At 73.0% G+C, this 114,141-nt stretch carries 92 protein-coding genes and 3 pseudogenes (2 of these 95 cut by a window edge); 37 read left to right on the top strand and 58 right to left on the bottom strand.

Going from position 1 to position 114,141, the window contains the following annotated elements; all coding sequences use genetic code 11:
• Both ACH4SL_RS29400 and ACH4SL_RS29395 read left to right on the top strand, forming a co-directional pair.
• On the top strand, positions 1-743 hold the 3' portion of the coding sequence (locus ACH4SL_RS29400) for an ABC transporter transmembrane domain-containing protein (protein ID WP_398450964.1). Its footprint begins 901 nt before the window's first position; the window shows 743 of its 1,644 coding nt (coding positions 902-1,644); its start codon lies off the left edge, out of view; the stop codon is at positions 741-743.
• Positions 740-2,488: an ABC transporter ATP-binding protein gene (locus ACH4SL_RS29395; protein WP_398450962.1), complete on the top strand. Its 1,749-nt coding sequence runs from the start codon at positions 740-742 to the stop codon at positions 2,486-2,488. The genes ACH4SL_RS29400 and ACH4SL_RS29395 overlap by 4 nt, the downstream gene beginning before the upstream one ends.
• 40 nt (positions 2,489-2,528) lie before the next feature.
• On the opposite strand, the pseudogene ACH4SL_RS29390 reads toward ACH4SL_RS29395, so the two are convergent.
• Positions 2,529-3,193 (bottom strand): annotated as a pseudogene (locus ACH4SL_RS29390) (response regulator).
• A gap of 62 nt (positions 3,194-3,255) precedes the next feature.
• Between ACH4SL_RS29390 and ACH4SL_RS29385 the strand changes: the two are divergent.
• From ACH4SL_RS29385 to ACH4SL_RS29355, 7 genes are all read left to right on the top strand, one after another.
• Positions 3,256-4,869 (top strand): sensor histidine kinase, encoded by a 1,614-nt coding sequence (locus ACH4SL_RS29385; RefSeq protein ID WP_398450959.1) that lies wholly within the window; start codon positions 3,256-3,258, stop codon positions 4,867-4,869.
• 147 nt (positions 4,870-5,016) lie between these two features.
• Positions 5,017-5,745: an ATP-binding cassette domain-containing protein gene (locus ACH4SL_RS29380; RefSeq protein WP_398450957.1), complete on the top strand. Its 729-nt coding sequence runs from the start codon at positions 5,017-5,019 to the stop codon at positions 5,743-5,745.
• 3 nt (positions 5,746-5,748) lie between these two features.
• Positions 5,749-6,576, top strand: coding sequence for an ABC transporter (locus tag ACH4SL_RS29375; protein WP_398450955.1), 828 nt, complete (start codon positions 5,749-5,751; stop codon positions 6,574-6,576).
• A gap of 70 nt (positions 6,577-6,646) precedes the next feature.
• Positions 6,647-7,264 carry a HEAT repeat domain-containing protein gene (locus ACH4SL_RS29370; RefSeq protein WP_398450953.1) on the top strand — a complete coding sequence of 206 codons (618 nt, stop codon included), beginning with the start codon at positions 6,647-6,649 and terminating at the stop codon, positions 7,262-7,264.
• Positions 7,265-7,359: 95 nt separating this feature from the next.
• A complete protein-coding gene (locus tag ACH4SL_RS29365; RefSeq protein ID WP_398450950.1) occupies positions 7,360-8,415 on the top strand; it encodes a hypothetical protein in 1,056 nt (351 codons plus the stop codon).
• 134 nt (positions 8,416-8,549) lie between these two features.
• A complete protein-coding gene (locus ACH4SL_RS29360) occupies positions 8,550-9,644 on the top strand; it encodes a cation diffusion facilitator family transporter (RefSeq protein ID WP_398450948.1) in 1,095 nt (364 codons plus the stop codon).
• A gap of 208 nt (positions 9,645-9,852) precedes the next feature.
• The gene (locus ACH4SL_RS29355) at positions 9,853-11,037 is read left to right on the top strand and encodes a cytochrome P450 (protein ID WP_398450945.1); all 1,185 of its coding nucleotides are present in this window, start codon (positions 9,853-9,855) and stop codon (positions 11,035-11,037) included.
• Between the two features lie 7 nt (positions 11,038-11,044).
• Here the strand turns inward: ACH4SL_RS29355 and ACH4SL_RS29350 are convergent, their stop codons facing one another.
• Genes ACH4SL_RS29350 through ACH4SL_RS29280 form a run of 15 tightly spaced genes read right to left on the bottom strand, consistent with a single transcriptional unit; the run spans position 11,045 to position 41,010 of the window.
• Positions 11,045-11,275, bottom strand: a complete 231-nt coding sequence (locus ACH4SL_RS29350; RefSeq protein WP_398450943.1) for an acyl carrier protein — start codon at positions 11,273-11,275, stop codon at positions 11,045-11,047.
• Positions 11,272-18,036 (bottom strand): MupA/Atu3671 family FMN-dependent luciferase-like monooxygenase, encoded by a 6,765-nt coding sequence (locus tag ACH4SL_RS29345; protein WP_398450941.1) that lies wholly within the window; start codon positions 18,034-18,036, stop codon positions 11,272-11,274. The genes ACH4SL_RS29350 and ACH4SL_RS29345 overlap by 4 nt, the downstream gene beginning before the upstream one ends.
• Entirely contained in the window at positions 18,033-21,101 is a 3,069-nt protein-coding gene (locus tag ACH4SL_RS29340) for a type I polyketide synthase (RefSeq protein ID WP_398450939.1), read from the bottom strand. The genes ACH4SL_RS29345 and ACH4SL_RS29340 overlap by 4 nt, the downstream gene beginning before the upstream one ends.
• Positions 21,102-21,103: 2 nt before the next feature.
• A complete protein-coding gene (locus tag ACH4SL_RS29335; RefSeq protein WP_398450937.1) occupies positions 21,104-24,145 on the bottom strand; it encodes an amino acid adenylation domain-containing protein in 3,042 nt (1,013 codons plus the stop codon).
• 1 nt (position 24,146) lies between these two features.
• Positions 24,147-27,368, bottom strand: coding sequence for a condensation domain-containing protein (locus ACH4SL_RS29330; protein ID WP_398450935.1), 3,222 nt, complete (start codon positions 27,366-27,368; stop codon positions 24,147-24,149).
• Positions 27,365-29,227, bottom strand: a complete 1,863-nt coding sequence (locus ACH4SL_RS29325) for an amino acid adenylation domain-containing protein (protein ID WP_398450933.1) — start codon at positions 29,225-29,227, stop codon at positions 27,365-27,367. Before ACH4SL_RS29325 ends, ACH4SL_RS29330 begins: the two co-directional genes overlap by 4 nt.
• Entirely contained in the window at positions 29,224-29,805 is a 582-nt protein-coding gene (locus ACH4SL_RS29320) for a flavin reductase family protein (RefSeq protein ID WP_398450930.1), read from the bottom strand. The genes ACH4SL_RS29325 and ACH4SL_RS29320 overlap by 4 nt, the downstream gene beginning before the upstream one ends.
• Positions 29,806-29,828: 23 nt before the next feature.
• Positions 29,829-31,385 carry a tryptophan halogenase family protein gene (locus tag ACH4SL_RS29315; RefSeq protein ID WP_398450928.1) on the bottom strand — a complete coding sequence of 519 codons (1,557 nt, stop codon included), beginning with the start codon at positions 31,383-31,385 and terminating at the stop codon, positions 29,829-29,831.
• Positions 31,382-31,669: a hypothetical protein gene (locus tag ACH4SL_RS29310; RefSeq protein ID WP_398450926.1), complete on the bottom strand. Its 288-nt coding sequence runs from the start codon at positions 31,667-31,669 to the stop codon at positions 31,382-31,384. Before ACH4SL_RS29310 ends, ACH4SL_RS29315 begins: the two co-directional genes overlap by 4 nt.
• Positions 31,666-33,129 carry an MFS transporter gene (locus tag ACH4SL_RS29305; RefSeq protein ID WP_398450924.1) on the bottom strand — a complete coding sequence of 488 codons (1,464 nt, stop codon included), beginning with the start codon at positions 33,127-33,129 and terminating at the stop codon, positions 31,666-31,668. The genes ACH4SL_RS29310 and ACH4SL_RS29305 overlap by 4 nt, the downstream gene beginning before the upstream one ends.
• An 8-nt stretch (positions 33,130-33,137) precedes the next feature.
• Complete coding sequence (locus ACH4SL_RS29300; RefSeq protein ID WP_398450922.1) at positions 33,138-36,635, bottom strand: condensation domain-containing protein; 3,498 nt, start codon at positions 36,633-36,635, stop codon at positions 33,138-33,140.
• Positions 36,632-37,768 (bottom strand): 2-oxo acid dehydrogenase subunit E2, encoded by a 1,137-nt coding sequence (locus ACH4SL_RS29295; RefSeq protein WP_398450920.1) that lies wholly within the window; start codon positions 37,766-37,768, stop codon positions 36,632-36,634. The genes ACH4SL_RS29300 and ACH4SL_RS29295 overlap by 4 nt, the downstream gene beginning before the upstream one ends.
• Positions 37,756-38,790, bottom strand: a complete 1,035-nt coding sequence (locus ACH4SL_RS29290; RefSeq protein ID WP_398450918.1) for an alpha-ketoacid dehydrogenase subunit beta — start codon at positions 38,788-38,790, stop codon at positions 37,756-37,758. Before ACH4SL_RS29290 ends, ACH4SL_RS29295 begins: the two co-directional genes overlap by 13 nt.
• The gene (locus ACH4SL_RS29285; protein ID WP_398450916.1) at positions 38,787-39,686 is read right to left on the bottom strand and encodes a thiamine pyrophosphate-dependent dehydrogenase E1 component subunit alpha; all 900 of its coding nucleotides are present in this window, start codon (positions 39,684-39,686) and stop codon (positions 38,787-38,789) included. Before ACH4SL_RS29285 ends, ACH4SL_RS29290 begins: the two co-directional genes overlap by 4 nt.
• Positions 39,679-41,010: a hypothetical protein gene (locus ACH4SL_RS29280; protein ID WP_398450914.1), complete on the bottom strand. Its 1,332-nt coding sequence runs from the start codon at positions 41,008-41,010 to the stop codon at positions 39,679-39,681. The genes ACH4SL_RS29285 and ACH4SL_RS29280 overlap by 8 nt, the downstream gene beginning before the upstream one ends.
• A gap of 251 nt (positions 41,011-41,261) precedes the next feature.
• Here ACH4SL_RS29280 and ACH4SL_RS29275 point away from each other — a divergent pair, with 251 nt between their 5' ends.
• Positions 41,262-43,292, top strand: coding sequence for a carbamoyltransferase (locus ACH4SL_RS29275; protein WP_398450912.1), 2,031 nt, complete (start codon positions 41,262-41,264; stop codon positions 43,290-43,292).
• A 145-nt stretch (positions 43,293-43,437) separates the two neighbouring features.
• Here the strand turns inward: ACH4SL_RS29275 and ACH4SL_RS29270 are convergent, their stop codons facing one another.
• On the bottom strand, positions 43,438-46,536 hold the full coding sequence (locus ACH4SL_RS29270) for an amino acid adenylation domain-containing protein (RefSeq protein WP_398450910.1): 3,099 nt from the start codon (positions 46,534-46,536) through the stop codon (positions 43,438-43,440).
• 69 nt (positions 46,537-46,605) lie between these two features.
• Here ACH4SL_RS29270 and ACH4SL_RS29265 point away from each other — a divergent pair, with 69 nt between their 5' ends.
• A complete protein-coding gene (locus tag ACH4SL_RS29265) occupies positions 46,606-47,304 on the top strand; it encodes a 4'-phosphopantetheinyl transferase family protein (protein ID WP_398450908.1) in 699 nt (232 codons plus the stop codon).
• Between the two features lie 7 nt (positions 47,305-47,311).
• On the opposite strand, the gene ACH4SL_RS29260 is transcribed toward ACH4SL_RS29265, so the two are convergent.
• Positions 47,312-47,518 (bottom strand): MbtH family protein, encoded by a 207-nt coding sequence (locus tag ACH4SL_RS29260; protein ID WP_398450906.1) that lies wholly within the window; start codon positions 47,516-47,518, stop codon positions 47,312-47,314.
• Positions 47,519-48,275: 757 nt separating this feature from the next.
• On the opposite strand from ACH4SL_RS29260, the pseudogene ACH4SL_RS29255 reads away from it, so the two are divergent.
• Positions 48,276-48,700: pseudogene (locus ACH4SL_RS29255) on the top strand (transposase); the annotation flags it as partial.
• 696 nt (positions 48,701-49,396) lie between these two features.
• Positions 49,397-49,609, top strand: coding sequence for an EF-hand domain-containing protein (locus ACH4SL_RS29250; RefSeq protein WP_398450904.1), 213 nt, complete (start codon positions 49,397-49,399; stop codon positions 49,607-49,609).
• Between the two features lie 133 nt (positions 49,610-49,742).
• Here ACH4SL_RS29250 and ACH4SL_RS29245 read toward each other — a convergent pair whose 3' ends face one another.
• The 9 genes from ACH4SL_RS29245 to ACH4SL_RS29205 all read right to left on the bottom strand — a co-directional run bounded on the left by ACH4SL_RS29245 (position 49,743) and on the right by ACH4SL_RS29205 (position 57,785).
• Positions 49,743-50,192 (bottom strand): peptidase inhibitor family I36 protein, encoded by a 450-nt coding sequence (locus tag ACH4SL_RS29245; RefSeq protein WP_398450902.1) that lies wholly within the window; start codon positions 50,190-50,192, stop codon positions 49,743-49,745.
• Positions 50,193-50,298: 106 nt separating this feature from the next.
• Complete coding sequence (locus tag ACH4SL_RS29240) at positions 50,299-50,958, bottom strand: hypothetical protein (protein WP_398450900.1); 660 nt, start codon at positions 50,956-50,958, stop codon at positions 50,299-50,301.
• Between the two features lie 426 nt (positions 50,959-51,384).
• Positions 51,385-51,966, bottom strand: a complete 582-nt coding sequence (locus ACH4SL_RS29235) for a hypothetical protein (RefSeq protein WP_398450898.1) — start codon at positions 51,964-51,966, stop codon at positions 51,385-51,387.
• Between the two features lie 129 nt (positions 51,967-52,095).
• Positions 52,096-52,389 carry an SHOCT domain-containing protein gene (locus tag ACH4SL_RS29230; RefSeq protein ID WP_398450896.1) on the bottom strand — a complete coding sequence of 98 codons (294 nt, stop codon included), beginning with the start codon at positions 52,387-52,389 and terminating at the stop codon, positions 52,096-52,098.
• Positions 52,386-52,835, bottom strand: coding sequence for a DUF6325 family protein (locus ACH4SL_RS29225; protein WP_398450894.1), 450 nt, complete (start codon positions 52,833-52,835; stop codon positions 52,386-52,388). Before ACH4SL_RS29225 ends, ACH4SL_RS29230 begins: the two co-directional genes overlap by 4 nt.
• Before the next feature lie 115 nt (positions 52,836-52,950).
• A complete protein-coding gene (locus tag ACH4SL_RS29220) occupies positions 52,951-54,168 on the bottom strand; it encodes a chloride channel protein (RefSeq protein WP_398450892.1) in 1,218 nt (405 codons plus the stop codon).
• 226 nt (positions 54,169-54,394) lie between these two features.
• Positions 54,395-55,720: a DUF2254 domain-containing protein gene (locus ACH4SL_RS29215; protein ID WP_398450890.1), complete on the bottom strand. Its 1,326-nt coding sequence runs from the start codon at positions 55,718-55,720 to the stop codon at positions 54,395-54,397.
• A gap of 5 nt (positions 55,721-55,725) precedes the next feature.
• On the bottom strand, positions 55,726-57,363 hold the full coding sequence (locus ACH4SL_RS29210; protein ID WP_398450887.1) for a SulP family inorganic anion transporter: 1,638 nt from the start codon (positions 57,361-57,363) through the stop codon (positions 55,726-55,728).
• A 32-nt stretch (positions 57,364-57,395) separates the two neighbouring features.
• Positions 57,396-57,785, bottom strand: a complete 390-nt coding sequence (locus ACH4SL_RS29205; RefSeq protein WP_398450885.1) for a YidH family protein — start codon at positions 57,783-57,785, stop codon at positions 57,396-57,398.
• A gap of 272 nt (positions 57,786-58,057) precedes the next feature.
• Between ACH4SL_RS29205 and ACH4SL_RS29200 the strand changes: the two genes are divergently transcribed.
• Together ACH4SL_RS29200 and ACH4SL_RS29195 are read left to right on the top strand one after the other, a co-directional pair.
• Positions 58,058-58,384 (top strand): thioredoxin family protein, encoded by a 327-nt coding sequence (locus ACH4SL_RS29200; protein ID WP_398450883.1) that lies wholly within the window; start codon positions 58,058-58,060, stop codon positions 58,382-58,384.
• A 135-nt stretch (positions 58,385-58,519) separates the two neighbouring features.
• A complete protein-coding gene (locus tag ACH4SL_RS29195; protein WP_398450881.1) occupies positions 58,520-59,530 on the top strand; it encodes a hypothetical protein in 1,011 nt (336 codons plus the stop codon).
• Between the two features lie 103 nt (positions 59,531-59,633).
• On the opposite strand, the gene ACH4SL_RS29190 is transcribed toward ACH4SL_RS29195, so the two are convergent.
• Both ACH4SL_RS29190 and ACH4SL_RS29185 read right to left on the bottom strand, forming a co-directional pair.
• Entirely contained in the window at positions 59,634-60,845 is a 1,212-nt protein-coding gene (locus ACH4SL_RS29190) for a cation:proton antiporter (RefSeq protein ID WP_398450879.1), read from the bottom strand.
• Between the two features lie 53 nt (positions 60,846-60,898).
• On the bottom strand, positions 60,899-62,812 hold the full coding sequence (locus ACH4SL_RS29185) for an alkyl/aryl-sulfatase (RefSeq protein WP_398450877.1): 1,914 nt from the start codon (positions 62,810-62,812) through the stop codon (positions 60,899-60,901).
• A 157-nt stretch (positions 62,813-62,969) separates the two neighbouring features.
• Here ACH4SL_RS29185 and ACH4SL_RS29180 point away from each other — a divergent pair, with 157 nt between their 5' ends.
• Genes ACH4SL_RS29180 through ACH4SL_RS29170 form a run of 3 tightly spaced genes read left to right on the top strand, consistent with a single transcriptional unit; the run spans position 62,970 to position 65,264 of the window.
• The gene (locus ACH4SL_RS29180) at positions 62,970-63,407 is read left to right on the top strand and encodes a GntR family transcriptional regulator (protein ID WP_398450875.1); all 438 of its coding nucleotides are present in this window, start codon (positions 62,970-62,972) and stop codon (positions 63,405-63,407) included.
• Entirely contained in the window at positions 63,382-64,344 is a 963-nt protein-coding gene (locus ACH4SL_RS29175; RefSeq protein ID WP_398450873.1) for an ABC transporter ATP-binding protein, read from the top strand. The genes ACH4SL_RS29180 and ACH4SL_RS29175 overlap by 26 nt, the downstream gene beginning before the upstream one ends.
• Positions 64,341-65,264 carry a hypothetical protein gene (locus ACH4SL_RS29170; RefSeq protein ID WP_398450871.1) on the top strand — a complete coding sequence of 308 codons (924 nt, stop codon included), beginning with the start codon at positions 64,341-64,343 and terminating at the stop codon, positions 65,262-65,264. Before ACH4SL_RS29175 ends, ACH4SL_RS29170 begins: the two co-directional genes overlap by 4 nt.
• A 126-nt stretch (positions 65,265-65,390) precedes the next feature.
• Here the strand turns inward: ACH4SL_RS29170 and ACH4SL_RS29165 are convergent, their stop codons facing one another.
• From ACH4SL_RS29165 to ACH4SL_RS29155, 3 genes are all read right to left on the bottom strand, one after another.
• Positions 65,391-66,161 carry a hypothetical protein gene (locus ACH4SL_RS29165; RefSeq protein WP_398450869.1) on the bottom strand — a complete coding sequence of 257 codons (771 nt, stop codon included), beginning with the start codon at positions 66,159-66,161 and terminating at the stop codon, positions 65,391-65,393.
• Between the two features lie 169 nt (positions 66,162-66,330).
• Entirely contained in the window at positions 66,331-67,008 is a 678-nt protein-coding gene (locus ACH4SL_RS29160; protein ID WP_398450867.1) for a response regulator, read from the bottom strand.
• A 5-nt stretch (positions 67,009-67,013) separates the two neighbouring features.
• Positions 67,014-68,258: a sensor histidine kinase gene (locus ACH4SL_RS29155; protein WP_398450865.1), complete on the bottom strand. Its 1,245-nt coding sequence runs from the start codon at positions 68,256-68,258 to the stop codon at positions 67,014-67,016.
• A gap of 211 nt (positions 68,259-68,469) precedes the next feature.
• On the opposite strand from ACH4SL_RS29155, the gene ACH4SL_RS29150 reads away from it, so the two are divergent.
• The 3 genes from ACH4SL_RS29150 to ACH4SL_RS29140 all read left to right on the top strand — a co-directional run bounded on the left by ACH4SL_RS29150 (position 68,470) and on the right by ACH4SL_RS29140 (position 71,843).
• Positions 68,470-69,774 (top strand): aspartyl protease family protein, encoded by a 1,305-nt coding sequence (locus ACH4SL_RS29150; RefSeq protein WP_398450863.1) that lies wholly within the window; start codon positions 68,470-68,472, stop codon positions 69,772-69,774.
• Between the two features lie 509 nt (positions 69,775-70,283).
• The gene (locus tag ACH4SL_RS29145; protein ID WP_398450861.1) at positions 70,284-71,159 is read left to right on the top strand and encodes a VOC family protein; all 876 of its coding nucleotides are present in this window, start codon (positions 70,284-70,286) and stop codon (positions 71,157-71,159) included.
• Between the two features lie 273 nt (positions 71,160-71,432).
• Positions 71,433-71,843 (top strand): Fur family transcriptional regulator, encoded by a 411-nt coding sequence (locus tag ACH4SL_RS29140; RefSeq protein WP_398450859.1) that lies wholly within the window; start codon positions 71,433-71,435, stop codon positions 71,841-71,843.
• Positions 71,844-71,920: 77 nt separating this feature from the next.
• On the opposite strand, the gene rpsR is transcribed toward ACH4SL_RS29140, so the two are convergent.
• The 4 genes and pseudogenes from rpsR to rpmG form a co-directional block, all read right to left on the bottom strand.
• Entirely contained in the window at positions 71,921-72,169 is a 249-nt protein-coding gene (gene rpsR / locus ACH4SL_RS29135) for a 30S ribosomal protein S18 (RefSeq protein WP_398450857.1), read from the bottom strand.
• A gap of 81 nt (positions 72,170-72,250) precedes the next feature.
• Positions 72,251-73,410, bottom strand: a pseudogene (locus ACH4SL_RS29130) (CobW family GTP-binding protein).
• Entirely contained in the window at positions 73,407-73,667 is a 261-nt protein-coding gene (locus ACH4SL_RS29125; protein ID WP_398450855.1) for a type B 50S ribosomal protein L31, read from the bottom strand. The pseudogene ACH4SL_RS29130 and the gene ACH4SL_RS29125 overlap by 4 nt, the downstream one beginning before the upstream one ends.
• A 70-nt stretch (positions 73,668-73,737) precedes the next feature.
• Positions 73,738-73,902, bottom strand: a complete 165-nt coding sequence (gene rpmG, locus ACH4SL_RS29120; protein ID WP_167985625.1) for a 50S ribosomal protein L33 — start codon at positions 73,900-73,902, stop codon at positions 73,738-73,740.
• A 224-nt stretch (positions 73,903-74,126) separates the two neighbouring features.
• On the opposite strand from rpmG, the gene ACH4SL_RS29115 reads away from it, so the two are divergent.
• The 6 genes from ACH4SL_RS29115 to ACH4SL_RS29090 all read left to right on the top strand — a co-directional run bounded on the left by ACH4SL_RS29115 (position 74,127) and on the right by ACH4SL_RS29090 (position 84,059).
• Positions 74,127-74,900 (top strand): hypothetical protein, encoded by a 774-nt coding sequence (locus ACH4SL_RS29115; protein WP_398450852.1) that lies wholly within the window; start codon positions 74,127-74,129, stop codon positions 74,898-74,900.
• 131 nt (positions 74,901-75,031) lie between these two features.
• Entirely contained in the window at positions 75,032-79,729 is a 4,698-nt protein-coding gene (locus tag ACH4SL_RS29110; RefSeq protein WP_398450850.1) for a TIGR03773 family transporter-associated surface protein, read from the top strand.
• Positions 79,726-81,330 carry an anchored repeat ABC transporter, substrate-binding protein gene (locus ACH4SL_RS29105; protein ID WP_398450848.1) on the top strand — a complete coding sequence of 535 codons (1,605 nt, stop codon included), beginning with the start codon at positions 79,726-79,728 and terminating at the stop codon, positions 81,328-81,330. Before ACH4SL_RS29110 ends, ACH4SL_RS29105 begins: the two co-directional genes overlap by 4 nt.
• A 50-nt stretch (positions 81,331-81,380) precedes the next feature.
• Positions 81,381-82,424 carry a choice-of-anchor M domain-containing protein gene (locus ACH4SL_RS29100; protein ID WP_398450846.1) on the top strand — a complete coding sequence of 348 codons (1,044 nt, stop codon included), beginning with the start codon at positions 81,381-81,383 and terminating at the stop codon, positions 82,422-82,424.
• Positions 82,421-83,188, top strand: a complete 768-nt coding sequence (locus ACH4SL_RS29095) for an anchored repeat-type ABC transporter ATP-binding subunit (RefSeq protein WP_398450844.1) — start codon at positions 82,421-82,423, stop codon at positions 83,186-83,188. Before ACH4SL_RS29100 ends, ACH4SL_RS29095 begins: the two co-directional genes overlap by 4 nt.
• Before the next feature lies 1 nt (position 83,189).
• Positions 83,190-84,059: an anchored repeat-type ABC transporter permease subunit gene (locus tag ACH4SL_RS29090; RefSeq protein WP_398450842.1), complete on the top strand. Its 870-nt coding sequence runs from the start codon at positions 83,190-83,192 to the stop codon at positions 84,057-84,059.
• Here ACH4SL_RS29090 and ACH4SL_RS29085 read toward each other — a convergent pair.
• Positions 84,056-84,769: a TetR/AcrR family transcriptional regulator gene (locus ACH4SL_RS29085; protein WP_398450840.1), complete on the bottom strand. Its 714-nt coding sequence runs from the start codon at positions 84,767-84,769 to the stop codon at positions 84,056-84,058. The genes ACH4SL_RS29090 and ACH4SL_RS29085 overlap by 4 nt on opposite strands.
• A 113-nt stretch (positions 84,770-84,882) precedes the next feature.
• Between ACH4SL_RS29085 and ACH4SL_RS29080 the strand changes: the two genes are divergently transcribed.
• Positions 84,883-86,541, top strand: coding sequence for an MFS transporter (locus tag ACH4SL_RS29080; protein ID WP_398450838.1), 1,659 nt, complete (start codon positions 84,883-84,885; stop codon positions 86,539-86,541).
• Here ACH4SL_RS29080 and ACH4SL_RS29075 read toward each other — a convergent pair.
• The 4 genes from ACH4SL_RS29075 to ACH4SL_RS29060 all read right to left on the bottom strand — a co-directional run bounded on the left by ACH4SL_RS29075 (position 86,460) and on the right by ACH4SL_RS29060 (position 89,817).
• The gene (locus ACH4SL_RS29075) at positions 86,460-87,344 is read right to left on the bottom strand and encodes a metal ABC transporter permease (RefSeq protein ID WP_398450836.1); all 885 of its coding nucleotides are present in this window, start codon (positions 87,342-87,344) and stop codon (positions 86,460-86,462) included. The genes ACH4SL_RS29080 and ACH4SL_RS29075 overlap by 82 nt on opposite strands.
• A complete protein-coding gene (locus ACH4SL_RS29070) occupies positions 87,341-88,234 on the bottom strand; it encodes a metal ABC transporter ATP-binding protein (RefSeq protein ID WP_398450834.1) in 894 nt (297 codons plus the stop codon). Before ACH4SL_RS29070 ends, ACH4SL_RS29075 begins: the two co-directional genes overlap by 4 nt.
• A gap of 11 nt (positions 88,235-88,245) precedes the next feature.
• Positions 88,246-89,196 (bottom strand): metal ABC transporter solute-binding protein, Zn/Mn family, encoded by a 951-nt coding sequence (locus tag ACH4SL_RS29065; protein WP_398450831.1) that lies wholly within the window; start codon positions 89,194-89,196, stop codon positions 88,246-88,248.
• A 177-nt stretch (positions 89,197-89,373) separates the two neighbouring features.
• Complete coding sequence (locus ACH4SL_RS29060; protein ID WP_398450829.1) at positions 89,374-89,817, bottom strand: Fur family transcriptional regulator; 444 nt, start codon at positions 89,815-89,817, stop codon at positions 89,374-89,376.
• A gap of 330 nt (positions 89,818-90,147) precedes the next feature.
• Between ACH4SL_RS29060 and ACH4SL_RS29055 the strand changes: the two genes are divergently transcribed.
• From ACH4SL_RS29055 to rpsN, 6 genes are all read left to right on the top strand, one after another.
• Positions 90,148-91,695 carry a Y4yA family PLP-dependent enzyme gene (locus ACH4SL_RS29055; RefSeq protein ID WP_398450827.1) on the top strand — a complete coding sequence of 516 codons (1,548 nt, stop codon included), beginning with the start codon at positions 90,148-90,150 and terminating at the stop codon, positions 91,693-91,695.
• A complete protein-coding gene (locus tag ACH4SL_RS29050) occupies positions 91,692-93,032 on the top strand; it encodes a pyridoxal-phosphate dependent enzyme (protein ID WP_398450825.1) in 1,341 nt (446 codons plus the stop codon). The genes ACH4SL_RS29055 and ACH4SL_RS29050 overlap by 4 nt, the downstream gene beginning before the upstream one ends.
• Positions 93,029-94,252 carry an aminotransferase class V-fold PLP-dependent enzyme gene (locus tag ACH4SL_RS29045; RefSeq protein WP_398450823.1) on the top strand — a complete coding sequence of 408 codons (1,224 nt, stop codon included), beginning with the start codon at positions 93,029-93,031 and terminating at the stop codon, positions 94,250-94,252. Before ACH4SL_RS29050 ends, ACH4SL_RS29045 begins: the two co-directional genes overlap by 4 nt.
• An 81-nt stretch (positions 94,253-94,333) precedes the next feature.
• Complete coding sequence (locus ACH4SL_RS29040; RefSeq protein WP_398450821.1) at positions 94,334-95,101, top strand: class I SAM-dependent methyltransferase; 768 nt, start codon at positions 94,334-94,336, stop codon at positions 95,099-95,101.
• 159 nt (positions 95,102-95,260) lie between these two features.
• Positions 95,261-95,497 carry a 50S ribosomal protein L28 gene (gene rpmB, locus ACH4SL_RS29035; protein ID WP_398450819.1) on the top strand — a complete coding sequence of 79 codons (237 nt, stop codon included), beginning with the start codon at positions 95,261-95,263 and terminating at the stop codon, positions 95,495-95,497.
• Positions 95,497-95,802 carry a 30S ribosomal protein S14 gene (gene rpsN / locus ACH4SL_RS29030; RefSeq protein WP_398450817.1) on the top strand — a complete coding sequence of 102 codons (306 nt, stop codon included), beginning with the start codon at positions 95,497-95,499 and terminating at the stop codon, positions 95,800-95,802. The genes rpmB and rpsN overlap by 1 nt, the downstream gene beginning before the upstream one ends.
• A gap of 158 nt (positions 95,803-95,960) precedes the next feature.
• Here the strand turns inward: rpsN and ACH4SL_RS29025 are convergent, their stop codons facing one another.
• Positions 95,961-96,470 carry a hypothetical protein gene (locus ACH4SL_RS29025; protein ID WP_398450815.1) on the bottom strand — a complete coding sequence of 170 codons (510 nt, stop codon included), beginning with the start codon at positions 96,468-96,470 and terminating at the stop codon, positions 95,961-95,963.
• A gap of 200 nt (positions 96,471-96,670) precedes the next feature.
• Positions 96,671-98,140, bottom strand: coding sequence for an alpha/beta hydrolase (locus ACH4SL_RS29020; RefSeq protein WP_398450813.1), 1,470 nt, complete (start codon positions 98,138-98,140; stop codon positions 96,671-96,673).
• Positions 98,141-98,386: 246 nt separating this feature from the next.
• Between ACH4SL_RS29020 and ACH4SL_RS29015 the strand changes: the two genes are divergently transcribed.
• Both ACH4SL_RS29015 and ACH4SL_RS29010 read left to right on the top strand, forming a co-directional pair.
• The gene (locus ACH4SL_RS29015) at positions 98,387-99,583 is read left to right on the top strand and encodes a sensor histidine kinase (protein ID WP_398450812.1); all 1,197 of its coding nucleotides are present in this window, start codon (positions 98,387-98,389) and stop codon (positions 99,581-99,583) included.
• A 9-nt stretch (positions 99,584-99,592) separates the two neighbouring features.
• Complete coding sequence (locus tag ACH4SL_RS29010; RefSeq protein WP_398450810.1) at positions 99,593-100,255, top strand: response regulator; 663 nt, start codon at positions 99,593-99,595, stop codon at positions 100,253-100,255.
• 193 nt (positions 100,256-100,448) lie between these two features.
• On the opposite strand, the gene ACH4SL_RS29005 is transcribed toward ACH4SL_RS29010, so the two are convergent.
• Both ACH4SL_RS29005 and ACH4SL_RS29000 read right to left on the bottom strand, forming a co-directional pair.
• A complete protein-coding gene (locus tag ACH4SL_RS29005; protein WP_398450808.1) occupies positions 100,449-101,777 on the bottom strand; it encodes a tyrosine-type recombinase/integrase in 1,329 nt (442 codons plus the stop codon).
• Positions 101,778-102,032: 255 nt separating this feature from the next.
• Positions 102,033-102,293, bottom strand: coding sequence for a helix-turn-helix transcriptional regulator (locus tag ACH4SL_RS29000; RefSeq protein WP_398450806.1), 261 nt, complete (start codon positions 102,291-102,293; stop codon positions 102,033-102,035).
• Positions 102,294-103,396: 1,103 nt separating this feature from the next.
• Between ACH4SL_RS29000 and gltX the strand changes: the two genes are divergently transcribed.
• On the top strand, positions 103,397-104,809 hold the full coding sequence (gltX, locus tag ACH4SL_RS28995; RefSeq protein WP_398450804.1) for a glutamate--tRNA ligase: 1,413 nt from the start codon (positions 103,397-103,399) through the stop codon (positions 104,807-104,809).
• Positions 104,810-104,879: 70 nt separating this feature from the next.
• Here the strand turns inward: gltX and ACH4SL_RS28990 are convergent, their stop codons facing one another.
• The 13 genes from ACH4SL_RS28990 to ACH4SL_RS28930 all read right to left on the bottom strand — a co-directional run.
• Positions 104,880-105,983, bottom strand: a complete 1,104-nt coding sequence (locus ACH4SL_RS28990; protein WP_398450801.1) for a radical SAM protein — start codon at positions 105,981-105,983, stop codon at positions 104,880-104,882.
• Positions 105,984-105,996: 13 nt separating this feature from the next.
• A complete protein-coding gene (locus ACH4SL_RS28985; protein ID WP_398450799.1) occupies positions 105,997-107,118 on the bottom strand; it encodes a radical SAM protein in 1,122 nt (373 codons plus the stop codon).
• On the bottom strand, positions 107,118-107,894 hold the full coding sequence (locus ACH4SL_RS28980; protein ID WP_398450797.1) for a nucleotidyltransferase domain-containing protein: 777 nt from the start codon (positions 107,892-107,894) through the stop codon (positions 107,118-107,120). Before ACH4SL_RS28980 ends, ACH4SL_RS28985 begins: the two co-directional genes overlap by 1 nt.
• A complete protein-coding gene (locus ACH4SL_RS28975) occupies positions 107,891-109,327 on the bottom strand; it encodes an FAD-dependent oxidoreductase (protein WP_398450795.1) in 1,437 nt (478 codons plus the stop codon). The genes ACH4SL_RS28980 and ACH4SL_RS28975 overlap by 4 nt, the downstream gene beginning before the upstream one ends.
• On the bottom strand, positions 109,324-110,220 hold the full coding sequence (locus ACH4SL_RS28970) for a hypothetical protein (protein WP_398450793.1): 897 nt from the start codon (positions 110,218-110,220) through the stop codon (positions 109,324-109,326). The genes ACH4SL_RS28975 and ACH4SL_RS28970 overlap by 4 nt, the downstream gene beginning before the upstream one ends.
• Positions 110,221-110,355: 135 nt before the next feature.
• Positions 110,356-110,976, bottom strand: a complete 621-nt coding sequence (locus ACH4SL_RS28965; protein ID WP_398450791.1) for a JmjC domain-containing protein — start codon at positions 110,974-110,976, stop codon at positions 110,356-110,358.
• Positions 110,976-111,329 carry a hypothetical protein gene (locus tag ACH4SL_RS28960; protein WP_398450788.1) on the bottom strand — a complete coding sequence of 118 codons (354 nt, stop codon included), beginning with the start codon at positions 111,327-111,329 and terminating at the stop codon, positions 110,976-110,978. The genes ACH4SL_RS28965 and ACH4SL_RS28960 overlap by 1 nt, the downstream gene beginning before the upstream one ends.
• Positions 111,330-111,442: 113 nt before the next feature.
• Positions 111,443-111,730, bottom strand: a complete 288-nt coding sequence (locus tag ACH4SL_RS28955) for a hypothetical protein (RefSeq protein ID WP_398450786.1) — start codon at positions 111,728-111,730, stop codon at positions 111,443-111,445.
• Positions 111,727-111,993 (bottom strand): hypothetical protein, encoded by a 267-nt coding sequence (locus tag ACH4SL_RS28950; protein WP_398450784.1) that lies wholly within the window; start codon positions 111,991-111,993, stop codon positions 111,727-111,729. The genes ACH4SL_RS28955 and ACH4SL_RS28950 overlap by 4 nt, the downstream gene beginning before the upstream one ends.
• Complete coding sequence (locus ACH4SL_RS28945) at positions 111,990-112,733, bottom strand: hypothetical protein (RefSeq protein WP_398450782.1); 744 nt, start codon at positions 112,731-112,733, stop codon at positions 111,990-111,992. The genes ACH4SL_RS28950 and ACH4SL_RS28945 overlap by 4 nt, the downstream gene beginning before the upstream one ends.
• Complete coding sequence (locus tag ACH4SL_RS28940) at positions 112,730-113,257, bottom strand: DUF6302 family protein (protein WP_398450780.1); 528 nt, start codon at positions 113,255-113,257, stop codon at positions 112,730-112,732. The genes ACH4SL_RS28945 and ACH4SL_RS28940 overlap by 4 nt, the downstream gene beginning before the upstream one ends.
• On the bottom strand, positions 113,254-113,676 hold the full coding sequence (locus ACH4SL_RS28935) for a DUF6415 family natural product biosynthesis protein (RefSeq protein ID WP_398450778.1): 423 nt from the start codon (positions 113,674-113,676) through the stop codon (positions 113,254-113,256). The genes ACH4SL_RS28940 and ACH4SL_RS28935 overlap by 4 nt, the downstream gene beginning before the upstream one ends.
• Positions 113,673-114,141: the 3' portion of an ATP-binding protein gene (locus ACH4SL_RS28930; RefSeq protein ID WP_398450776.1), read on the bottom strand. Its footprint extends 32 nt past the window's final position; the window shows 469 of its 501 coding nt (coding positions 33-501); the start codon falls outside the window, past its right edge — the gene reads right to left on this strand; the stop codon is at positions 113,673-113,675. Before ACH4SL_RS28930 ends, ACH4SL_RS28935 begins: the two co-directional genes overlap by 4 nt.

Here is a 114,141-nt window from a genome sequence, read left to right as displayed (position 1 = left end):
CCGACGGCGACGCGGACGCGGCGGTCGGCGAGGACGCGCAGGTGTCGCTGGACGACGTGACCACCGGTGCGCTGCGAGGCTTCTCCCTCGCGTCCCGGACCGGCGAGCTGCTGTGCCTGGTGATGCCCGATCCTGCCGCTGCCGGGACCCTGGTGCGGTTGCTGAGCGGCGAGATCCCGCCGGACGCCGTCGGCGGCGAGGCCCTGGTCGGGGGTATCCCGATCGACGGGCTGAGCATCCGCGCCCGCAGCGGTTTCCTCCTGGTCAATCCCCATCACACCCACCTGCTGGAAGGCACCCTGCGCGGCAACCTCGACCCCGCGTCCCGGCTGGACGAGGGCCGTCTGGCGCAGGTCCTCGACGCGGCGGCGGCCCGGGACATCGTCGATCTCGACGAGCGGGCGCTGGACCAGTCGGTCACGGCCGACGGGGCGACATTCTCCGGCGGGCAGCGGCAGCGCATCGCCCTGGCCCGGGCGCTGGCGGCCGACCGGCCGTTCCTCGTGCTCGACAACCCGACGACAGCGGTCGACGCGGTCACCGAGCAGCGGATCGCCCGCGGCCTCAAAGCCCTGCGGCACGGCCCCGCCCGTGCGCGTACGACCTGGATCGTCACCACGAGCCCGGCGCTGCTGGCCACCGCGGACCGCGTCGTCGTGGTGGCGGACGGACAGGTGGCCGTCGAGGGCACCCACCGGGAACTGCTGGAACACCCCGACTACCAGGAGCTGGTGCTGCGGTGAGCCAGGAACTGCTGCCGGTCAGCGGCTACCGGCAGACCTTCGGGTTTCTGGGCCGCATGGCCGCGAGCAATCCCCGGGCCACCGCCGCCGCGGCGGGCACGACCCTCCTGGCAAGCGTGGCCGGCCTGGTGCCGGCCTGGGCCATCGGAAAGATCGTCGACGACGTCGGCTCGGGCCGCAACACCATCTTCTCCCAAGCGCTCCTCATCTGTGCCGCCACCGCCGCGGCCGCGGTCTTCGGCGGCCTGTCGGTGACCGCACTGGCCAGTGCCGGTGAGCCCGCGCTCGCCGAACTGCGGGAAGAGGTCCTCGACCGCGCGCTGCACCTGCCCGCGGACCGGATCGAGCGCGCCACCACCGGTGACCTGCTCTCCCGGCTCTCGGACGATGTGCGCACCGTCTCCCAGGGGCTGAGCGACGTCGTGCCGGTGGTCGTGGGCTCGGCCGTCACGGTCGCCCTCACCGCGGCGGGCGCGCTGGCACTCGACTGGCGGCTCGGCCTCGCCGTCGTGGCGGTCACACCGCTGTTCGCGAGGGGGCTGCGCTGGTACCTGCCCCGCTCGGAGCCGCTCTACCGCGAGGAGCGCATCGCCCAGGGGGAGCGTGCCGAAGCGCTCCTGACCGGCATCGGCGCGGCGCCCACGGCCCGTGCCTTCGCGATCGGCCCCCGGCTGCTCCGCCGGATCGAGGACACCTCGCAACGCGTCGCGGCCCTGACCGTCGGCGTCTTCCGCATGTCGCTGCGCTTCCTCATGCGCAACAACCTCACCGAACTGCTGGGCCTGGCCCTGATCCTCGGCCTGGGCTTCGTCCTGGTACGCGACGACCTCACCACGGTCGGCGCCGTCACGACGGCCGCCCTGTACTTCCTGCGGCTGTTCACCCCGATCGCCGGGATCCTCTTCACCTTCGACCGCTTCCAGGCGGTCGGAGCGGCCCTGTCCCGGCTGGTCGGCATCGCGCTGATGCCGAAACCCCCGGCGCCGGAGGGGCACCTCGAAGCCGGACGGGGCGAGATCGTCCTGTCCGGGATCACCCACGAGTACACCCCGGGTACGCCGGTGCTGCGCGAGGTGTCGCTGCGTATCGCCCCGGGCGAGCGGGTCGCCCTGGTCGGTGCCACCGGGGCGGGCAAGACGACACTGGGCGCGATCGCCGCCGGCGTGCTGCGACCCTCCCGCGGCGTGGTGACCTACGGCGGGACGCCGTACGACCCCGGCCGGACCGGCGTGCGCGCCAACGTCTTCCTCATCACCCAGGACGCCCACGCCTTCGCCGGCACGGTACGGGACTTCCTGACGCTGGTCCGCCCGGACGCCGCCGACCAGGACGTACGGCGCGCCCTCGACGCCACCGGGGCGGACCGGTGGGTCGACGCCCTTCCCGACGGGCTCGGCACCGTCATCGGCGAGGAGGGGAGCCGGCTGACGCCGGACCAGGTCCAGCATCTCGCGCTGGCCCGGGTGGTGCTGGGCGACCCGTGGTTCGTGGTGCTGGACGAGGCGACGGCCGAGGCCGGCTCCGCGGGTGCGCGGGTCCTGGAAGCGGCCGCGACCGCTGCTATACGGGGCCGTACCGCCCTCGTCGTGGCGCACCGGCTGACCCAGGCCCGACTGGCGGACCGCGTCCTGGTCATGAAGGACGGGGCGATCGCCGAGCAGGGGACCCACGAGGAACTCCTCGCACGCCAGGGCCACTACTCCCGGCTCTGGCAGGCGTGGTCCGACCACCACGCGACGACCTGACCTCCGCCGTCCTCGCCGCCCGGCGCCGAGGGGGCGGCTCCTACCGGCCCCCGGCCCGTTCGATCAGTCCCGCCTCATGGGCGATGATGGCTGCCTGGACCCGGTTGCCCACCGCCAGTCTCGTGAAGATGGAGCTGACATGCGTTTTGACCGTCCCCTCCACAAGGTGCAGACGGCGGGCGATCTGGGCGTTCGACAGACCCGCGCCGAGGAGGCCGAGCACCTCCCGCTCGCGTCCGCTGAGCGTGCCGATCCGCTCGTACGCGGCCCGCTGGCCCGCCGTACGGCTCGACGGCAGGCCGTTGATGACCCGGCGTGCGGCTTCGGGCGAGAGATAGGCCGCGCCCTCGGCAACCGCGTGTACCGCCGCGATCAGTTCGCGCGGGTCGCCGGACTTCAGCAGGAAACGCTCGCGCCGTCGCTCAGCGCCCGGGAGATGTAGTCGTCGTTGCCGAACGTCGTGAGGATGATCACCGCGGTGGGCGTGTCGGACCGCAGGATCTCCGACGCCGCGTCCAGCCCGTCCAGTTGCGGCATCTGGACGTCGAGGAGCGCCACGTCCGGCCGGTGACGGCGCACGAATTCCACGGCCTGCCGGCCGTCGGCGGCCTCCGCCACCACCTCGATCTCCGGGTCCGCCGACAGGATGGCACGGGCGCCCGCCCGTATCATCCCCTCGTCGTCCGCCAGCAGCACGCGAATCACAGGACTCTCCCTCTTTCCCTCGGCACGGCATCCTCCGCGCCGCGTTCCCACCGGGACGCGCGGTGACGGACTCCCCGCACGCCTCGGCGCCCGAGCGGCGGGCCGACCGGCTGCGCACCGCGCTGGGATCCCTGGCGCGGCGCAGACCCGTCGGCGCAGCGGCCCTGTGGGCCGCCCTCACCTTCCCCCCGCTGTTCGCTTCCCCCGCCGAGCTGACCTCGGCGTCCCTCCGATGGAGGCTCGCCGGGGTGGCCCTGCTCCTGCCGGCCATCGCGTTCCGCAACCGCTGTCTGCCGCTGTCCTGGTGCGTCAGTACGGTACTCGCCTTGATCAACGTGTGGTTCTCACCGGCCATGTTCGCGATGAGCTATCTGATCGGCCGCCGCAATGTGCGGGGGCGGTCGGCGCGGACGGCACTCGCGGTGGGCCTGGTGGCCCTGGCCGTCGTGGGCACCGGCGTCACGGCGGGGCAGTTCGGGACCGTGCGCGACAACGCACCCTTCCTCGTGGGCGCGGTCACCGCCGGACTGGCCGGGCGCCACCGCTACCAGCGGCGTGCACTGGAACTCGCTGGCTGGCAGCACGCCCAGAACCTGGAGCGCGAGCAGGACCTCGTGACGGACCGCGCCCGTGTCCGCGAACGGGCCCGTATCGCCCAGGACATGCACGACCAGCTCGGCCACGACCTCACGCTCATCGCCCTGCAGGCCGGCGCCCTGGAGGTCAATCCGCAACTCGACGCGTCGGCACGGGCCGCGGCGGGCGACCTGCGGCTGAACTCGGCCCGCGCCGTGGAGCGGCTCGGCGACATCATCGGGGTGCTGCGCGTGGACGGCGATCGCGGCGGCGCCGGCAGGCCGTGTGAGGACGTCCTGAGCACGGTGGACCGGGCCCGCAAGGCCGGGATGCTGGTCGAGCTGCGGCCCGTCGGCCTCGATGCCGCCTCACCGCCCGTGGTGGAGGAGACGGTGCAGCGCGTGGTGCAGGAGGCCCTCACCAACGCCGCCAAGCACGCGCCGGGTGCCGAGGTCCGGGTGCGTGTGGAGAGATGGGCGGACCGGACGGGCGTCACGGTCACCAACGAGGCCCCCGACCGTCCGCCCGGGGACAGCAGCGGCACCGGCATGGGCTTGGCCGGCCTCGCCGAGCGCGTCACGCTCCTCGGGGGCTCACTGATCACCCGTGGGCGCAAGGACGGCGGGTTCGAGGTGACCGCGCGGCTGCCGCACCCCGGCCCCCCGCACGGCACCGAACCGGCGCCCCCGACCGAACGGGTGGCGGCCCCCGCGTCGCTCGGCGCCCGCCAGCGGGCCGAGCGGCGCGTCCGCCGCAGCCTGGCGGCGGCGGTGGCGGTTCCGGCCCTGGCGACAGCGGCCGTGGCGGCGCTCGTCGTGGACTACTCCTCCCGGAACCTCGACGGCACGACGCTGGACGCCGAGGTCTACCGCGGCCTGCACAACGGCCAGACCTGGGAGGAGGTGCGGGACCAACTGCCGTCCCGGCAGCTGCGGGTGAGCGCCGACATCGAGCGGCTTCCCAAGCCCGCGCGGGCCTCCTGCACGTTCTACCGTGCCGAGAGCGGCGGGTACTTCTCCCTGCGCTCCCAGGTGTACCGGCTCTGTTTCACCGACGGAAAGCTCGTGTCGAAGGCGCTGCTGCGCAGGGACGCCCACTGATCGGCCCGCGGGCCGCCGAGCGGGGCGACCGACCGCGGCCGACTCTGCCGAAAGTCGTAGCGCCGCTCTGTCGAACGGCCGAGGACCCGGCAGGGGCAGGCTCCCTAGCGTCTCCCTCATGACACCAGACCTGAGGACGCGCCGACGATGATCACGTTGCGCGCGGTGACGAAGCGGTACGGGCCGGCCGTGGCCGTGGACAACCTGAACCTGGAGATCCCGGCCGGCCGGGTGACCGGCTTCCTGGGCCCCAACGGCGCCGGCAAGTCGACCACCATGCGGATGATCATGGGGTTGGACCGTCCGACCACCGGTGAGGCACTGATCCACGGCAAGCCCTACTCGGCGCTGAAGTACCCGCTGCGCGAGGTCGGGGCGCTCCTTGACGCCAAGGCGCTCCACCCGGGCCGCAGCGCCCGGAGCCACTTGCTGGCCATGGCCCGGACGAACGGCATCCCGCGCAAGCGCGTCAGCGAGATGCAGCTGACCGCCGACCACCTGGTCGTCATCGGCAGGAGGCGCCTACTGGCCGACGACACCGTCGAGCAGGTCATCGCGCGCAGTTCGCTGACCGCCGTCAGGGTGCGCACGCCCGACCGCCGCGGACTCGACCACCTGGCGGCCCGTCTGGCGACGCCCGGCGTCGACGTCCGGTGGAATTCCGAGCACGAGATCATGGTCTCCGGCGCGACGGTGGAGGCCATCGGCGACCTCGCCTTCGACCTCGGCGTCAGACTGCACGAACTGCGGGTGGTGGAGGCCTCGTTGGAGGAGGCCTACATGGAGATGACCGCGGGCAGCATCGAGTACAGGTCGCCGAAGCCCCCGGGCGCGGGCCCGGCCCAGCCCGACGCCCAGCAGAATGCGGAGGCCTGAGCCATGCCGAACGCGCCCACGAATCCGGCCGGCACCGGCCGCACGTCCGCCCCCGCTGTCGTTTCCTCCTACGGCCGCGGCGGCACCGCCGGCGCGGTGGCGGCGGAGTGGACCAAGCTGTGGTCCGTGCGGGCCACCTGGTGGTGTCTGGCGGGCTCCGTCGTCCTGATGGCCCTCTTCGCGCCCGCCCTCGGCGGCAGCACGGCGAACAACTACCGCACCGACGGCGTCGACGAGGAGATCCCGATCGCCCACTCGTCCGTGCCGGCGATGAACCTGGTGCAGTTCGCCGTCGTGGCACTCGCCATGCTGGCGATGACGACCGAGTACTCCACGGGCAGCATCCGCACGACGCTCCAGTGCGTGCCGATGCGCGGCCGGATGCTCTTCGCGAAGTCCGCGATCGCCGCGCCGGTCATGTTCGTCGTCGGGATCGCCCTGGCGGTGGTCGGCACCGTCACCACCACGCCGCTGCTGTTCGAGTACGCGGACACCGACATGGGCAAGGCCGTCCCGACCGTCCTGGCCGCCGGCGTCTACGTCGCCCCCGTGGGCGTCTTCGCCATCGGCGTGGGCGCCGCGGTGCGCAGCGCGGTGGGCACCCTCACGACCGTCTTCATGGTCCTCGCGGGCCTGCCGGGCGCCCTGGCCGTGTCCGACAACGACCTCACCCGGAAGATCCTCGACTACCTCCCGTCCACCGCGGGCCAGCACCTGATGGACGGCGACACCCACCCGTACGGAAGGCCGGCGGCGCTCCTCGTCACCCTCGTGTGGGTGGCGGCGGCCCAGGCGGCCGGATACATCGTCCTGCGCAGGCGGGACGCCTGAGCGGACGGAGGGCGGCCGTACGCGAAGGCATATCCTTCACCGGCACGGAGCCGGCCCGAGGGGATTCGAGATGCCACTGAGCCTGGACGAAGCGGTGGCCCAACTCGGCCACCGGCTTTCGCCCAAGCGGCGTTCCGCCGCAACGCGCCTGTACCGGCTCGCCGATCCCGCCGCGGGCCCGCCCCTGCTGGCGGCCCTCCGGCGGGAGGTCCACGACACCCGCACGTGGGAGACCCAGTACCGGATGGTCATGGCTCTGGGAGCGTGCGGTCACCGGCCCGCCCTCGACCTGCTCCGGGAACTCGCCCAGCGGCCCTTCGAAGCGACCACGGTGTACGTCGCGCTCGGCGACGCCGTCCTCCGGCTGAGCACGCCGGAGGACACCGCCCGCTCCCTGCGATGGTGCTTGGAGACCGGAGTCCCGATGCTCGCCGACGGTGCACTGCGCGCCGTCGCCACGCAGCGACTTCCGCTGGACGCGGCCACGATCCACTACGTCCTCGACTTCCTCGGCCCCCTGGACCCTCACGACTGCCTACGGTTCTGGGCCGCTGCCGCCGCCGCGGGCTGGACGGGCCCCCGGGTCACGGAGTTCCTCCGGGAATGTGCGGCCGGTCCCCGGTCCGACGTGGCCGAGGCGGCCACGTCGTCGCTGCAGGGCAGGTACCGGACGTACTCGCCCCTGTAGGGACCGGCTCCGGGGGAGATCCGGTGGTCCACCGGGCTGAGGGAGACGACCCGTCCGCGGGATCGGTGTCAGTGCTGCCTGCGAGCATACGGATCATGACGCGATCCGACGATCTCCTGGCGGGGCTGGACGACATCGACTGGGCAACCCTGGGGCACGCCTACGGCGGCGCCGAGGATGTGCCCGGCCAGCTCCGGGCGGTGTGCGGGCCGGACGAGGACGCACGGGAGAGCGCCTTCCGCAGTCTGTTCGGCAACATCTTCCACCAGGGCACGCGGTATTCGGCCTCTCCGTACGCCGTGCCGTTCCTCTCCCGGATCGCCGTCGCCGGTCCGCCCGGCGCCCGGGCCGGCGCCCTGCTCCTGCTGGCCCGTCTGGCCGTCGACTGGCACGACGAGTACGACCTGCCGCTCGGCATCGACACCGCAGCGTGGCGCGCCGCGGTCGTCAGCCCCGAAGAGAACCTGCGCTGGTACGACGAGCAGATCGCCGGCGAAACCGACGAGGAGCGGCTGAAGCACCTGCGCGAGGGACGGGCGTACTGCGCGGCGGGGCACCCCGTCGACAGCCGTGAAGGCGCACTTCGCTCCTACGACGCGGTCCGCGCCCAGCTCCCCGCACTGCTCGGGCTGCTCGCCGACCACGACCCGGACGGCCGGCTCCGGGCCTACCTCGACCACGAGCACCCCTTGCCGCGCTGGGCCGCCGCCACCGCCCACCACGCGGGCGACCTGCACAGCTACACCGTCCGCAGTTTGCTGCACCTGAGGGACGCTACCGAGGATCCGGACCGGGTCCTTCTGCAGATCACCCGCGCCCTGCCTCATGTCGAGGAGACCGGAATCGTGCCCCGCCCGCCGGCGGTCCGCGCCGGAAACCTACTGGAAGCCCTGTTCGAGCCCGCGGACACCGTACCGGTGCTCGCCGAACTCTCCCCTGGACGACGGGAGGTGCTGAGGGTCCTGGCCGAGTCGCTGACCGCAGCGGACTTCCAGCCCGTGCCGTTCGGCTCCGATCTCCACGAGCGATTCACCCGGTACGGCCTCCCCGGTACCCGCCCCGCCCTACGCGCCTACGTCGGACTGCCCACCGAGGGCGAGGACCCGAGCGCCCCCCTCCCCGACCCCTGGGAAGCGTTCCGCAAGCGCTGAGGGCGGCGCGCCGGAGCGGCGGGCACCGACCGCGGGCCACCCGCCCCGACTTCGCTATTGCGGCGGTATCGCAGCAGCTCGGAGTGCGTATGAGGGGAGTGGCTGCAATCCTCTCGACCTGTCACGGTGGCGGAATGGACGGCAGCGAGCACACCCACGATCTCCTGCACACCCACGACGCGGACGAGCCCGCTCACCTGCACGCCCACGGCCGTTCCCCGGGACATGGGCACGTCGGCTCGCGCTGGGCCCGGCTGCGTCACCAGGCCGGACACGTGCTCACTTCGCACAGCCACGACGCCGGGGACAAGGTCGACTCCGTGATGGAGACGTCCCGCGACGGCATGCGCACCCTGTGGCTGTCCCTGGTGATCCTGGGCACGACCACCGTCGTCCAGGCCGTCGTCGTCGCGCTGTCCGGCTCGGTGGCGCTGCTGGGCGATACCGTCCACAACGCCGCCGACGCGCTGACCGCGGTCCCGCTCGGCATCGCGTTCGTCCTCGGCCGCCGGGCAGCCAACCGCCGCTACACCTACGGCTACGGACGCGCGGAAGACCTGGCGGGCATCGCCATTGTGCTGACGATCGCCGCATCCTCCGCACTGGCCGCCTACGAGGCGGTCGACCGGCTGGCCGACCCTCGCGACGTCACTCATCTGCGGGCCGTCGCTGTCGCCGCGGTCATCGGGTTCGTCGGCAACGAGTGGGTGGCCCGCTACCGCGTGCGCACCGGCCGCCGCATCGGGTCCGCCGCCCTCGTCGCCGACGGCCTGCACGCCCGCGCCGACGGCTTCACCTCGCTGGCCGTCCTCCTCGGTGCCGGCGGCGCCGCCGTCGGATGGCGCTGGGCCGACCCCGTCGTCGGCCTCCTGATCACCGCGGCGATCCTGCTCGTCCTCAAGGACGCCGCCCGTGAGGTCTGCCGGCGCCTGATGGACTCCGTCGACCCCGCCCTGGTCGACACAGCGGAGAAGACGCTGCGCGAGGTCGACGGCGTGCTCGACATCGGCCAGGTCCGCATGCGCTGGATCGGCCACGCGCTGCGCGCCGAAGCGGACATCGTCATCGACCCGCACAACAGCGTCGTCCAGGCCCATGCGATGGCCGTGGCCGCCGAACACGCCCTCATCCACGCCGTCCCCCGCCTGACCGCCGCCACCGTGCACATCGACCACCTCGTCCACGGCGCCGACCCCCACGCCCCCCTCGCCCACCACACAGCCGCCTGAACTCCGGGCCGCACGACGAGCAGCACATCGCGAGGGCACGGGAGGAGCGGGCGAGACCGACAGTCGTGCCCCCTCCCCGCGACGGCCCGCCGGCGTATCCGGCGGGTCGTCGCGGCTGCCCGCAGCCCGGAGTGCCCGGCCGGGACTCCGCCGACGGCCGGGGGAGGCTACGGTGGGGGGCCGTCGCCGTCGGAGGGGGGCCGGGCTCGTGGAGCTGGCCGGGGTGAATCTGCTCGATCCGCAACTGCACCGCATGGGGCCGCCGTACGCGGTGCTGGCGCGGCTGCGGCGGGAGGCGCCGGTCTTCCTGCACCGGCGCAGCGGGATGCCGCCGTTCTGGATGCTGACCCGGCACGCGGACGTCGCGGCGGTGGCCGCCGACTGGGAGGGCTTCTCCTCGGCCGCCAACGGGGCGCTGCTGGAGGAGGAGCCGACCGGTCCGGCGGACGCGCTGCACACCTCGCTGCTGCACCTGGACCCGCCGGAGCACGCCGTGCTGCGCGGCGCGGTCGGCGCGGGCTTCACCGCGGAGGCCACCGAGCGGCTCACCGTACGGCTGCGCACCCTGTGCACGCTCGTCCTGGACCGGGTCTGCGAGCGCGGCGGCTGCGACTTCGTCGAGGACGTGGCCGCGGAGTTCTCGCTGCTGCCGCTCGCCGAGATGCTGGGCTTTCCCGACGCCGCCGACCGGCGCCGGGTGCACCGGCTGGCCCGCACGCTCAGCGACCCGCTGGAGCGGCTGGACCCGGACGCCGTGATGCGGGCGACCATGGGCCTGTTCGACGTCGCCCGGGAGCTGCGGCAGCAGAGCCCGGAAGGCGGCCTGGCGGAGCTGACCGGCCGGCAGTTCGAGCTGTTCTTCCTGCTGCTCGCGACCGCGGGCCACATGACGGCGCAGCAGCTGATGTCCGGCGCGCTGCTGGCGCTCTTCGAGGACCCGGACGCCTGGCGGCGGCTGACGGCGGAGCCGGAGCTGCCCGGCACCGCCGTCGACGAGCTGGTGCGCTTCGTGTCGCCGGTCATGACCTTCCAGCGGACCGCCACCGCCGACACCGAGATCGGCGGGCAGGCGATCGCCAAGGGCGACCGGGTCGCGCTCTGCTACGCGGCCGCCAACCGCGACGAGTCCGTCTTCGCCGACCCGGACCGCCTGGACCTGGAGCGCGATCCCAACCCCCACCTCGGCTTCGGCCTCGGACCGCACCACTGCCTCGGCGACGGGCTCGCCCGCCTGCAGACCCGGGTGCTGTTCGAGGAGCTGGCCCGGCGGATGCCGGACATCGAGCCGGCGGGACCGGTGGACCGGCTCGGCTCGACCTTCCTGAACGGGATCCGCTCCCTGCCGGTGCGCTTCACCCCGTCACCGCCGGTGCGCCGCCGGGCCCGCGGCTGAGCGCCGGTCAGCCCACCGGCACCCCGCGCCCCTCCAGGATCCGCCGCGCCGCACCCACGCTGGTCAGCTCCCGGATCTCGCCGAGCGACAGCGAGACCCCGTAGGCGTCCTCCACCGCGACCACCAGCTGGATGTGCGACCTGCTCGTCCACTCGCCGGTGTTGTGCTGCGCGGTGTCGTCCGTCACCACGTCCGGCGGCAGTTCCAGGACCGCCGCCACCAGTTCCTCAAGCCTCATCCGCGCCTTCCCTCCCACCAGGCCGCCCCCGGGACGGGCTGCCCCGGGGCGTCGAACTCCCACACGTGCCCGAGCAGCCGGCCCAGCTCGGCGGGCTCCGCCGGACACTCCACCACCAGCGCGTCCGGCCGGGCGCTGCGCACGGCCTCGCACGTCACCGGGTCCCCGCTGACGAACAGCCAGTCCCCGTCCTCCACCCCGGCCAGCACGTCCGCCAGCACGTCCGCCAGCGCCTCGGCCGGCGGCCGCCCGCCGGTCCGCAGCACCTCCAGCCGCCTGCCCTGCCCGGCCAGCGTCTCGCCGACGTCGGCGAGCGCCCGGCGCACCTCCTCGGGAGCGGCCGCCAGCGCGTCGCCGTCCAGCACCACCACCCCGGGCGCCTCGGTGGTCAGCGCCGACAGCTGCCGTGCCAGTACGGTGCCGAGCGCCGCGAAGAACTCCTGGGTGTACGGGATGTTGCCGGTGGCCTCCGACACCGGGTCGTGGTAGTCGCCGACGTCGTAGAGCGCGAGCAGCTCCGCCATGTCGAGGCACACGACGTCCTCGATCTGGGCCAGGCCCGCGCCGAGCGCCCGCCGCCACTGCGCCGTCCCGCCGAGGTCGGCCGCCGGGCACAGCACGGCCACCAGCGGCGAGGGCCGCTCGCTCTGGAAGGCCTTGACGGCCTGGGTGAACTCCTGGCCCACCTCGGCGCGCTGGACGGCGTCCGCGCCCCAGTCCTCGGGGCGCAGCAGCACGACGTTGACGCCGCCGGTGTTGCGGTCCATCGCGCTGCCCGGCGTCAGCAGCTGCTGGAAGACCTGGTCGTACGGCGCGAGGTCCAGCGCGATCGGCAGTCCGGTGTGCTCCGCCCAGTACGCGAGCGAGGGCGCCAGCGGGCCCGCGGTGAAGGTCGCGGCGACCACCACGGGCAGCGTGTCGTCCTGCCGGGCCCCGGCGTCCGCCCGCTCGGGCGGCGCGGCGAGGGGCAGCCCGCCGGCGGGGGAGTCGGGTGCGGCGACCGCGGCGTCCAGCAGTACCCGGAAGCTGTCCAGCAGCCACGCCACGGTGGACGCGTCGAACAGTTCCGAGCTGTAGTCCAGGGTGCCCTGGAGCCCGTCGGGACCGTCCTCCATGGCCATGTTGAGGTCCATGAACACGTGCCCGGGATGCGCCTCGACGGGGCTGACCTCCAGGCCGCCGAACGAGGGGGAGAGGGCGAGGTCGTTGGTGTAGACGAACATGACCTGGAAGAGCGGGTTGTACGCGAGGGTCCGCTCCACGCCCAGCTCCGCGACGAGCTTCTCCACCGGCAGGTCCTGGTGGTCGTAGCTGCTGACCACCCGCTCGCGCACCCGCCGGAGCACCTCGGTGAAGGAGGGCTCCCCGGTGAGGTCGATGTTCAGCGCGGTGATGTTGGCGAAGAAGCCGATCATCGGTTCGAGCTCGGGCCGGGTACGGCCGCCGACCGGCACGCCCAGCACGATCCGCTCGTGCTCCGACCAGCGGTGCAGCAGGACGGCGAAGGCCGCGAGCAGGATGATGAAGACCGTGGCCCCGCTGTCCGAGCTGAGCGCCGCGACCCCGTCGGAGGTCTCCCGGGGCAGCCGGAAGACCAGCTGCTCGCCCCGGTGGCCGGGGATCTGCGGACGCGGCCGGTCGTACGGCAGCGTCAGCAGCGGCGGCGCGCCCTCCAGCGCCTCCCGCCAGAACTCCAGCTGCCGCCGCACCACGCCGCCGGCCAGCCACTCCTGCTGCCAGAGCGTGAAGTCGGCGTACTGCACGGGAAGTTCCGGCAGCCGCGGAGTGCCGTCCGTGCGGTAGGCGTCGTACAGGGCGCCCAGCTCGCCCGCCATCACGCCGATCGACCAGCTGTCCGCCACGATGTGGTGGGTGGTCAGCAGCAGGACGTGCTCGGTCGGCGACAACCGCAGCAAGGTGGTGCGCAGCAGCGGGTCGCGCGCCAGGTCGAAGGGCCGGCGGGCCTCCTCGCGGGCGGCCGCCACCAGGGCCGCGTCGTCCCGTCCGGCGAAGTCCACCACCGGCAGGGGCACCTCGCGGTGGCCGGCGACGAGCTGCACCGGCGTGCCGTCCGCCTCGTCGAAGTTGGTCCGCAGGATCTCGTGGCGCCGGACGACCTCCTCGAAGGCGCGCCGCAGGTGGTCCGGCTCCAGCGCGCCGCGCAGCCGCAGCGCCGCCGCCAGGTGGTAGGAGCTGACGCCCGGGTTCATCAGCTCGAAGAACCACATCCGCTGCTGCGCGAAGGACAGCGGCACCGGGTCCTGCGGCCTCGGCCGGCGCACCAGCGGCGGTATACCGTCGTCCTGCGCGGGGCCCGCCCGGCGCGCCCGGCGGGCCAGCTCGGCGACCGTACCGGCCTCGAAGACGGTACGCAGCGAGATGTCGCCCCCCAGCGCCTCGCGCAGCCGGGAGACCATCTGGATGGCCATCAGGGAGTGGCCGCCCAGCTCGAAGAAGTCGTCGTCGGGGCCGACCGCGTCGACGTCCAGCACGTCCTGCCAGATTCCCGCGATCACCTGCTCGGTCGGGTCGGTGAGCGGACCGCGGGTGCCCGCGGCGGTGCGCTCCCGGCGGGCGGTGTCGACGTCCGCGGGGTCCGGCAGCCGGCGGTGGTCGACCTTGCCGTTCGGGTTGAGCGGCAGCTCGTCCAGCCAGACGAACGTGGCCGGCACCATCACGGCGGGCATCGAGCGCAGCAGATGCGCCCGCAGGTCGGCGGCCGACGGGCGCGGGCCGTCCGCGACGAGATACCCGGCCAGCGCCCGGCGCCCGGCGCCGTCCTCGCGGACCGCCACGGCGGCCTGGCGCACCCCCTCGTACCCGGCCAGGCCCGCCTCGATCTCGCCCGGTTCGATCCGGTGCCCGCCGAGCTTGACCTGCCGGTCCATCCGGCCCAGGAACTCCAGGGCGCCGTCCGCCCGCCTGCGTACCCGGTCGCCCGTGCGGTAGAGCCGGTCGCCGGGGACGAACGGGGAGGGCACGAAGCGTTCGGCCGTCAGCTCGGGGCGGCCCAGGTAGCCGCGGGCCACCCCGTGGCCGCCGATCCACAGCTCGCCGGGCACGCCGAGCGGCACCGGCCGCAGATGTGCGTCGAGCACGTACAGCGAGGTGTTGGCGACCGGGTCGCCGATGGTGACGTCGGCGCCCGCCGCCACCTGCCACACCGACGACCAGATCGTCGTCTCGGTGGGCCCGTACATGTTGAGCACCCGGCCGCGGACCGTGCCCGCCAGGTCCGCGGCGAGCGCGCCGGTGAGCGCCTCGCCGCCGACGAGGAAGGTGTCGACCTCCGCGAGCGCCCCGCGGGTCCGCGGGTCGGCCAGCAGCACCCCGGCCAGCGTCGGGGTGCACTGCACGTGCGTGACGCCGTGCCGCCGGATCTGCGCCGCGATGCCGTGGTCGGCGCCGGCGTCGGCCGAGACCCGGCGGCGGACCTCGTCCAGCAGCGGCAGCGACGCCAGCACCTCCGCGGTGGGCACACCGAAGTCGATGAGGCAGGCCAGCTCGTCCACGCCCGCGGCGGTGATCCGCCCGGCCATGGCCACGCACTCGTCCACCGTGCCGATGAGGGCGCCGCCGTCGTAGTAGTGCGCGAAGCCGACGTCCAGCAGCGCCTCGACGTCGTCCGGTGTCGGCTCGCCCTCGATGCCCAGGCTCGGCGCGAGCGCCCTGATCAGGCCGAAGGAGCGCCGCAGGTACTCGCGGAAGGGCCCGCGCACCCGTTCGCGCACCTCGTCGGGATCGGTGCCGACGAAGGTGTGCGCCATCAGCGTCACATGCCCCTCGCCCGGGTGCCCCGCCTCCCGCCACGCCGCGCGGTAGACCGCGGTCTTCTCCGCGACGTCCGCGAGCTCCTGCCCCAGCAGATGGGTGAGCACCCCCGCGCCCAGCTCACCGGCCAGCCGGAAGGTCTCGGGGCTGCCGGCCGCCGCCAGCCACACCGCCGGGGCGTCCGTCAGCGGCCGCGGATAGGTGAGCAGTTCGGTCTCCCGGCCCACCCCGTTGACCGCCGTCACCGATTCGCCGCGCCACAGCCGCCGTACGGTGTCGATGCCCTCCCGCATCACCTCCTTGCGCCGCTCGTACACCTCGGGACCCGCGGCCAGCGCGAAGTCGTCGGCGTGCCAGCCGGAGGCGAAGGCGATGCCCGCGCGGCCGCCGGAGAGGTTGTCCACCACCGCCCACTCCTCGGCGACCCGCAGCGGGTTCTGGAGCGGGAGCACCACGCTGCCCGCCCGCAGCGCCACCCGCTCGGTGACCATGGCCAGCGCGGCCGCGGTGACGGCGGGGTTGGGGTAGAGGCCGCCGAAGCGGTCGAAGTGCCGCTCCGGGGTCCACACCGCGGAGAAGCCGTGCGTGTCGGCGAAGCGCGCGCCGTCCAGCAGCAGCCGGTAGCGGTCCGCCGGGCTGCCCTCCTCACTGCTGACGGCGAAGTACATCAGCCCGACGTCCAGCGGCCGGTGTTCCGCGCCCGGCAGCAGTTCGCCGTCGCCCTGCACCACGACCTTCCAGCCGCGGCGCAGCGGCCACAGCAGCTCCAGGGCGGCGATGTCGAACGACACGCTGGTCAGCGCCAGCCACACGCCGTCCTCGCGGTCGCCGAGCACTCCGTCCATCGCGGCCATGAAGTTGGCCAGCTCGCCGTGTCCGACCAGTACGCCCTTGGGGCGCCCGGTGGAGCCGGAGGTGTAGATGGCGTACGCCAGGCCCGGCTCGCCGCTGCTCCCGCCCGCGCCGGGGCCGTCACCGCCCAGGGCGGGCTCGTCGGGGGCGTCGGCCAGCACCAGCGGTACCGGGCGCCCGGCGAACAGCGCGCGGTGGGCCCGGGTGGTGACCACCGCGGACACCCCGGCGTCGTCCATGACGTACGCCAGCCGCTCCGGCGGCATCGACGGGTCCAGCGGCAGGTAGCCGGCGCCCGAGCGCAGCACGCCGAGCAGGGCGGCGACCATCTCCGGCGAGCGCTCCACGCACACCGCGACGAGTCGGCCGGCGCCGGCGCCCGCGGCCCGCAGCCGCTCCGCCAGCGCGGCGCTGTCCGCCGCCAGGTCGCCGTAGGACAGCTCGCGGTCCCGGAAGGCGAGCGCGACGGCCCCCGGGTGCGCCGCGGCCCTGGCGGCGATCTCCTCGTGGACGGGTCGCCGCGGCGAGGTGTCCTCGGTGGCGTTCCAGCCGTGCAGCACCAGCTCGCTCTCCGCGCCGTCCAGCAGCGGCAGTTCCCCGACCCGGCGGCCGGGACCGGCCGTCATGCCCTCCAGCAGGGTCCGCCAGTGGCCCAGCAGCCGCGTCATGGAGTCGGCGGTGAAGACGTCGGCGTTGTAGAGGACCGACACGCTCGGCCCGCCGAGGCCGCTCGGGGCGCCCGGTTCCGCCGCCGGCTCGCGCGGGTCGGTGAACTCCAGGGTCAGGTCGAACTCGGTCGCCACCCGGTCGCTGCGTACCGGCCGCACGTCGAGCCCGGCCAGCCGCAGCGGCGCCATCGAGGTGTTCTGCACCGTGAACATCGCCTGGAAGAGCGGCGAGCGCGCCGGGTCGCGCCGCGGGTGCAGCGACTCCACCAGCGACTCCACCGGGGTCTCCTGGTGCTCGTACGCCTCCAGGGCGCCGTCGCGCACCCGCCGCAGGAACTCGCGCACGGTCGGGTCGTCGGCGGTGTCGCCCCGCATGACCAGGGTGTTGACGAAGAAGCCGATCAGGTTCTCCGTCTCCAGCCGGGTGCGGTTGGCGGTGGGCACGCCGACCAGGGTGTCGCTCTCGCCGCAGTAGCGGCCGAGCAGCACATGGAAGGCCGCGAGCATCGCCATGAAGCGTGTGGCGCCCTCCTCGCGGCACAGCGCGTCGACAGCGTCCACGAGGTCCGCGGGCACGTCCAGGGTGACCTGCCCGCCCGCGTACGTCGCGGTCCCCGGCCGGGGCCGGTCGGTGGGCAGGTCGAGCAGGGTCGGGGCGCCCGCGAGGGCGGCGGTGCGGCGCTCCACCTGCGCGTGCAGCTCGCCGGACTCCAGCCGGGCGCGCTGCCAGACGGCGAAGTCGGCGTACTGCACCGGGAGGGCGGGGAGCCCGGACGTGCCCGCGCCGCCCGGGTAGAGCGCCGCGATCTCCTTCAGCAGCACGTCCACCGACCACATGTCGGCGATGATGTGGTGCACCGTCAGCGCGAGCGTCCACTCCTCGGCGCCGGTGCGCAGCAGCAGGGCGCGCAGCAGCGGCGGCCGCCCCAGGTCGAAGGGCCGGGCGACGTCCTCGGCCACCAGGCACGCCGCGCGCTCCTCCCGTTCGGCCTCCGGCAGCCCGGTCAGGTCCGTGACCGGCAGCGGCAGCTCCACCGCCGCCTGGACCTGCTGGACCGGCTCCCCGCCGTCGAGCCGGAAGGCGGTGCGCAGCGTGCCGTGCCGCCGCGCGACCTCGCCGAGGCACCGGGCGAGCGCCGCGGTGTCCAGCGGTCCCGCTATCCGCCAGCGCGCGCTCATGTGGTACGTGGCGGTGCCGGGGTGGACCTGCTCGAAGAACCACATCCGGCGCTGCTGGAGCGAGACCGGCAGCGGCCCGTCGTGCGGCACCGGCGCCAGCGGCCGGTCCTCCCGCGCGGGGTCCGCGCCCCGCCGCAGGATCTCCAGCACCTCCTGCTTGTGCTCGCCGAGGGCGGCCCGCAGTTCCGGAGTGAGCGCTCCCGGCGGCGCGCTGAAACGCAGCAGATCGCCGTCCGCCCACACCTCCACGCCCGCCGTCCGCAGCCGGGCCAGCAGTTCGACGACCCTCACAGTGCCCCCTCCTCGTTGTCCTGCGGACGTTCCGCCGGGCGGCGGCCGAGCGCGCGCAGCGTCGCCACCAGTTCCGCCTGGCCCGCCACCGTCGGCTCGGCGAACAGCTCCCGCAGCCGGCACTCCACGCCGAAGCGGTCGCGCAGCCGGTTCACCAGCCGGGTGCCGAGCAGCGAGTGCCCGCCCAGCTCGAAGAAGTCGCCCGTGATCCCGCCGGGTTCGACGCCCAGCAGCTCCTGCCAGATCTCGGCGACGGCGCGGCGCACGTCCGCCTGCGGCCCGCTGAACAGGTCGGTCTCCGCGGCCGCGGCCGCCTCCACGTTGCCGGGGCCCGCGGTCGTCCCGTCGTACGGGACCGCGCCGGCCGCCGCGGCATCCGGGTAGGCGGCCGGTCCGGCGATGTCCTCGCGCCAGTACCGCTGCCGCTGGAAGGGATACGCCGGCAGCGGGACCTTGCGCCGGCCCCGCCCGGACGTGCGCCGCCGCCAGTCCACGGCGACGCCCGCCGCCCACAGCGCCCCGGCCGCGTGCTCCAGCGCCGCCGTGTCGCCGCGCCCGGACCCGGGCCTGGCGGTCGAGGCCACCGCCGCCGCGCCTCCCGGGCGGACGCGCCGGGCCAGCGCGGTCAGGCCCTGCCCCGGGCCGACCTCCAGCAGCACCGGGCGGGAACCGTCCGCCGTGACGGTCGCCAGGCCCGCGGCGAACCGCACCGGCCGCAGCGTGTGCTCGGCCCAGTAGCCGGGGTCGGTCGCCTGCTCCGCGGTGATCCAGTCGCCGGTGACGTCGGAGACGAACGGCACTTCGGGAGCCCGCGGCGCCAGGCCCGCGACGACCTCGCGCAGCCGGTGCGCGGCCTCCTCCATCGCGGGGGAGTGGAAGGCCCGGGTGGTGTGCAGCAGCCGGCACCCCACCTCCCGTGCGGCCAGCGACCGCCGGTACGCCTCGACCGCGTCCGGCGCCCCGGCGACCGTGCACTGGTCGGCGGCGTTGACCGCGGCCAGGGACACTCCCGCGGGCAGCTCGCCCAGTTCGTCCTCGCCGAGCTGCACCCCGAGCATCGCCCCCGGCGCGGCCCTGCCCATCAGTGCGCCGCGCGCCGCGACCAGGGCCACGGCGTCGCCGAGCCGGAACACCCCGGCCAGGCAGGCCGCGACGTACTCGCCCAGGCTGTGGCCGAGCAGCCCGGCGGGCCGCACGCCCCACTCCTGCCACTGCCGGGCCAGCGCGTACTCGACGGCGAAGAGGGCGGGCTGGGCGTGCTGCGTCCCGTCGAGAATCCCGGGCGGCGCGCCGGGCCGGGTCAACCGCTCCAGGACGGCGGCCGCTTCCCCGTCCAGGAAGCCGCGGCAGCGGTCGTACTCCGCACGGAAGACGCCGTGCGCCGCGTACAGCTCCGCCGCCATCGCCGGGTGCTGCGCGCCCTGGCCCGGCAGCAGGAGGACCACCGGCGGCGCGGTGGCGGGTGCCGGCGAACCGGTCGCGGGCCCGGCGGGCGTCCGCAGCGCCGCGACGGCCTCCGCGGCGTCCGCCGCCACCACGAAGCGCCGGTGTTCGAAGGCCTTCCGGCCGAGCTGCGTGGTGTACGCCGCGTCGGCCAGCGACGGCCCGCCGTCCTCCGCCAGCCGGTCGGCGAGCCGCAGCGCCGCCTCGTCCGCGGCCCGTCGGGTCCGTGCGGAGACCAGCAGCAGCTGCGGGCCCGGCGCCGGGGGAGGGGAGGCCGGAGCCGCGGGGGCCTCCTCGACCACCACATGGGCGTTCGTGCCGCCGATGCCGAAGGAGCTGACCCCCGCCCTGCGCGGCCCGGCGCCGGCCGGCCACGGGAGCGCCCGGGCGGGGACGTGGAAGGGGCTGCTCGCCAGCTCCGCCTTCGGGTTGGGCGTGCGGAAGTACGGGCTCGGCGGCAGCGTGCGGTGCTCCAGCGCCAGGACGGTCTTGATCAGCCCGGCGATCCCGGCGGCCACGTCCAGGTGGCCGATGGCGGCCTTCACCGAGCCGATCGCACAGGTCCCCGTGCCCTCCGCCCCGCCGTCGCGGAAGGCCCGGCTCAGCGCGGTGACCTCGATCGGGTCGCCCAGCACCGTCGCGGTGCCGTGCGTCTCCACGTAGCCGATGCCGCCGGGGCGCACTCCCGCGGCGCGGTGGGCGGCCCTGATCACCGCGGCCTGGCCGGCGACCGAGGGAGCGGTGTAGCCGACCTTCGCGGCACCGTCGTTGTTGACCGCGCTGCCCTTGACGACGGCTCGGACGGTGTCCCCGTCCGCGAGGGCGTCGCCGAGCATCTTCAGCACCACCACCCCGACGCCGTCGCCAGGCACCGTCCCGGTGGCCCGTGCGTCGAAGGGCATGCAGCGGCCGTCGCGCGCGTAGATGCCCTCCTCCTGGTGGAGGTAGCCCTCCCGCAGCGGCACCATGACCGAGACCCCGCCGGCCAGCGCGATGTCGCAGTCCCCGCTGAGCAGCCCCTGGCAGGCGAGGTGCACCGCGACCAGCGCCGTCGAGCACGCCGACTGCACGCAGATCGCCGGGCCGGTCAGGCCCAGCTTGTAGGCGGTACGGGTGGGCAGCATGTCCTTGTCGTTGCCGAGGACGACCTCCATGAAGTCCGGCAGGTAGGACAGCTCGCGCAGCGGCCGCCCCAGGTACGTGCCGGTGCTCGACCCCGCGTAGAGGCCGGTCGCCGGTGCGCGGTCCGGGTCCACGCCCGCGTCCTCCAGCGCCTCCCAGGCGCATTCGAGGAAGATCCGCTGCTGCGGGTCGAGGGTGGCGGCGTCGCGCGGGCTGAATCCGAAGAAGCCCGCGTCGAAGAGGTCCGCGCCCGGCAGGTAGCCCTTGGCGCGGACGTAGCGCGGGTCCTTGACGACCTGTTCGGGGACGCCCTCGTCGAGCAGCTCCTGCTCGGAGAAGAAGGTGACGGCCTCCGCGCCGTCCCTCAGCAGCGGCCAGAAGGCGCCGGTGTCCGCGGCGCCGGGGAAGCGCCCGGCCATGCCGATGATCGCGATGTCCGCGCCGCCGTCGTCCGCGGAGCCGCCGCGGTCCGCGGTGTCCACGCTGTCCTGGGTGTCCACGCTCAGTGTTCCTCCACCATCGTCCGGCGCCGCCGCAGCCGGTCCCGTCCCGCCGCGCGGTCCCCGCGACCGCCGCCGTCCCGCTCGTCCGCGGCCGCTTCCGGCGGCTCCCGCCCCGCGTCCCGGCCGTCCGCCGCGCCCAGGTGGGCGGCGAGCGCCGCGACCGTCGGGTGCTCCAGGAGCGCCAGCGTGCCGACCTCGCGGCCGAGTTCCTCCGTCAGCCGCGCCGCGACCTCCACCAGCAGCACCGAGTGGCCGCCCAGCTCGAAGAAGTTGTCGGCCGCCCCGACCTCGGCCACACCCAGGGCGTCGGCCAGCACGCCCACGACGGTGCGTTCCAGCGCGGACACCGCGCCGGTGCGCGGACCCGGCGGCGCGGAGGCCGCCGCGACCTCGGGCAGTGCCGCCCGGTCGACCTTGCCGTTGGCGGTCAGCGGCAGCTCGGCCAGAATCCCGATCCGCGAGGGCACCATGGCCGGCGGTACCGTCTCGCGCAGGAAGGCCGACAGCGCCGCCGGATCGACGGCGGCGCCCTCGACGGGCACCACGTGCGCGTCGAGCCGCAGGTCGCCGGACGCCTCCGGAGCCGTCACGGCCACCGCGAGGCGCACCGCCGGGTGCCGGGCCAGCGCCGCCTCGACCGCGCCGAGTTCGATACGGAAGCCGCGCACCTTCACCTGGCTGTCCGCGCGCCCCAGCACGTGCAGCCGCCCCTGCGGGTCCCGCCGCGCGAGGTCGCCGGTGCGGTACACCCGCCCGCCGGGCAGGCAGCCGAAGGGGTCCGGGACGAAGCGCTCGGCGGTCAGCCCCGGGCGGCCCAGGTAGCCGCGGGCGACGCCGAGACCGCCGAGGCACAGCTCGCCGACCATGCCGACGGGCACCGGACGCATCCGGTCGTCCAGCACGTGCGCGCAGGTGCCGTCGACGGGGTGGCCGACCGTCACCTGTGCGGGCTCGGCGGCGTCGATCTCCGCGCAGGCCGACCACACGGTCGTCTCCGTCGGCCCGTACATGTTCCACATCCGGCCCACCCGCGGCCGCAGCGCGGCGGCCAGGGCGGGTGGCAGCGCCTCGCCGCCGACCAGCGCGGTGAGCCGCGGCGATCCGGGCCACCCCGCGGACAGCAGCATCCGCCAGGTCACCGGCGTGGCCTGGAGCACGGTCGCGGCGCTGCTGTCCAGGAGCGCGGCGAGCGCCCGCGGGTCGGCGGCCTCGGCCCGGCCCGCCACCGTCACCCGGGCGCCCGCGACGAGCGGCAGCCACAGTTCCAGGCCGGCGATGTCGAAGGAGAGCGTCGTCACCGCCACCAGGCTGTCGTCCGCGCCGATCCCCGGCGTCCCGCTCATCGCCCGCAGGAAGGCGGCGAAGGCGCCCTGGGAGATCTGCACGCCCTTGGGCGCCCCCGTGGAGCCCGAGGTGTGCAGGACGTAGGCGAGCTGGTCCGGGTGGCTGACCGTGCCGGGCGGCTCGGCGCTGTGCGCGCCGATCGCGTCGCGTTCCAGGTCCAGCCGTACGGCCGGCAGGCCGGCGGGCGCGACCTCCCGCGGGGCCGACGCGTCGGTCAGCAGGACGGTGAGCCGGGTGTCGCCCAGGATCGCCGCGATGTGCCCGGCCGGGTAGTGCGGGTCGACCGGGACGTACGCGGCGCCGGCCCGGTGGACGGCCAGCAGGGCGACCACCATGTCGAGGCCGCGCTCCAGGCACACCCCGACCAGCGACTCGGGACCCGCGCCGAGCGCCGCCAGGTAGCGGGCGAGCCGGTTGGCGGCGGCGTCGAGTTCGCCGTACGTCAGGCTGCTGCCGCCCGCGGTCACCGCGATCCGGCCGGGTGCCTCCGCGGCCCGCGCCGCGACCTGCTCGTGGGCGCACCACCGCGGTGCCCGCCACGCGCCCTCCCGCCCCGCCGCTGCCGGGCCCTCGCCCCCGTCGTCCGCCCGCAGCCGCCCCACGGCGGTCCGCGGCGCGGCGGCGGCGTGCGCGGCCAGCGAGCGGAACTGCTCCAGCAGGCAGGCCGCGTAGCCGGCGTCCACCTGCCCGGTGCGGTGCTCCAGCACCAGCCGCAGCCCGCCGGCTCCGGCCTCGCACCGCAGCAGCAGGGTGAAGGGCCCGCTCCACACCGCCCGCGACTCCTCGGCGAAGGTCACCCCCGCGGCCGTCCGCGGCTCCGGCGCCGCACGGTGCTCGAAGCCCCACACCGGGTGCGCGGGTTCGGCCGCGTCGTCCGGCGGCCACGCGAAGAACTCCAGCTCCTCCCGGACCACCGCCGCGGCCTTGCGCAGCCGCTCCAGCACGTCCGCGAAGACGTCGCCCTCCGCGACCGGGCCGACGACCGGGAGCACCTTGGCGCACGCCCCCACGAGGGGCGCCAGCTCCTCGTACACCCGGCAGTCGACGACCGCGCCGGTGACGATCTCGGGCGTCCTGGCGTGCCGCCACAGCAGGACCGTCCAGCAGGCGTGCAGGAAGTCCGCCGCCGTCGCGCCCAGCGCGTCCGCCGCCGCCTCCACCGCGGCCGACTCCTCCGGCCGGAGCAGCGCGGCGGCTCGGGCCAGGGGCCCTGCCGGCCCGTCCGCCTCCCACGGCAGCCGCTGGGTGCGCCGCAGCTCCCGCAGCCGCCCGAAGTCCCGCGGCCCACCCGCCTCCTCGTCGTCCCGCAGCGCGTTCTGCCAGGCCGCGAACTCCGCGTACGGCAGCGCCTCCGGCAGGGCGGGCCCGCCCGTGACGGCGTCGGCGTAGGCGTCGGCGGTGTCGCCGGCCAGCAGATCGAGGCTGCGGCCGTCGGCGAGGAGCGCGGGCAGCGCGAGGGTGAGCCGGTGCCGCCCCGGGCCGGTGGTCTCGACCGCCGTGTCCAGCACGCCGCCGCCGGAGCCGTCGGCGGCGCGCGTCAGGCCGTGGCGGTCCGCCACCGCGGACAGGGCCGCGTCCAGGCGGTCCCGGTCCAGGGGCCCGTCGAGGCGCAGGACGACCCGCGCCGGGTGGACGTCCCCGGCCGCGGCCCAGGCCCGGATGTGCCGCTGCTGGGGTGACTCCTCGGACGCTTCCACGTCAGCTCCTGGCATCGTGCGGGGGTGCGGCGGCCGAGCGGCGGCGCACACTGTCGAAACGAGCCCTGGCCGCGGTGGCACGCTGCCGGGCGGTCTCCTGCCGCCGGGCGTCCACGGCGCGCGCGGTCACGTCGGCGACCGTGTCCCCGGGAGCGGCCACGACGCCCGACAGCAGCGCGCGCAGCTCGCCCAGCATCCGGGCGGCCGTCGCGGCGGTGAACGAGTCGGCGTTGTGGACCAGCGCGCCGCGCACCGCGGTCGGGGTCTGCACCACGTGCAGCGACAGGTCCTGGGTGGCGGTCGGGGCGTGCCGCTCCTGCGGGGTCACCGTCACCCCGGCGGGACCGGGCACCGTGTCCGGCCGGCGGTGGTACTCGATCTCCACGTGGAAGAGCGGCGGCCGGTCCGGCCGGCGCGGCGGCCTGAGCAGCTCCACCAGCCGGTCGAAGGGCAGGTCGGCGTGCGCCTGCGCGCCGAGCGCCGTCTCCCGCACCCGCGCCAGCACCTCGCGTACGGTGTCGGTCGCCGCCACCCGGGTGCGCAGCACCAGCTGGTTGGTGAAGAAGCCGATGACCGGCTCGACCTCGACCGTCTGCCGCCCGGCCGTGCCCGACCCCACCACCAGGTCGTCCTGCTCGCAGTGGTGGCGCAGCAGCATCAGGTACGCCGCCAGCACCGCCATGAAGACGGTCACGCCCTCGCGCAGGCAGAAGGCGACCAGCTCCGCCGTCTCCCGCTCGCCCAGCTCGTACGGCAGCGTGGCCGCCGTGAAGACGGCCGTGCCCGGCAGCGGGCGGTCGTACGGCAGGGCCAGCGCCTCGGGCGCGCCCGCGAGCCGCTCGCGCCAGTAGTCCGCCGTGCGCGCGGTGACGCCCGGCAGCTGCTCGCGCTCCCAGCGGGCGTAGTCGGCGTACTGCACCTCCAGCGGCGGCAGCGCCGGGTCCTCGCCCGCGCCCGCCACCGCGTAGGCCGCCCACAGCTCCTCGAAGAGCAGCTCGGTGGACCAGGCGTCGGTGGCGATGTGGTGGACCGTCACGAGCAGCAGGTGCCGCACCGGCGACAGCCGGACCAGCCGCATCCGCAGCGGCGCGTCCGCGGCGAGGTCGAACGGCAGCGCCGCCTCCTCCTCGGCCAGCCGCAGCGCCTCCTCCTCGGCGGACGCCGTGCCCTGCCCCGCCAGGTCGGTGACCGGCAGCCCGCACGGCCGCGCCGGCGCCACCACCTGCACCGGACCGCCCGCCTGCTGGCGCACGGTGGTGCGCAGCATGTCGTGCCGGGCGCGTACGGCGTCGGCGGCGCGTCCCAGCGCCCCGGCGTCCAGCGGCCCGTCGAGCCACAGCGCGGTGGCGACGTTGTGGTGCGCGCCGCCCCGGTCGAGCTGCTCGACGAACCACAGCCGCCGCTGGGCGTGCGACAGCGGCGCCGGCCCCGCGCCGGGATCCGCCCTCACCGGCGGCGGCACCGGGGCCGCGCCGCCCGCGAGGGCCTCGGCGATCCGGTCGGCCAGACGCGCGGGCGTCGGCGCCTCGAACACCGCGCGCAGCGGTACGTCCACGGCGAGGTCGCGCCGCAGACGCGAGACGAGCTGCACGGCCAGCAGCGAATGGCCGCCCGCACGGAAGAAGTCCGTGCTGTCGGTGACCTCCCCCGCCTCGGGGCCCAACAGATCCGACCACAGCCCGTGCAGCAGTTCCGCGGTCGCACGCGCCCTGCCGGACGGCCCGGGTTCCACGGCGGCCGGGGAGGCCGTGGGCAGAGCGAACTCCCGGCGCGGCGGCGGGGTGACGCCGCCGAGGGCGGTCAGCGGCCGGTCCGGGTCCGCGGCGGCGTCCGCCAGCAGCGCGCCGAGGTCGGCCAGCAGCCGTTCGGCGGTCGCCGCGTCGAAGAGGTCCGCGGCGTAGCTGAGCGTCGCCGTCAGACCGGCGGGTCCGTCGTCGGCCATCGTCAGCGACAGGTCGAAGGCCTCGGCGGGGTGGGTCAGGCCGACCGGTTCGACCGCGACGCCGGCCAGGTCCCACACGGGCCGCGGGACGTTCTGGTAGGCGAACATCGCCTGGAAGACCGGGCTGTGCGCGGTGCTGCGCGCCAGCCCCAGCTCCTCCACGACCAGCTCGAAGGGCACGTCCTGGCGTGCCTGCGCGTCCAGCACGGCCGCGCGCACCCGGCCGAGCAGCGTCCCGAAGTCCGGATCGCCGCCGGTGTCGCAGCGTACGGCGACGGTGTTGACGAAGCAGCCGATCAGCGGCTCCAGGTCGCGGTGGGAGCGTCCGGCCACCGGGCAGCCCACGACGACGTCCGCCTCGCCGGACCACAGGTGCAGCACGGCGTGGAAGCCCGCGAGCAGCGTCATGAACAGCGTCGCGCCCTCCCGCCGGGCCAGCCGCCGCAGTCCGTCGGCGACCTCGGCGGGCAGCACGGACCCGGCGATGCCCGAGTGGTGGTCCCGCACCGCGGGCCGCGGCCGGTCGGCGGGCAGGTCGAGCACGGCGGGTGCGCCCGCGAGCCGCTCGCGCCACTGGTCCAGGCCCGCGCGGAAGGCCCCGGCCCGCGCGCGGTCCTCCTGCCAGGCGGCGAAGTCCGCGAACTGCAGCGGCAGTTCCGGCACCTGCGGTTCCGCGCCGGTGCCGAAGGCGGTGCAGTGCGCGGACAGCTCCGCGACGAGCAGCGCGTACGACCAGCCGTCCGCCACGATGTGGTGCAGCGACAGCAGCAGCAGGTGCTCGTCGTCGGCGGTGCGCAGGAGCACCGCCCGCAGCAGCGGCCCGGAGGCGAGGGCGAAGTGCCACTCCGCCTCGGCCCGCCGCAGCCGGGCGGCAGCGGCCTCCCGCTCCCGCGGGCCGAGGCGGCGCAGGTCCACCAGCGGCACCGGTACCGTCCCCGCCGGCGCGGCCACCTGCACGGGTGCGCCGCCGTCCTCGGGGAAGGACGTGCGCAGGACGACGTGCCGTGCGACGACCGCGTCCACCGCCCGGCGCAGCGCGGTGACGTCCAGCGGCCCGACCAGCCGCAGCGTCTCGCGCGCCCCGTACAGGCCGCTGTCCGGCTGCCACCGGTCCAGGAACCAGATGCCGCGCTGTGCGAAGGCCAGCGGCGCCGGGCCGTCCCCGGCCCGCCGCGGGATGCCGTCGGCGGCGCGCGACCGGCGCTCGGCCAGGGCCCGCTCCAGCAGGGCGCGTTTGACCGGCGAGAGCACCGACGCCCGCGCCGTCCGACCGGCCGTCACCGGCCCGCCTCCCCGCCGAGCAGCCGGCCGGCCTCCTCGTCCGACATGCTCCCGATGTCGGACAGCAGCGCCAGCACCTCCGCCGCCGCCGTGTCGGCCGCGGCGGCCTCCGTCACCTCCGCCGCCAGGCCGCCCAGGGTGGGCGAGCGGAAGACCGTCTGGAGCGGTACCGCGATGCCGAAGGTGTCGCGGACCCGGGCGACGACCTGGTTGGCCAGCAGCGAGTCGCCGCCCGCGGCGAAGAAGTCCTCGTCGGTGCCGACGCTGTCGCGGCGCAGCAGCTCGCACCAGATCTCCGCGAGCAGCTGCTCGACCGGCGAGACGGGCGCGGCGCCCGGTGCCGGGTCGGGCAGGGCCTCCTGCGGGTCGGGCAGGGCCTTGAGGTCGACCTTGCCGCCGGGCATCAGCGGCAGCGCGTCCAGCACCACGAAGTGGGACGGCACCATGTACTCCGGCAGCTTCGCGGCCAGGAACTCCCGCAGCTCGCGCGCCCCGGGACGCACCGCGCCGCGCGGCACGCAGTAGGCCGCGAGCCTGCCGTCGTACGGCACGACCACGGACGGGCCCAGCTCGGGGTGCAGCGCGAGCGCGGCGGCGATGTCGCCCGGGTCGATACGGTAGCCGCGGATCTTCACCTGGTCGTCGACCCGGCCGGCGAACTCGAGCGCCCCGCCGGCGGTCTGCCGCGCCAGGTCCCCGGTGCGGTACATCCGCGACCCCGGGGGGCCGAACGGGCTCGGCACGAACGACTCGGCAGTCAGGGCGGGCTGGCCGAGGTAGCCGCGGGCCAGTCCCGTGCCGGTGATCCACAGCTCGCCGACCTCGCCCGCCGGTACCGGCCGCAGCGCGTCGTCGAGGACGTGCACACCGGTGCCCGGCAGCGGGCTGCCGATCGGCACCCGCTCCAGCCGGCCGATCAGGTCGGGGTCCATCGGCGGCAGGTACAGCGTCGCCGCGACGGTGGTCTCGGTCGGGCCGTACGCGTAGACGAAGTGCGGCCGGTGGGGGTTGAGCCGGGCCCAGGCCGCGAGCCGCCCCACCGGGATGCTCTCCCCGCCGGTGACGAAGTGCCGCAGCCACGGGATCCGCTCGCCCGACGCCTCCAGCTCCTCCACCAGCAGCTGCAGGAAGACCGGCGGCAGCATCACGCTGCTGATGCCGAGCCGGCGGCAGTCGTCCAGCAGTTCCCTCGGTGACGTCCACTGCGGCCTGGGGTGCACCACCAGGGTCGCGCCCGACAGCAGCGCCGGGTAGATCTCCGCCGCGGCCGCGTCGAACGCCAGCGAGGTGAACTGGAGCACCCGGTCGCCGGGGCCGAATCCGTACAGCTCGGTCTTGGCCGCGGCGCGGTCCCCCAGCGCGCGGTGGTCGATCATGATGCCCTTGGGCGTCCCGGTGGAGCCCGAGGTGAAGATGACGTAGGCCAGGTTGTGCGGGTGCAGCCCGGTGTCCGGGGCCTGCGCCGGGCAGGCCGCCACCGCCGCGTCGTCGTCCTCGGTCACCGTGGCCGTACCGGCGGGCAGCAGGCCGGCCAGCGAGCGCTGGGTGAGCACCAGCCGGGGCGCGGCCCGCTCCACGATCCGGGCCAGCCGCTCGGCGGGCAGCCCGGGGTCCAGCGGCAGGTAGGCGGCGCCCGACTTGAGCACCGCGAGCAGCGCGGTGATCATCCCCGCCGACCGCTCCAGGTACAGCCCCACCACCTCGTCCGGCCCGGCCCCGCGCCCGTGCAGATACCGGGCCAGCCGGTCGGACCGCCGGTCCAGTTCGCGGTAGGTCATCCGCTCCTTGCCCAGCACGACCGCCTCGGCGTCCGGCGTGCGCGCCACCTGCTCCGCGAAGAGCTCCAGCACCCCGCTCATCCGGCCACCCCCGTCACCGCGGCGCTCCCCGCCTCACCGCCGGACGGCCACGCGGCATACCCGCGCAGCCCGTACAGCAGCGGCGGGTGCTGGGCGAGATGCCGTACGGACACCACCTCCGCGATGACGACCGTGTGGTCGCCCGCGGGAGTGGTGCTGCGCACCCGACACTCGGCGAAGGAGTGCGCGTCCTCCGTCAGGCACGGCAGGCCGGAGTCGCCCGCGGGCCGCCAGACGACTCCGGCGAAGCGGTCGCCGCCGCCGGTCGCGAAGACCTCCGCGGCCCGCCGCCCCCACCGGTGCAGCAGGTTCACCGCGAAGCCGCCGCCGGCCAGCAGCTCCCGCAGGGTGCCGCTGCGGTTGTCGAGGCTGACCAGCAGCATCGGCGGAGCCAGTGACACCGCGCACAGCGAGGTGCAGGTCAGGCCGAACGGCACGCCGGTCCCCGCCCCCGTCGTCGTCACCACCGCGACCCCGCTGGGAAATCCCGCCATCAGCCCGCGGAAGGCGTCGACGTCCGTGCTGCGTGCCGCAACGGCCGCGGGCGGCGGCGCGGTCGCGGCCTTCGTGTGCTCCATGTGCTGGACCTCCCCGAGGGCCGTCAGCCGGTCGCGCCGGCGCGCATCGATGCGAAGTACTCGTACTGGCTGGGCAGCGCGGAGGCCGCCTTCCGGGCGCTCTCCCGGATCCGCGCGAACTCGCGTTCGGCCGGCCCGGCGTCGAGCATGTCCACCAGCGGCCGCTGGACGGCCGGCACCCCGCCCATGCCGAGCAGCAGCGTCGACCACGAGTACGGCTCGAAGCCGTGGTAGTGCGGGTAGATGCTGTTCTCGTCCGGCAGGTCGGTCTGCCACAGCCGCACCCGCTCCTGGAGGTCGCCGGGCAGCGGCCTCTCCTTGGTCGCCTTCCAGTACGGGTTGTCGGTGCGCTGGGCGCTGTAGTAGTGGAAGGCCAGGAATTCGCAGATGCCGTCGATGGCCCGCCCGACGACCGCGTTGTAGTGCTCGGCGCGCACCGGGTCGACCGGCCCGTCCGGGAAGTGCCGGACGAGCTGCTCGATGCCGTGCTGGATGAAGAAGATGCCGGTCGACTCCAGCGGCTCCACGAAGCCGCTCGCCAGCCCGATGGCCACGCAGTTGCCGACCCAGGAGCGGCGGCTGCGGCCGATGCGCATCCGGATGTGGTTCGCCTCCAGGTCGCGCGCCTGCGGCCCCGCCGCCTCGCGCAGTTCGCGCTCGGCCTCCTCCGGGGTGCAGTAGTCCCCGGCGTAGACGTAGCCCATGCCGAGCCGCTCGAACAGCGGGATGGTCCACATCCAGCCGTTCTCCATCGCGGTGGCCGTGGTGTACGGGGCGATGCCGTTCTTCTCGACGTCGGTCGGCACCCGCAGCGCCACCGCCCGGTCGTTGGGCAGGAACTCCTGGAAGGAGACGAGCGGCTCCTCCATCGCCTGGTTGATCAGCAGCCCGCGGAAGCCGGTGCAGTCGATGTACAGGTCACCGGTGACCGTGCCGTGCTCCCCGGTCACCAGCCCGGTGATCCCGGTCGCGTCCCGCTCGACGTGCTGGATGGTGTCCACGATGCGGGTCACGCCGCCGGCGGTGGCCCTGCGCATCAGGAAGGCGGCGAGCAGCGAGGCGTCGAAGTGGTACGCGTACGGGTACTGCGTGTCCTCCTGCGCCATCGAGCTGCGGGTGCCCGGCGGCAGCTTCTTCGTGTCCTCGGCGTCGAACAGCCTGCCGTCGAGCGTGTGCGGGGAGCGCTTGTCGTCCATCAGCCGGGCGAGGGCGAAGCAGTCCCGGTCGAACCGCTCCGACGGCCGCAGCCGCAGCCACCACTCCTGGAGGGTGTGGCCCGCCACCGTGGTGGGGCGCTCGAAGGGGTGGTAGAAGTCGTGCCCGGGACGGCGCCAGTTGCGGAAGCGGATGCCGAGCTTGTACGTGGCGTGGCACTCCGGCATCCACTCGTGCTCCTCCAACCCGATGGTCGTGAAGAAGTGCCGGATGGTGCTGAAGGTCGCCTCGCCCACGCCGATCGTGGAGATCGCCCCGGACTCCACCACGGTCACGCTGACCTGCTCGCCCAACGTGGCCCGAAGGTAGGAGGCGGCCATCCAGCCGGCCGTGCCTCCACCTGCGATCACTATCTTCCGGGTCATCGTCCTCGGCCTCCGTTCGGCTGCTGTGCGGGGTTCACGACGTGCAGGACCTGCCGGCAGTGGCGCTGCCACGCCGGGGCGGCGGCCGCCTCGGCGGCCGGGAGTAACACCGGGGCACCGGGCACGAGCGGGTCGGTGACGACCGACAGGTCGTCGTGCCACAGGTAGACGACGGTGCCGTCGTCCGGGGCGTCCGCGGCGCCCGCCGGGCCGGGCCACGCCGCCGCGGCACGCAGCTCGGCCAGCGGGAAGGCGGTGCAGTCGCGGTGCGCGCCCGCGCTCATCGCGCGGCCTCGCTCCCGGCGGCCGGATCCGGCCGCCGGGAGCCGGCGAGCTCCGGCTCGGCGCCCTCCTCCTCCGGCAGGGCCCCGTCGCCGGGCGCGGCCCCCTCCGTGGCTTCCTCCGCGGTCTCCTCCGTGGCTTCCTCAGCGGCCTTCTCGCGTCCGGCGGCGACCGCCGCCATCTCTGTCTCGACGTTGCGGAACCGCGGGGTGAGGTAGGCGGCCAGCACCACCAGCAGGAAGGCGGTACCCAGCACCATGAGCAGCAGGCCGCCGCCGCGCCCCTTGCCCGTACCGATGACCTGGCCGACGCTGTCGGCCAGCGACCCGGACGGCTTCACCAGCGGGTCGAAGGCGTCCACCAGCGGCCCGGCGAGCAGATACGCCAGCGGCAGCGTCGACCACGCCACGAAGCGGTTGAGCGAGAACACCCGCGCCTGCATCGAGTCCGGCACATAGGTACGGATCACCGTCGCGGTGCCGCCGCGGACGAACTGGATCCCGAACAGGCAGCCGAACAGCCCGATACCGATCAGCACCGCGTTGGGCCGCAGCCCGGCCACCACGAGCGACAGCGCCTGCCCCAGGCCGAACAGCAGGATCCCCGCGACCCGGTTGCGCGGACCGCCCCACATCGTCATCACCAGGCCGCCGAGGAAGATGCCCACCCCGCCGGCCGAGAAGGTCGCGCCCAGCACCGACGTGGAGGCGAAGGCCAGCACCAGCGGGGTGACCACGATCTGCGTCAGGCCCACCGTGAAGCTGATGAAGGCGCCGAAGAAGAAGAGGTAGAGCAGCCCGCGGTAGGCCAGCACGTACCGCCAGCCCTCCGCCATGTCACTGAAGAGCGACGGCTTGCCGGCCGGCGCGTCCCCGCGCTCCACCGGCGGGAAGACCGTCGCCATCAGGGCGAGCACGCCGAGTCCGTACGTGATCAGGTCCAGCAGCAGGATGCCGGACAGGCCCACCGTCGACAGCAGCACTCCGGCGACGACCGGGGGCGCCACGATGCCGATGTTCTCCGCGGTCTGCACCGCGCCGCTGGCCCGGCCCAGCTGCTCCTTGGGCACCATCTGGCTCACGGAGGCGTAGTAGGCGGGGTCGCGGAAGGCCCCGCAGATCGCCAGCACCGCCGCGCCCGCGTAGATGTGCCAGGTGTCCAGGTGGCCGCCGTGCCGCAGCAGCAGCAGGACGAGCACCACCGCGCCCGAGGCGGCGTTGCTGCCCAGCATCATCAGCCGCCGGTCGGCGCGGTCGCCGAGCACCCCGGAGAAGGGCGACAGCAGGATCGCCGGGACCATCGCGCACACCAGCACCAGGGCGAACTGCGAGGTGGAACCGGTGCGCTGGTAGACGAACACGCCCAGCGCGAAGTCCGTCAGGCCCGTTCCCAGGGAGGAGAAGAACTGGGTGGTCCAAATGGTCCCGAAGACCTTCTTGGGGGCAGTGATCGTGAACGGCATCGCTTCTCTCAGTCCTCCGGGGTGGGGGGTGGGACGGGTCCGGCCAGGCCGCGGACCTCGCGCACCCAGTCGTCGACCAGGCGCCGTACGGTCGCCGCGTGGAACTGCCCCGGCCGGTAGCCGATCTCGGCGCGGATGCTGCCGCCGACCACCAGGGCCTCGAACTGCAGGGCGTACGGAGTGACCGCCGCGGGGTCGATGTCGGGGACGCGGGCCTCCACCGGGCGGCCCAGCAGCGGCCGTTCGGCCGGCCGCGGGTCGATGTCGCCTCCGTAGGAGAACAGCACGTCGGAGCCCGGGAGTTCGGCCAGCGCGGTGCGGGTGGCCGGGTCCTCGGAGAGGAAGCGCAGCAGGTTGTCGCCCGCGCCGTGCTCCGCCGACCAGGCGCGCAGCTGGTCGTGCACCACCGGGATCTGCTCCGCCAGGTCGGCGTCCGGGTCGGTGTCGAACAGCACCGGCACGTTCAGCACCAGCCAGCCCGCCGTACGCGACAGGTCCACGCCGTCCACCACGGCCTCCCGGCCGTGCGCGACCACGTCGAACAGCAGGCGCCGCTGCCCGCTCCAGCGGCCGAGCACACGGGTGGCGGCGGCCAGCAGCAGCACGTCGAGCGAGACATGGTCGCGGTCGACGGCCCGGCGGCGCAGCGCCGCGGTCTCCTCGGGCCCGATCGACGCCGCCTCGCCGTGGGTCAGCACCCCGTGGCCCGGGGCGCCCGGCACGTCCAGCGGCAGCGGCGCCACCGCACGGCGCTCCGGCGCGAGCCAGCGCGGCAGCTCGGCGCGCACCTCCTCGCTCTGGGCGAAGGCGTGCAGCCGGCGCGCCCAGGCGAGCACGGGGTGCCCGGCCGGGCCGAGGACGACGGGCTCGCCGCGCTCGGCCTGCCGGTAGGCGTCCTGGAGGTCGCCGAGCAGCAGCCGCCAGGTGATGCCGTCGATGGCGAGGTGGTGGAAGGCCACCATCAGGTGCGGAGGGCGCCGGTCCCCGAAGGTGAACAGCCGGAAGGCCGCGAGCTGTCCGTCCGCCGGGCTCATGCCCCGGTGCACCGCCAGCTCGTGCCCCGCCAGCGCCGTGTCGAGACCGTCCGCCGGCACCGAGCCGAGGTCGATGTGCGCGAAGGGCGGCGCGGCCGGGGCGCCCGGGTCGGCCTGCTCCGTTCCTGCGGCGGTGCGGGTGAAGCGCATCCGCAGCGACGGGTGCTGCCGCAGCAGCGCCGCCACGGCCTGCTCCAGGGCCGCCACGTCCACGTCGGAGGGCAGCTCGAAGCGCTGCGACTGGTTGAAGTGGCCCGGCTCGGCGAGATCCAGCCCGAAGAACCACTCCTGGAGCGGCAGCAGCGGAGCGGCTCCCCCCGGCGCCTCGGCGGCCGCCGTGTGCGTCCCGCCGGGCTCCTCGGCCGCCTCCACCGCGACGGCCGCCAGCGCGGCGACCGTCTGGCGCTGGAAGACCTGGCGCAGCGTCAGCCGCAGCCCCGCCTTGTTGGCCCGCGCGATGAGCCGTACGGCGAGCATCGAGTCGCCGTACGCGAAGAACCGCTCCTCCACGCCGATACCGGGCCGGTCCAGGACCTCCGCGAAGACGTCCAGCAGCCGCCGCTCCATCGCGGTGCGCGGCGCGACCGCCTCCCCGCCCGCCTCCCCGGCGCCGGCCCGCGCGGCCCGGCTGCCGGCCTGCACGGCGTCCAGGATCTGCGAGGCAGTGGTGAATCCCCCCGCGGCCGGCCGGCGCACGGCGGGCCGCCGCCGCGCGCGCGGGACCACCGTCCGCGCCGCCGCGGGCTCGGCCGCGGGCGCCGGTACGGCAGGATCCGGTACGGCGGGCGGCCGCTCCAGTGCCGACACCGGCACCTCGACGGGCCCGCCCGGTTCGCCGGGGCCCGGCACCGCGTCCGGGGCGAGCGCGGCGAGGTGGTGCCGCAGCACCTCGTTGCGGTCGGTGGCCCGGTAGCCGAAGCGCACCACCGCGCAGCCGTGCTCGGCCGCCAGCCGCGCGAGGGCGGCGTGCACCTCGGCCTCGACGCCCTTGCCCAGTACCGGGCAGGTCAGCGCCCAGCAGTCCACCGCCAGCGCGCGGCCCTCCGGGCGGGCGACGAGCGTCCCGCACATGCCGTGGTCGCCGAAGCGGTCGGTGACCGAGATGCCCCACACCACGTGGCCGGGCGCCAGCCCGGCGAACCGTTCGGCGGGCCACACCTCGCCGTCCAGGTGGAATTCCGACACCCGGACGGTCAGGTCCTCGGCCGCCTCGAAGCCCGCCGCGGTGGACAGCTCCTCGACGCGCACCTCCAGCCGCAGGCTCGCCAGGAACGCGTCCAGCGTCGGCGCCTGCGCCGGGAGCGCGGCCGCGGGCGGCCGCGCGGTGCCGTGCGCGGCGCCCTGCCGGCGTACGTCCAGCACACCGGCCGCCAGCGCGGGCCAGGACTCCCGGTCCTCGGGCAGCGATACGGCCACGGCGTGCGGCACCTGCGCCGCCACCTCGGCGACCGCTGCCGCGTCGGGGCTGAGGAAGACCACCGGCTCACCGCCGGGGGCCAGTTCGCGGACCTGGTCGGCGCAGCCGCGCCCGGCCGGCCCGCTCCACGCCGTGACCGGCAGCCCGTCCGGCGCGGTGCGCGCGTCCGGGTCGGCGCCGCACAGCGCGACGCGCGCACCCGCCCGCACCGCCTCGGCGAGGTAGGCGGTCAGCCCCGTCTCCAGGTCGGTGTGCCCGCGGTCGCCCTGGGACCGCGCAGCCCCGTCCGTATCGAGCGCCCGCGCGTCCAGCACGACCAGCGGCGCGGCCGGGGCGCGGCGCAGCGCGACGGCGCGGGCGATCCGCCGGCCGAGCAGGTCGAAGACCTCCTCGGAGTACGGCACGCGGGCCGTCGCCAGCAGCGCGGGCCGGTAGGCGTTCCGGCTCCCGGCCGCGCGTACCACCGCCTCGGCGTCGACGACCGTGACATGGCCGCGGTCCGCGAGCAGCGCGCGCACCCCTTCGCGGGCCCGGACCGCGGCGGCGAAGACACCGTCGGGGTTGCCGTCGTCGCCGACGCCCGCCGGGCGCAGCTCCGGCACCGGCGGCAGCACGAACACCAGCTCCGCGCCCCACCGCCCGGCGGCGTCCGCGCACGCCTCGGCGGCGTACCGCAGATCCGCCTCGTACGCGCCGGGGTCGGGCAGCAGCGGCAGCGGCCGCCCCGCCCACAGGTCCTCCAGCCGCGGCGCGGCCACCACGAACTGCGGGGCGAACCGGGCGGTGGCGGAGCCCTCCTCCAGGCACTGCCGTTCGATCTGGTGGAAGGGCGCCACCCACAGGCGCGCCGTGACGCCGTGGTCGGCGAGCGCGGTCCCCAGGTAGGGAACCAGCGGGTCCACGGTGTAGGTGGACAGCAGGGCCAGCCGCGGCGCGTCCTGCGGCGCCGAACGGGCCAGCGCGGGCCAGCGCAGCCGGGCGCGCAGCCGCGCCGCGCCCGCGTCCTCCCCGGTGGGCCGCGCCGCGTCGCGTACGGGTGCCGGTGCGGTGGTCACAGTCCCGCCTCCTGCGGATTCTCGAGGGCGGCCTTGAACGCGGTCAGGAAGGCCACCGCGTCCCGTCCGTTGACGAGCCGGTGGTCGTAGGCCAGCCCGACCGACATGTGTCGGCGCGCCGCGACCCGGCCGTCGGCGTCCAGATGCAGCTCGCTCTGCACGGCGGGCAGCGAGAGCATGCACACCTGCGGGGCGAGAATGATCGGCACGGCCGCGATCACGTCCGCGTCGTTGTGCAGCGACACCGACAGCTGGCCGCCCGTCAGCTGCTCGGCACGGAAGGCGTCGCGCAGCGCCGCGATCCGGAACTCCAGCAGCCGGTCGGCGATCCCGGACGGGCCGAGCCGCCCGGCGTCGGTGACGACGGGCACGAACAGGCCGGTGCCGACGTCCACAGTGATGCCGATGTCGGTGCGCTCGCCCGGCGGCACCAGCCGTTCCCCGTCCTCCAGCAGCGTGAAGAACAGCGGGAACCGCTCCCGCAGCCCGGCGAGGGCCGCGATCGCCGCCTCCGGGACCCCGATCGCCGTGCCGTCGCGCCCGTTGACCTCGGCGAGCCGGTCCAGCAGCGCGTCGCAGTACACCTTGACCACCACGAAGGCGGCCGGGACCTCGCGGTGCGCCCGGGTGACGGCCCGCGCGACGGCCTGCTGCCGCGCCGGCAGCGTGTCCGCCCGCTGCCCGCCGGCCGCGGCGAGCAGCGCCTCCACGTCGGAGCGCTGGACCAGGCGCTTGCCGATGCCGCGCAGGTCGGCGGCGGTGAGCCCGGCCTCCTCGCTGAGCTTGCGGGCGGGCGCGGTCAGGACGGGGAGGCCGTCGGCGGGGCCGTCACCGGCGGGGGAGTCCGCGGGGACCTGCGGCGGCGCGGGGTTGCGGGCCAGGAACTCCCGCCGCTCGTCCTCGTCGGCGAAGACGTAGCCGATCACCTCGCCGACCCGCACCTCCGCGCCGACCGCCGCCACCGTGTGCAGGATGCCCGCGGCCTCGCTGCAGATGTCCGAGGCCGCCTTGGACGTCTCGACGACCGCCACCGTGGCCTCGTCCTCGACCCGGTCGCCGTCGCCGCCGGTCCACTCCACCAGCCGGCAGGTGTCGTCGTTGCTGTTGAGTCTCGGTATCTCTACGACGTGCATGCAGCCATCCGTTCACGTACGCGGGCGACGATGTCCTCGGCCTGGACGACCACGCGGCGCTCCAGGTGCCGGGCGGCGGGAATGACGCTGTCGGCGGAGCAGATCTGGCCGACGGGGTGCCGCAGCCGCTCCCAGCAGGTCTCGGTGAGCCGGTGGGCCACCTCGCTGCCCCAGGTGCCGCCGGGCGTGCCCTCCTCGACGACGAGGACGTGTCGCGCGGCGGCCACGTCCTCCAGCACCGGGCCGGGCAGGAACGGGTAGAGCTGCGAGGCCACCACCACGGTCACCGCGGTCTCGTCCTCCATGAGCAGCGTCCGGGCCGCCTCCAGCGCGCGCGGGAAGAGCCCGCCGGCCACGATCAGCAGGCAGTCCCCGCCGCCGAGGTCGGAGTCGACCCGCGCCCAGGTGCGGGCGTCGTCGGCGAAGTCGTAGCCGAAGACGTCGTCGACCGGCCCGGGGGTGAGCATGCGGTGCCCGTAGAGCGGCTTGTTCTCGAAGAAGACGGTGGGCCGGCCGGAGTCGAGCGCCTGGCGCAGCACGAGCGCGTTGTCGTGCAGCGGCGACAGCTCGCGCAGCACCAGGTCCGGCACACCGATGAAGTGCTTCTGCAGGCTCTGGCTGTGGGTCGGCCCGTAGCCGCGGTTGCCACCGGTCGGCATGCGGACGACCACCGGCATCGGCACCGTCCGCCCGAACATCGAGACGGTCTTGGCCGAGACGTTGACGATCTGGTCGAAGCACAGGGTGCCGAAGTCGCCGAACATGATCTCGGCGATCACCCGGTCGCCCGCGAGCGCCAGCCCGTTGGCGACGCCGACGATCGCGTTCTCGCTGATCGGCGTCGACAGGACGCGGTCCGGATACTTCGTGGACAGCCCCGCGGTGACCTTGAATGCGCCGCCGTACGGGTCCAGAACGTCCTCGCCCAGCAGGAAGAGGGCCGGGTCCTCGGCGAACAGCCCGTGCAGCGCCGCGTTGAGGTTGTCCACCACCCGGGCCGCGCCCGGTGCCTGCGCGGTCATCGCGCCACCTCCCATCGTGCCGGTGCCCGGCCGGTGACGTCGGCGACCGCGTCCTCCACCAGCCGCCGGGCCTCGGCCTCGGCCGCGGCGAACTGCCCGGGGAAGTCCCGCCGGTAGGCCGGGTACCAGTCGCGCTCCCGCAGCCGCGCCACCTCGGCGGGGTCGCGGGTGTCGTCGCCCTTGCTGTGCGGGCCCAGCCGCACGGTGTCGAACTCCACCACCAGGGGGCCCACGCCCTCGCGGACCCGCAGCAGCAGCGGCGCCAGCTCCTCGCGGATCGCGGTGACGTCGTGCGAGGAGGTCCGCCGGTGGGCGGCGCCGAAGGCCAGCGCGCGGTCCCGCAGCGAGCCGGCCGTGTGGCGGTCCGCCGGGGTGGTCTGCGCGATGCCGTTGTTCTCCACCACGACCACCAGCGGGGCGCTCCACAGCCGCGCCATGTTGAGGGCCTCGTAGACCGCGCCCTCGCCGAAGGTGCCGTCCCCGACGTACGCGAGCGCCAGCTCGCCGCGGCCCTCACGTCGCAGGTGCAGAGCCGAGCCCAGGGCGAGCGGCAGGCTCTCGCCCTGCACGCCGGTGGAGAAGTACGTGCCCTGCCGGATGTGCTGGCTGCCGCCGACGCCGAGGCAGGGCGCGCCCTCGCGGCCGGTGATCTCCGCCAGCAGGCCGGCGGGGTCGTGGAAGCGCGCGAGGTAGTGGCCGTGGCCGCGGTGGTTGCTGAACACGTAGTCGTCCGCCCGCAGCAGCCCGCTGACCGCGACGGGGACGTACTCCTGGCCGAGGCAGGTGTGGGTGGTCCCGTCGATCAGCCCCTTGCCGAAGAGCTGCAGCAGGGTCTGCTCGAAGTGCCGGATGACCAGCAGCGACCGCAGGTCGGCGTCGTCGACGGCGCTAAGCACGTACCGCCCCCGGCCCGGTGCCCGTGAGTACGGGGAACAGCCGGTTCCCGACGGCCGCCTCCAGATACGGAACGCCCTCGGTGTAGCCCGTCCCGGTCTGCTCGCCGATCATTCTGCGACCCATTTTCCAATGAGTTTGCTTCCACAGCTGGTGGATGTCCTCCAGCTGCTGTGCGGCGTCGCGTACGAGTAAGAGACCTTCTTCGTCCATCGTACGATCGGAGACAGCCGAGACAATGGTGGAAGTGAGGTCCCGCCAATCGTTCAATATGTCGTCGCGGACTCGCGGTACGGATTCGAAAGCGGGGGAATCCAAGCGCTCCCGAGGGGGGACCGAGCAAAGTGCTTCAAAAGTCTTGTACGCCTCGGACTGAATAGCGCTGGCCCCGACGGTGTAGACCCGGAACGTCTGGAAAGACTGCGGCTGCATGGTCGCCAGCAAAGAGAAGATGATGCGGACCCCGGAGAGGGTCCCGGTACATCGCCGAAGATGACCCGCGGCGCCCGCCGCGTCACCGCGAGTGGCTGCCGCGATCGCGTCCCGTATGTGCGCGGCCATGGCGGCGAACGTGACCTCCACCGTCTGGAGCACGCGTATGAAGAGGTATTCGTCGTGCACCACGTAGACCGGGAGCATGCACAGTCCGAGCCGGAGCGCCCGCTCGCGCGGTGTGTTCGCGCGCAGCTCGGCGGCGGCGTCCGCGACGTCCGGTACCTCCGCCGGCGCCTCGCCGGGCAGGGCCGCGGCCAGCGCGGTGTCCAGGAGCGTCAGCCGCTTGCCGCGGAGCGCGGCGCCGGGCCGCTGCTCGGGGAAGCGGTCGTCGGCCGGGCCGTCGCCGCTGTTGCGGGTTTCGAATGCTCGCAGGTCGGAGAGCAGCAGGGCGACCCACTCGCGCCGTTCGCGCTCGGCGGTCGCACCGTCGGCGCCGGGTGTCAGGGCCAGCAGGTCGACGCCGAGATAGGACGCGTAGCAGTGCCGGTCGTCCCATTTGTCGAGCGCCATGTGGAGGAATCCCGCCAGCGGAATCCCGCCGTCGCCGTCCTGCCCCGCCGGCTCCATGCGGTCGCGTGCTCCCGCCAGCGCCTCCAGGACCGGCGCCGGCACGAAATGCCGGCCGTGCCGGTGGAAGCAGTCGAGGACCGCCTCGTAGGGAAAGGCGTTCTGCGGCTCGCCGGACTTCCAGGCGGCCAGGTCGTCAGTTAATTGGCGTGGCACAGTTTTTGTGCGCTGCATCAAAGCATCCCCCGTTTGGATGATTTGCGCATCGGAAGAGAAGCGGCCACGTCCGCGGTGCAGGGCCAGCGTCTTCGGATTTTTCCTCACTATATATGGCCGTCCGCCACTGTCAACCCCCGGCTGGCCCGATTGTTTCGCCCGGTATGGTCATTTCTGGGGCGGCTTGACCGTGCGAAAGTCGGGCATATAACGGAGGAACCGGACATCCGGTGTCCTGATCCTGGTGTGCCGCCGGGTAAACGCGCGGAGGCGGCTCCGGGGAAAAATGTCGTTGACAAGGTTCTTCGGGACGCATAAGTTCCCGGAAAGATAGGCACTCACAACGGGGGCGTTGCCAAGTGACCGTGCGAATAATCGGCTTCAACTTGAGTCACGACAGCAGTGCGTGTCTCGTCGAGGACGGGGCCATCCGTTCCGCGCTCGCTCTCGAACGCACCACCCGGGTCAAACGCGGCACGGTCCCGCTGCACGCGTACGCGGCGGCGATGGCGGACCTCACCGGTGCCTTACTCTCGGACGCCGGCCTGAGCCCTGCCGACATCGACCTGTGGATCACCACCTCGACCGAGTCGCGCGACGAGGCCGAGGAGGCGGGGCTGTCCCGGGTCCTGGGACTGCTCGTCCCGCCGGAGCGCTCCGTCCACCTGCCGCACCCCGGCCACCACCTGGCCCACGCCAGCGCCGCCTTCCACTCCTCCGGGTTCGACGAGGCCGCCGCCCTGGTCATCGACGCCTACGGCTCGCTGATCGGCACCGGACGGGAGCGTGAGTCGGCGTTCCACTTCAGCGGTGGCAAGGCCCCGACGCTCGTCCTCCGCACCGTCCGCGACGCCGAGCGCGCCGCCGGCCACCGCCGGGACGGCGAGACCTGGCTGCCCCTGCGGATGTCCGGGGTCGGCGAGATCTACCGCGTCATCACCCTCGCCCTCGGCTTCCGCGAGTCCGGCACCGTCTACGACGACGCGGGCAAGACCATGGGCCTGGCCTCCTACGGCAAGCCGCTGAGCAGCGACCCGATGTTCATGGACCTGCTGCCCGACGGCGGCCTGTCCTTCGACCGCTTCCCCGACACGCTGCTGGAGCTGGGCCTCGCCGTACGCGAGGGCGACGAACTGCGCCTGGTGCCCCGCGCGCCCGGGGCGCCCTACACCCGCTTCCACCACGACCTCGCCGCCCAGGTGCAGGCCGAGTTCGAGGAGGCCTGCCTGCACCTGACCCGGCACGTGCTGGAGACCACCGGCAGCCGCTCCCTGGTCGCCGCCGGCGGCAGCTTCCTCAACTCCACGCTCAACACCCGGCTGCTGCGCGAAACGCCGATCGACCGGCTGTTCGTCTTCCCCGCGGCGACCGACGACGGCAACGCCGCCGGAGCCGCCCTCTACGCCTACCACCACCTGATGGACCGGACCCCGGCACCCGGCCCGGCGCTGCAGCACGTCTACCTGGGACCGTCCCGCACCGAGGGCCGCGACCTGATGCCGCTCGCCGAGCAGTGGCAGCTCACCGCACGGCGGCTCGACGGCCCGCAGGCCGTCGCCCGGGCAGCGGCCCGCGCCATCGCCGACGGCGAGATCGTCGGCTGGTTCCAGGACCGCGCGGAGTTCGGGCCCCGCTCCCTCGGCGCCCGCTCCATCCTGTGCCACCCGGGCCTGCCCGGGATGAAGGACCGGCTGAACGCCCGGGTGAAATTCCGCGAGTCCTTCCGCCCCTTCGCCGGGTCGGTCCTCGCCGAGCACGCCGCGGACTACTTCGACATGCCCACCGCCGAAAGCCCGTTCATGCTGCTGGTCTGCCCGGTGCTGCCCGAGCAGCGCGAACGGGTCGCCGAGATCGCCCACATCGACGGCACCTGCCGTATCCAGACCGTCGACGAGAGCACTCCCGGCCCGTTCCGCTCCCTCCTGGAGGCGTTCGAGGAGGCCACCGGCCTGCCGCTGGTCCTCAACACGTCCTTCAACCTGCGGGGCATGCCGATCGTCGAACGGCCCGAGGAGGCCGTCGACTGCCTGTACGGCGCCCGCCTGGACCGGCTGTTCATCGGCGACCTGGTGATCGACCCGCCCGACCTCGGCGCCCTGTGTCCCGTCGCCGTCCAGGACGAGGGCCGCTGGAGCGCGGACCGCGTCGCCGCGGCCGGCAACGCCGCCGCGCGCGCCGGGCTCCCGCAGGACAGCGCCGCCCTCCTCGACCTCGCCGACGGCAGCCGCTCCATGCGGGAGATCGCCGGCAAGCTCGGCACCGACCCGGACCCGGCCGTCGACCTCGCGCTCGACCTGCGCCGGCTCGGCCTGCTGAACTGGGCCGGAGTGCCGCGCATCGCACCGCCCGCCCTGCCCGCGGCCCAGTACCTGCCGGATTCCGCAGCCTAGGCCGGGCACCCCCCAGCACGGCGGCGCCCCGGCCGGAGAGGCCGGGGCACCGCCGTACCCGTGCCGTACGGGAATGTGCGGGCCCCGGGCGGAGCCGCGTTCCCGCCGGCCGCGAGCACGCCGTACCCCGCCGGGCGGGCCCGCGTCACTCCCCGGCGGTCAGCCTCGACAGCGGCAGCGCCGGATCGGCGACGCCCCGCGCCAGCACCGCCGCGTACCGCCCCGCCAGCCGCCGCGCCCGCTCCGGCGTGAACAGGTCGGGCCGGTAGTGCAGCCGCCCCGTGACGTCGGCGCCGCCCTCGCCCCCCTCTTCCACCTCGACCAGCACGTCCAGCGGACTGCCGCCCTGCCCGGCCGCGTACGGGGAGCAGTCCAGCCCGCTCAGCCGCAGCCGGTCCCGGCGGGCGGCGAGCACCTGGAAGCCGACCTGCGCCACCGGATGCCGGGTCAGGTCGCGCGGCGGGCGCAGCGCGGAGACCAGCCGGTCGAAGGGCAGGTCCTGGTGCGCGAAGGCGCCCAGCACCGCGTCCCGGACCCGGTCCACCAGCTCCGCGAACGACGGGTCGCCGCCGCACCGCATGCGCAGCGCGACGGTGTTGACGAACATGCCGACCATCGGCTCCAGCTCCACCCGGCCGCGCTGCCCGCTGAACGAGGCGACGACGAAGTCGTCCTGACCGGCCGTCGCCGCCACCGTCACGGCGAAGCCGCTCAGCAGCACCGTGTAGGGCGTCACCCGCCGCGCCCGGGCGAGCTCCGCGAGCGCCGCCGCCGCGCCGGGCGGCAGGGCGAAGGGCACCGTGGCGTCCACCGACTCCGCCGGCACCGCGCGCGGGAAGTCCGCGGGCAGCTCCAGCGTCAGCGGTGCCCCCGCCAGCTCCCGCCGCCAGTGGTCCAGGTGCCCGGCCAGCGCGGCCGTCTGCCGGGGAGCGCGCTGCCAGGCCGCGAAGTCCGGGTAGCCCACCGGCAGCGGGACGGGCGCGGGCGCACCCGAGACGCGCCGCCGGTGGAAGGCGCGCAGATCCGACCACAGGACGTCCATCGACCCGTCGTCCGCGGCGATGTGGTGCAGCACCAGGAGCAGGACGTGCTCCTCGGGCGCCAGCCGCAGCAGCGTCACCCGCAGCAGCGGCCCGGTGTCGAGCCCGAAGGGGCGGCGGGCCTCCGCGTCGATCACCTCGGCGATCCGCGCCGCCGTCGCCCCCGGCAGGTCCCGCACCTCGAAGGGCACCGGCACATCGTCCGCGACCCGCTGGTACGGCACCCCGCGGTCCTCGTGGAAGGTGCTGCGCAGCGCCGCGTGCCGCTGCACCACGTCGCCGAACGCCGCGCGGAGCGCCGCCACGTCCAGCGCGCCGCGCAGCAGGTGCGCCTCGTGCAGGAGGTAGTCACGGCTGCCCGGCATCATCCGGTCCAGCAGCCACATCCGCTCCTGCGCGAAGGACAGCGGATAGCGTCCGTCCTGCGGCGTCCACGGCAGCACGCCGGGCCCGTCCCGCTCCGCGGCGTCCACCACGGCGGCGAGCCCGGCCACCGTCGGCGCCGCGAGCAGGTCGGCGACCGTGATGTCGCAGCCGAACTCCTCCCTGGTACGCGCGCAGATCCGGGCCGCCGCCAGCGAGTGCCCGCCGAGCAGCAGGAAGTCGTCGTCCGGTCCCACCGGGCCGCCCAGCACCTGCGCCCACAGCTCCGCGAGCCGGCGCTCGGTGCTGCTCGCGGCCGCGGCCGCGCCTCGCGCGGCGGGCGCCCTGGGCACCTCCAGGGCCGCCAGCGCCGCGTGGTCGACCTTGCCGTTCGCGGTGAGCGGCACCCGCTCCAGCGGCACGATCAGCGAGGGCACCGCCCACACCGGCAGGATCCGGCGCAGGCCCACGGCCAGCGCCTCCCGGCCCAGTGCCGTGCCGGGCGAGGGGACGACGTAGGCGGCGATCAGCGCGCTGCCGTCCGCCGTTCGCCCGGCCACCACGGCGTCCTGGAGGTCCGCGCAGGCGTGCAGCGCCGCCTCCACCTCCCCGGGCTCCACGCGGTAGCCGCGGACCTTCAGCTGGCGGTCGGCGCGGCCCTCGAAGACGAGGTCGCCGTCCGGCAGCGTCCGCACCAGGTCCCCGGTGCGGTAGCAGCGCCCGCCGCCCCCGCCCGGTTCCGCCGTGAAACGGGCCGACTCCGCCGCCGGCGCGCCCAGGTAGCCGCGCGACACGCCCACCCCGGCAACCGCCAGTTCACCGGCCCCCGTCGGCGAGAGGGCGCCGTCCTCACCGAGGACGTACAGCCGGTTGCCCGCCACCGCCCGCCCGATCGGGGTCCGCTCCGCGCGGTTGCCGCCCGTGCGCGGCACCGGGAAGAGGGTGCAGCAGATGGTGGTCTCGGCCGGGCCGTAGCCGTTGACGACACGCAGCCCCGGGCGCAGCTCCATCAGGTCCTGCAGCGTTCCCAGCGGGATCGGCTCCACGCCCACCAGCAGCCGGGTGAGCTTCGCGCAGGCCGCCGCCCCGGAGCGCAGCAGCGACGCCAGATCGGGCAGGAAGGCGCCCGGCAGGTAGGCGGACGTCACCTCCTGCTCGGCGAGCCACGCCACCACCCGCGGGCCCTCCAGCCGCAGCCGGTCGGGTACGACGACGAGCGTGCCGCCGTTCATCAGCGGCGACCAGGACTCCCAGACGGCCACGTCGAAGCTCGGCCGCGTCCACCACGACCCGACCGGCGCCGGCCCGGGCGGCGCGAGCCGGTCGAGTTCCGCCACGAGGTTGAGGACGCTGCGGTGCTCGATCTGCACGCCCTTCGGTGTGCCCGTCGAGCCTGAGGTGTGGATGACGTACGCCACGTCGTCGGCGCGGAAGGGCGCCGCGCCGGCCTGCCCCGCCTCGGCCAGCTCCGCGACGGGGACGACCGGGCAGTCCGCGACGGCCTCCGGCGCGTCCGGCCCGGCCGCCACGCAGATCCGCGCGCCGCACCGCTCCAGCATCGCCCGCGTGCGCGCGGACGGCTGCTCCGGGTCCAGCGGCACGTACGCCGCACCCGCCATGAGGGCCGCGACCGTGGCGGCCACGCAGTCCGCGCCCGGCGCCAGCAGCACGCCGACCCGGTCACCCCGCCCGACACCCCGCCGGGCGAGCCCCGCGGCCAGCGCCGACGCCTGCGCGGCCAGTTCGGCGTAGGTCAGCCGGTGCCCGCCCTCCACCACGGCGTACCGCCGCGGTGTTCGTCCGGCGGTCTCCAGCACTGCGTCAACCAGGGACGGGAACATAGTCGGATGATCTCATGGAAGGCCCCGCCCGGCCGGGGAAGTGCCCTACCGCGTTGGCACAATGCCCTTATGGATCAGGGACGTTGGACGGACGCCGACGCGACGCGGTCCGCGCTCGCCGCGGCCGAGATCACCGCCGGGCAGCTGCCCGTCCCGGTGCGGCTGTGGCTGCTCGCGGTGCCCGCCGGTCCCGCGGCGGAACGGGTGCCCTGCCTCGACGCGGGGGAGCACCGCCGGATGGCCGCCTTCCGCCGCGAGGCCGACCGGGTCCGCTACGGCTACGCCCACCTCGCCCTGCGGCTGGTGCTCGGCGACCACCTGGGCCTCACCCCCGGCTCGGTGCGGTTCACCCGCGCCGACTGCCCCTGCTGCGGCGGCCCGCACGGCCGCCCGGTCGTCGCGGCGGCCGGCTGCGAGTTCTCGCTCTCCCATGGCGGGGACCAGGTGATGATCGGCCTGGCCGGGCACCCGGTCGGCGTGGACGTCGAACCGCATCCGACGCCCGCCGCCGTCACCGACCTGGCGCCCACCCTGCACCCCGCCGAGCGGCTCGCCCTGGCCCGCGCGGGCGACGCGCCCGCCGCCTTCGCCCGGCTCTGGACGCGCAAGGAGGCCTACCTCAAGGGCCTCGGCACCGGACTGGGCCGCGACCTCGCCGCCGACGACCTGACGACCTCCCCGCCGGGTTGGGCCGTCGCCGACGTCCCGGCACCCCCGCACCACGCGGCAGCGGTCGCGGTGGCGGCCGGGCCCGTGCCCGCCGGCTGAGCGGCCGTCAGCCGCCCATGTGCGCGCGCAGACTGGCCGGCCGCATGTCCGTCCACACCCTGTCCACGTGGGCCAGGCAGTCCTCCTTGCGCCCGCGCGTGCCCTCCGCGTGCCAGCCCTCCGGAAGTTCCCGGTCGGCCGCCACGACCGAATACTGCCCCTCGTCGTTCCGCACGACGATGTGCACCCGGTTGGCGTCCCCGTCCTCAACCATGTGTCTCCCTCCCAGCGTTGACCACATCATAGGAAGCCCCCCTCGGTTTTCCGAGCCCTCCCCCAAACTCATGCACATGCGCTGACCTGGGTGCCCGGGAGCTGCGCCGAACCACTGAGTGGCCCAGTGCTTGGGCGGCGGACGTCAGCCGCCGTCGCGAGCTGCTGCAATGCCCCGCTGTTCGACGGCGGTACAGATCCGCTCTGAGGCATGTCCGTCAGGCGGGTGGGGTGCGGTTGATCGAAACAGTCCGCAAGACCGGCCTGGATCAGGCGATAACGATCGCTATGCGCCTGCACGTATTACTTGGGGAGGTCTTGTGGGTCTGAGCCCGCGCGAAGTGTTTCTCCGGCTTGTTCATGGGGTTGCCGACGAGTCCTTCGACGAGTTGCCGGCCCTGTACGGCGAGGTCACCGATGTCCGGCATCCGATGGCGACGCCGGAGTCCGAGCCGTTGACGAGTCGGCGTGCGCTCCAGGAGCACTTCACCGTGCCGCCGGACGTTCGGGGGTCCTTGCCCAAGAGGCGGGTCGTCGATGTCGTCGTGCACGAGACCGCCGATCCTGAAGTGATCGTCGCCGAGTTCGCCTACGAGTTCACGTTGCCGGACGACTCCACGGCCAAGGTCCCCTGCGTCTTCGTCATGCGTGTCCGGGACGGCCAGATCATCGAGTCACGCGACTACATCGACCCGATCCGCACGCACACCGCGCGTGGGAACCTCGACCGCCTCATCGCGACGTTGCGTAAGAGGGTCTTGTCGGTCGCTGTCAAAGGAACACTTCTCGGGTCGTATCCGCGTATCCGCGTCGAGGGCGGCGGCCGTGGCGCGGTGTCCCAGGCGGGTGGCGTCCTGCTGGTGGAGACCGTCCGCAAGGTCGGGCTGGAGCAGGCGATATCGGCGGCGCTTTCGCCCTGGCGCGGGCCGCGGGCGGCGCACGATCCGGGCAAGGTCCTTCTCGACGTCGCGTTGTCGGTGGCGCTGGGCGGGGACTGCCTGGCCGACGTCGGGATGCGGCGCCGGATGCTGGCGGGCAGGCGACGGTGGACAACGACGGTGTGCTGGTGCTCGCCCACTCCGACAAGCAGGATGCGGCTGCGACCTGGAAGAAGACCGATGGCCATCATCCGCTCACGGCATTCGTCGACCACGGCCATCCCGGCGCGGGCGAGCTCACGGCGCGTCCACATCATGTGGTCCGCACGGGCGGCCTTTCGTGAAATCCCGATTTGACATTTCGCCTTCGATTTATGCCTAGTGCGTTCATGGTGCTCTGGTGTGAATTCAGCACATGAGAATCAGAGTTGGCGGCGGCGGTGAAGGCGACGCTCAGCGCCGGTCGGAGCGGCCTGCTGGGTGATCCGCGGTGCGCCCCGCACAGCGCCACGAGCGGGAACCGCTGCGGCTGGCACAACCCGCCGGTCCTGCTCCGCATCGACATCGAGAAGGTCTCGACGGTGCGGGCCACCGGGGACGTCGTCGTCATCCACTCCTGGAAGTCCTGCCACCCGCGTGGAAGCGTCAACGTACCTGATCCGGAAGTGGTCCGGACGGAGAGCCAGCGCGCCGGTAGGGGTGAATTCCCGCTCTGCGGGCATTGCGGCTGCTTCGCCGCGGATCTGGAGAAGTCCGGTCTCAAAGGTGGCCGTCGAGCGTGCTTGTGCTCGGAAAGGTGTGAGGTCGCCAAAGCCCCATCCGGGGGACAGCCCGAGATCTGGCGTGTCCCGGGATGCGCGGAATCGTTCACCGGACGTGATCAAGGAGTTCGCGGTCTCGTTGGCGATGGCGATGGCCGCTGCGGCGCCGCTGCCCGCGCTTGTCGTCCGCCGCGTTCCCCGAGACAACTACGGCGTCCTGCGAAGAATCCTGGAGGAGCAATGGACAAGATGACTGTGGCCGAGGCCGAGGCCCTGTTCAGGGAGATCGACGCGGACGGAAACGGAGAGATCAGGTTGAGCGAACTGCGGGACTACGGGAAGGACCACGGCGGCACCGTCGGCGGAGTGAAACTGGCTGACTTCGTCCGAGGCGCCGACACGGACGGCAACCGGCGGATCAGCCGAACGGAATTCACGTCGCACTTCGCCTGACCGGCTGTCCCTCGCGCACAGCCCCGTTCGCAGGCGACGACCTGATGGGCGATGTGCCTGAGCGGCGCAGCTCCGCGCTCTGCCCGGCCGAAGGGATCCCGGTCGGGCAGAGGTGTTCAGCGAGCGGTCGTCGTCACGGGTTCCAGAGCTGCACGGAGCTGGCTTCGTCGTTGAAGGAGCCCCACCTCGAGGGCGTGTGCGGCTCGGGGACATCGATCTCGACATGCCGCAGATTAGCGAGAGACGTTCCGCCCGCGACCGTGATCGAGTCACCGACGCGGTCCGTGTCCTGGAAGAGTCCGGCCCACCAGTCCGGGGGGGAGTTCAGGTAGACGGAGGACGTGCGGTCGTTGGCGTCGTAGTCGCCCAGGTCCGGGACCGACTTGGTGATGATCCAGATCCTCGCGTTCGAGGTGCCGTTGAAGTCGGTGTCCTGGTAGAGGCACAGGGACCTCTCGGGGCAAGCGGAGAGGCCGTGGCCCCGGATCTCCCGGACGCCGGAGTCGTCGGCGGACGCGGGCGCGGCCAGCGGCAGGCCCGCGGTCAGCATCGCAGCCAGGACGAGGGCGGCTTTCGTCATCATGCTCTTCGGTACTCCTTGTGTTTGCGACGTTGCCCTTTGCGGCTGCTGGGCAGCTCATGTTCCAGAAGGCCAATGGGTGGTCGCTCAGCGGCGTGTGCGGCTCGGGTCAGGTGGAGGGCAGTACCTTCCAGGAGCCGGTGCCGGTGCCTCGGTCGGTGTAGTGGCTGGTGACGACGTCGTACTTGGCGCCGGACTGCGCGGCGACGCCGTTGGTGTCGAGGAAGCCGCCGTTGGCGGAGCCGTAGTCGTTGAGCAGGTGCACGATGTCGTCGGTGCGGATGTGACCGTCCGCGGGCGAGGACGTCTTGCCGAAGATGTGCCACTTGCCGGTACCGGTGCCGCGGTCCTTGGTCTGCGTGGCCGACACGTTGTACTTGGCGCCGCTCTTGGTGGACACGCCGTTGGTGTCGAGGTACGTGCCGCCGCCGTACTGGTTGACGAGGTAGATGACGTCGCCGCTGGTCACGCGTGTACCGGCTGTCTTGCCCGTGGCGGAGACGACCTTCCATACCGATGTGGCCGGGCCCCGGCTGTTCGGGGTCTGGTTGGTGTTGACGTTGTACGTGGCACCGGGCTGGCTGGAGACGCCGTTGGTGTCGAGGTAACCGCCGTCACCTCCGTACTGGTTCTGCAGCAGGATGTTGCTGCCGTAGGTCAGATCGCCGCCCGCGGCGCCAGCCGCCGGGGCGGAGAACGAGGCGGCGGTGACGGCGAGGACTGCTGCGGTGGCTCCGACGGCCATGCGCTGCTTCACGGTACGGAACACGGATTTCCCTTCGGGACTCTATGCGCTTGCATGCTCACTTTATGTGAGCAAAATGCGGGGCGGAAGAGCCATACGGGTGAATCGATCATGTTCGCCGGGGCGGCCGCCTCCTCGGGCGCAACGTGAGCTTCCTGCTCGTTGAACAGCGTGTCGCCGTACGGATCCACCCAGGCGGGCTCGCCCGGGCCACAGCGGTCGAGCCTGCTCGGCGCCCGCACCGTGTCAACGCTTCACCGCGCGGGTAAGGCCCCCGCAGCAACGTAGCTCAGGGCAGCCCCTTTCGTGTGGGCCGCCCCGAGTGAACGGCGCGCCCCACCGCGCGTGAGGGAGCGGACGGGAGCCCTGGCCCGGGTCGGTGACCGCGGCGCGGTCCGGGGAGGTCGGACGGGGCCGGCCGCCCAGGCGTCGAGGCGGCACCGGGTTCCGCTACTCGGAGATGGCGTAGTCCCTGCACAGGGCGTAGGCGGTGGCGGTGCCGCTGTGGGCCTTGGCCGCCCAGGTGTTCTGGAGGTACTGCGAGGGGGTGTTGGCCTCGATCAGGTCGTGGGGAGTGCCGTCGGCGCCGTAGACGGGGTCCATGGCGTAGCCCCCGCCGATGAGGTTGGTGCTGTTCAGGCAGCCCGCGTAGGAGGTGCTGCCGGCGGAGGCGGCCGCGCCGCGGACGGCGTAGGTGGGGACGGAGTCGCTGTCGCACAGCGCGTACGCGGTGACCGTGCCTTTGTGCATCCGGGCACCCCACGCACCCTGGCGGTCCGCCGAGGGCGCCGAGACGTCGACGGTGTCGCGTACCTCGCCGGTGGAGTCGTACGTGCCCGCTCCGGCGTAGCCGCCGCCGATGAGCTGCGTGCCGTCCGGGCACTGCGCGTAGGACATGCCTCCCGGCGCGGACAGCGCGCCTTTGACGGTCTGCACGGTGGTGACGGCCGAGGCCGCCGTCGTCGTGCAGGGCACGGCCGCCGCGGCCATCGCCACCGCGGCCGCCGCCATGGCGACACGGGTCCTGGTCATTGCTGCTCCCATCCTCACCGCGTGGGCACGCGGCGAACGACCGGGACAACGAGGGCATTTCCCGCGAGGAGTCGATCCCGGGGCGGACACCACTCCTTCGGGTCCCCGCACCCGCCGGCGGGCGCGGGGTCAGCCGTTCAGGATGCGGGCCTTCTCGGCGGCGAACTCCTCGTCGCTGAGGACGCCCTGGGTCTTGAGGTCGGCCAGCGTCTTGAGCTGGTCGACGCGCGACTCCTGCGACGACTCGGCCGGGGCGGGGGCCGGGGCGGCCGGGGCCGGCTCGGCGGGGGCGTAGCGTTCGGCGTCCCGCTCGTCCGCGCGGGCCTGGACGCGGCGGTTGACGGCGGTGGCGGTGCCGGTGACGACGGCGGTGCGTGCTGCGGCGCCGATCAGTCCGGGGCGTCCCATCCTGCGGCGCATCATGCGGCGTTCTCCTGGTCCAGGGCCTCGACGGCGGCGGCGACGGTCTCGTGCGGTACGCGCTGGAGGGAGGCGACCTGTCCCTTCGATCCGCGGACGGCGGCGGCCAGCCGGGCGGCCCAGACGTTCTCCCAGACCACGACGAGCGCGGACGACGACGGCGGCATGCCCTCTGCGACGACCGCGAGGTCCTCCTCGCTGAGCAGGTCGAAGTCCTGGCCGGTGACCTTCTCGAAGGCGTCGGCCAGGCCGGAGTCCGCGAGTTCGACCACGGTGGCCGTCCCGCCGGGGTCCTTGCGTACGAACGTCAGGTCCAGGACCCGGACCGTGCCCTTGTCCTGGAGGTCCCGCAGCGCGGGCGCGATGTCGCCGTTGAACTGGTTCCCGGGGAAGGCGATGACGGCCACGTCGACCGGACCGACCGTATCCGCCGCGAGGGTGTCGGGCATCGGGTGGGACCGCCTCTCTGCAGGGGGGTGACGTCACCGTAGGCAGCCCTCTTCACCCTTCGCATCCCGGCCGGGGCCGATCGGGGTCGGTGCTCCGGGGAGCGAGCAGACCGCGTCACGCTGGTGCGGCCGGGGAGCGTCCCGGTCGCCGGAGCGCCCGCGGGAGCAGTTCCGTGGTGACGAGGGATACGACGGCGGCGAGGATGATGACGGGGAGGGCGTCGGTGTGCCCGACCAGCAGGGCGACCAGGACGACGGAGCTGACGGGCAGGCGCAGCGCCGCGCAGGACGTGGCGGCCATGCCGGCGGCCATCGCCGGGACCACCCCGTATCCGGGGAGCGGTGCCAGCAGCACGCCCGCTGCGCCGCCCAGGAAGAGCGCGGGGAAGATCGGGCCGCCGCGCAGGCTGCCCAGACTCACCGCGTAGGCCGCGCCCTTGAACGCCAGCACCGCGACGAGCGCGCCGACCGGCCAGGCGTGCGGGTTCTCGGCGAGCCCGGCCAGCGCCGACTGCCCGGACAGCGCGGCCTCGGCGGGGGAGCGGCCGGTGGCGAGGGCGTAGAGCGTGACGCACGCGGCCATGGCCGCGGTGCACAGCGCGATCACGGGCCAGGGGCGGGGCGTCGCCGCCGTCGCGGTACGCCGGCCGAGCGCGAGGACGGCGTGCATCGCGACGGAGAGGGCCACGGCGACCAGTACCGACCAGGCCACGTCGCCGGTGTCCAGTTGCGGGGGCTCGGGCAGATGGAGGGAGAGGCTGCCGGTGTGCAGTCCGGTCCAGCGGCCGAAGCCGGTGAAGACGATCGCGCCGACGCCGCTCGCGAGCAGCGCGGGCAGCAGTACGGCGAACAGCTGCGGGCCGCCGACTCCGGCGGCCTCCATGAGCAGCACCACGCCGACCAGCGGGTTGCCGAAGATTGCCGAGATGGCCGCGGACGACCCGGCGGCGGCCATGAGCGTGTTGCTCGCCTTGGTGGCCGGGGCGCGGGCCAGGTCGCGGAAGAGCAGGGCGAGTCCGCCGCCGAGGGCGATCAGCGGCGCCTCGGGGCCGAGCACAGCGCCCCACGGCAGGGCGCAGGCCGCTGCCAGGACGACGCCGGGTACGGCCGCCTTCGACGCGCCGCCGAGGTGCAGTCCGGCGGCCGGTACGTGCCCGCCCTGTCCGGGCAGGTACCGCACGACGAGCGTCACGCCCACCGCCGGCACCACCGCCGTCGGCAGCGCCCACCACCACGGCGGGTCGGCCCACCCGGCGTCGTGCGGCCAGGTCTCCCAGATCAGGTGCTCCAGCTCGTGCAGTGCGGCCAGGAAGAAGAACGCCAGCAGTGACACGGGGATGCCGATGATCCCGCAGAACACCAGGGCCTTGAGGTAGCCCGGCCGGCGCAGCGTCTCGCCGAGGGAGTCGTCCTGCTGCGGGGACTGCGGCGCGGGGCGCCCCGGTTCGGCGGGAGGGCGGGCGGACTCGGCGATGGCGGGGCTCCTCGGGCGTGTGCGGTGGTCGGGTCCGGACCCCGGTGAAGGCGTCGCGGCGCTGCTGGGCGGGGCGGGTGCGCGGTCAGGGGTCCTCGGCTGCTTCGCCCCAGTCGGCTCGGCCGGTCGGAGCGGCCGGGCCGGACGGGGCGGGGCCGCCGAGTCCTTGGGGGTCGGGGACCGCGGCGGGGGCGGCCAGGGGCGGGTCGGGCAGCGCTCGCGCGGAGCGGTCCAGCATGGTGCGGTAGCCGGCGAGGGCGCCGGTCCGGGCGGGCGGGGCGGACGAGGCGAGGGTGTCGAGGAGCGAGCGGAGGCGCCGGACGACCTGGAGGGAGTCCGAGCCGTAGTGGAGGACCTCGGACAGCGCGAGGTCGAGTACCTCCTCCCAGCCGGGTCTCGGCAGCGTGAGACGGGCGACTCCCCGGTGGTCGTGGATCGTGGCGGTGCCCAGGGGGCGGTGCGCGAGGCGCAGCAGGACGGCCTCGATCTGGTCGAGGGCCTGGACGGCGGTGGTGGGGTCGTTGACGGCGGGTGAGAGTGCGCGGATCGCGACGTCGACGAGCAGCCGCAGGCCGTAGGCCGGGTCGTGGTCGATGCGCCGGGTGGGGCCGAGACGTACGGCGCGGACGAGGCGGCGCGCGTCGTCCTCGGGGACCGGCCCGGGGACGACGCGCAGGAGCGGGGCGCCGGGTTGGACGAAGGTGCCGACCGCGGCCAGGCAGGTGACGTACGTGTCGTGCCGTGCGGCGATCCCGGCGATGGCGGCGCCGTCCACGGACTGGACGACACCGCTGTGGCGGGCGGTGAGCGTCGCGGGATCGGGGTGTTCGCGTCCGGACAGCGCCGGGGTCGCGGGCTGCCAGGTGTCGTCCAGTACCGAGTGGAGGCGCACGCCGACGAGCCGGGCGAGGCCGCCGCCGGTGATCACCTCGCGCAGCGCGGTCAGGGTGCGCAGGGTCGTGCTGGTGGAGAGGATCACGAAGACGATGGCCAGGGTGACGGACAGCCGCGGTACGTGGCTCTGGCTGACCTGGGCGAGGACCACCAGGGCGTAGACGGCCGTTCCGGTCAGCGCGCCGAACAGGACGAGGGAGTGCTCGAAGAAGCCGAGCAGCCCGGCGAGCCGGGGTGAGGCGTTCTGCACGGACTGGATGACGAGTGTGACCGCGGTCAGGACGAAGCCGGTGAGCGCGATGATGCCCGACGCGATCGCCCCCAACGTGGCCTGGGCGGTGGCCGGGTCGTAGGAGAGCCCGGCGACCGGGTGCCGGCGTTCGAGGTGCGGCAGCCAGTAGCCGAGGAGTACGGCCGCGGCGATCATGGCCGCGGCGAGGCCGCGGTTGGGCCAGGCGGCCCGGGCCGAGAGGTAGGCGCCCCCGTGGGCGCGGCGGAACGGCACGCGCGGCGGCACGGCGTTCACCCCTCCCGTCGCCGGGGCTCGGCCGCGCCGGCGGTCGCGTCGGCCACCGTGGGGTGGACGGCTGCGGGGCCGAGCCGGGCGGCGAGGGGGTGCTGGTCGAGGTCGTGGCGGGCTGTCGCGCGCAGCTCCGCGAGGTGCAGGGCGCACCGGCGGCGGTCGAGGGCGTCGTGCAGTTCGTCGAGGACGTCCAGGACGGGGATGCCGAGGTGGTAGGTGGACCCGAGATCCAGTACGACCGTGCTCGGCGGGGGCTCGGCTGCCTTGGTGAGGGCGAGGACGTCCTTGCGGATGCGGTCGCAGTTGCCGAAGAAGAGCGTGCCGTCGGGCCGGGCGACGAGGATCCCGGGTTCGGTGGCGGCGTCCGCGTGCCGGCTGGTGTCCCCGTACGTCCGACTGCCGGGGAGCCGGCCCAGGACGGCCACCCGGGTGGTGCTCGCGGCGGCGACGAACAGCACCAGGGACAGGGCGACGGCGAGCAGCAGGCCGGGGAGCAGGTCGAAGAGCAGCACGCCGAACAGCGCCGTGAGCGCCACCCACAGGCTGGCGCGGTCGGCCCGGGCGTAGCGGCGCAGCTGGTCGGTGGCGAGGAAGCCGCGGACGGCGACGATCACGATCGCGCCGAGCACGGGTTCTGGCAGGTCGGTGAAGAGCGGGGTGAGGAAGGCCCCTGTGAGGAGGATGAGCACGGCGGCGATCAGCGAGGCAAGGCGGGAGCGGGCGCCGGCTGCCACGGCGGCGGCGCTGCGCGAGGCGCTGCCGGAGACGGTGAAGCCGCGGAAGAGGCCGACGCAGATGTTCGCCGTGCCGACGGCGGCCATCTCGCGGTTGGCGTCGACCTCGTCGCCGTGCTCGCGGGCGAAGCGCGAGGCGATGCTGAACGCCTCGGCGAAGACCACCAGGGCCACGCCGCAGGCGCCTCCGGCCAGCTGCCACCAGTCCGCGGCGGCGATGCCGGGGAGGTGGGGCACGGGCACGGCGGACGGGATCTTCCCCACCACGTCCACGCCGTGGTCCTTGAGCCCGGCCGCCGCCGACACCACGAGCGCCGCGACCAGGACCAGCAGGGACGCCGGCAGCCGGGGCACGAAGCGTTCGAGCGCGAGCAGGGCCGCGAGCGCGGCGGCACCGACCGCCACGGAGGCGGGCGACCAGTCGGGCAGATGCCGCAGCACCGTCCACACCCGGGGGAAGAACTGCCCGTCGCCGCTCGACGTGCCGACGATCTTCGCGAACTGGCGGACGACGATGGTCAGCGCCATGCCGAACAGGAAGCCGCCCAGCGCCGGTTCGGCCAGGAAGTTCGTGACGAACCCGAGCCGTGCGAGGCCTGCCGCCAGCAGTACGCCGCCCGCGATCACGGCAAGGGCCGCCGACAGCCCCACCGACTGCTTCGGGTCGGAGCTGACGTCCGCGACGGTCGCACCGGAGAGCACCGCGGCCGCCGAGGTCGCGCCGATGATCAGGAACCGGGAGCGGCCCACCAGGACGTAGGCGACCAGGGCGACGGGGGCGGCGTAGAAGGCGTTCTGCGGCGGCACACCGGCGATCTGCGCGTACGCCACGCACTCCGGCACGATCAGCGCCCACGCCGTGGCCGCGCCCAGCGCGTCGCCGCGCACACCTCCCGCGCTCATGCCGAGCATCGACCGCAGACGGACCCCGGTGCTCACGAGGCCCTGACGATGACCGCGACGACGAAACCGGCGAGCACGAGCAGCGCCCCCATCAGCAGGGCGGGCCCCACCACCCGGCCCAGCGGGCGGTCCTCGCGCATCCGCAGCTGGCGGGAGCGCCACTGCACGTAACCGGCCACCGCGACACAGCTCGCCAGCGCCACGAGGTAGCCGCCCAGGGCCAGCCGGAGCCCCCGCGGTGTGACGTCGGTGAGCTTGACGACCGCGAACGCGGCGGCCAGCAGGGCAAGCGCCGTACGCGACCAGGCGAGCAGGGTGCGCTCGTTGGCCATCGTCGCCCGGTAGTCGGGCTCCTTGCCGCGCTTCCACCACGGGACCGGACGGGACGCGTCCTCGTCACCATGCCTCTCCGGCCGGGACATCAGCGCCCACCCCCGTCGCTGCGGTACGGCACCCTGCGCGTACCGCCGCTCATCAGGACGACCGCGGGCCTCGGCCGCCACCGCCGGACAGAACGCTCTCCACGTTCGGCGCACTCCCTCGCGCCCGCCACCGGGGAGGGTTCGGACGGGTGACACGCGGCTCCCGGCGCACCGGAGTCACGCGGTCCCGGGCCGGGTAGGGGACAGGACGGCCAGTCATGCGCACATCACCCCCGGGCCGTTCCCGCCCCCGGTACAGGAAGGCACGTCCCATGTCTGCCGAACCCTTCGACGTCACCGACGCCACCTTCACCGACCAGGTCCTGCACGTCGACGGCCCGGTGCTGGTCTTCTTCTGGGCCGAGTGGAGCGGGGGGAGCAAGATGATCCGCGCGGACGTCGAGTCGCTCGCCACCGACTACGCCGGTCGCCTCACCGTCGCCCGCCACAACATCGACCAGAACCCCGAGACCCCGCCGCAGCAGAACGTCACCGCCGTCCCGACCCTGATCATCTACAGGGCCGGTGCCGAAACCGCCCGCAAGATCGGCGCTCTGAGCAAGGGCCAGCTGACGGAGTTCGTCGACGCCAACGTGTAGTGCCCGCGCCGGTACGCTCCCGACGCCCGGGTGCCCCGCGCGGCCGGTCGGCGCGGGCACCGGGACAACACGCCGATACCTCTGTTCGGCGGACAATCTCACCATTTCCGGTGGTGCTGTTGTCTGCTGTCCGCTATGAGGAAGCTCTCCCCGAGGCGGCTCGCGACGAGCACGGCGTCCGCCGCGGCCGTCGTGGCCGCCTGTGTCCTGGCTGTGGGTCAGACGTCCGCGCAGGCCGCCGACAACGTCGCCACCAGCACGCTCGTCGACCTGACCATCTCCTCGGCGCCGGGCCTCGGCGTCGCTGCCTACCACGGTGTCTACGGCACCGCGGCCTCCGCTGCGAACGCCGGCCTCGACCCCGGTGACTTCTCCGACCCCGACGACGTCCTGGGCCGCCTCACCGTCGACGGCGCGAACGTGGCCCGTACCGACGCCGAGCCGGACAAGAACTGGGCCGAGGCCGGCGCGTCCGGCTTCACCCTCGCCCTGACCCGGCCCGACTTCCTGAGCTTGGGCACCCTGGACACGTACGCCGAGTGCATTCCCGAACCGGTGGGCCCGCTGGCCCTGGCCTACGCCCACACCGACGCCGACGAGATCACCGTCCTCGACCACCTCGTACCCGAGGGCACCACGCAGCTCACCGTGACGGGCGCCGAACTCGGCATCGACACGGTCTCCAGCGCGGACCTCACCGTCACCTACGACCGCTTCGAGGACCCCGCGGGCGGCGTCTACCAGCCCGTCACCGGCGCGCGGGCCGGCGTCGACATCAGCATCTCCGGCACCTTCACCGGCACCGACGGCTCCGAGCTCTACGCCGGCCCGCTGGTCGACCTCGAACTCGGCCACGTCGCGGTGACCTGCGCCCAGGCCCCGCCGACCGACACCGTGACCCCCACGGAGACCCCCACCCAGACGCCGACCGTGACGCCGACGGAGACCCCGACGGAAACTCCCACTCAGACGCCGACTGTCACGCCGACGGAGACCCCTACTCAGACGCCGACCGTGACGCCGACGATGACTCCTACTCAGACGCCGACCCCGACCGTCACTCCCACCGAGACCCCCACCGAGACGCCCACGCCTTCGCCGAGCACCAGCTGCCCGCCCACCACCCCCGCCTACGGCCGGTGGTGAGGCGGCCCCGACGGTAAGGGCGCCGAGCGGCCCCGCACGGGTGCCGCCTCCGGGGCCGGCGCGTGAACGGGGGAGCCCTGGCGGCGGAGGGGAGCGACGCGTGTCACCACGCCTCGCTCTCCTCCGCCGCCCGCGGCATCGCCTGCTCGCCGCCGCGGCCCCGCAGCCGCCCGGCCAGCAGCGGCAGGACCAGGACGGAGACCATCGCCGCGCCGACCAGCGAGGCCGCGGTGCCCGAGCCGATGACCTTCTGGTCCAGGCCGATCGTGGTGATCGCCGCGACCAGCGGCAGGCAGGTGGCCGCGTAGAGCGCGAGGGCGCGCCGGTCCGGCTCGCCGAGTCCGGCGGGTGCCAGCAGGTAGACCGGGGCGCCGCGCAGCAGCACGAACAGCGCCAGGAAACCCGGGACCATCAGCAGCGCGCCGCCGCCGTGCGTCAGGGCGTCCAGGTCGAAGCCGATGCCGGTGTCGACGTAGAAGAGGGGCACCAGGAAGCCAAAACCCATGCCCTCGATCTTGCCGAGCACCTCCTCGCGGCTGTCCGGCGTGGCCCCGGCAAGCACCAGCCGGGTGAGCACGCCCGCGGCGAAGGCGCCGAGCAGGACGTCGAGCCCGAAGGACGACGCGAGCGCCAGCATGCCCGCGAGCAGCAGCATGACGAAGCGCACCGCGAACTGCCCGCTGCTGTGCAGGGTCCGGTCGACCAGCCGGGAGAACCACGGCCGCCGCGGCCGCAGCGCCCACAGCACCGCCAGCGCCGTGATCACGCCGAAGACGGCCAGCACCGCCGCCGACTGCCCCGGCTTACGGCCGCTCAGCAGCAGCGCCACGGCGACGATCGGCCCGAACTCGCCCACCGCCCCGAAGGCCGACACCACCGTGCCGAACCGGCTGCCGAGTTCACCGCCGTCCTTCAGGATCGGCAGCACCGTGCCCAGCGAGGTACTGACCAGCGCCGTACCGATGACGAACGCCTCGTACGGCTGCCCGCCGCTGATCGCGAACGCCACCGCGACGGCCACCGCCAGCGAGGCCAGCCACGCGGCCCCGGCCCGCCGCAGGGTCGGGCCGCGCACGGCGGCGAAGTCGATCTCGTACCCGGCGAGGAAGATCAGCATCGACAGGCCCAGGTCCGACAGCGTGTCGATGACCTGGTCGCGGTGCGCCCAACCCAGCAGCTGCGGGCCCAGCAGGATGCCCAGCGCGATCTCGAAGACGACCTGGGGAACGCGCACCCGGCGCCGCGCCACGTCGGCCAGCAGCGGCGCGAGCACGGCCGCGGCCATGATCAGGACCAGGGTGCCCGGGTGCTTCATGCCGCCCGGCCCGCTTCAGATCCGGCCCGGCCGACGGCGCCGTGAGAACGGCGTCACGGGGTCACGATGGCGAAGTCCGGGTCGGGAGAGGTGAGATGGCCGAGCAGTTCGGCGAGCTTGGCCGTGTCGCCGGCGACCGTGACGCCCGGGTGGGACGGGAGGTCGGCGGGGGAGAGGGTGCCGAGGAGGACGGCGCGCAGGGTGGTCTCGTCGAGGGTGACGGTGAGGTCCGGGTCGCCCACGGCGGGGCCGCTGCCCGTGACATGGGTCAGGACGCCGTTGTGCAGGTGCAGGGTGACCGGGGCGCGGCCGTCGACGTTCCAGCGGACGGTGATGTCGGCGTCCCACGCGCGGGGTCCGTCGATGCGGATGGCGAGGGAGTCGAAGAGCTGGTCGAGGGTGAGGGCGGCGAGCAGGTCGGGGGCGGCCGTGGTGGTGGGTGTGCCGACGCTGCCGTGCCGTAGTTCCAGCGCGCCGGTGAGGTAGAAGTTGCGCCAGGTGCCGTTCTCGCTGCCGTAGCCGAGCTGCTCGAAGGCGTCGGCCTGGAGCTTGCGGGCCTCGGTGTGGTCGGGGTCGGCGAACAGTACGTGGCCGAGGACCTGGACGACCCAGCGCAGGTCGCCGTCGGCGAAGGACTGCCGGGCGCGCCGCACGACCTCGTCGGCGCCGCCCATGAAGTCCACGTAGCGGCGCGCGGCCTCGGCCGGCGGGTGCTCCCACAGGTGGGCGGGGTTGCCGTCGAACCAGCCGAGGTAGAGCTGGTAGATGGCCTTGGTGTTGTGGCTGACCGAGCCGTAGTAGCCGTGGGTGTGCCAGGCGCGTTCCAGCGCGGGCGGCAGCTGCATCTGCTCGGCGATCTCCAGGCCGGTCATGCCCCGGTTGAGCATGCGCAGTGTCTGGTCGTGGAGGTAGGCGTACAGGTCGCGCTGCTCGGACAGGAAGCCGATGATGCGTTCGCGGCCCCAGGTCGGCCAGTGGTGCGAGGCGAAGGCGACATCGGTGGCGCCGCAGTACAGGTTGATCGCTTCGGTGAGGTAGGCGGCCCATACGCGCGGGTCGCGTACGACTGCGCCGCGCAGGGTCAGCAGGTTGTGCAGGTTGTGGGTGGCGTTCTCGGCCATGCACAGGGCGGACCGGTCGGGGAAGTGGATGTTCAGCTCGGCGGGTGCCTCGGTGCCGGGGGTGAGCTGGAAGACCATGCGGATGCCGTCGACGGTCTCGGTCTGCCCGGTGCGGGTGATGTCCAGCGTGGGCGGGATCAGGCCGGCGGCGCCGGTGGAGGTGGTCTGGCCCAGGCCGGTGCCGATCTGGCCGCGCGGGCCCTTGGGCAGCGCGGCGCCGTACATGTACGCCGCCCGGCGGCCCATCGCGGTGCCCGCGTACACGTTCTCGCTCACCGCGTGCTCCAGGAAGCCCTCGGGGGCGAGTACGGGGACGCCGCCGCGCAGGTCCTCCTCGCCGACCACCCCGCGGGCCCCGCCGAAGTGGTCGACGTGGCTGTGGGTGTAGAGCACGCCGGTGACGGGCCTGTCGCCGCGGTGCTGCCGGTAGAGGGCGAGCGCGGCCGCGGCGGTCTCGGCGGAGATCAGCGGGTCGATGACCAGCACCCCGCGTTCGCCCTCGACGACGGTCATGTTGGACAGGTCGAAGCCGCGGATCTGGTAAATCCCCTCGGTGACCTCGAACAGGCCGTGCCGGGCGCACAGCCTGCTCTGCCGCCACAGGCTGGGGTTGGCGGTGTCGGGGCAGTCGTCGCCGAGGAAGCCGTACGCGTCCAGGTCCCACACCACGCGCCCGTCGCCGTCGCGGACGACCGGGTCGGCCATGGAGCCGAGGAAGCCCCGTTCGGCGTCGTCGAAGTCCTGCGCGTCACGGAACGGGAAGCGCTCGCCCACCTCCCGGTTGGCCTCGGCGACCGCCGGCTGCGCGGGCTCGGCGTCCTTGCTGCTGCGGGACTTCTCCGCCACGGTGCTCTCCCTCGCTCGCCCCCCGGCCCTGCCAGCCTCCCGCCCCGCCCCCACCCCCACGACCCGGACTGCGCCATCCGGGGCCGCGGCGGGGTGCGGGCCCCCGGTTTGACGTGCGGGAATCGGCCGTGCATGATTCCACTACTTGAGTAGTGGAATGAAGGGTGCGGCGGTGGTCTTCGCCTTCCGGATCGACCGGCGCAGCGGAATCGCCAGCTACCTGCAGATCGTCCAGCAGGTGCAGCAGGCGCTCCGGCTGGGCCTGCTGGCACCGGGCGACCGGCTCCCCACCGCGCAGGCGGTGGTCGAGGCGACCGCGCTGAACCCCAACACCGTACTCAAGGCCTACCGCGAGCTGGAGTCCCAGGGCCTGGTCGAGACCCGGCGCAGGCACGGGACCTTCGTGACCGGCACCCTCGGCGCCCCTTCCGCGTCCGCCGCCGACTCGCCCGTACGGGGCGAGCTCGCGGAGGCGGTCGCCCGCGCCCGCGCGGCCGGGCTGGAACGCGACGACGTCGCCGCGCTCTTCACCGCCGTGCTCGACGATCTCTACCCCCGGAAAGAACCCGATGTTGTCCTCCCCGAGCAGCACTGACGCCGCCCTCACCGCCCGCGGCGTCACCAGGCGGCACCGGCGCTCCGGCCCGGACGTCCTGGCCGGCTGCACCTTCAGCCTTCCCGCCGGGGCTGTCTGCGCCCTCGTCGGCCCCAACGGCGCCGGCAAGACGACCCTGCTGGAGCTGGCCGCCGGCCTCCAGCGGCCCACCGCGGGCGAGGTCGAGGTCCTCGGCGGGCCCGCCGCGGCCGGCCACCCGCGGGTCGCGTACCTGGCCCAGGACCGGCCGCTCCCCCCGCGGTTCACCGTCGCCGAGACCCTGCGCTACGGCGCCCGCGCCAACCCCGCCGGGTGGGACGCGGAGCTGGCGGCCCGCGCCGGCACCGACCGCTTCCGCCCGCGCGACCGGATCCGCGACCTCTCCGGCGGCCAGCGCACCCGCATCGCCCTCGCCCTGGCGCTGGGCAAGCGTGCCGACCTGCTGCTGCTCGACGAGCCGACGGCCGACCTCGACCCGCTCGCCCGGCAGGAGCTCATGGGCCTGCTCCTGGCGCACGCGGCCGAGACCGGCTGCACCGTCGTGATGTCCTCGCACATCGTCTCCGAGCTGGCCGACGCCTGCGACCACCTGCTGCTGCTCGACGCCGGGCGGGCCCGGCTCGCCGGCGGCATCGACGACCTCCTCGCCGCCCACGCCGTCGTGACCTTCCCCGGCGGCGCCGACCGGCTGGCCGGGCACACCGTCGTCGAGTCCCGCCCCGCCGGGCGCGGCACCAGCGCCCTGATCCGCCCGGCCGCCCCGCTGCCCGCCGACTGGGAGGTGCGGCCCCCGTCGCTGGAGGAGCTGGTGCTCGCCCACCTCGCCCTGCCCGGTACGCCGCCCGCCGGGCCGGGCGTCCCCGACCTCGCCCTCAGCCCGGAGCCCGCCGTCACCCTGCACAAGGGCCGCCCGGAGAAAACGGAGCACGCCGCATGACCGCCGCCACTGCCGGCCCCCGGCTCCTGACCGGGCCCCGCCCGGCCCTGCGGGACCGGCTTCCGCTCGCCCGAATCGTCGCCCGGCAGCTGCGCCTGCCCGCCCTGCTGCTGTTCCTGTCCGCGCTCCCCACCGCCGCCGTGCTCGTCGCCCGCCACCGGCAGTGGTCGGACGCCGAGGACACCCGCGCGCGCTTCGGCAACTACGCCTACCACTTCGCGCGGCACCCCTACGACGCCCACACCATGACCGAGCGGCTGCTCGCGGACGGGACGCGGATCGTCTTCCTGCCCGCCCTGGCCGCCGCCGTGCTCGCGGCCGTCGTGACCGCGCGCGAGTGGGAGTCGCGCCGCTTCGCCCTCACCCTGACCCAGTCGGTCTCCCCGGCCCGCTGGTTCACCGCCCGCTGGGCGGGCCTCGGGGTGCTGCTCGGCGGGCTGCTGCTCCCGCTGGTGGTGCTCTACCGGGTCGACGTGGTGCACGCGGTGCACGCCGACCTGCTGACCCAGGGCATCGACCGGCAGACCGCCTACCTCACCATCGGCCCGGTCACGGTCGCCTACGTGCTGCTGGGGATTGCGGCCGGCGCGCTGGCCAGCACGCTGCTGCGCCGCACCCTGCCCGCCGCCGTCGCCGCCCCCGCGCTGACCTGGCTGCTGGTCGCGCTGCTGGTACGCTCCCGGGCCGCGCTGCTGCTGGACTTCCCGGCCTGGTCCAAGGTCCACGGCTTCCACCCCGGGGGCGTCCTGGGGCTCCAGTTCTACGACGTCCTGCCGCAGGACTCCTACCTCGCCGACTCGCTGGACACCGGCGACTACTGGCCCTACCAGCTCGCCGAAACCGCCCTCGCCCTGGCCCTCGCCACCCTGCTGGTGCTCGCTGCGCTGCGCCTCCTGCACCGCCGCGTCGCCCGGCCCTGAACGAAGCCCCGGCAGCCGCCCCGGGCGGCGACGCCCACCGCGGCCGAACCCGGCCCGTTCGGTCGTGCTGCGATCCGTCGTCGGGGTCGCGTGTGCACGACGGGTCGCCGAGGTCCGTGCGAAGACTCAGCTCCGTAGCCCGTCGCGCAGCAGCCGGGCGTTCTCCACGATCTGGCTGGAGCCTTTGCGTGCGGCCACTTCGTCCACCTCGGGGATGGGGCCCTTGGCTCCCGAGTGGGCGGCGCACTCGGCGGCAAGTGCCAGGAGGGCTCCTGCTCCGTTGATCGGTGCGGGGCGCAGCAAGGGGGGCAGGGCGGGCCGGAGTATCGACCAGATCGTCGCCCGGGCGCCGGTCTCGGCCGCCACGCGCAGTACGGTGACGGCCCGGGTAGAGGTGCTCCAATCTCGCCGCAGCACCGCCTGCGTCTGTGCGGCGAACAGCTCCGGGTCCAGCTGCCCTTGCGCGGCGAGGACGAGCAGGGCGTCTGCCACGGCGTGCGCCTGTTTCGGGTCTCCGTCGAGCCGCTCCGCGATCAGCCAGTGCGTCGCGTAGCCGGCGGGGCCGTCCCCGTCGAGGCCGGCGGCGAGGACGTCCAGACGTGCGTAGACACCAGCAGCCGGAGAACGACCCCATGCGCAGCCGGTCACCACCGGGTCGAGCGAGGCGGCGGAACCGGGCCGGTAGTAGCGGGTGGCCGCGACGTCCGCGACCGCGAGCAATGCCGTGGCAGCGGCGGTCGGGGCAGTCAGGAACCCGTCGAAGAACCGGGGGTTGGCCTGCTCACCGCCAGGCGTGGCACCACCCGAGGTCTTCAGCGCGAGACTGCGGCCGGAGGCGGATTCCCGCACGGCGGAGGCATGTACATAGGCGTAGGCCTGCGTGTGTTTCGTCCTCACGCCCGTACGCTACGGCCCGGTACTGACATCGTGGGCCCACGCCCCCCGCGCCTCCCACACCCCCGGAACGCTCGGCCCTGCCGGTACCAACGCGTTGGCATCTCGCCTACGCGTTCGACGATGCCTGCCGCCTGCCGCCACCAGCGGCTACGGAACAGAGCCGCTGGTTCTACCGACCCGTCCCGGTGCGGCCGTTCGCGTGCACGAGCCCCGACTCGTAGGCGTGGACCACGGCTTGCACCCGGTCCCGCAGCCCGAGCTTGGCGAGGACCCGGCTGACGTGCGTCTTGACCGTCCCCTCCGTCACGTGGATGCGGGCGGAGATCTCGGTGTTGGACAGGCCGCGGGCGACGAGGGCCAGCACCTCGCGCTCGCGCTCGGTCAGCGCCGGGGTACCTGCCGCGGGGGCGGGTTGCGGGGGCAGGCTGCCGACGTAGCGGTCGATGAGCCGGCGGGTCACGCTGGGCGCGACCACCGCGTCGCCGCGGACGACCGCGCGGACTGTCGAGAGCAGGTCGGCGGCCAGGGTGTCCTTGAACAGGAAGCCGCTGGCGCCCGCGCGCAGGGCCGCGTAGACGTACTCGTCGAGGTCGAAGGTCGTCAGGATCACGATCCGCGTGCGACCGGAACCGCCCGCGCAGATGCGCCGAGTCGCCTCGACACCGTCCACGTCGGGCATCCGGACGTCCATCAGGACGACGTCCGGCCGCAGTTCCGCGGCCAGGGCCGCCGCTTGCGCACCGTCGCCCGCCTCGCCGACCACCTCCATGTCCGGCGCGTTCTCCACGATCAGCCGGAAACCGGTACGGACCAGGGCCTGGTCGTCGGCGACGAGCACACGGATCATCCGGATCACCCGTTCCGGCCGTGGATGGGCAGACCGGCCCGAACGACGAACCCGCCCCGATACCCGCGGCCCGCGCTGAAACGGCCGCCGAGCAGCGTCACCCGGCTGTCCATGCCCTGCAGGCCGTGTCCGCGGCCCGCGGCGGGGTCGCCGCCGCTGCCGTCGTCGCTGACCTCGATGGCGACCTCGGCGGAGCCGTAGGTGACGACGACCTCGGCCGTGGCGCCCGCCCCGGCATGCTTCATGACGTTGGTCAGCGCTTCCTGGACGATGCGGTACGCCGACAGGTCCACGGTGGACGGCAGCGAGGTCGCGGTCCCCTCGACGCGCAGGCGTACCGGTGTCCCCGCGTCCCGTACCCGGGTCAGCAGGGCGTCGAGACGGCCGAGCCCGGGTTGCGCCTGCCACACGTCCTCCGTCTCGCCGAGGGCGGCGAGCACCCGGCGCATGTCGGCGAGGGAGTCGCGGCCGCTGCTGACGATGGTCTGCAGGGCGGCCCGGGCGGCGGCGGGGCTGTTGTCCAGCGCGGCCTCGGCGCCCTGCGCCTGGACGACGATCAGGGACAGGCCGTGCGCGACCACGTCGTGGACCTCGCGGCTGATCCGCCCGCGCTCGGCGGCCACCGCGAGCGCGGCCCGGTGGTCCCGCTCCCGCTCCAGGTCCTGGGCGCGCGCGTGGAGCTGTTCGAGGTACGCGCGCCGGTTGCGGCCGGCGGCCCCCACCGCCCAGGCGGCGACCAGCCCCGACACCAGCACCGGCAGGTCGCGCCACGGATCGGCCCCGCTGTCCCGGCAGTCGGCACCGGTGCCGTCGGCCGGGGCCCGACCCGACGGGCCGACATGACGGTTGCACACATGGACGCTCGGCAGCCGCAGGTGCCGGTCGACGGGTGAGTAGCCGACCACCCAGACGGTGGCCAGCAGCAGTCCGCCCAGGGCCGGCAGCGACGCGCGCCGCGGGCACCGGGCCGCGACCGTGGAGAGCAGGACCAGCACCGACAGGTCCATGACCGTCGGAAGGACGCCCACGGTCAGCCGCGTGACGGCGGCCACGGCGCACACCACGAGCATCGCCAGGGGCCGGCTCCGGCGCAGGGCGATGCCGACGACGGTGAGCGCGGTCGCGGCCCACCACAACCACACCGCTCCCGGCCCGCCCCACCCGCCGTCTGCGGGCCGTCCGGCCTGCATGGGCACCAGGTCGAACGCGTCGTTCACCAGCAGGCACACCACGAGCAACGCGCACGCCATCGCGGCATCCTGGAGCACCGGCCGGCGGACCCCGGCGCGGAGGGCGCGAGCCGCCAAATCCCTCATGAACGCCGGAGTTTACGGGCGGCACCTGTGCCGCCGCGTCTGTCGCAGGGGGGATGCGGGGGCACCGCCGTACGTCCCGCGACAGACGCGGCGCTCGGACCTGCGGCAGACGCGCGGGCAGGGCGGCCGGCGGCAGGGTCGTCGTATGACCCACACGACGAAGAACGACCCCGTACGCGCCGGCCTCGACCGGCGCGGCTTCCTGCGGCGGGCGGGCCTGCTCGCCGGTGCGGGCACGGTCCTGCCGCTGCTGGGCGCCGCGGCAGGCCCCACCGCGTCGGCGGCCGGCACGGCGGACGGCGACCCCGACCAGCTCTTCCAGGCGGGCGAGTTCGCCGCCGCCGGGCGGATCTACGCCCGGCAGTTGCACCGCGACCCCGGCAACGCGCACGCCGCGGGGCAACTGGGGTACATCGACCTGCTGTCCAACCGGTTCACCCGCGCCGAGCACCTCCTCGGCCGGGCGCAGCGCCTGGCACCCGACGACATGACCGTACGGCGGCGGCTCGCGGACTGCTTCGTACGCCAGGACCTGCTCGCCCGCGCGGCGCCGTTGCTGCCCGCCGCCCAGGCCGAGCAGCTGGCGAGCGTGGACGGTACGCCCTACGCGGTGGACGGCCCGCAGGCCACCCGGGTGCCCTTCCTCGACGTCGACCCGCTGCCCCAGGTGCGGGGCGCCGTCAACGGCGGGGCGCCGGCGACGTTCGTGCTCGACACCGGGGCCATGGGCCTGACCCTCACCACGGACGCCGCGCAGGAGGCGGGGCTGGCCCCGGTGTCCAGCACGGCGGTCACCATCAACGGCAGGACCGTCACGACCTACCTCGGCGTCGTGCGGACGCTGCGGCTCGGGGAGTTCGAGCTGCACAACGTGCCGGTCAGCTGGACGGACGGCTCGATCATGGCCTTCCCCGACGGCACGGTCACGGCCGGCACCCTCGGGACCGCGCTCTTCTACCACTTCCTGACCACGATCGACTACCGGGGCCGGGCACTCGTCCTGCGCCGGAAGACGCCCGCGCAGCAACGCGCCTTCCGCGCCGAGGCCGCGCGCACCGCGCTGCGACCGCAGCCGCTGTGGCTGGCCGGCGACCACCTCCCCTGCACACCGGGCATGCTGGGCGGCTACGGCCCCCGGGTGGCCGTCATCGACTCCGGCACGCTCGACTGCGGCCTCAACACGAGCGCGGCGAACGCCGAGCGGGCCGGCATCCCCGTCGACTGGGACCACCCGATCCCGGTCAACGGCGGTACCGCCACGGTCTATCCGGCCACCGCGGCCCGCATGAGCATCGGCGCCGCGGTCGCCCACGACGTCCCCGGCACCGTCGGCCCCACCCCCTGGGAGGGCCTGACCGGCTTCGACCTCCTCGGCAACTTCACGCACGACTTCTTCAAGCCCTTCGCGGTCACCTTCGACTACACGGCAATGCACCTCTTCGTCGGCTGACCGCGGCACGGGGGGCCCGGAGTACGGGAACAGGCGTGGGTGCCGGCCTGCTCCCGTCCCCGGGACGTACGGAATCTGCGGGAGTTGGACCAGCCTCGGGCTTTCACGAAGCCCGGTGCCCGACGGGTGGTCGGGTCAACGGAAAATACCGCTGACCAGCAAGAACGAGGATTGTTGAGGCTATTGTTCCTGCCACTGCCGGAGGCACTTCCCGGGCGAAGCAGCGTAGAGGTTCCTACCGGGGTGTCCGCGTCGGGGACCGGTGGCCGGGCGGTGGTCTCGCAGGCCGGCGGTGTCCTGCTGGTCGCCACCAAACTGCGTGCTAGACACTGGCGTTGGCATTTCCGGAAAGCCGGGAATGGGCAACGATCAGCCGAGCGCGGTCACAACATACAGGCCGCCGGCCGGGGCGTCGTAATCCACCGCTTCAGCGTATGCCGGTGTCCGGAACCGCCGACCGGAGCGTCAACGGCCCGGCGCCCCTGCGTGCTTGGCGCACGATGAGCCGCATGCGATCCGACATCCGAGGAATCCACCACATAGGCATCGTCACCCGTGACCTGGAACGGCTCGAGGAGGTCTACACGGCGCTGGGATTCACGCTCAGCCCCCGGTCCCGCCACATGCTCGCGCCCCGCCCCGGAGCAGACCCCGTACCCGGGTGCACCGCCAACCGTTGCGCACTTTTCGGCGACTCCTCCATCGAACTCCTCGGCATCGTCGACGAGGACGCGCCCGACCCCTGGCGCACCAAGGCCATCGCCGACGAGTACGAGGGCTTCCGCCTGCTCAACCTGGAGACCGGCGACGCCGAGGCCACCGATCGCAGGCTCACCTCGGCGGGGCTGCGGACCTCGGGCGTCCTCGCGCTCGAACGCGAGGTGCACACACCGCAGGGCACGCGCACGGTGCGGGCCCGCGCCGCGCATCTCGCACCCGGCACCACCCCTGAGGGCTACATCGGTGTGGCCCAGCACCTCACCCGCGAGCACGTGCACCAGACGCGCTACCTCACGCACCGCAACACCGTCTCCGGCATCGCGTCGATTCTGATCGTCGTCGCCGACGCGGAGTTCGACGCGGTCTGCGACCGCTACACCCGCATCCTCGGCACCGGCGCGACGCAGGAAGGCCCGATCGGCGTCCTGGACGCCGGGACCGCCCGCCTGCACGTGGTCCGCGTATCCGACGTGGACGCGGTCCTCCCCGGTGAGACGCGCCCGGCGCCGTCGTACTTCGCAGCGGTGACCGTGAGCGTGAGCGACCTGGTGGCGGCTCGCACCGCCGCCGAGGCGGCCGGCGTGGAGACGCGCTCCATACCCGGCGGCGGCTTCTTCGTCTCGGCCCGCGACGCCTGCACGGGGCTGTTCTTCACCTCGCCGTGACCAGTTCGGCGCGGTTTTCCAACGACCCGCCGGACGAACACCCGCATCAGGCGGCCCTGCCCGCGGACGCGACCGGATGCAGCGCCGCGCGAACTTCTGCCTGGCTGCGCTTCGCGCAACGAGGGGAACCGCCTCCCCGCCTCGCGCGTCGAGCACGTCGTGCGGGATGCTTGCCCCGTTTCCGGGAGCGACGGGCTCCCGCTGTACGGGCTGCTGTTCCGGGGGCCGGTCGATGTCCGGTGCGCTGTGGGTGCGCGGGACGAGGGAGGTTCGATGAGTACTGCGGAGCAGCCGGTGCGGAGCCGGTCGACCCGCCAGCGCGCGGCTGTCGAGGCCCTGCTGCAGGAGACCGAGGAGTTCCGCAGCGCGCAGGAACTGCACGACCTGCTCAAACTGCGGGGCGACTCGGTGGGGTTGACCACCGTCTACCGGACGTTGCAGGCCATGGCGGCCGCGGGTGACGTGGATGTCCTGCGGACCGCGGACGGGGAGTCGGCTTACCGGCACTGCTCGCAGGGTCACCACCACCATCTCGTGTGCCGCCGGTGCGGCAGGACCGTCGAGGTGGCCGGGCCGGCGGTGGAGAGGTGGGCGAACGCCGTCGCCGCGGAGCACGGCTTCGTCGAGGTGTCGCACACCGTCGAGGTCTTCGGCACCTGCGTGGCCTGCGCGGACTCCGCCTGAGGCGAACGTCCGGGCAGGCCCGCACCCAGGCGGCGGCGTCGGGCAGCTGCCGCGACCGGTTCCGCCGCCCCGCGCGGTCAGCGGCTGTGCGTGGTCGAGGTGTACGGGAGCAGGGCCATCTCGCGGGCGTTCTTGATCGCCCGGCCCATCTGACGCTGCTGCTGAGCGGTGATGCGGGTGACGCGGCGGCTGCGGATCTTGCCGCGGTCGGAGATGAACCTGCGGAGCAGGTCGGTGTCCTTGTAGTCGATGTACGTGATCTTCGCGGCGTCCAGCGGGTTGGGGCGGGACCTGGGCGTCTTGCGCGGATCTGTTCGGCGGGCCATGGAAATCCTCGGTGTGTGGCGGTACGGCGGTACGGCGGTACGGCGGTGCGGCCTCAGGGGCCGCCGGGGCCGCCGGGCTGGTCAGGGAACGGGGTCGAGCAGGTGGTCGAAGGCCGCGGGGAGGGCGCGCCAGGCGGCGCGCCCGGCCGCGTACTCGGCGTCGGTCAGCAGGCAGGACTCCAGGAGCGCTTCGAGCCCCCCGCGGTCGAGTGCGGGTGAGGTGAAGACCAGGTGCTGGCAGCGGTCGCCGTGCTCGGCGTCCCAGTCGAGTGCCGCGGCGGCGGTGCGTACGGGAGGTTCCAGGTCCCAGGCGGCGTCGGGCAGTGACGCCAGCCAGGGGCCGACGCCCTCCACGCAGAGGGCGCCGCCCGCCGCGTCCCACGACAGCAGCGTGTCCGGCCGGTCGGCGAGCCAGAAGCGGCCGCGGCTGCGGGCGGCTGCGCAGACCAGGTCCTCCAGGGCGGCGTACAGGCGCCCGGGGTGGAACGGGCGGCGGCGGTGCCAGACGACGGTGGTGACCCCGCCTCGTCCGCCTCCTGCGGGAGGAGGGAGCAGGCCGGGTGCTGGGCCGCAGCCGCGGCAGGGACATCGAAGCCGGCGAACGCCTCCCTCGCCAGTTCCGTGGTGCCGGCGGTCACCTGACGTGCGGTCGGGTGGAGTTGACGGAGCAGCGCGCGGTCCTCGTCATCCGGTGTCTCACCGTCCTCGACAAGGACGAGCACCGGTGGGTATTCCAGCTGGCGGGCCCAGGTGTCGGCGACGGTGCGCCGGTCCTGCCCCGTCACGGCCAGGCCCACGTCGAGGAGGTCGTCGCCGTTGGCGAGGCAGGGCAGGACCAGCGCGGGGTCGAGCGCGGTCATGACGTTGGTCAGTTCCAGGGCTTCGGAGCCCGCCGTGGCGATGACCTCGGCCATGCCCTGGGGCTCGACGGAGTCCCAGAGCTCCACCACGGCCAGCCTCGCCCGACCGTCGGCGGCCAGGCGTTCCAGCTCGGGTACGAGGTCCTCGCGCAGCGCGCAGCAGGCGCAGTCGTTGACCAGGGGGGTGTCGTCCTCGGACACGCGGCCGTCGGCGTCGCTGACGACACGGCGTACGGTGCCGTGCACCGCGCGGGAGAGGTCGTGGTGCAGGGCGACGCTGCCGGGCACCATGGTCAGCAGCTGCCCCACGGCGGTCCGGCGTGCCCGGTCGTGCATGCCGGCCACGACGACGACGGGGAGCCTGCCGTTCCCGCCGGTCATCGCGTCTCCCGCCGGGCGTAACGGCGTTCGAAGCGTTCGATCCGTCCGGCGGTGTCCACGACGCGCGCGGTGCCGGTGTAGAAGGGATGGCTCTGCGAGGAGATCTCCACGTCGATGACGGGGTAGGTCCGGCCGTCCTCCCACTCCACCGTCCTGTCGCCGGTGGCGGTGGCGGTGGAGCGGGTGAGGAAGGCGAAGCCGGCGGCCTTGTCGCGGAAGACGACGGGGCCGTACGGCGGGTGGATGTCGCGTTTCACGGTTGTGTCCTCGTGTTCGTCTGAGGCGGGCCCCAGGGCCAGGTATCCCGGGGCGGGGGCTCGGCTCCGGTCAGCGTTCCTCGCGGAAGTCGACGTGCCTGCGGGCCACCGGGTCGTACTTGCGCAGCACCAGCCGGTCGGGGTCGTTGCGGCGGTTCTTGCGGGTCACGTAGGTGTAGCCGGTTCCCGCGGTGGAGCGGAGCTTGACGATCGGTCGTACGTCGGTGCGTGCCATGGCGACCACTATACGGACATGGTTTTCGTTTTCAATCGCACGCTGCGGACGGGGTCCGCGGTGATCATCTCCGGCCCTCCGAAGGGCGACCCTCTTGCTATCTGAAAATGAAAACGGTTATCGTCCTGCCGTCGGAACCGACTGCGCTTCAGAGGCCTTTGCCGGTCGCCCCCCTGGCACCGGTGACGCCTCGCCAGGCTCGAACAGGACTGAAAGGGACGCCCATGAACAGCACTCCCGGCACCACGACGCGTGGAGCGCGCGGCCGCCGCCGCGCGATGCTCCTCGGCACCGTCGCGGGTGGCAGCGCGCTGCTGCTCACGCTTGCCACCGGCCCCGCGCAGGCGGCGGGCACGGTCGGCACCATCGACATCGGCCACGTCGACGGCCTGCACGTGGCTCTGAACGAGGACGGCGACCAACTGGTCCTCGGGAGCAACGTGGACGAGGACGACTACCTGCCCGGGTCGGGCTTCGCGGCCGGCTACTACCCCGGCTCGGAGGTGGACGCCTCCAGCGGCACCCCGGAGTACGACTTCACCGTGCCGGCGGCGAACTACGACTACGAGCCCACCGCGTACCCGGACACCTGGGTGCTTCCCGCGGACGAGCCGTCGAGCTTCGAGACCGCCCCGATCCTCTACCTCGGCATAGCCGGTACCGGTGAGGACCTGCCGGTGCACGGCACGTCGAGCCCGGACGCGGCGTACAGCCTGTTCAACAGCCTCAGCGCGACCGACCACGTCACGTTCGACATCTCGCTCGTGAGCGCCCCGGCCGGCGGGGCCTCGGACATCCCCGGCGCGGACGTGCTCGGCACCGACGCGTGGGGGCTGACCTTCGACCTCGGCGGCAGCGCGACCGAACCGATCCACCACCACTTCGACTGGACCTTCAGCCACGCCGGCGTCTACAAGTTCGCCGTCACCGCGTCGAGCGACAACGCCGCGGTGGCCGACTCGGCCCCGGTGGTCTACCAGTTCACCGTCGAGAGCTGACGGTGCCGCGGTGGGCCCGGCCCGGCCCCTCACCGGGCCGGGCCCACCGCCCCCCGGGCGCATCGCGCTCCGTACGCGCTCCGCGTACCCGACCCGTGTCCGATCGGCCCTCTTCCCCTGGGACGAAGCAGATGATCTCCCGCCTTCTCTCCTGCACCGCGATCACCGCACTTCTCGCCGCTGTCCTACTGGCCACGGGGTCGCCGCCTTCGTCGGCCGCGGACGGCCCCACGGTGCTGTCGGCGGGGAACATCGCGCTGACCCCGAAGCTGTCGGGGATCAGTGCGGACGGTACGGACTTCGACTCCTTCGAGCTGGGGCTGCTGGACAAGACCGGCGCCTACGCCGACCAGACGTGGCACTCCGCCACCGACACCGTGCTGCATCTCGGAGCCGGTGAGTACGACGCCGGCACCGGAAGCTGGTCCACGCCCGCGAAGGTCGACGACGTGGCCTCGTACACGACCGGAGACCAGGCGCGGGTCCTGTTCGGTCTGGACGTCGCCGGGGCCAAGGACGGCATGAACTACGCGAACAAGGCAGCGATCGCCGGCAGCCCGCAGCCGTCCTTCACACTGAAGGGCGCGACCGTTCCGGACGGCGGCCGGTTCCGGCTCACGGGCCCCACCGGGACGACCGCGTGGGACACCGCGCTGCTGGACGGCGGCGGGTCGCAGGTCCCGCAGGCGGTGCCGTATCTGAACGGCGGGACCTACCGGGCGACCTCGTTCACGGCGCCCGGAACGTACTGCCTGACCGTCTCGGAGACGATGACCTCGAAGGGCAGCGCCCAGGCCCGGACGTCCGCGGCGGCCGTCACGGTGGTCGTCGGCGACCTGCCGGACACCCTGACCGTGTGCGACCAGCCGGGCGGTGACGACGGCGGTGACGACGGCGGCTCGGGCGGTGACGACAGCGGGCCCATGGTGCTGACCCAGGGCCATCTGGACACCCGCGCCTGGCTGAACGCCAAGGGCGACGGTCTCGACGTCGGGATCGTTCCCGGCATCGGTGATCCGCTCCTCGACGGGAAGTTCGTCGACTCAAGCGACTTCGTGATGACAGGCCTGATGCCCGGTACGGTGCCCGCGACGACACCGGATGCGGACTACACCTTCCTCGGCGACCCCGGCAGCCACTACTGGTATTGGCCGGAGTCGCAGGCGTCGGGATACCTGTGGCCGGGTTTCAGCACGGAGAACTGGAAGCAGAACCAGCTCGGCGGCAGCCGCACGGTCAACCTCACCCTGTCCGGGGTCGACGGGCCCGGCGACGTCGTGGTCTACCGCAGCGGCGCCGCGCCGCTGGACATCCTCTACGACACCAAGTGGGGTACCCCGGCGTCGTATTCGTTCTTCGTGCCCGCCCACGTCCACGCCTACTGGGCGTTCAGCGCGCAGGGCCGCTACTGCCTGAACATGAACGCGTCGACCGAACTGGCCGACGGCTCCTGGATCCGCGGCTCGGGGATGCTGACGGTGTGGGTGGGCGACCCGGCCGAGGCGAAGAACGTGACCCCGTGCGACCGGGACACCTCGGTGACACCCCCTGTGGACACCGCGCCTCCCGCACACGCCACTCCGGCCGAGTCCGCGGTCCTCTTCGCGGGCGACAACAACGAGATGGACATCGCCCCGCAGTTCACCTCGGACGGCGCCGCCGACGCACCCGCGTACCTGCATCCCTCGCTGTCGGCCGCCGGGCAGTACCGCGACCTGGACGACGTGGTCGTCTCCTACAGCCACACCATCCGCGACGACGTATGGCAGCCCAACACGTACCAGATGGTCAAGCTGTCCACGGACCGGCTGCCGTGGGGGAGCATGGACGGGCAGCTGAAGGTGTCACTGGGCGACGTGCGGGGGCCGGGCACAGCGGCGTTCCGGACGGGCGACAACCCGACGGAACTGACCCAGCAGTCCGGCATGAAGAACGACCTGGCCCTGTTCGTCTCGAAACCGGGCGTGTACTGCGTTCCTCTGACGTTCTCGATGACCCGGGCGGGGCGGAGTTCGCCGGTGAGCACGACGAGAACGCTGACCATTGCGGCCGGTGACACGGACCCGACCGACAGCTCGTACATCGACCGGTCGAAGATCACCACCTGCTCGCGCGGGCAGCAGCCGTTCGGCGTCGGCGACTCCTCCGGCGGCGGGGACGAGCCGGAGTGGAACGTCCCCAACGAGTCGCTGACCGACTCCGGCGCGGTGATCCTCAACGACGGGCACGTCGATGTCGCGAGCAAGGTGAACGGCAGCACGCTGGAGACGTGGGTGAAGGACACGACCGAGTCCTCCGACGCCCGCTACCACCCGCTGACCGGGAGCAACTCCCTGTCCAGCAGCGAGCGCAACAGCACGGACAACGGCAACGGCACGGTCTTCCAGCTCCTGCCGGGCGCCAGGACCACGGTTCCGGAGGCGTCGCAGTACGCCTTCCTCGGAGCTGCCAACTCACCTGTCTGGCAGGTCGCGGAGACCCAGGAGACGGGTCTGCTGTGGCCGGGCTGGTCGACGGAGGAGATCCCCCTCTCCGCGACGAAGACCGGTGTGCGGTGGACGCTGGACAAGGTGGCGGGGCCCGGTGAGTTCGCGCTCTATACCTCCAGCCCCACCGACCTCAACGGTGTGGACGTCCTGTACAACACGCGTGACGGGGTCACGGCGGCCGACTCGTACACCATCCCGCAGAACGCGCATGTACACGGGTCGTGGGCGTTCAGCGCGGAGGGCGTCTACTGCCTCGCCTTCACCCGCTCCACCACGCTGGCGTCGGGTGCCAAGGCCTCCGACGACTTCACCCTGGCGGTCGCCGTCGGTGAGGTCGACGTGAAGAAGGTCGACCCGGGGGAGTGCTTCACGAGCACGGGCGAGCCCGGCACGCAGGACGTCAACCCGGTGCCGGACTCCCAGCTCACCGACGCCACCTCGGGCGGCGTGCAGGTGCTGGGCGACGAGGACGGCTTCTCCCCCGGGCAGCTGGTCACGGTGCAGGTGGGCAAGGAGTACCAGGGCCGGTGGGTGTCGGTGTGGCTGCACTCGCCCGCGACCTGGCTGGGCTGGGCGCAGGTCGGCACTTCGGGGGCGGTCCAGGTGCGGCTGCCCGCCGACGCGACCCCGGGCACGCACAAGCTGGTGGTCAAGACCGAGGCGGGACAGCTGCTCGGGTGGGACGCGCTCGCGCTGGTCGAGCCGCCGGACACCGGCGGAGGAGGAGGGGACGGTGGCGGCTCGGGCGGTCCGGGGGACGCGCCGGACCCGGGATCACCGACGTGCAAGGCCACCGCGACCATCATCAGCTCGGGGCACCTGGACTACTCGGCCCAGGTGATCGGCGGGAAGCTGCGGTCGCTCATCGGCGACAACTCGTCCGGTACCGAGGTCTTCCGTGAGCCGTCGAAGACGGTGCTGTGGCTCAAGCCGTCGAGCAAGGTGACGCTCCCGGCCGGATTCGAGCAGATCGGGACCGCCGGATCGAGTGTGTACATGGTGCCGCAGACGCAGAACACGGACCTGATCTGGCTGGGCTGGTCCACCGAGACGCTGGACAGCGCCAAGGTGTCGGGGCCTGTGACCTGGAAGCTCACCGACGTGGACGGTCCGGGCACGGCCGAGGTGTTCCTCAACGGCGAGTTCGGCGGGGTGCAGTCCCTGGTCTTCGACGGGCCGAGCACCTACCACATCCCCCTGGGCGTGCACGCGCACGCCAACTGGGCCTTCAGCGAGCAGGGCGTCTACCGGCTGCGCTTCACCCAGACCGCGACCCTCAAGGGCGGGAAGACCTCCTCCGACAGCCAGGTGCTGACCGTCGTGGTCGGCGACGTCGACCCGGCCACCGCGGTACCCGGCGGCAAGCAGTGCACCGGAGCGACCCCGCCGGCGGACACCGGTGGGACGTCCAGCTCCACGGGGTCGCCGGACACCGGGGCGACGGGCACCGCGGCCCGGTGCACCCCGGCCAGGACGACCGTCATCTCGGCCGGGCACCTGGACTACGGGGCGCACGTCGTCGGCGGGAAGCTGGAGTCACTGATCGGCGACGACTCCTCGGGGACCCGGGTCTACCGGGAGCCGTCCCGGACGGTGCTGTGGCTGAAACCGGCCGCCAAGGTCACCCTGCCCGCGGGGTTCGGGCAGGTCGGCGCGGCGGGCTCGACGGTGTGGCAGGTGCCGCAGACGCAGAACATGAGCCTGATCTGGCTGGGCTGGTCCACCGAACTGCTCAACGCCGGCAACGCGGCCGGGCCCGTGACCTGGAAGCTGACCGCGATCGACGGCCCCGGAACGGTGAAGGTGTACACGACCGGCTCGTTCGGCGGCGTCGAGGACATGGTCTTCGACGGCACCGGCAGCCACCGGATCGCCCTGGGCGTGCACGCGCACGCGAACTGGGCCTTCAGCAAGCAGGGTGTCTACCGGTTGCACTTCACCCAGAGCGTCACCCTGAAGAACGGGAAGACCTCTTCCGACAGCGAGGTGCTGACCCTCGCCGTCGGCGACGTCGACCCGGCCGAGGTCACCACCGGTGCGTCCGGCTGCGGGGTGGTGTCCACCGCCGCCCGGACGGGCGGCGACACGCTGCCCGACGCGAAGAAGGCCGCCGAGCAGTTGCAGGCGCAGGCCAACCGCGCCGCCGCCGGTCAACTGCCCGGCCACCGGACGCCGACCGCCGCCGACGGGACGTCCGCGGCATCGGACCGCGGGCCGGTACCGCTGCTCCTGGGCATCCTCGGCGGGCTGCTGCTGCTCGGCGCCGCTGGCGGCGGGGCACTGTGGCGCCGGCGCCGGAAGTGGGAGGGCGCCGCACGCCAGGCGCCGGCCGCGCAGTGAGGCGCGGTGAAGGGGCGGCCCGCGGGAAGGTTTTCGCGGGGCGCCGGGCCCTGACCGCCCTCACGGCAGTCGCAACGACGGCCGCGCTGCTGGCCGGCTGCACCGCAAGGCCGCTGCTGGAGCCCGGTACGGGCCGGCTCCAGGTGGTCACCACCACCGGCATCCTGGCCGACCTGGTCAGGAACGTCGGCGGGAACCGGGTGGACGTGGCCTCGATCGTCCCGGACGGGGCCGACCCGCACACCTACGAACCGACCCTGCGGGACGCGCGAAACGTGGTCTACGCCGACGTGGCGTTCTCCAACTACGCGCTGCTGGAGGAGCACAACGTCATCAAGACCCTCGACGCCAACCTGTCGAAGGACGCGGCGGACGTGTCCCTGGTGGAGGAGTCGGCGAAGTACTCGGCCGAGCTGATCCCGCTGGTGGAGAACGTGCACCTGGACACCGTCTGGCTCGGCCTGCGCGCCGAGGGCAGCGGCGCGCGGTACGGCGCCACGCGCGCCTCGGACGTCCTCGTCCAGGCCACGAAGGCGACCGGCCCGGGCGATGTGTACGCCTACCTCACCGGGACCTTCGGCGACACCGACGTGTACTTCGACTCCTCCAACGGCTTCGACGCGGGCAGCGCGTACCGCGACGACACCGCGACCCTCCCGGCCGAGGCGCACACCCACCTGTCCTGGGCGTTCACCAAACCGGGCGTGTACACGCTCACCCTGCGCGCCCAGCTGAAAGTCGACGACACCTCCCTCCCGGTCGACCTGGGACAGGCCACCTACACCTTCGCGGTCGGGGTGAACCCCTCCGAGGCCGGCCTCCCCGGGGCCACCGTCCTCGACCAGGGGCACGCAGACCTCACCGCGAACCTGGACGGCGGCGGTATGGACGTGCTCTACGACCCGACCGGCGGCGGCGAGTACACCCAGCAGCGCTACCGGGCCGACCAGGTCGTCATCGACGTGCCGAACAAGGCCGTCGAGGAGATCCCCGGCGACTCCCAATACCGCTTCCTCGGCCGTCCCGGCCACCAGGTCTACCAGCTCGCCCAGGCGGTGCTCGGCAAGCACGTCCACGGCGAGATCGACCCCCACCTGTGGCAGAACGTCCGCAACGTCGAGGCGTACGTGAAGCTCATCCGCGACACCCTGATCGCCGAGGACCCCGCCGGGGCCGCCGTCTACCGCGCGAACACCACCGCGTACCTCGGCCGGCTCGACCGGCTCGACCGATACGTACGCGGCACGGTGGCCAAGATCCCCGAGGCGAACCGGAACCTGGTGACCACGCACGACGCCTTCGCCTACCTCGCCCAGGCGTACGGAATCACCGTGGCCGGCTTCGTCACCCCCAACCCGGCCGCCGAGCCGTCGCTCGCCGACCGGCGCCGGCTGTCCGACACGATCCGCAACCTGCACGTCAAGGCCGTCTTCCTGGAGCCCAACCTCAAGTCCCGCTCCTCCGAGCTGACCCAGGTCGCGGCCGAACAGCACATCAGGGTCTGCCCGATCTACGGAGACACCTTCGACTCCCGCGCGCCCGGCTACGTGCAGATGATGCGCTCCAACGCCGACTCCCTGCTCGCGTGCCTCGGCCCCTGACCCTTCCCTCAACCGCACAACGACTCTCCCACCGACCGAAAGGCACCGTGATGCACGACGCCGTCGCCGCCTCGCCCCGCGGCCGCTTGCCGGCCCTCGCCGCGGCCGCGCTGCTCACCCTGACCGCGGCCCTGACCCCTGCCGTCGCGTGGGCGGACGGCCCGGGCGACCCCGGCCTCGACCAGACGATCGACGCCGGCGAGCCGATATCCCACGGGGACCACGTGATCGGGACCGGACACGTGGACATGGGCCCCAAGTTCGACGGCGGGACCTGGAAGTTCCTCATCCACGACGACGCCCACAAGGCCGACGCCGACGCCACCAGCGTGTGGCGCCACCCCGACGAGACCGTGCTGCGGGTCGTCGACGCCGCGGAACTGGAAGTCCCGGACAGCTCCGCCTACTCCTTCGTCGGCGCGGCTCCCGGGAGCACGGTGTGGGTCGTCCCCGAGACCCAGGACCCGGATGTCGTCTGGGCCGGCTGGAACACCCAGGACCCGACCGTCATGAGCAGGCTCGACCGGGGCGCCACCTTCTCCGTCACCGGCGTCCAGGGCCCGGGTGTGCTCACCGTCTACCTCCAGTCCGGCGACTTCGGCGACCCCCAGGTGCTGTGGGACTCCCGCAAGACCGGAGCCCAGCCGATCTGGGTGGACACCAACACCCACACCCACGCCAACTGGGTCTTCACCGAGCCCGGCGTCTACCTGGTCCGTATGGCGGCCTCCGCGACACTGAAGGACGGCACCAAGGTCTCCGACACCGAGCTGGTCCGCTTCGCCGTCGGCACCGCCACCTCCACCAGCGCGGCCCTGAAGGCGACCTGGAAGGGCCCGGCCCCGACTGCCCCCGCTGCCACCGCCTCTGCCTCCGCCGGGCCGGCGACGCCGGCCGGAGCGACCCCTCCGCCCCGGGCCGCCGACTCCTCGGGGCAGGACCCCCTGGCCGTCGTGCTGGTCTGTGTGATCGTGGCTGTCGGCGCAGCCCTCCTCGTGGGCCTCACCCTTGTGGTCGTACGCGGCAACCGTGCCAAGCGGCGTGCCCTGGCCGCCCGGGCCGCCGCCGGGCCGGACGGCGGTGCCGACCGGTGACCGGCTCCCTTTCCACCCCGGCACTTGCGGTCGACAGCGTGTCCGTGGAACTCGCGGGCAAGACCGTGCTGACCGGCGCCGACCTGCGCGTCGACCGCGGCGAACTCGTGGGCCTCATCGGCCCCAACGGGGCGGGCAAGACCACCCTGCTCCGTACCGTGCTCGGCCTGCTGCGCCCGGTGGCCGGGCAGGTCCGCATCGACGGCCGGCGCACGCGCCCCGGGCGTACCCCGATCGGGTACGTGCCCCAACGCCACGACTTCGCCTGGGAGTTCCCGATCTCCGTGGCGAACACGGTGATGACCGGCCTGACCGGCAGCCTCGGACTCCTCCGCCGCCCGGGAGCAGCGCACTGGGAAGCGGTGGCCGACGCCCTGCACCGGGTGCGCATGACCCACCTGGCCGACCGGCCCGTGGGCCAGCTGTCCGGCGGACAGCGCCAACGCGTCCTCGTCGCCCGCGCGCTGGCCCTGCGCCCGTCGCTGCTGCTCCTCGACGAACCGTTCACCGGTCTCGACATGCCCACCCAGGAACTGCTGTCCGAACTGTTCACCGGGCTGGCCCACGAGGGGCGGGCCGTGCTGATGACCACCCACGACATCCTCTCCGCCCTCGACGGATGCGACCGGCTCGCCCTGCTCAACCGCACCGTGATCGCCACCGGCACCCCCGCCGGGCTCGTGGCGGACACCGGCGTGTGGACCTCGACCTTCGGGGTGAGCGAGAACTCCGCCCTGCTGCGCATCCTGAAAGCGGCCGCCTGACATGACCCCCGTGGAATTCCTGACCGATCTGTTCAACCCCGATCTCGCGTTCCTCCCCAAAGCCCTCGCCGTCGCCGTCATGTCGTCGGTCGTGTGCGGTGTCGTCGGTACGTACGTCGTCCTGCGGGGTATGGCCTTCATCGGCGACGCCGTCTCCCACGCCGTCTTCCCCGGGCTGGCCATCGCCTTCGTCCTGGAGGGCAACCTCGTGCTCGGCGGCACCCTCGCCGGGGTGGCCACCGCCGTCCTCGTCGCGGTGTTCTCCCAGAACCGGCGGCTCAACGAGAGTTCCGTCATCGGTGTGCTCTTCGTCGCCGCCTTCGCCCTGGGCGTCGTCGTCATCTCCCAGGCCCCCGGATACGCCGGGAGCCTGGAGCAGTTCCTGTTCGGCTCCATCACCGGTATCCCCACGTCCGACCTCTGGACCGACGCCGTCACCGGAGTCGTCGTCCTGGCGGTGCTGTTCGCCTTCCACAAGGAACTCGTCACCATCTCCCTCGACCGGGAGTCGGCCCGCGCCATGGGCATCGCGGTCTTCCGGCTCGACCTCGCCCTCTACGTCCTGGTCACCCTCGCGGTCGTCATCAGCGTCCAGACCATCGGCAACATCCTCGTCCTGGCCCTGCTGGTCACCCCCGCGGCCACCGCACGCCTGCTCACCGACCGGATCGGCGTCATGATGGCCCTCTCCCCGGCCATCGGCTCGCTCGGCGCCCTCGTCGGCCTCTACCTCTCCTGGGGGTGGGACCTGCCCACCGGCGGCACCGTCGTCCTCGTCCTGACCGCCGTCTTTCTCCTGGCCTGGTTCCTCGCCCCACGCCAGGGCCTGCTCACGAAGGCATGGCGGCACCTGGCCCGCACCCGCGCCTAAGCGCTGCGGTGCGCCTCGGCGAGCAGGGCCGACAGCAGGGTGTCCAGGACACCGGGGAAGTCGTCGGTGCGCTCCTCGGCCGGCGGAAGCGCGGCCGCCACCCGCGCCAGGGCGGGCAGCTGCGCGGGATCGATGCGGGCGGCGGCCTGCTCGCGCTGGCTCGGCTGCCGGGGCGGCTGCAGCGGGTGGCTTTCGAGCAGTTCACCGATGGTCAGGTGCCAGCAGGCACGGAAGGCACGCATCGCCCCGGCCGGTGCCAGCCCGGCGGCCAGGAAGTCGGCCAGACACGCGTCGCTGAAGCGGAAGGCGGTCTCGGCGACCATCTCGCCGCGGATGAGGATGTGCAGCACCCACACGTGGTCGGCCATGTACGCGTGCGCGGCCAGCCAGCGGCGGCGCAGCCGTGCTTCCGGCGTACGGCCGGGCACCCGCACCGGAAGTCCTTCGGCGATCTGCTCCAGGATCGCCAGCAGCAGCGCGTCCCGGTCCGCGACGTGGCGGTACAGCGAGGTGGCCGCGGTGTCCAGCTCGGCGGCGACCGCCCGCATGGTCAGCGCGTCCAGGCCCTCGCGTTCGATGAGCCGCCGCCCCGCGGCGGCGATCGCCGCCGGCGTCAGCCCCGGCCGTGCCCGCCGCCGCCCGTATTTGCCCCTCGCCGGCTCCCCGTGCAGATCAGGGGCGGGCTCGGCGGGGGGCGCGGCAGGTCGCATCACCCCATGGTGTCATCCGCCCGCGGCCCGCACCTCGACAGTCCATCAGATAAGGGTTACCTTACGCGAACGGTGTACGCATATCGCGTGTGCGCCAACGGGATGGAGGTCCGATGAGTGACATGCACCCTGCGGAAGGCCGGCCGCAGGCGGCGAACCCCGACGACGTCGGGAAACTGCCACCGGATCTCGTGAAGGGCGGCAACGCGTCGGCCCCCGCGGCGGATCCGGCCCCCGCGGCCGCTCCGCCGCACGCCGGGCTCGTGCTCGCCACCGTGTGCCTGTGCCAGGTGATGGTGGTGCTCGACATCAGCGTCGTGAACGTCGCCCTGCCGTCGATCGCCACCGACCTCGGGTTCTCGCCGGGGTCGCTGTCGTGGGTCGTGAACGCCTACACGCTCGTCTTCGGCGGTCTCCTGCTCCTGGGCGGGCGGATCGCGGACCTGGTCGGGCACCGCCGCGCGATGCTGGCCGGGCTCGGGCTGTTCGCGGTCGCCTCGGTTCTCGGCGGGCTGGCGCAGGGGCCGGGGGAGCTGATCGCCGCCCGCGCGGGGCAGGGCCTGGCCGGTGCCGTGCTCGCGCCGGTGAGCCTGACCGTGATCATGGTGACCTTTCCGGAAGGGCCGCTCCGCAACCGTGCGGTGGGCATCTGGGCGATGGTCGCCGCGGGCGGCAGTGCCCTCGGGGTGCTGCTCGGCGGTCTGCTCACCGATCTGCTGGACTGGCGGTGGGTGCTGTTCGTCAACGTGCCCATCGTCGCCGTGGCCGTGCCGCTGGCCTTGCGGAGCGTCCACGAGACCCGGACCCTGGCCCGCCGGCGGCTGGACGTCCCGGGCGCGATCCTGGGGACCGCCGGCATCACGTTGCTGGTCTACGCCATGACGCAGGCCGGCGACCACGGGTGGACGTCGCGCGGCACCGTCGCCGGCCTGGTGCTCGCCGCCGTCCTCGGCGCCGCCTTCGTGGCGTGGGAGCGGTGGGGGACCCGTGAACCGCTGGTCCGGCTGGGGGTCTTCGCCGCCCGTACCGTCTGGGTCGCCAACGTCGTGGTCGTGTTCATCGGTGCCGCCACGGTGGCGGGGTTCTACTTCGCCTCGCTGTTCCTCCAGGACGTGCTCCACTACAGCCCCCTCAAGGCCGGCGCGGCGTTCCTGCCGTTCTGCTTCGGCGTCGTCCTCGGCGCCCGGGGGAGTACGGCACTCGCCGAGCGCTTCGGCAACCGCGTCACCATCACCGGCGGTCTCGTGGTGGGGGCGGTCGGCATGGCCCTGTTCGGCCGCCTGGACGCCGACTCGACGTTCCTGTCCGGGTTTCTGCTGCCCTCGGTGCTGGCCTCGGTCGGTATCGGCGCCTGCATGGTGACGAACACCACCATGGGCACCTCCGGGGTTGCCCCCCCACGAGGCCGGACTTGTCAGCGGACTGCTCAACACCAGCCGCCAGTGCGGCGGGAGTATCGGTCTGGCCGCTCTTTCCACCGTCGCCGTCACGGCAACCGGCGTCTCCGGAAAGGGCAGTTCGCTCGCCTCGGTCGTGCACGGCTACGACCGGGCCTTCCAGGTCACCGCGCTGCTCGTCCTCGCCGCCGCGGTCCTGGCGGCGCTGTGCACACCTTCCGGCCGTCCGCGCGGCGCCGAGCGGGACGGTGTGCGGGACGGAGAAGCCGCCCGCCGGTGAGCGGTGCGGTCGTTCAGGCGGGATGCGGTGCGGCCGCCGTCCGGTTGCCCCATTGCCGGGTCCGGAAGCGGCCCACCAGCCGGCAGACGACGTAGATGGCGAAGGAGATCGTGGTGACGTAGGGGCTGATCGGAATGCTGCTGCCCAGCGCGAGCAGGATGCCGCCCTCGATCGAGGCCACCGCGAAGACCACGCTGAGCAGGGGCAGCAGCACCGGTGAGGCGGTGACGCGGGCGGCGGCCGCCGCGGGGGTGACGACGAGGGTGAGGACGAGCAGGGCGCCGACGATCTGCACCGACAGGGCGACGGTGAGGCCGAGGAGCAGCATGAAGACGAAGGAGAGCGTGCGGACCGGCACGCCCCGGGCTTCCGCGACGTCCGGGTCGGCGCTGGCGAAGGTCAGCGGGCGCCAGATGAGCGCAAGGACGATGAGGACGAACGCGGAGGTGCTGAGCAGCCAGGTCATCTCGGGGGTGTCGACGGCGACGATCTGCCCCGTGAGGAGACCGAATTTGTTGGCCGCGCGGCCCTTGTAGAGAGCGAGGAAGAGCACGCCGAGTCCGAGGCCGAAGGGCATGAGGATGCCGATCGCCGAGTTGCGGTCCCTGGCGCGGGCCCCCAGCACACCGATCGCCCCGGCGGCCACCAGCGACCCGATGATCGAGCCCGCCACGATGTCGGCGCCCGCCAGCAGCGCCGCCGACGCCCCGGCGAAGGACAGCTCGCTGATGCCGTGCACCGCGAAGGGCAGGTCGCGCATCATGACGAACACCCCGGCCAGGCCGCCGGCCAGGCCGAGCGCGACGCCCACGACGAGGGAGTTGCGGACCAGCGCGAGCAGGTCGCCGTAGTTGTCGAAGGCGAAGATCTGGTGCCAGATCCCGTCGGCGAGCATCATGGCCGGACTCCGTCCTTCTCGTGGGTTTCAGCGGCCCGGTGGGTCTCGTGGGCCGGGTGGTGAGGGGGCGCCGCGACGTCGTCCGGCGCTCCGACGACCACGATCCGTCCCCGTACGCGGACGACGTCGACCCGGGTGCCGTACAGCTCGGACAGCGACTCGGACGACAGGACCTCGTCCGGTGTCCCGATCCGGTGGCCGCCCCGCGCCAGGTAGAGCACCCGGTCCGCGAGGCCGAGCACCGGGTTGATCTCGTGGGTGACGAAGACGACCCCCGTGCCGTGGGAGCGGCGCCGGGCGTCCACGAGTTCGGTGACGGCGCGCTGGTGGTGGAGGTCCAGGGACAGCAGCGGCTCGTCGCACAGCAGGATCCGGGGGTCGGTGGCCAGCGCCTGCCCGATGCGTACGCGCTGCCGCTCGCCGCCGGAGAGCATGCCGACGGGGACGTCCGCGTAGCCCGAGGCCCCGACCGAGGCGAGAACGTCGTCCACCCGGCGGCGTACCGCGCCGGCGCGCAGCTGCGGCCCGAAGCGGTGTCCGTCCATGCCGAAGCGCACGAGGTCACGGGCGCGCACCATGGCCTGTGCGGACAGTGCGGCCTGCTGTGGGACGTAGCCGATGTGCCGGCCGCCCTTGCGGGCGGGCCGGCCGAGGACGCTCAGGGTGCCCGCGGACAGCGGCTGCCGCCCCAGCAGGGCACGGACCAGGCTGCTCTTGCCCGACCCGTTCGGCCCGAGCACGGCCAGGAATTCCCCGGGCCGCAGATCGAGGTCCAGCCCCTGCCACACCGGCCGCTCGCCGTAGGACACGGCGGCATCCCGCAGTCTGAGCAGCGGCGCGCCGGGGGAAGTGCCGTCGCCGTCCTGGCGGGCCTGGGGCACGGGAGCCACCGCCGCTCGCCTCACTTGCCGAGCGCGTTCGCGAGCGCGTCGACGTTGGCCGTCATCCAGCCGAGGTAGTCCTTGCCGTCGGGCAGGGTCTCGGTCACGGGCACGACGGGGATCCCGGCCGCCGCCGCCGCGTCCTTGACCTTCTCCGTCTGCGGGCCGGAGGTCTGGGCGTTGTAGACCAGCGCCCTGACCTGCTTGCCGCTGTAGAGGGCGAGAGTGTCCTGCAGGACCTTCGGGGAGACGTCGGAGCCTTCCTCGACGGCCTCGCTGAACTCCTCGGGGGTCTTGTTGACCAGCCCGCTCGCCTCGGTGAGGTAGAGCGGCACGGGCTCGGTGATGCCGACGCCCTCACCGCTGTGCGCCTTCTTGATGTCCGCTTCCCTGGTCTCCAGGGCGGTGAGCTTCGTCTTGAAGGCCTCGGCGTTCGCGGTGAAGGTGGCGGCGTCCGCGGAGTCGGCCTTGCCGAGGGCGGTGGCGATGCTGTCGGCAAGCTTGGCGACGGTCGGGAAGTCGTACCAGACGTGCTCGTTGAGTTCGCCGCCCTTCGGGGCGGTCTTGCCGGAGAGCTCGACGACGTTGATCAGGTCGGGGGAGGAGCCGCTGCTCCCCAGCATCCGGTCCACGAAGTCGTCGTAGCCGCCGCCGTTCTCGATGACGACCTTCGCTTTGGACAGGGTCAGCTGGTTGCGGGTGTTGGCCTCGTAGGAGTGCGGGTCCTGGTCGGGGTCGCTGATGATCGAGGTGACGTCGACCTTGTCGCCGCCTATCTGGCCGACGATGTCGCCGTAGACGTTGGTCGAGGCGACCACCGGGATCTTGGCGGCGGACGCGGGTGCGGAAGACGCCGACCCGGACGGGGCGTCGCTCCCGGAGTCCGACGAACTGCCGCAGCCCGCCAGGAGGGCGAGACAGGCGCCGGCGCCGGTTATGAGCGCCAGGCTGCGGGACGGGGACGAGTGCATGGGTCCTCCACGACGGATGCGGAACGAAAGCCTTCGCTGGCTGCCGGCCGACGTGCTGGTGGGCCGGGCGCCGACCACGTTAGATGAAAATGAATGTCACGACCATACTGGGGCTCGTTGATATGAAAATCGTTGCCAACGCTTGATGTGCACGTGGTTCGGGCCGGGCGCCGTCCGTCACCGGTTCGGCGCGGGTCGTTCTGTCCCTGAGCGGCAGTCCTCGCAGAGTCCGGTCAGCTCCACGGTGTGTTCGAGTTCGGCGAACCCGGTGGCGGCGGCGACGGCCTCCGTCCAGCGCTCCACGGCGTCGGACTCCAGGGGCAGGCTGAGGCCGCACTGCCGGCAGACGAGGTAGTGGCGGTGTCCGTCGGTGGGCCGGAGGCGGTAGAGGCGCTCCCCGGACCTGTCCCTCACGACGTCGACGAAGCCCCGCTGCTCCAGGGTCTGCAGGGTGCGGTAGACCGTGGTCAGGCCGGCTGTGGGTCCCGCCGCGGCCAGCGCGGCGTGCAGTTCCCTGGCGGAGGTGAAGTCGGGGCGGTCGCCCAGTGCGCGCAGCACGGCGTTCCGCTGCCGGGTCGAGCGCCAGGACGGTCGGGACTCCGCAGTCGGTGAGTCGTGCATGGCACCTGCCTCGGCGGGGGCTTGGGGCGACTGAGGGTACACGCTGATTTGAACATGGTTTCCATGACGGTATGGGTGAGCAGGAGTCAGGTGCGTCGCCCCGTCCCGGAACGCCGAGGGCCGGGTGCGCCGGTGGCCGTGCGGGGAAGGGCCCTTGACAGGCCGTCATGCCCGTGATCATCCTGTAGTGAATTTCGTTTCCATGTGTTCCCGGCGAGTGTGGCGACGCTGCCGGACGGTCGTCGGCTGAACGGGCGGTGCGGCGTGCGGAAGCGCCGGCCGGCCCGCAGCCTTCCGTCCGCCGCAAGCGGACGGAAGGAGCTACGGGCGTTGGTCGAGCCGCTGTATCTCAGACCCCGCGTCGAGGAGCCGCTCGCCTCGCTGCTCGCGGACGGGACCTTGCTGCACTCCCTGGCGGACGGTCTGGGCTCTCCCCTCAACGTCCTCGTGCCGCGGCGCGTGGTGGACAACGCCCGCGACTTCCTCGCGGTCTACCGGCACCACCACCTCGCGGGCCGGGTGTACTTCGCCCACAAGGCGAATCGTTCCAGCGCGCTGCTGCGCGAGCTGGCGGCGGCCGAGGGGCGCATCGGGGTGGACGTGGCCTCCGTCGCGGAACTCGCGCACGCCCTCGGATGCGGCTTCACGGCCGACCGGATCATGGCCACAGGCCCGAAGGACGCCGAACTCCTGTGGCTCGCGGCCCGGGTCGGGGCGACGGTCAACGTGGACTCCCCGGGCGAGCTCGACCGGCTGGCGTCGCTCGTCCGCACGCACGGATTCGCCCGCGTCCCGGTGCTGCTGCGGCTGAGCGCGTTCGAGGAAGGGCGCGGCTCCGCCGGCGGCACACGGGTGCTGGCCCGGCGCAGCCGCTTCGGCACCCCGCTGCGCGAGGCCGAGGCCCTGCTGTCGGCGACCGCGCGGCACCGCGACGCGGTCGAGCTCACCGGCGTGGGCTACCACCTGGACACGGTCGGCCTCGACGAGAAGGTCCGCGCCCTCGAAGACTGCGTCCAGGTCATGGACTCCTGCCTCGGCCACGGCCTCAGCCCCCGGGCCGTCGACGTCGGCGGCGGCTTCGGTGTCGGCTACGTCGAGGACGCCGCCGAGTGGGACCGCTACACCTCCGCGCTCACCGACGCCGTCAGGGGCGCCCGGCCGCCGCTGGCGTGGCGCAACCACGGTTACGGACTGCGCCACGAGAACGGGACCGTCCGCGGCGCCGCGGCCCTCTACCCGGCGCACCGCGCCGTGTCCGGACCCGGTTACCTCGACGAGCTGCTCCGGCACACCGCGCCGTCCTTCGGCCGCCCGGCGGCGACCCTGCTGCTGGAGCACCTCCACGAGCTCCACAGCGAACCCGGCCGCGCGCTGGTCGACCAGTGCGGACTGTCGCTGGCACGCGTGACGGACGTCCGCACCGCTCCGGAGGACCCCTCGGAGCACATCGTCCGCCTCGCGGCCAACAGCGGCGACATCAGCCTGGAGGAGCACGGCGTGCTGGTGGACCCGGTGCTGGTGCCGCGCGGGCCCGGCGACGCGCCGCGGGGCGAGCCGGCGGGAGTGTACCTGGCGGGCAACCTGTGCCTGGAAGCCGATCTGCTGACCCGCCGCAAGGTCTTCCTACCGCGTCTGCCGCGCCCGGGCGACCTGCTGGCCTTCGTCAACACGGCCGGATACGCGATGGACTTCCGGGCCCACCGGGCGCAGATGCAGCCGACGGCCCGCACCGTCGCGGTCCGGCGGCTCGGGGGCGGGTGGCAGTGGCGCACCGACGAGGACTACTGGCCGGTGGGAGCCGAAGAGGGCCAGGAGGCCGGATCGCGGGAGAGCCGGTCGCCGGGGGAAGAGCAGCCATTCCGAGGGGAGCGGGCATGAGGTACGACAGCATCGTCGAGGCCATCGGCAACACCCCGCTGGTGCGCATCGACCCGTCGGTGCACGGCCTGCGCCACATCGACCTCTACGCCAAGCTGGAGATGCTCAACCCCTTCGGTTCGGTCAAGGACCGGCCCGCCTGGCACATGGCCAGGCCGCTTCTCACCGGTGCCGCCGGGCAGGGGCAGGGCACGGTGGTCGAACTCTCCAGCGGCAACACCGCCAAGGCGCTCGCGCTGCTGGCCGGAATCCACGGGCTGCGCTTCAAGAGCGTCACCAACCGGATGAGGGTGCCCGAGATCAAGGAGCTGCTCCTGCTGCTGGGGGCGGAGATCGAGGAGCTGCCGGGACGCAGCGAGTGCCTGGACCCGGCGGACACCGAGGACCCGCTCACCCGATTCCACCAGGCGCTGTCCGAGCCCGGGAACAGCTATCTGCACACCGACCAGTACTACAACCCGCTCAACGTGGAGGCGCACGCGTCCGGCACCGGTCCCGAGATCGTCGCGGACCTGGACGGCAGCGCGCCGGACTGGTTCGTGGCCTGCGTCGGGACCGCCGGATCCTCCACCGGCGTGGCGGAGGTGCTGCGCGAACGGGACCCCTCGGTAAGGGTGCTGGGCCTGGTGGCCGACAAGTCCGACTTCATACCCGGCATCCGCACCATCGACGAAGTCCACCAGGTGGGCCTGTTCGACCCGGCGACGTACGACGTCATCGAGTCGGTGACCTCGCAGGAGGCCATCGACGGGATGCTCACCCTCATCCGCCGCTGCGGCCTGCTGTCCGGACCGACCGGGGGCGCCGCCTACCACGGCGCGGTGCGGCAACTGCGGCAGGTGGATGCCGAACTGGGCGGCGGCGAACGCCAGGTGGCGGTCTTCGTCGTCTGCGACCGGGCGGAGAGCTACCTCAGCTACGTGCGCGCCCGGCGTCCGGAGGTGCTGGGCGCCCCGGCCCGTGCCGTCGCGCCGGTCGCCTCGGTCGACGAGGCGCGGGCGCGGGAGTCGGCGAAGGTCGTCGAGGTGGCCGAAGCCCGCGACTGGCTGGGCGGGCCGGAGCCCCGGCCGCTCGTCGTCGACCTGCGCGGCCCGCACGCCTACGCCGCCCTGCACATCGAGGGGTCGGTGAACATCGTCGACGAGCTGTTCGACGAGCTGCTGCGCGGTGGGATGCCGTTCAGCAAGAGCCGCCCCGTACTGCTCGCCTGCCCGGTCGGCGAGAAGTCGGTGCGGTATGCGGCGCTGCTCAGCCGGATGGGCCATCCGGACGTCCGCAGCCTGGCCGGCGGCATCGTCGGCTGGCGCGACGCGGGCGCACCGCTGGTGCACGAATGAGCGCGCGGCAGCCCCCGGCGGGCCGGCGGCCCGAGGAGTTGCGGCGCTGGCAGCGGGAGCTGCGGCGGCAGTTCCCCATCCTCACCGCCCACCCGGAACTGGCGTACCTGGACAGCGCCGCGACCGCGCAGAAGCCGCAGGCGGTCCTCGACGCGGTGACCGCGTACCTCACCACCGCGAACGCGAACGCCGGACGCGGCACCTACCCGTGGGCCAACGAGACCACCCGGATGGTCGAACGCACCCGCCTGCGTGTCAAGGAATTCCTCGGCGACCCCGACCCGGACCGCTCGGCCGTCCACTTCACCAGCGGGACGACGGAGGGGCTGCGTACGGTGGCCCGCGACTGGCTCACCGCGTTCCTGACCGACGGCGACGAGATCCTCGTGCCCTTCACCGACCACCGGGCCAACCTCGACCCGTGGCTGGAGGCGCAGGCGCTGCTGGCCGCCCGCGGGGTGCGCGTACGGGTGCGGGCACTGCCCGTCCAGCCGGAGTCCTTCGACTACGACCACCGCGCCCTCGCCGCCGTGGTCGGGCCGCGCACCCGGTTCGTCGCGGCCACCCACGTCCACCACGTCTACGGCGCCGACATGAACGTCCAGCGCATCCGTGCCGCGGTCGGCCCCGACGTGCCCATCTGCCTGGACGCCGCGCAGAGCGTCGGGCACCTGCCGATACGGGTCGGCCCCGGCGGACTCGACGTCGACTTCGTGGTCTTCTCGGGCCACAAGGCCCTCGCGCTGCCCGGTACGGGAGCGGTCTGGGCGCGCGGCGCCCGCGGGCCCGAACTGCGCCCGGGTGGCTGGTCCGGCACCCCCAACACGGTCGGGATCGCCTCGCTCGAGGCCGCCCTCGGCTGGCTCGACGCCGCCGGCCTCGACCGCGTCGCCGAGTGGACCACCGCGCTGGCGACCCGGCTGACGGACCGGCTGCGTCACCTGCCGGCGTACGAGGTCCTCGGGTGCCAGGCGAGCCTGGGCGCCGACACCGCGCTGCCGCCACAGCAGCGACGGCGCGGCATCGTCTCGCTGCGCCACCGGGACATCCCCTCCGACGACCTGGGATTCGTCCTGTTCAGCCACGGTTTCATGGTGCGTGCCGACAGCCTGTGCCAGGCGGGTGCGGACGAACGCGGAGTGGTCCGGATCAGCCCGCACGTGTACACCTCGGAGGAGGAGATCGACCGGCTCGCCACCGTGCTCGCCACGCTCACCTGAGTTGCAGTGAAAATCGTTTTCGGATGTACATTCCTTCCAGGCACACGCGGGGTGACGAACGAAACGAGGTGACGCTCTCCCATGGGTGTGAGCACGGTCGCGGCCAAGGTGTGGGTGGAGCGCTGGGAGCGTCAGCAGCAGCACTACGCGGTGGACCGGGAGGAACGCTTCACCGTCATCGCGGACGTCGTCGAACACGTCGTCGCGGACCGAGCGGCCCCGCTGCTGCTGGACCTCGGATGCGGCCCCGGCTCGCTCGCGGCCCGGCTCGCCTCCCGGATGCCCGCCGCCCAGATCGTGGCCGTCGACATGGATCCGGTCCTGCTCGAACTCGCCCGTGCCCACCACGGGGACGCGGCCCGCTACGTCGACGCCGTGATCGGCGAGGCGGGCTGGACCGACGTGCTCGGTCTGGGCGGGCCGGTCGACGCGGCGGTCTCCACGACCGCGCTGCACTACCTCCCCGAGCCGGAACTGCTGCGCACCTACCAGCAGTTGGCGGAGCTGCTGCGCCCGGGCGGCGTCGTGGTGAACGGCGACCACTTCCCGCCGCGGTCGGTCTCCTGTTCACGGCTCACCGCGCACGTGGGACGGTGCCGGGCCGAGCGGTCGGGCACCCGTACGGCCGAGGACTGGCACACCTGGTGGCGCGCGGCGGCGCAGGACCCGCTGCTCGCCCCCCTGTTCGTCCAGCGGGAACGGCGGGAGAGCGCCCGCCGCGGCCGCACCGCGGACTGGCACCTGACCGCCGGGGACCACGCCCGGCTGATGCGCCGGGCGGGCTTCCACGACGTCACACCGGTCTGGCAGGTGGGCGACAGCTGCGTCCTTGTGGGCGTCAAGGCCTGAACCCCGCCAGGGGGTTCTGCGGGACCCGGGCAGCCGGCCCTCAGCTCGGCGCAGCCGCAGGGCCGGTACCGCGCCGCGAGCAGTGCGATATTGGTTTTCATTTTCATTTGACTGCTATGGTGGGGATCTCGTCACCCATCTGCGACTGGAGGATCCGTCATGTCCGCCCACTGCCAACTCACCGGACGCAAACCCGGCTTCGGAAACGCGGTCTCGCACTCCCACCGGCGTACCAGGCGCAGGTTCGACCCCAACGTCCAGCGCAAGCGCTACTGGCTGCCCGGCGAAGGCCGTCACGTACGGCTCACCCTCAGCGCCAAGGGGATCAAGACGGTGGACGCCATCGGTATCGAAGCGGCCGTGGCCCGTATTCGCGCGAACGGCGGCAGCGTCTGATGGCAAAGAAGAGCAAGATCGCCAGGAACGAGCAGCGGCGCGCCGTGGTCGCCCGCTACGCCGAGCGTCGCGCCGAGCTGAAGCGGGTGATCGCCGCGCCGACGTCGAGCGCGGCCGAACGCGACGCGGCCCAGCAGGAGTTGCGCGGGCAGCCGCGCGACGCCAGCGCCACCCGGGTGCGCAACCGGGATTCCGTCGACGGGCGCCCCCGTGGAAACCTGCGCACCTTCGGCATCTCCCGTATCCGCCTGCGCGCGATGGCCCACGCCGGCGAACTGCCGGGCGTCCGCAAGAGCAGCTGGTAGTCGTTCGGCAGCGGCTCGTGCCGTGCGTGTCCCGGCACCAGCGCAAGGTCATCGCCGCGACCCCGGTCCCGTCCGCTGCCGTAGTGGTGCTCGCCGTGCCGACCCGGTTCGGCCCCCGGGCGATCCGGTGCTACCACCGAGTGGGAAACGGCGGCCCGTCAGGCGACGGTCGCGGACAGTTCCACCAGCCCCGCGACGCCGAATTCGAGCTTCAGCGGGAGGACGTGGCCGGTGCCGACGTGCGCGCGGGTGAGCCGGACCGTGGGGCCGGGGGCGTCGAAGGTCACGGTGGAGCCCGGGGTGAAGAGGATGCCGGCGGTCGTCATCGAGCCGTTGCTGTCGCCGGGGCCTCCGACGAGTTTTCCTCTGCCGCTGTCCGGGGTGGCGACCATGTCGAGGTGCTCGGGCGCGCCGCCGGCGTTGCGGACGGTCATGGTGAGGGTGCCGGTGCCGGACGCGTCGAGGTGGGCGACGGCGTGCGTGATCGTCAGGTCGATGTCGGGCCCGGTGACGTGCACCTGCCCGACCGGCCCGGAGGAGGACGGCTGCGGAGCGGCGCGTGCCGCGGGGTGGCCGCCGCAGGCGGTGGCGAGTGCGGCCAGCGCGACGGCCGCGGCTGCGGCGCGGGCCGGACGGGCGGTTCGGAGGGTGGTACGCGGCACGTTCACGTTTGCATCATGCCAAGGAGCCCGGACGCGGCTCCGGCTGCCCCCTCCCTCGCCCGCGTTCTCGCTGCGGCGGCGTTCGGTGGTCTGGCGGACGGGTGCTGCTTCCTCTTCCGGTGAGGGTGACCAGGATCTCCCTGCGGTTGCGGTCCGCACAGTCGAGGCCGCCGGCGACTGGTGGGGATCGGACCGGTCGGACGTCTCTACGCCGTGCACCGCAGATCGGCCGGCGGGCGGTGCCCGGTCAGGAGGAACTCCGTCACCGCCTGGTCGCCACAGGCTTGGCCGTTGGCGTGGTAAGAGCCATGGCCGCCCTGGTCGACGGTGACCAGGCGCGCGCGGCCGCCGAGGGCAGTTCGCATGCGCAGGGCACCGAAGTAGGGCGTGACCGGGTCCCGGAGGTTCTGGAGCATCAGTATGTTGGACGGCCCGTCCGAGGTGATGTGGATCGGCTTGTCGGCCGGCTCGGTGTGCCAGAAGGCGCAGGGGGTGATGTTGACCGGCTGCCCCGCGGTGAGCGGGTGAAGGATGCGGTCGGTTGCCACGGCGCGGGCGTAGTCGCGGACGTCGTGGGGCCAGCTCACGTCGTTGCACTGCGTCGCCGTGAACACGGCGGCGTCGCGGTCCGGCATCGGCGTGGCGTATCCGGGGGGTAGGTCGAGCGTGGAGCGGGGGTTCTCGGCGTCCTTGATCAGTTGGGCCAGCCATGGGAAGTTGACGTCGTTGGAGAGCGCCTGCTGGACGGCCTGGCGCAGGATGTTGCCGGTGAACGGCCTGCCCGCGGTGGTGGTCGCCCGGGGTGTGCGGTCCAGTCGGTCGGCGAGGGCCAACACCAACGGCCGTACGTCTCCGGCGTGTTGGGCCAGCTGTAGTTCGTTGCGGGCGGGGTCGGCGGCCCAGCGGGCGAAGTCGGGGAACCGCTCGTCGGCGCCCGCCGCCGTGTTGGCGAGCCAACCGCGTTCCACGCGCGCGGGGTCGGGATCGCCGGTGCTGTCGAGCACCACCCGGTCGGTGTGCTCGGAGTGCTCCTGCGCGTAGGCGGCAGACACATAGGTGCCGTACGACACCCCGTAGATCGACAGCTTCGCGGTGCCGAGTGCCCGGCGGAAGCGCTCGATGTCGCGCACCTCGTTCGCCGTGGAGTAACTGTCCACCGTGGCACCGCCGTTGCGGGCGCAGGCATCGGCGATGCGTTGGGCGCGGGCGACGCTGTCGCGGATGTCTCCGCCCGGGTCGGGCCAGCTGCGAAGGTTCATCACGTCCCGGTCGTCCGCGCTCAGCCCGCAGCCGACCGCCGTGGAGCCGCCCACCCCGCGCGGGTCGAGGCTGACCAGATCGTAGGCTCCGGACAGGGCCTTGCGCAGCGCCGGGCCGTTGTGGGCGAGCGTCTCGACGCCGGAGCCGCCCGGGCCGCCCGGGACGACCAGCAGGGTGCCGCGCCGGGCGGCCGGGCGGTCGCTGACCAGGCGGGTGAGGCGCAAGGTGAGGTGGGCGCCGTCCGGCTTCCGGTAGTCCACGGGGACGGACAGATCAGCGCACTGCTGGTCGGCGGGGCCATCGGGCTGAGCGCACGGGTACCAGGAGAGCGTTGTCGCTGACACCGGACCGGCGACCGCGAGGCATGTCGCGCTGAGGGAAAGGACGCCCAGTACCACGGCGACTTTGTGCTTCATCGTTTTCTCCGCTTCCAGAGGTGTGGGATGGCCGGCTGCGGCGTCCGCAGAGACACGTGGTCTCCGCCGTGGCCGTCGATGCTGGTGATGAGGTCACCTTGGCAGCGGAACGGGTGCCGCAGCCTCCCTCCTCGGTGGGTTCGCTCTCCCCCATGCGGGGGGGGGCCGCCGTGCTCGCGGCACTGGCAGGATGATCAGGTGCCCGAGCCCAGCCGTCCCACTCGATTCCGTTGGCTCTTACGGCCGTTGGCACGGACGGTCACGTACACGCGCTGGCTGCACCTGTGCGTGCCGGCCGGTGCCATCGCGCTGTGGATGGTCTTCTTCCGGAGGGAGCCGTACCTGCTCGGGGCCTTGGCCGTACCGGTGGGCCTGATCCCGGCAGTCCGTCATGGTGAGGGCATACAGGCACAAGGACTTCTGGTGCCGGACGAGCGCGGGCGGCCCGACGCCACGATCGCGGCGGCGCCCGCCGCCACGTGGCAGGACCGTTGGCGGACCGTGCTCTGGTTGGAGATGCGACTCGTCCTCGCGGCGGTGGCTGTGATGATCACCGTCTGGGGCCCGGCGCTCGCTGTCGAGCTGCTACGGCTGGGGATCGGTGGCGCTCCGGTGGCCGTTCCGGGACTGGGCGTCTGGCAGCCGCACTGGTGGTGCACCCCGTTGGCCGTACTGCCAGGTGTGGGGTCACCCGTCCTGCTGGTCGCGCTCGGGCACTTTGCCACCCGCCTTGCCCGGACGCTGCTCAGCCCTTCCCCCGCTGAACGGCTGCGTCTCCTGGAGGAGCGCACCGAGCAGCTGCTGGAACGCAACCGCATTGCCAGGGAGTTGCACGACTCCATCGGCCACGCGCTGACCCTGGCCGTGCTACAGGCGGGTGCCGCCCAGGCCGCCGGGGACCCGGCGTTCACCGAGCGGGCGCTGGCTGCGATCGAAGAGGTCGGCCGCAGCGCGCTGGACGACCTGGATCGGGTCCTGCTGATCCTGCGCGAGAACGGCCGGCCGCTGTCCGGACGGCCCACCCTGGGGAACGCGGACCGGCTGCTGGAGGCAGCGCGCAGCTCGGGCTCGACCGTGGACGTCGAGCTGTCCGGACCTCTGGGCCAAGTGCCGGGGCCGATCTCCCGCGAGGGCTACCGGATCCTCCAGGAGGCGCTCACCAACGTGTTGCGGGACGCCGGCCCGGTTCCGATCAGAGTGCGGGTGGCGATGGTCGGCCCGCAGCTGGAACTGGAGGTGGCCAATCCGCTGCCGCACAGGCCGTCGCCCGCACCCGGTCGCGGCGGAAGCGGCCTGCGCGGCCTGCGCGAGCGGGCGGCCCTGCTCGGCGGGGAGACGCAGGCCGGTCCCTCGCACGGCGAGTGGCAGATGCGGGTACGGCTGCCCCTCGACGGTGCCGCAGTCCCACGGGACTTCCCCAACGCCCCACCGATCCGTCAGTAGGCTGACCGCATGCCGATCACTGTGCTGCTGGTCGACGACGAACCCCTGGTCCGGGCGGGCCTGCGGGCAGTCCTCGCGGCCCAGCCCGACATCCGGGTGGTGGGCGAGGCGGCAGATGGAGCCGCGGTCGTCCCCCTGGTACGGCAGCTACGCCCGGACGTGGTGGCCATGGACGTGCGAATGCCCCTGCTCGACGGGATCGAGGCGACCAGGGTCGTGCTGCGTACGGTGGCACCGCCGCCCAAGATCCTGGTGGTGACGACCTTCGAAAACGACGAATACGTGTACGAGGCACTGCGTGCCGGGGCCGACGGCTTCCTGCTCAAGCGGGCCCGGCCTGCGGAGTTCGTGCACGCGGTGCGGCTGGTCGCCGAGGGCGACACGTTGCTGTTCCCGGCCGCCGTACGGGCCCTGGCCGTTGAGTACGGCAACCGGCCGGCCCGCGACGCGCTGAAACGGATCACTCTTACCGAACGCGAGGCGACGGTGCTCCGGCTGATGGCCCAGGGACTGTCCAACGCCGAAATCGCCGACCAGTTGGTGATTGGCTCAGAGACGGTGAAGTCCCATGTCAGCGCGGTGCTCGCGAAATTGCAGGCGCGGGACCGGACGCAGGCGGTGATCGCCGCGTACGAGTCAGGGTTCGTGACCGTCAACGGGACCTGGCCTTAGCTTGTTCTTTAACCTCTGCGTGTTGCCAGGTTGTGGCCGGTCGAGAGCCGGAGGTCGCTCAGATATTCGATCGTCGGTCCAACGCCCCCGAACCTGGGGTCTCCTCGGAGCCAGGGATTTTACAGGGACTTTCCGCTGTACAAGCACGGAAGGCCCCGACAGGGCTGAAAGGAGAGAAACACCAGCTCAGGCGCTACGCGGTCAGCACGTCGATGACGTTGACGGCCAGGCCGCCGCGGGCGGTCTTCTCCTTGTATTTGACCTTCAGGGCGGCTGCTGCCCGCAGGGTGGCGCTGACCTGCGGTTTCAGCACCAGATTCGTGAGCCCCAGGTGCGCCAGGGACTTCTCAGGGACTTCCGGCCCCGAAGTAGATGCGAACCAGGAGTCCATGGACGCGAGCCCGCGCTTCCCTGCCCCAGGCATGAAGTGAGCGTAGTGGTCGAGGGTGATCTTCGGCGAGGAGTGCCCGAGCCAGGCCGAGACGCTGACGATCGACTCGCCCGCCTCCAGCTGCACGCTGGCATAGGTGTGCCGCAGGACGTGGAACATGTCCCGGCGCGAGCGCTCGAACTCGGGGTGGCGCCGGATGCGGGCTCCGTGCCTCTCGACCTTCTCGCCCACCGTGCGGATGACCCCGGCCGCGACGAGCGCGGGCTTCCAGCTCCGCTCGTTCCACGTCTTGTAGTTGATCCGGAGGCCCCTGGACGTGCTCAGGACGAGCCGTACGGTGATCGGCTTGCGCTGGCGCTCCTCGAGCGGGGTGGCCGGCTCCTCTGGGTTCCGCCAGGGGAGCTTGCACTCGACGGGCGGGAAGCGTCGGAAGTGCGCGCGGGCGCGTTGCGCCAGGAAGCGGTGCAAGGGGACGTCCCGCACCTTCCCGCCCTTGGGAAGGCAGAAATACGGCCGCCCCCGGCTGTCCCAGCGCAGCTGCCGCCGGACGTGCACGACCCCGGCCTCGAAGTCGACGTCCTCCTCCGCAAGCCCGAACGCCTCCCCCTGCCGCAGCCCCAGGCCGACGCCGAGGTCCACGGCGAAGCGGTACCGCTCCTGTAGCCCCTTCCGGACGGCGTCGACCCGGGCACGCGTCCATGCGGTGGCCTTGCTCTTGACGGGTTTGGGACGTTTCACGGAGCGCGAGGTCGCGGCCGGGCTTTTGAGGAGGCGCTTGTCGTCGACGGCGGCGTTCAGGACTGTTGTGAGGTGGATCCATATGATCTCCGCGGTCGACGCCTCGACCCGGGACAGCAGGCTCGCTTTGAACGAGCGAAGCGCGGTCGCGTCGATGTCCCGCAGCGGGTAGGAGCCCAGCAGCGGGATGATGTGCTTCCAGATGCGGCTGCGCATGGGGGCGGCCGTCGAGGGCTCATCCATGCGACTCGGCCACCAGATCTCTTCGATGTAGTCGGCGAGGGTGATCGCGCCGTCACGCGGATCCACGAACGTGCCGCGCCCGGTGTCCGCCGCGGCTGTGGCCAGCCAGCTCTTCGCGTCGGCGACGGTTTCGAATGACCTGTCCTTCACGCCCGGTATGCCCTTGACGCGGTAGCGCATACCCTTGCCCCACGTCGCTGTGCGCTCGCGCTTTCCGGTTGCCTTGCTCGGCCGCTTTTTCAGCCACCGGTCCTCTATGTAACCCGACATCTTCTGGTGCCCCGATCTAGATGCGCTTTTCCTCTGACGTGGTGGTCTGAACGCATCTCTCGGCCGAGACATATCCCGGTGTAGCTGGAAAATATGGTGTCGATTCGATGTCGGTACGCGGTGCGAAACCTTCCGTCACCGTGCGCGTCGCTCCGGTCGGCGATGCAGAGGGCTGACCGCTGAGTTGGACCGTGAGTCGGCGCGCTCCTGCTCGTTGACCCATTCGTCGAGCGCCGAGATCCTGTACATCACCCGCCCGCCCATACGGAAGCTGGGCGGCCCCTGCCTGCGGTGCCGCCAGACGTACAGCGTGTTGGGGGCGATGCCGAGGTAGAGCGCGGCCTTGTCCAGAGTGAGGAAAGCGGTGTCTGCGGTTGACGTTTTCCTGATGCCCACGAGAGCTCCCTTGGTGCTGTCAAGCTGGTGACGCCAAGGATGTGCAGTGTGTGGAACTTGGTGGCGCCGCATGGTTGTGGTAGAGCGCCGGTGCCGCGGAAGTTCCGAATCAGCCAACGCCCAGGGCTGCCCCCGCACCTCACCGGCCGGGCACTGCGCGGGGCACTGTCCACGGACGGCACGCTGGACAAAGAGATGATGAAGGAGTACCTCGACCGGGTCCTGCCTTCGGAGCCCGCCTCCTGATGCAGACGACCTGAGCGCCGCAGCGAGGGGTGTCCGGAGCCATTGAGACTGGCTCCGGACACCCCTCGCGACTGTACCGGCCCGTCCCATCCACACAACTCCGCCGCCTGCAGCTGAACGGCTTCGTTTGTGGTCTCGGGGGTCAATCAAGCTGGGCTTGGCGTCTACCACCCCGCGGCCAATCTCACCCCCGGAACCGGCACCAGCGGCCGACCAGACGGTCGCGTCCCTGTTGCGCCGGTGAAGTCGATGTCGCTGCCGAAGCCGACGCCGCGGTAGAAGGCCGCGGGATCACGCCTGGACGAATAAAGGCAATGGCCTGATGGCATATTTCGAGCTGTGCGAGGCTCTCACGGTTCCAGATGGCACTTCTTCCCTGTCTGCTTCACTAGCTCCGCGGCCGACAGCTGTAAATGTGGCTGTCTACGCGCCTGAGGAAGAGAAGCCCGCAGAGATCTATTTCGACGCGACGCAAACGGTTCCGTTCGACCTCCTCCAGCACTTCGTAGTGCTCGTCGCCTCGTGCCTAGCACGCACGGAGTTGTAGCAGCTGCCCGATGAGCGCGGCGAGACCCTGGGCCGACATCACGAGTTCAAGTTTAGTAACGTCCTTTACGAGGAACGCGGACAGTGGGATCGGCGCAGTCCGGGTCCTCCCGGCGAAATCAGCTCATGGCCGACGGTCAACGGCTGGCCGTGATCTATGGAGGAAATCACCGTGCCAGGCGTTACACCTTGCAGTCGATCGATGGTCCGTCCTCGTGGAGATGAGGGAACCCGCCGCACGCTGCGGCGGATCATGTTGCCTTGACGCGTAGGTGACGTCCGGGACGCCTGCGCCCCACTACCCTTGGGACATGCCTGACACGATCCGAGTTCGCTTTGCTCCGTCCCCGACGGGTCTGTTCCACGTCGGCGGTGCACGCTCCGCCCTCTACAACTGGGCTATCGCCCGACAGCAGCAGGGCAAGTTCGTATTGCGGATCGAGGACACGGACGAGGCCCGGAACAAGCCGGAGTGGGTGGACGGCATCCTGAACGCGCTGTCTGCGATCCACATCAACGCCTCCGACCCTGCGTTCGAGGGCCCTTACTTCCAGTCGCGCAACACCGTGGGGCAGCGCGAGGCGGCGCTCAAGCTGTTCGCTGAGGGGAAGGCGTACTACTGCGACTGCACCCGCGAGGAGTTGGTCAAGCGCACCGGGTCGCAGCACCTGGGCTATGACGGATTCTGCCGCGATAGGGGCCTGGAGTTCCAGGAGGGCCGGGCACTGCGGTTCCGTACGCCGGACGAGGGCATGACCGTGGTGGACGACGTGGTGCGTGGCGCCACGGAGTTCCCGAACAACGCGATCGAGGACTTCGTCATCGCCCGTGGGAACGGGTCTCCGGTGTTCGTCCTGGCGAACGCGGCGGATGACATCCGAGAGGGCATCACGCACGTCATCCGCGGCGAGGAGCACCTGTCGAACACTCCGAAGCAGCAGCTTCTGTGGGAGGCGTTCGGCGCCGAGCTGCCGGTGTGGGCGCACTTGCCGGTGATCGTGAACGAGAAGCGGCAGAAGCTGTCCAAGCGCCGCGACAAGGTGGCGCTGGAGGACTACCTTGCAGAGGGGTACCTGCCGGACGCCCTGGTGAACTACCTGATGCTGCTCGGCTGGGGGCCGGGCGACGACGTGGAGATCCGGCCGTACGAGGAGCTGGAGAAGCTGTTCCGGCTGGAGGACGTGAACAAGTCCTCGGCGTTCTTCGATGTGAAGAAGTTGACCGCTTTCAACGGCGAGTACATCCGGGCGCTGCCGGTGGAGGATTTCGTCCAGGCGTGCCGCCGCTGGCTTGAGGCGCCGTACGCGCCGTGGGCGCCGGAGGCGTACGACGACGGGGTGTTCCGGGCGGTGGCCGAACTGGCGCAAACCCGGATCGCGCTACTGAGCGAGATCACGCAGTACGTGGACTTCCTGTTCCTCGACGCGCCGACCTGGGACGAGGCGTCGTGGAACAAGGCGATGAAGCCGGGGGCGGCCGAGGTTCTGAAGTTCACCCGTGCACGGTGGGCCGACAGTGAGTGGACGGCTGAGGCGTTGAGGGTCGGCCTGGAAGCGGCGGCTGCCGAGCACGGGCTCAAGCTGGGCAAGGCGCAGGCGCCGGTCCGGGTCGCAGTCACGGGTCGGACGGTGGGGCTGCCGCTGTTCGAGTCGGTTCAGGTGCTGGGCCGGGAGCGTACCTTGGCACGAATCGACACGGCAGCCGCGAGGCTCCAGCCGGCGTGAACTGACGGCGGTGGGCCCGGTGTGCTGCCAGAGCACCGGGCCCACCGCCCTGTCGCCCGCCGGGTGTGGTCTAGCGGAGGTCGACAAGCCGGTGCTCGGTGCCGACGGGCTCGGCCGGCATGGACCACAGGGGGCAGATGGGGATGGTCTGGCGGTCGCAGTCGGAGCTGACGAGGGTGCGCTGGAGGTGGTCGTAGGCGGCGCAGCCGCCACCGCAGACCGAGGCGTGCGGGCAGGAGCGGCAGCCGGGGGCGGTCTTGCTGACGAGGGTCAGCTCGCTGGTGTTCCGTACGAGGCGCGGCACGATCGCGCCGTCCCGCCAGAGGCCGTAGTGCAGGTCAGTGTCGAAGAACGCCGAGCAGATGTAGACGCGGCCGTCGGGGAAGATCGCCAGGCGTTCGAGGTTGCGGGCGGTACAGCCGCCGTAGCCCTGGGCGCTGATCTGGGGGAGCTGGTCGGGGGTGGCGAAGGCGGGCGGGTAGAAGACGCGGACGCGGCGGCCGGCGGCGTACCGGCGGATGTCCTGGCACAGCTCCATCCACTCGGCGGGCGGGATCTGGAGGTGCGGCTTGTCCTTCCCGAGCCCGGTGGGGGTGAAGTAATGGAAGGACAACATCTCCAGGCCGATCCGGTCGGCGAGGTCGATCGCGCCGAGGACGTCGTTCCGGTTCGCCTGCGTGATGGTGAAGATCGCCCGGGTCTGGAAGCCGGCCTTGATGGCGCGCCCCATGCTGCGCAGCAGCGGGCTCCAGGTGTTGGGTCCGCGCATGTCCTCGTGAGTCTCGCGGCGGGCGCCGTCCATGGAGAAGCTGAAGCTGTCGAGCCGGTCGTCCAGGACGGGCCAGACCTTCGGCGGGATGAGGCCGTTGGAGGTGATGACGGTCTTGTAGCCCTGCGTCTTGCACACGTCCAGGATCGCGTCGAGGTCCGGGTGCGTGGTCGGTTCACCGCCGAGGAGGTAGACCTTGTACTGGCCGTACAGCACGCGCAGGCCGGAGAGGATCTCCTCGACCTTGGCCGGGCTCATCAGTATCTCGTTGTCGAGCCGGTCGCCCATGTAGCAGTGCTTGCAGCGCAGCGAGCACTTGTGGGTGATGTAGAGGAAGAGGAAGGGTTCCTTACTGGCAGTCGCCGCGCTCGCGTGCGGGGCGTCCTTTTCGAGGGCGTCGGTCATGGTGGGCCTTCCGCTATCGCAGGGCGTGCAGGGAGTCGGCGGGCCGGGTGCCCCAGGCGGACACGGTCCACAGGATGCACAGCGGCGTGATCTCGCGGTCGCAGGAGTAGAAGCCGTCGTCCGCGTAGGCGGAGAGCTGGGAGTAGGCGGGGCAGCCGCCGCCGCAGGTATTGGTGTTTGGGCAGCCGGTGCACACGGGGTCGGCGCTGAGGTAGGCGTTCAGCTCGTTGTGCGGCGACGGGTTCAGCTTGAGCTGGCCGTTCTCGAACTTCGCGTAGTAGCGGTCGTCGTCCATGAAGACGGGGCAGGCGTACACGGTGCCGTCTGGGTAGACGTGCGGCCGGTCCAGGGTGCGGGCCGGGCAGCCGGGGTAACCGCGGTCCGCCCACTGGGCCTGGTCGTCGGCGTGGACGAAGGTGGGCGGGTAGTAGACGGCGAGCCGCGGCTCCGAGGGGTGCGCCTCGATCGCGGCGCAGAAGTCCATCCACTCGGTTGGGCTGAGCGGTTGGAGGAAGCGGGCGCCGTTGCCGGTTTTCCCGAGGTTGTGGAACGAGAGGGTGTGCGCGCCGAGTTCGGCGAGGAACGGGATGAGGTCGAGGGCGCCGTCGGCGTTGGTCTTGGAGACGGTGCACATGACGCGGACCTGGTAGCCGCGGCGGCGGGCTTCGGCGATGCGGTCGGTGACCTTGTCGAAGTTGTGGGGGTTGCCGCGGATCTTGCGGTGGAGGACGGGGTCGGCGGACTCCAGGGAGAAGTTGAACGAGCCGAGCATGTCCGGCCTGATCCGGTCGAAGACAACGTCCTCGAAGTCGCCGTTGGAGGAGATCGTGACGGTGTAGCCGCGGTCGCGGGCTTCGCGGACGATCTGCGGCAGCTCGGGGTGCATGGTCGGCTCGCCGCCCAGCAGGTAGAGCTTGTCGTGCCCGCCGGTGACCCTGAAGTAGTCCATCACCGCCACGGCCTGCTCAACGGTCATGGTGTTCGCCTCGTTGAGGCGGGTGTTGCCGACGTAGCAGGTCTTGCAGCGCAGCGAGCACGCGGTGGTCGGGTAGAGAAACACGAACCGTTCGCGGGGCTGGGTGTAGATCGGGGGCCGGGCGCCCACCGGGGGCATTCCGAGGTCGACCGTGGTCATCAGTCCTCCGTGGTCGGGTAGGTCATGGCGAGACACTGGGCGGCGTACGCGCGCCGCGCGCGGCCGGGAGAATCCGGCAGGGGACAGACCAGCGGGCTGAGCGGCGCGAGGGTCACCGGCTCGGCGGCGCCCAAGGCGCGAGTGCGCGGAAGAAGGCCGGGGCCGAACCAGCGCACCAGCCCGACGCCGACTGGGGTGTCCATCCACTGCTCGGTGCCTTCCCGGCGGCGCCATGCCTCGGCGAGGTCGGCCTGCTGCGTGTCGGCCGGGAGGCCGAGATGGTGTTTGTGCTCCTGGACGCGCGGCATCGGCCAGCGCGTGAAGTACGCGCTCGCGCGCTCTTCCAGACAGGGGAGGAGGTGACCGGGGTCCAGGACGTGCAGCTTGGGGTCGGCCAGGAACTTGAAGACCACGTCGCCCTTGCGGAAGACAGACAGCGGGCAGTCGGCCTGGTAGCAGGCGGACTTCTGGATCGCCGGCACCGTGGCGATGGTCTGCTCGGTGAAGGTGAGCAACGTGTCGAGCGTCGCGGTGTCGAAGACCTCTCCGCAGTGCTCGAAGTCGAGCCCTTTCTTCTCGTGCAGCTCGCGAAGCTCCTGGGCGAAGGCGACCTCGGTGTCGCGGTCGCTGCGGTGCAGGGCGACGAAGAGGTCGATGTCGCTGGTGGCCTTCTGGGCGTGCCGGGCGTAGGAGCCGCCGACAAACGCGAAGGCGAGGTTGGTGTCGAAGTGGTCCTCGGCGAGCTGTACGGCGCGCCGGGTGACGGAGCGCGTCATGCGGTACCCCCGATCCTGGCCGCGGCGAGGCTGGTGAGGGCGTGGTCGGCGGCGGCCAGCCCGGCGACGGCGGCCTGGAGGATGCCCTGAGCCAGACCGGAGCAGTCCCCGGCGGCGTATAGGCCGGGCAGGCTGGTCTCCAGGTGCTCGGTGAGGGCGAGTTCGTCCCAGAGGCTTTCCAGCTCTAGACCGATCACGGCGATGCGGGCGGCATCGTCCTTGTTGAACGCGTGGCCGGCGAAACTGGGCATCAGCTCCTCGAACACGGTGCGCAGCGCGGTGTGCACTGTGTCGGGCAGGATGCCGGCGAGGTTGGCGACGCCGTAGTCGGTGAGCGAAGGCCGGTGCCCGGAACGGGTGGTGAACTCATCCAGGCTCGTGCAGGTGAGCGTCTTGTCGCGCCAGTCGGGATACCACTGCAAGACAGGTTTTCCAGGGCGGTCGTCGCGCAGTGCCCGGTACGGCTTCAGAATGTGCTGCTCGATCCATCGGGTTTCGCGGGGGCGGCCGGTCTCGTCGCGGAGCTGGGCCAGGAGCGCGAAGTTCCCGGTGGGGGAGGTGCCCGTCTCCGGGATGACGTGTCCGTCGAGGAGGGTGTGGTCGCCGTAGTCGGTGAACTTGAGCCGTCCGCCGCCGGGGCCGGCGCAGTAGCAGAAGGTCTTTACCTTCACTCCGGCTCGCACGAGGGTGGTCTTGAAGTCGTCGTGGACGAGCGCGCCGCGGCGAAGGAGCCTGATCGGCGCCTCGAAACGCAGGCCGACGGACGGGACGGGAAGGGTGTGGTCGAGCCTGAGGGTTCGGATCTGCCCGGCCCACCAGCGCTGTCCGCGGCGGCCGACGGCGGCGACGACACGGCGGGCCGTGACGGTCTCGTCCGCACCGTGCGCTCGAAGCCGTGCGGCGAAGCCGTGTCGGTCCTCCGGAACCAGGTCGATGACCTCCGCTCCAAGCCGTAAGGTCACGCGGGTGGTGCTGGTCAGCCGCGTGTACAGCCGGTCGATCAGCGTGCGGACCTGGGCCGAGGAGAGGGAGGCGACGGGGTAGTCCTTGACCGTGAACGGGGTGCTGTCGGCGAGGGCGCGACGGAAGCGGGGGCGGTCGGAGCCGCACAGGATGTCCAGGGCCGTGTCGCTGAGGTGTTCGGCTCGCTCGGCGCCGAGGAGTTCGGCCAGGCGCCGCCCGCTGGGGAAGCGGGACAGCTTCACGCCGTCGCCGTAGTGGATCGACCCGCCGATGCCCGAGATGACGTTGCAGATGCCTCGGCAGCCGTTGCAGGACTTCAAGCGGTCCACGGGGCAGATCCGGCGGGTGTGGTGGCGGCCGGCGTCCACCAGGAGCACGTTGACGCCCTGGGCGGCGAGCCGGTCTGCTGCGAGCAGTCCGGCCGGGCCCGCGCCGATCACGAGGACGTCGGCTGTCGTAGCCGTTTTCATACCCTCACCTCCACGTTCTGGGCGATCCACTGACGGGCTTGGAGCGCGCGGCTGGCCATGTCGGCGTTGGCGTCAGTGAGGACGCCAAGGACGTCGGGGTCGTACAGGTGGTGGTACTGGTCCGGCCGGTCGGTCAGCGCGGGCGTGCAGCACAGATCGAGGACCCGCCTCGACCGCGGGCCGGTGATCGCCGCACGGACGTGCTCCCGGTATTCGCCATGCAGGTTGGTCGTGGCGATGACGGTGTCGTACGGCTCGTCGGCCAGGGCTTTGTCGAGGCTGGGGTGCCGGACGACGGTGACGTTCCCCAGGCCCTCGACCAGGCGGCGCAGCTTCCGCGGGCCTCGGGTCATCATGACGACCCGGTGGTAGCCGTGCGGCGGCGCGGCGGCGACGGCGCGGGCGAGCATCCCGCCCCCGACCACCAGCAGTTGCTGCGGGGTGGTGCTGCCACCGGTGAGAAACAGGCCGGGCAGGTCGCTGTAGTCCGTTCTCGCGTACAGGCCGAACTCCTCGCGGGCGCGGGAGGCGAGCGCGAGGGCGTCGCGGGTGACGGCGTACAGCGGGTGATCGGGCAGCAGTCGGAGCCCGGCCTCCTGCACCTGACGGTGGATGAAGCGCTCGCCGGGGATCAGCGAGCGGGAGCCGGCCGCGATCTGCGCGAGTCGAACGAGCGCGGAGCGCTCGCCGAACATCTGGGACCGCCCGAGGAGGGCCAGGGCCGGCGGCAGGCTCTCGGCCACGGCGTACCACTCGATCCGCTGGCAGGTGTGGAGCAGCATGCCGGTCTCCGAGAAAAACTGCGGAGCAGCGCACAGGGCCTGGTGGGCGGCGCCGAGGTCGGTGAGAGTGTGAGTGGTGTCGTCCGCGTAGACGTATGCGATGGGCTGCATGACCAGCGTTCCCTTCACGTACTGGTACTCAGCGGTGCTGCGTTCCCCGAAGGTGAGGGGAGAGGGATCTGCGTTCGGCGGGCGAGAAGCCGCCCAGCGGTCGGGGCTGAAACACCGGCCGCCGGGCGGGCGTCATCAGGCCGCGGCGGCGAGAGGTTCGTCGGTCACGGCGAGTACCATGTGCACCGAGTAGTCCGGCGTGTCCACCTCGTGCGTGACGCCTCTCGGGAGGAGCAGCACGTCGCCGGCCTGGGTCAGCAGCTCGTGCGGCTGTCCATGCGGCGGCGGCCACAGCCGCCAGGACTTCGTGCCGCGCATCTGCACGATCAGGCCGTCCCACTCGTCGTCGTGGGCGCCGAGGTTGCGGTCCCCGGCCCGCGACTCGTACATGGTGCAGACGACGCGTTGACGCAGCAGCCTGGCCATGTGGAGCGTGACCAGGCTGAACCAGCCGTCGGACCGGGCGTGGATGCTCTCGTAGACGCGGGTCCGCCGCCGAGCCCGGTAGGCGTCCGTGATGGCGCCTTCGTCCGTTTCCCGATGGAAGTCGAAGCCGTCGACCAGGGCCACCGGCTGGTCCGGGTCCTTCCCCTGCGTGGGGAGCGGCAGAGCGGCCGTCCACTCCTTGTCGAACACCTGCGGGATGTGCACCGCTGTGGCGGAGGGATAGCGGGGCAGGACCGCGGAGCTGAGGCGAGTGTGGATGGTGCAGGCGGACTCGCGCGGCGAGGCGATGTGCAGGTCGGACCCGGACATCAGTGGTAGCCGTGTATGCGCTTGCCGCCGGGGGCCGTGGCCCCGTGACAGCTGAGGGCCATGGGCGACGCCGCGTAGCTGCGGAACTCCTCGTCGGCCGGGTCGATCACCTGCGTGGCGTGCAGGACATCCGCCAGGGTCACGTCGGCCAGCTTGCGCGGGTGCAGCTCGATGGTGCCGGTGGTGGGGTTGACCGTCTGGATCAGGGCCTCGTCGTCAGCTATCTCCACGGCGGTGGGCGCGAGCATCAGGCGGAAGGCGCCGCCGGCGGGGTGGCCGCTCAGTACCTGCTGGAGTCGCCGGAGTAAGTCGGCGTCCTGGTTCACCAGGGTCTCAGGGCCAAGGGTCGTCATGGGATGGATCTCCTCGTGCTGTGTGCAGGGGCCGGTAACGGCCCTCGGTGTGCGGTGGTGTGGTGGGCCTAAGGGCGGGCCACCGGGTTCCGTTCGGGATACCGAGCGGAGGTCTACTTGCCCTCCCCGGGGGGCAGGGGCGGCTCCTTGGGCACCGCGGCGGCTGCCGGCGGGGCGCGCCGTGTCGGCGGGGTTGCCCGCGCGTTCTCCCGGGTGCGGCACGCCGGGGCCCGGGGGCACTGGCAGGGCGGGAAGCCCATGATCTTGATCTCCGTGCCGGGCGCCGGGTTGCCGGAGTCGTAGTCGACGGGCGGCCGGATGTCCACGCGCTCGATGGTGGCTTCGCCGGTGGGTGAGACCGCCGTGTCCAGACGGTAGAAGCGGACGGTCAGAACGGTCATTGCGGCCTCCTGGGGCAGCAGGCCGCACGCCAGCCTTCGTCCTCGGGCGCGATGGCAGCGCCGACCGTGAAGCGGCAGCCGCAGGCGACGCATCGACCGGAGTGATCGGCGCGCACCCAGTCGGACAGAGAGCCCAGCAGCGACGTGCGTACCGGATCAGCGTCGTTGGCCACGGTGCCGAGGCAGTGGGCGCAGTGCATCCGCATCACGCCCGTCAGCTCACACCTGTGCAGCATGCCGACGTCGAGCACCAGCAGACTCATCGCTTCACCGCCGTCGCCGGGCGCCGCGGCTTGGTGGCCAGCCGGACGGGCAGTCCCGCCTCGGCCAGTTCGCGGTCGATGTCCACCACCGTGACGCCGGTCAGCTGCCGTACGAGCTGAGAGGCCAGGACCCACGGCAGCAGCCCGCGCTCGGTGAAGCGGATGGGGACGTCGGCCCCCGCGGGGGTGAGCCGCGGCGGCTCCGGCTCCAGGCCGCTGGTTCCCATGCGGTACGGCTGACCGATCACGCCGTGCAGCCGCGGCACCCGGGAGCGCACCAGCACGTACCCGTGCTCGCCGAGGTGGCTGCACCGCTCGATCCCCTCAAGGGCGTGGGCGAGGCACACCGGCGGCTGGGCGGTCGTCATTCCCTCCACCGGGCGGTCGCCGGCCGCCTCCAGGAAGAGGTAGCCCTCATGCGTCCGGGATGCCTGGCCGCAGCACTTCTGGCAGCGCAGGGAAGACATCGTCTCCCGCTGACGGGCGGGGTGCACGGACGCCCACAACGGCTTGCCCACCGGCCGCCGATCGAGCGGCGACAGGTCCTGTGACATGCGCGCCCACAGCACGCCGCGGTCGTCCCGGTCCCTGGCCACCTCGGTGCGGTAGCAAATGCCGATCGCCTTGCCCGCGTGGCTGAAGCGGACACCGAGCGTCCGCTCCGGTACAAGCTCTTCGCCCTCGCGCACCGTGATGTACGGCACCGACGACCTGCGCACACTGGCACCGAGGCTGCTCATCCGTGCTCCCTCCCCAGAACGTGCTGCGCGTTGTCGGCGGCGCGGAGGTGGTCACTGCCGCGAGGCTCGGTCACGGTGGCCGGGCCGTTGCCCTGCGCGGGCACCAAGCAGCCGGCACCCGTCCCCGCAGGGGCGTAGCCGAAGAAGCGCCGCGACTCCGGCGACCGCACCGGGCCCTGCGGTGCCTGCTCGCCCCACTCCACCCGCCAGTCCCCAGCGCGCGGGTTTTCGACGATCCGCAGGTGGGAAAACCCGTCCCGGCCGCGCAGGACGCCGTGCACGGCCAGCGCGATCGTGACCGGCCCAGCGGACAGGCCCCCGCCACGCCGGCACCCACCCACCGGCACGGCAAGCAGCGGCACCCGGAAAATCTGCACCGCGACCGCGCCGCGCAGCAGGGCCCGGTCGTGGAGCCGGGCAGCCGTGAACTCGAAGTCGACCGCCTCCTCGGGCGGCAGCAGTTCGACGGTGAGGGCGGAGCCCGGACCGTCGTGCCGGTCGGTGGACACCAGTCGGTGGCTCACGACATGTCCTCCAGCAGCTCGTCGAGCAGATCGGAAACCGTCATCGCCAGACGGCGCAAATAGCCGAGCGCGCCAGGGCCGTCCTTGGGCATCAGCTCCGTCAGCAAGCCCCAGGAGGCCGCAACCGTCTCCTGCTGCACCCCACTGCCGGGAATCTGGGACAGATGCACGAGCCGCCGGAACACGGCGTGGAGACGTCGCGCCAGCACCGGCATGTCGGCGCGAGCCACCACGGCGTGCTCGCCCAGCACCTTCTCAAGACCGTCGAAGATGGCGTCGGTGGTGGGCGTCTCCGTCAGTTTCGAGAGCGAAAGCTTCCGAAGATCCGCCAGCAGCCGATCCACGGACGTGCTGTCTCCGTCGCCCTTCCCGACCTCGTTCGGCGCAGGCGCGGCATTGGCGAGAGGAGGGCCGCTCATGACCGGGCCCCTTCCGCACTCGGTACTTTCAGAGCGCACCACGTCCGGGTGCCGTCCTCACTGACACCCCAGGCAGTAGCGAGGGCGTCGACCAGGACCAAGCCGCGACCACTCGTCGCGTCCAGCCCGGCGTCCCGGAGCACAGGGCGACTGGGCGAGCGGTCCTCCACCTCGACGACCAGCACGTCCTCGGCAAGCGCCAACCGGAACTCGATGTGCTGGCCGGCGCCGTACCGGAGGCCGTTCGTCACCAGTTCGCTGACCAGCAGCAGCGCGTCGTCGGTCAGGGCCGAAACACCCCACGAGGCCAACTTCGCAGCAGCGGTCCTGCGCAAGTCACCGACCTTGACACCGGTGGTGCCGGGTACCTCGCCCGCTTCCGACAGCGTCTCGCGCGCGATCTCCAGAACAAGCTTGTGCACGACAGGTAAGGCGTCCACCGGGTTCCCCGCTTGCAGGCCGGCG

Source organism: Streptomyces sp. NPDC021020 (genome assembly GCF_044333285.1).
Lineage (GTDB): Bacteria > Actinomycetota > Actinomycetes > Streptomycetales > Streptomycetaceae > Actinacidiphila.
Note: the sequence above shows the minus strand (reverse complement) of the source record. Positions and strands in the feature narration are given on the sequence as shown.

What these genes read in the sequence shown, in the direction of transcription:
- ACH4SL_RS29180 (WP_398450875.1), top strand. Translation starts at nt 62,970, where the DNA reads ATGAAGGGTGCGGCGGTGGTCTTCGCCTTCCGGATCGACCGGCGCAGC.
- ACH4SL_RS29050 (WP_398450825.1), top strand. Translation starts at nt 91,692, where the DNA reads ATGAGGTACGACAGCATCGTCGAGGCCATCGGCAACACCCCGCTGGTG.
- ACH4SL_RS29080 (WP_398450838.1), top strand. Translation starts at nt 84,883, where the DNA reads ATGAGTGACATGCACCCTGCGGAAGGCCGGCCGCAGGCGGCGAACCCC.
- ACH4SL_RS29270 (WP_398450910.1), bottom strand. Translation starts at nt 46,536, where the DNA reads ATGTTCCCGTCCCTGGTTGACGCAGTGCTGGAGACCGCCGGACGAACA.
- rpsR (WP_398450857.1), bottom strand. Translation starts at nt 72,169, where the DNA reads ATGGCCCGCCGAACAGATCCGCGCAAGACGCCCAGGTCCCGCCCCAAC.
- ACH4SL_RS29140 (WP_398450859.1), top strand. Translation starts at nt 71,433, where the DNA reads ATGAGTACTGCGGAGCAGCCGGTGCGGAGCCGGTCGACCCGCCAGCGC.
- ACH4SL_RS29310 (WP_398450926.1), bottom strand. Translation starts at nt 31,669, where the DNA reads ATGAGCGCGGGCGCGCACCGCGACTGCACCGCCTTCCCGCTGGCCGAG.
- ACH4SL_RS29110 (WP_398450850.1), top strand. Translation starts at nt 75,032, where the DNA reads ATGATCTCCCGCCTTCTCTCCTGCACCGCGATCACCGCACTTCTCGCC.
- ACH4SL_RS28965 (WP_398450791.1), bottom strand. Translation starts at nt 110,976, where the DNA reads ATGTCCGGGTCCGACCTGCACATCGCCTCGCCGCGCGAGTCCGCCTGC.
- gltX (WP_398450804.1), top strand. Translation starts at nt 103,397, where the DNA reads ATGCCTGACACGATCCGAGTTCGCTTTGCTCCGTCCCCGACGGGTCTG.
- ACH4SL_RS28950 (WP_398450784.1), bottom strand. Translation starts at nt 111,993, where the DNA reads ATGAGTCTGCTGGTGCTCGACGTCGGCATGCTGCACAGGTGTGAGCTG.
- ACH4SL_RS28955 (WP_398450786.1), bottom strand. Translation starts at nt 111,730, where the DNA reads ATGACCGTTCTGACCGTCCGCTTCTACCGTCTGGACACGGCGGTCTCA.
- ACH4SL_RS29320 (WP_398450930.1), bottom strand. Translation starts at nt 29,805, where the DNA reads ATGGAGCACACGAAGGCCGCGACCGCGCCGCCGCCCGCGGCCGTTGCG.
- ACH4SL_RS29175 (WP_398450873.1), top strand. Translation starts at nt 63,382, where the DNA reads ATGTTGTCCTCCCCGAGCAGCACTGACGCCGCCCTCACCGCCCGCGGC.
- ACH4SL_RS29370 (WP_398450953.1), top strand. Translation starts at nt 6,647, where the DNA reads ATGCCACTGAGCCTGGACGAAGCGGTGGCCCAACTCGGCCACCGGCTT.
- ACH4SL_RS29365 (WP_398450950.1), top strand. Translation starts at nt 7,360, where the DNA reads ATGACGCGATCCGACGATCTCCTGGCGGGGCTGGACGACATCGACTGG.
- rpmG (WP_167985625.1), bottom strand. Translation starts at nt 73,902, where the DNA reads ATGGCACGCACCGACGTACGACCGATCGTCAAGCTCCGCTCCACCGCG.
- ACH4SL_RS29295 (WP_398450920.1), bottom strand. Translation starts at nt 37,768, where the DNA reads ATGCACGTCGTAGAGATACCGAGACTCAACAGCAACGACGACACCTGC.
- ACH4SL_RS29090 (WP_398450842.1), top strand. Translation starts at nt 83,190, where the DNA reads ATGACCCCCGTGGAATTCCTGACCGATCTGTTCAACCCCGATCTCGCG.
- ACH4SL_RS28975 (WP_398450795.1), bottom strand. Translation starts at nt 109,327, where the DNA reads ATGAAAACGGCTACGACAGCCGACGTCCTCGTGATCGGCGCGGGCCCG.
- ACH4SL_RS29230 (WP_398450896.1), bottom strand. Translation starts at nt 52,389, where the DNA reads ATGATGCGCCGCAGGATGGGACGCCCCGGACTGATCGGCGCCGCAGCA.
- ACH4SL_RS29225 (WP_398450894.1), bottom strand. Translation starts at nt 52,835, where the DNA reads ATGCCCGACACCCTCGCGGCGGATACGGTCGGTCCGGTCGACGTGGCC.
- ACH4SL_RS28960 (WP_398450788.1), bottom strand. Translation starts at nt 111,329, where the DNA reads ATGACGACCCTTGGCCCTGAGACCCTGGTGAACCAGGACGCCGACTTA.
- ACH4SL_RS29265 (WP_398450908.1), top strand. Translation starts at nt 46,606, where the DNA reads ATGGATCAGGGACGTTGGACGGACGCCGACGCGACGCGGTCCGCGCTC.
- ACH4SL_RS29250 (WP_398450904.1), top strand. Translation starts at nt 49,397, where the DNA reads ATGGACAAGATGACTGTGGCCGAGGCCGAGGCCCTGTTCAGGGAGATC.
- ACH4SL_RS29210 (WP_398450887.1), bottom strand. Translation starts at nt 57,363, where the DNA reads ATGAGCGCGGGAGGTGTGCGCGGCGACGCGCTGGGCGCGGCCACGGCG.
- ACH4SL_RS29155 (WP_398450865.1), bottom strand. Translation starts at nt 68,258, where the DNA reads ATGGCGTGCGCGTTGCTCGTGGTGTGCCTGCTGGTGAACGACGCGTTC.
- rpsN (WP_398450817.1), top strand. Translation starts at nt 95,497, where the DNA reads ATGGCAAAGAAGAGCAAGATCGCCAGGAACGAGCAGCGGCGCGCCGTG.
- ACH4SL_RS29305 (WP_398450924.1), bottom strand. Translation starts at nt 33,129, where the DNA reads ATGCCGTTCACGATCACTGCCCCCAAGAAGGTCTTCGGGACCATTTGG.
- ACH4SL_RS29045 (WP_398450823.1), top strand. Translation starts at nt 93,029, where the DNA reads ATGAGCGCGCGGCAGCCCCCGGCGGGCCGGCGGCCCGAGGAGTTGCGG.
- ACH4SL_RS29065 (WP_398450831.1), bottom strand. Translation starts at nt 89,196, where the DNA reads ATGCACTCGTCCCCGTCCCGCAGCCTGGCGCTCATAACCGGCGCCGGC.
- ACH4SL_RS29200 (WP_398450883.1), top strand. Translation starts at nt 58,058, where the DNA reads ATGTCTGCCGAACCCTTCGACGTCACCGACGCCACCTTCACCGACCAG.
- ACH4SL_RS29195 (WP_398450881.1), top strand. Translation starts at nt 58,520, where the DNA reads ATGAGGAAGCTCTCCCCGAGGCGGCTCGCGACGAGCACGGCGTCCGCC.
- ACH4SL_RS28935 (WP_398450778.1), bottom strand. Translation starts at nt 113,676, where the DNA reads ATGAGCGGCCCTCCTCTCGCCAATGCCGCGCCTGCGCCGAACGAGGTC.
- ACH4SL_RS28945 (WP_398450782.1), bottom strand. Translation starts at nt 112,733, where the DNA reads ATGAGCAGCCTCGGTGCCAGTGTGCGCAGGTCGTCGGTGCCGTACATC.
- ACH4SL_RS29075 (WP_398450836.1), bottom strand. Translation starts at nt 87,344, where the DNA reads ATGATGCTCGCCGACGGGATCTGGCACCAGATCTTCGCCTTCGACAAC.
- ACH4SL_RS29020 (WP_398450813.1), bottom strand. Translation starts at nt 98,140, where the DNA reads ATGAAGCACAAAGTCGCCGTGGTACTGGGCGTCCTTTCCCTCAGCGCG.
- ACH4SL_RS29375 (WP_398450955.1), top strand. Translation starts at nt 5,749, where the DNA reads ATGCCGAACGCGCCCACGAATCCGGCCGGCACCGGCCGCACGTCCGCC.
- ACH4SL_RS29260 (WP_398450906.1), bottom strand. Translation starts at nt 47,518, where the DNA reads ATGGTTGAGGACGGGGACGCCAACCGGGTGCACATCGTCGTGCGGAAC.
- ACH4SL_RS29315 (WP_398450928.1), bottom strand. Translation starts at nt 31,385, where the DNA reads ATGACCCGGAAGATAGTGATCGCAGGTGGAGGCACGGCCGGCTGGATG.
- ACH4SL_RS29115 (WP_398450852.1), top strand. Translation starts at nt 74,127, where the DNA reads ATGAACAGCACTCCCGGCACCACGACGCGTGGAGCGCGCGGCCGCCGC.
- ACH4SL_RS29205 (WP_398450885.1), bottom strand. Translation starts at nt 57,785, where the DNA reads ATGTCCCGGCCGGAGAGGCATGGTGACGAGGACGCGTCCCGTCCGGTC.
- ACH4SL_RS29060 (WP_398450829.1), bottom strand. Translation starts at nt 89,817, where the DNA reads ATGCACGACTCACCGACTGCGGAGTCCCGACCGTCCTGGCGCTCGACC.
- ACH4SL_RS29100 (WP_398450846.1), top strand. Translation starts at nt 81,381, where the DNA reads ATGCACGACGCCGTCGCCGCCTCGCCCCGCGGCCGCTTGCCGGCCCTC.
- rpmB (WP_398450819.1), top strand. Translation starts at nt 95,261, where the DNA reads ATGTCCGCCCACTGCCAACTCACCGGACGCAAACCCGGCTTCGGAAAC.
- ACH4SL_RS29235 (WP_398450898.1), bottom strand. Translation starts at nt 51,966, where the DNA reads ATGACCAGGACCCGTGTCGCCATGGCGGCGGCCGCGGTGGCGATGGCC.
- ACH4SL_RS29170 (WP_398450871.1), top strand. Translation starts at nt 64,341, where the DNA reads ATGACCGCCGCCACTGCCGGCCCCCGGCTCCTGACCGGGCCCCGCCCG.
- ACH4SL_RS29160 (WP_398450867.1), bottom strand. Translation starts at nt 67,008, where the DNA reads ATGATCCGTGTGCTCGTCGCCGACGACCAGGCCCTGGTCCGTACCGGT.
- ACH4SL_RS29145 (WP_398450861.1), top strand. Translation starts at nt 70,284, where the DNA reads ATGCGATCCGACATCCGAGGAATCCACCACATAGGCATCGTCACCCGT.
- ACH4SL_RS29010 (WP_398450810.1), top strand. Translation starts at nt 99,593, where the DNA reads ATGCCGATCACTGTGCTGCTGGTCGACGACGAACCCCTGGTCCGGGCG.
- ACH4SL_RS29360 (WP_398450948.1), top strand. Translation starts at nt 8,550, where the DNA reads ATGGACGGCAGCGAGCACACCCACGATCTCCTGCACACCCACGACGCG.
- ACH4SL_RS29325 (WP_398450933.1), bottom strand. Translation starts at nt 29,227, where the DNA reads ATGAGCGGGGTGCTGGAGCTCTTCGCGGAGCAGGTGGCGCGCACGCCG.
- ACH4SL_RS28985 (WP_398450799.1), bottom strand. Translation starts at nt 107,118, where the DNA reads ATGACCACGGTCGACCTCGGAATGCCCCCGGTGGGCGCCCGGCCCCCG.
- ACH4SL_RS29040 (WP_398450821.1), top strand. Translation starts at nt 94,334, where the DNA reads ATGGGTGTGAGCACGGTCGCGGCCAAGGTGTGGGTGGAGCGCTGGGAG.
- ACH4SL_RS29150 (WP_398450863.1), top strand. Translation starts at nt 68,470, where the DNA reads ATGACCCACACGACGAAGAACGACCCCGTACGCGCCGGCCTCGACCGG.
- ACH4SL_RS29245 (WP_398450902.1), bottom strand. Translation starts at nt 50,192, where the DNA reads ATGATGACGAAAGCCGCCCTCGTCCTGGCTGCGATGCTGACCGCGGGC.
- ACH4SL_RS29085 (WP_398450840.1), bottom strand. Translation starts at nt 84,769, where the DNA reads ATGCGACCTGCCGCGCCCCCCGCCGAGCCCGCCCCTGATCTGCACGGG.
- ACH4SL_RS29190 (WP_398450879.1), bottom strand. Translation starts at nt 60,845, where the DNA reads ATGAAGCACCCGGGCACCCTGGTCCTGATCATGGCCGCGGCCGTGCTC.
- ACH4SL_RS29380 (WP_398450957.1), top strand. Translation starts at nt 5,017, where the DNA reads ATGATCACGTTGCGCGCGGTGACGAAGCGGTACGGGCCGGCCGTGGCC.
- ACH4SL_RS29290 (WP_398450918.1), bottom strand. Translation starts at nt 38,790, where the DNA reads ATGACCGCGCAGGCACCGGGCGCGGCCCGGGTGGTGGACAACCTCAAC.
- ACH4SL_RS28990 (WP_398450801.1), bottom strand. Translation starts at nt 105,983, where the DNA reads ATGACCGACGCCCTCGAAAAGGACGCCCCGCACGCGAGCGCGGCGACT.
- ACH4SL_RS29350 (WP_398450943.1), bottom strand. Translation starts at nt 11,275, where the DNA reads ATGAGGCTTGAGGAACTGGTGGCGGCGGTCCTGGAACTGCCGCCGGAC.
- ACH4SL_RS28970 (WP_398450793.1), bottom strand. Translation starts at nt 110,220, where the DNA reads ATGCAGCCCATCGCATACGTCTACGCGGACGACACCACTCACACTCTC.
- ACH4SL_RS28980 (WP_398450797.1), bottom strand. Translation starts at nt 107,894, where the DNA reads ATGACGCGCTCCGTCACCCGGCGCGCCGTACAGCTCGCCGAGGACCAC.